Source organism: Brotomerdimonas butyrica (assembly GCF_025567305.1).
GTDB classification, from domain to species: domain Bacteria; phylum Bacillota; class Clostridia; order Peptostreptococcales; family Anaerovoracaceae; genus Lentihominibacter; species Lentihominibacter butyricus.
On the sequence record NZ_JAOQJP010000001.1, the window covers coordinates 131,684 to 247,026 of the forward strand.

At 49.2% G+C, this 115,343-nt stretch carries 87 protein-coding genes, 2 tRNA genes, 1 other RNA gene, 1 pseudogene and 1 CRISPR repeat array (1 of these 92 cut by a window edge); of the genes and pseudogenes, 85 read left to right on the forward strand and 6 right to left on the reverse strand.

Annotated features, from left to right (window positions below; genetic code table 11):
* Window positions 1-111: 111 nt before the first annotated feature.
* From pta to OCV59_RS00655, 16 genes are all read left to right on the forward strand, one after another.
* A complete protein-coding gene (gene pta / locus OCV59_RS00580) occupies window positions 112-1,071 on the forward strand; it encodes a phosphate acetyltransferase (RefSeq protein WP_147592380.1) in 960 nt (319 codons plus the stop codon).
* A gap of 508 nt (window positions 1,072-1,579) precedes the next feature.
* Window positions 1,580-2,731 (forward strand): exonuclease SbcCD subunit D, encoded by a 1,152-nt coding sequence (locus tag OCV59_RS00585; protein ID WP_147592381.1) that lies wholly within the window; start codon window positions 1,580-1,582, stop codon window positions 2,729-2,731.
* Entirely contained in the window at window positions 2,728-5,532 is a 2,805-nt protein-coding gene (locus tag OCV59_RS00590; protein WP_147592382.1) for an AAA family ATPase, read from the forward strand. Before OCV59_RS00585 ends, OCV59_RS00590 begins: the two co-directional genes overlap by 4 nt.
* 104 nt (window positions 5,533-5,636) lie before the next feature.
* Window positions 5,637-6,365: an HNH endonuclease gene (locus OCV59_RS00595; RefSeq protein WP_147592383.1), complete on the forward strand. Its 729-nt coding sequence runs from the start codon at window positions 5,637-5,639 to the stop codon at window positions 6,363-6,365.
* A gap of 189 nt (window positions 6,366-6,554) precedes the next feature.
* A complete protein-coding gene (locus OCV59_RS00600; protein WP_147592384.1) occupies window positions 6,555-7,184 on the forward strand; it encodes a hypothetical protein in 630 nt (209 codons plus the stop codon).
* A 1-nt stretch (window position 7,185) separates the two neighbouring features.
* Window positions 7,186-8,226 carry a hypothetical protein gene (locus OCV59_RS00605; RefSeq protein WP_147592385.1) on the forward strand — a complete coding sequence of 347 codons (1,041 nt, stop codon included), beginning with the start codon at window positions 7,186-7,188 and terminating at the stop codon, window positions 8,224-8,226.
* A 242-nt stretch (window positions 8,227-8,468) separates the two neighbouring features.
* On the forward strand, window positions 8,469-9,134 hold the full coding sequence (gene cas6 / locus OCV59_RS00610) for a CRISPR-associated endoribonuclease Cas6 (protein ID WP_262583997.1): 666 nt from the start codon (window positions 8,469-8,471) through the stop codon (window positions 9,132-9,134).
* Window positions 9,135-9,137: 3 nt separating this feature from the next.
* Window positions 9,138-11,480, forward strand: coding sequence for a type III-A CRISPR-associated protein Cas10/Csm1 (gene cas10, locus OCV59_RS00615; RefSeq protein WP_147592387.1), 2,343 nt, complete (start codon window positions 9,138-9,140; stop codon window positions 11,478-11,480).
* Window positions 11,458-11,844, forward strand: coding sequence for a type III-A CRISPR-associated protein Csm2 (gene csm2, locus OCV59_RS00620; RefSeq protein WP_147592388.1), 387 nt, complete (start codon window positions 11,458-11,460; stop codon window positions 11,842-11,844). Before cas10 ends, csm2 begins: the two co-directional genes overlap by 23 nt.
* Before the next feature lie 13 nt (window positions 11,845-11,857).
* A complete protein-coding gene (gene csm3 / locus OCV59_RS00625) occupies window positions 11,858-12,526 on the forward strand; it encodes a type III-A CRISPR-associated RAMP protein Csm3 (protein ID WP_147592389.1) in 669 nt (222 codons plus the stop codon).
* A 2-nt stretch (window positions 12,527-12,528) separates the two neighbouring features.
* Complete coding sequence (gene csm4, locus OCV59_RS00630) at window positions 12,529-13,461, forward strand: type III-A CRISPR-associated RAMP protein Csm4 (protein ID WP_147592390.1); 933 nt, start codon at window positions 12,529-12,531, stop codon at window positions 13,459-13,461.
* A gap of 1 nt (window position 13,462) precedes the next feature.
* On the forward strand, window positions 13,463-14,590 hold the full coding sequence (csm5, locus tag OCV59_RS00635; protein ID WP_147592391.1) for a type III-A CRISPR-associated RAMP protein Csm5: 1,128 nt from the start codon (window positions 13,463-13,465) through the stop codon (window positions 14,588-14,590).
* 133 nt (window positions 14,591-14,723) lie between these two features.
* A CRISPR array of direct repeats spans window positions 14,724-15,338; the repeat unit is 36 nt; unit sequence ATAGAAACATGTAAGACCCCGACAGGGGACGGAAAC.
* Window positions 15,339-15,440: 102 nt separating this feature from the next.
* On the forward strand, window positions 15,441-16,442 hold the full coding sequence (cas1, locus tag OCV59_RS00640; protein ID WP_262583999.1) for a CRISPR-associated endonuclease Cas1: 1,002 nt from the start codon (window positions 15,441-15,443) through the stop codon (window positions 16,440-16,442).
* 7 nt (window positions 16,443-16,449) lie between these two features.
* Entirely contained in the window at window positions 16,450-16,767 is a 318-nt protein-coding gene (gene cas2, locus OCV59_RS00645) for a CRISPR-associated endonuclease Cas2 (RefSeq protein WP_262584000.1), read from the forward strand.
* 19 nt (window positions 16,768-16,786) lie between these two features.
* Window positions 16,787-18,115, forward strand: a complete 1,329-nt coding sequence (gene csm6 / locus OCV59_RS00650) for a type III-A CRISPR-associated CARF protein Csm6 (protein ID WP_147592394.1) — start codon at window positions 16,787-16,789, stop codon at window positions 18,113-18,115.
* 50 nt (window positions 18,116-18,165) lie between these two features.
* The gene (locus OCV59_RS00655; protein ID WP_147592395.1) at window positions 18,166-19,659 is read left to right on the forward strand and encodes a hypothetical protein; all 1,494 of its coding nucleotides are present in this window, start codon (window positions 18,166-18,168) and stop codon (window positions 19,657-19,659) included.
* A gap of 214 nt (window positions 19,660-19,873) precedes the next feature.
* Here the strand turns inward: OCV59_RS00655 and OCV59_RS00660 are convergent, their stop codons facing one another.
* A complete protein-coding gene (locus OCV59_RS00660; protein WP_147592396.1) occupies window positions 19,874-20,551 on the reverse strand; it encodes a manganese catalase family protein in 678 nt (225 codons plus the stop codon).
* A 134-nt stretch (window positions 20,552-20,685) separates the two neighbouring features.
* Here OCV59_RS00660 and OCV59_RS00665 point away from each other — a divergent pair, with 134 nt between their 5' ends.
* The 18 genes and pseudogenes from OCV59_RS00665 (at window position 20,686) to OCV59_RS00750 (ending at window position 41,030) form a co-directional block, all read left to right on the forward strand.
* Window positions 20,686-21,417, forward strand: coding sequence for a transglutaminase-like domain-containing protein (locus tag OCV59_RS00665; RefSeq protein WP_147592397.1), 732 nt, complete (start codon window positions 20,686-20,688; stop codon window positions 21,415-21,417).
* Between the two features lie 94 nt (window positions 21,418-21,511).
* Window positions 21,512-22,468 carry a ketopantoate reductase family protein gene (locus tag OCV59_RS00670; protein ID WP_147592398.1) on the forward strand — a complete coding sequence of 319 codons (957 nt, stop codon included), beginning with the start codon at window positions 21,512-21,514 and terminating at the stop codon, window positions 22,466-22,468.
* Window positions 22,469-23,222: 754 nt separating this feature from the next.
* Complete coding sequence (locus tag OCV59_RS00675; protein WP_147592399.1) at window positions 23,223-23,894, forward strand: response regulator transcription factor; 672 nt, start codon at window positions 23,223-23,225, stop codon at window positions 23,892-23,894.
* A complete protein-coding gene (locus tag OCV59_RS00680; RefSeq protein ID WP_317239615.1) occupies window positions 23,887-24,840 on the forward strand; it encodes a sensor histidine kinase in 954 nt (317 codons plus the stop codon). Before OCV59_RS00675 ends, OCV59_RS00680 begins: the two co-directional genes overlap by 8 nt.
* Window positions 24,841-25,000: 160 nt before the next feature.
* A pseudogene (locus tag OCV59_RS00685) lies at window positions 25,001-25,657 on the forward strand (ABC transporter ATP-binding protein); the annotation flags it as partial.
* Window positions 25,658-25,823: 166 nt separating this feature from the next.
* Window positions 25,824-28,622 (forward strand): ABC transporter permease, encoded by a 2,799-nt coding sequence (locus OCV59_RS00690; RefSeq protein ID WP_262584001.1) that lies wholly within the window; start codon window positions 25,824-25,826, stop codon window positions 28,620-28,622.
* A gap of 344 nt (window positions 28,623-28,966) precedes the next feature.
* Window positions 28,967-29,944, forward strand: a complete 978-nt coding sequence (locus OCV59_RS00695; protein ID WP_262584002.1) for an ATP-binding protein — start codon at window positions 28,967-28,969, stop codon at window positions 29,942-29,944.
* A 444-nt stretch (window positions 29,945-30,388) separates the two neighbouring features.
* Entirely contained in the window at window positions 30,389-30,841 is a 453-nt protein-coding gene (locus OCV59_RS00700; protein WP_147592402.1) for an Hsp20/alpha crystallin family protein, read from the forward strand.
* 147 nt (window positions 30,842-30,988) lie between these two features.
* Window positions 30,989-32,062, forward strand: coding sequence for a DnaJ C-terminal domain-containing protein (locus OCV59_RS00705; protein WP_147592403.1), 1,074 nt, complete (start codon window positions 30,989-30,991; stop codon window positions 32,060-32,062).
* Between the two features lie 194 nt (window positions 32,063-32,256).
* On the forward strand, window positions 32,257-33,498 hold the full coding sequence (locus tag OCV59_RS00710) for a CobW family GTP-binding protein (RefSeq protein ID WP_147592404.1): 1,242 nt from the start codon (window positions 32,257-32,259) through the stop codon (window positions 33,496-33,498).
* A 16-nt stretch (window positions 33,499-33,514) separates the two neighbouring features.
* A complete protein-coding gene (locus OCV59_RS00715; protein ID WP_147592405.1) occupies window positions 33,515-34,465 on the forward strand; it encodes a TIGR03943 family putative permease subunit in 951 nt (316 codons plus the stop codon).
* Window positions 34,466-34,493: 28 nt separating this feature from the next.
* Complete coding sequence (locus OCV59_RS00720; protein ID WP_262584003.1) at window positions 34,494-34,646, forward strand: hypothetical protein; 153 nt, start codon at window positions 34,494-34,496, stop codon at window positions 34,644-34,646.
* Window positions 34,646-35,140, forward strand: a complete 495-nt coding sequence (locus OCV59_RS00725; protein ID WP_262584004.1) for an NUDIX hydrolase — start codon at window positions 34,646-34,648, stop codon at window positions 35,138-35,140. The genes OCV59_RS00720 and OCV59_RS00725 overlap by 1 nt, the downstream gene beginning before the upstream one ends.
* Window positions 35,141-35,517: 377 nt before the next feature.
* Window positions 35,518-36,417, forward strand: a complete 900-nt coding sequence (locus tag OCV59_RS00730) for a Ppx/GppA phosphatase family protein (RefSeq protein WP_147592406.1) — start codon at window positions 35,518-35,520, stop codon at window positions 36,415-36,417.
* A complete protein-coding gene (ppk1, locus tag OCV59_RS00735) occupies window positions 36,396-38,534 on the forward strand; it encodes a polyphosphate kinase 1 (protein ID WP_147592407.1) in 2,139 nt (712 codons plus the stop codon). The genes OCV59_RS00730 and ppk1 overlap by 22 nt, the downstream gene beginning before the upstream one ends.
* Before the next feature lie 128 nt (window positions 38,535-38,662).
* Window positions 38,663-39,034 (forward strand): desulfoferrodoxin family protein, encoded by a 372-nt coding sequence (locus tag OCV59_RS00740; protein WP_147592408.1) that lies wholly within the window; start codon window positions 38,663-38,665, stop codon window positions 39,032-39,034.
* A 129-nt stretch (window positions 39,035-39,163) separates the two neighbouring features.
* Window positions 39,164-39,364 (forward strand): ferredoxin thioredoxin reductase catalytic beta chain, encoded by a 201-nt coding sequence (locus OCV59_RS00745; RefSeq protein ID WP_147592409.1) that lies wholly within the window; start codon window positions 39,164-39,166, stop codon window positions 39,362-39,364.
* Between the two features lie 265 nt (window positions 39,365-39,629).
* The gene (locus tag OCV59_RS00750; protein WP_147592410.1) at window positions 39,630-41,030 is read left to right on the forward strand and encodes an MATE family efflux transporter; all 1,401 of its coding nucleotides are present in this window, start codon (window positions 39,630-39,632) and stop codon (window positions 41,028-41,030) included.
* Window positions 41,031-41,171: 141 nt separating this feature from the next.
* Here the strand turns inward: OCV59_RS00750 and OCV59_RS00755 are convergent, their stop codons facing one another.
* Window positions 41,172-41,816, reverse strand: a complete 645-nt coding sequence (locus tag OCV59_RS00755; RefSeq protein WP_147592411.1) for a hypothetical protein — start codon at window positions 41,814-41,816, stop codon at window positions 41,172-41,174.
* Window positions 41,817-41,954: 138 nt separating this feature from the next.
* Here OCV59_RS00755 and OCV59_RS00760 point away from each other — a divergent pair, with 138 nt between their 5' ends.
* From OCV59_RS00760 to OCV59_RS00835, 16 genes are all read left to right on the forward strand, one after another.
* Window positions 41,955-46,481: a 2-hydroxyacyl-CoA dehydratase gene (locus OCV59_RS00760; RefSeq protein ID WP_147592412.1), complete on the forward strand. Its 4,527-nt coding sequence runs from the start codon at window positions 41,955-41,957 to the stop codon at window positions 46,479-46,481.
* A 257-nt stretch (window positions 46,482-46,738) separates the two neighbouring features.
* Entirely contained in the window at window positions 46,739-47,467 is a 729-nt protein-coding gene (locus OCV59_RS00765) for a YebC/PmpR family DNA-binding transcriptional regulator (RefSeq protein ID WP_147592413.1), read from the forward strand.
* 527 nt (window positions 47,468-47,994) lie between these two features.
* Window positions 47,995-48,363 (forward strand): GntR family transcriptional regulator, encoded by a 369-nt coding sequence (locus OCV59_RS00770; RefSeq protein ID WP_147592414.1) that lies wholly within the window; start codon window positions 47,995-47,997, stop codon window positions 48,361-48,363.
* Window positions 48,360-49,097 carry an ABC transporter ATP-binding protein gene (locus OCV59_RS00775; RefSeq protein WP_147592415.1) on the forward strand — a complete coding sequence of 246 codons (738 nt, stop codon included), beginning with the start codon at window positions 48,360-48,362 and terminating at the stop codon, window positions 49,095-49,097. The genes OCV59_RS00770 and OCV59_RS00775 overlap by 4 nt, the downstream gene beginning before the upstream one ends.
* On the forward strand, window positions 49,087-49,914 hold the full coding sequence (locus OCV59_RS00780) for a hypothetical protein (RefSeq protein ID WP_147592416.1): 828 nt from the start codon (window positions 49,087-49,089) through the stop codon (window positions 49,912-49,914). The genes OCV59_RS00775 and OCV59_RS00780 overlap by 11 nt, the downstream gene beginning before the upstream one ends.
* 49 nt (window positions 49,915-49,963) lie before the next feature.
* On the forward strand, window positions 49,964-50,353 hold the full coding sequence (locus tag OCV59_RS00785; RefSeq protein WP_147592417.1) for a metallopeptidase family protein: 390 nt from the start codon (window positions 49,964-49,966) through the stop codon (window positions 50,351-50,353).
* A gap of 176 nt (window positions 50,354-50,529) precedes the next feature.
* Window positions 50,530-50,710, forward strand: a non-coding RNA gene (ssrS, locus tag OCV59_RS00790) — 6S RNA.
* A gap of 131 nt (window positions 50,711-50,841) precedes the next feature.
* On the forward strand, window positions 50,842-52,746 hold the full coding sequence (gene htpG / locus OCV59_RS00795) for a molecular chaperone HtpG (RefSeq protein WP_147592418.1): 1,905 nt from the start codon (window positions 50,842-50,844) through the stop codon (window positions 52,744-52,746).
* 274 nt (window positions 52,747-53,020) lie between these two features.
* A complete protein-coding gene (locus OCV59_RS00800) occupies window positions 53,021-53,842 on the forward strand; it encodes a formate/nitrite transporter family protein (RefSeq protein ID WP_147592419.1) in 822 nt (273 codons plus the stop codon).
* Between the two features lie 2 nt (window positions 53,843-53,844).
* Complete coding sequence (locus OCV59_RS00805; protein ID WP_147592420.1) at window positions 53,845-54,816, forward strand: P1 family peptidase; 972 nt, start codon at window positions 53,845-53,847, stop codon at window positions 54,814-54,816.
* A gap of 10 nt (window positions 54,817-54,826) precedes the next feature.
* Window positions 54,827-57,499 (forward strand): DNA polymerase I, encoded by a 2,673-nt coding sequence (gene polA / locus OCV59_RS00810; protein ID WP_147592421.1) that lies wholly within the window; start codon window positions 54,827-54,829, stop codon window positions 57,497-57,499.
* Window positions 57,500-57,514: 15 nt separating this feature from the next.
* Window positions 57,515-58,156, forward strand: coding sequence for a dephospho-CoA kinase (gene coaE, locus OCV59_RS00815; RefSeq protein WP_147592422.1), 642 nt, complete (start codon window positions 57,515-57,517; stop codon window positions 58,154-58,156).
* Between the two features lie 156 nt (window positions 58,157-58,312).
* Window positions 58,313-58,395 (forward strand) — tRNA-Leu (locus OCV59_RS00820).
* Between the two features lie 52 nt (window positions 58,396-58,447).
* Window positions 58,448-59,908, forward strand: a complete 1,461-nt coding sequence (locus OCV59_RS00825) for a sigma-54 interaction domain-containing protein (protein ID WP_262584005.1) — start codon at window positions 58,448-58,450, stop codon at window positions 59,906-59,908.
* Between the two features lie 297 nt (window positions 59,909-60,205).
* Window positions 60,206-61,561, forward strand: coding sequence for a Na+/H+ antiporter NhaC family protein (locus OCV59_RS00830; protein WP_262584006.1), 1,356 nt, complete (start codon window positions 60,206-60,208; stop codon window positions 61,559-61,561).
* Window positions 61,562-61,576: 15 nt separating this feature from the next.
* Complete coding sequence (locus tag OCV59_RS00835; protein WP_147592425.1) at window positions 61,577-63,196, forward strand: amidohydrolase; 1,620 nt, start codon at window positions 61,577-61,579, stop codon at window positions 63,194-63,196.
* A gap of 207 nt (window positions 63,197-63,403) precedes the next feature.
* Here OCV59_RS00835 and asnB read toward each other — a convergent pair whose 3' ends face one another.
* Both asnB and OCV59_RS00845 read right to left on the reverse strand, forming a co-directional pair.
* On the reverse strand, window positions 63,404-64,981 hold the full coding sequence (asnB, locus tag OCV59_RS00840) for an asparagine synthase B (protein WP_147592426.1): 1,578 nt from the start codon (window positions 64,979-64,981) through the stop codon (window positions 63,404-63,406).
* Between the two features lie 13 nt (window positions 64,982-64,994).
* Complete coding sequence (locus OCV59_RS00845; RefSeq protein WP_147592427.1) at window positions 64,995-67,091, reverse strand: glutamine synthetase III family protein; 2,097 nt, start codon at window positions 67,089-67,091, stop codon at window positions 64,995-64,997.
* Window positions 67,092-67,612: 521 nt separating this feature from the next.
* Here OCV59_RS00845 and OCV59_RS00850 point away from each other — a divergent pair.
* The 15 genes from OCV59_RS00850 to OCV59_RS00920 all read left to right on the forward strand — a co-directional run bounded on the left by OCV59_RS00850 (window position 67,613) and on the right by OCV59_RS00920 (window position 89,210).
* Window positions 67,613-68,821, forward strand: a complete 1,209-nt coding sequence (locus tag OCV59_RS00850; RefSeq protein ID WP_147592428.1) for a glutamine synthetase family protein — start codon at window positions 67,613-67,615, stop codon at window positions 68,819-68,821.
* 110 nt (window positions 68,822-68,931) lie between these two features.
* Window positions 68,932-69,516 carry an ANTAR domain-containing response regulator gene (locus OCV59_RS00855; RefSeq protein ID WP_147592429.1) on the forward strand — a complete coding sequence of 195 codons (585 nt, stop codon included), beginning with the start codon at window positions 68,932-68,934 and terminating at the stop codon, window positions 69,514-69,516.
* A gap of 120 nt (window positions 69,517-69,636) precedes the next feature.
* Window positions 69,637-71,088: an amidophosphoribosyltransferase gene (gene purF / locus OCV59_RS00860; RefSeq protein ID WP_147592430.1), complete on the forward strand. Its 1,452-nt coding sequence runs from the start codon at window positions 69,637-69,639 to the stop codon at window positions 71,086-71,088.
* Window positions 71,089-71,921: 833 nt separating this feature from the next.
* Window positions 71,922-73,157 carry a saccharopine dehydrogenase family protein gene (locus OCV59_RS00865; protein ID WP_262584007.1) on the forward strand — a complete coding sequence of 412 codons (1,236 nt, stop codon included), beginning with the start codon at window positions 71,922-71,924 and terminating at the stop codon, window positions 73,155-73,157.
* Between the two features lie 25 nt (window positions 73,158-73,182).
* The gene (locus OCV59_RS00870; RefSeq protein ID WP_147592432.1) at window positions 73,183-74,907 is read left to right on the forward strand and encodes an APC family permease; all 1,725 of its coding nucleotides are present in this window, start codon (window positions 73,183-73,185) and stop codon (window positions 74,905-74,907) included.
* A 203-nt stretch (window positions 74,908-75,110) separates the two neighbouring features.
* Window positions 75,111-75,983, forward strand: coding sequence for a DUF5684 domain-containing protein (locus OCV59_RS00875; protein WP_147592433.1), 873 nt, complete (start codon window positions 75,111-75,113; stop codon window positions 75,981-75,983).
* A gap of 363 nt (window positions 75,984-76,346) precedes the next feature.
* Complete coding sequence (locus tag OCV59_RS00880; protein ID WP_147592434.1) at window positions 76,347-77,249, forward strand: GH25 family lysozyme; 903 nt, start codon at window positions 76,347-76,349, stop codon at window positions 77,247-77,249.
* Between the two features lie 21 nt (window positions 77,250-77,270).
* Window positions 77,271-80,936 (forward strand): efflux RND transporter permease subunit, encoded by a 3,666-nt coding sequence (locus OCV59_RS00885; RefSeq protein WP_147592435.1) that lies wholly within the window; start codon window positions 77,271-77,273, stop codon window positions 80,934-80,936.
* Between the two features lie 104 nt (window positions 80,937-81,040).
* Window positions 81,041-81,127: transfer RNA gene (locus OCV59_RS00890), tRNA-Leu, on the forward strand.
* Window positions 81,128-81,183: 56 nt separating this feature from the next.
* A complete protein-coding gene (yajC, locus tag OCV59_RS00895) occupies window positions 81,184-81,735 on the forward strand; it encodes a preprotein translocase subunit YajC (protein ID WP_147592436.1) in 552 nt (183 codons plus the stop codon).
* A 607-nt stretch (window positions 81,736-82,342) separates the two neighbouring features.
* On the forward strand, window positions 82,343-83,962 hold the full coding sequence (locus tag OCV59_RS00900) for a Na+/H+ antiporter NhaC family protein (protein WP_262584008.1): 1,620 nt from the start codon (window positions 82,343-82,345) through the stop codon (window positions 83,960-83,962).
* Window positions 83,963-84,440: 478 nt separating this feature from the next.
* Window positions 84,441-85,712, forward strand: coding sequence for an MFS transporter (locus OCV59_RS00905; protein WP_262584009.1), 1,272 nt, complete (start codon window positions 84,441-84,443; stop codon window positions 85,710-85,712).
* A gap of 69 nt (window positions 85,713-85,781) precedes the next feature.
* On the forward strand, window positions 85,782-87,278 hold the full coding sequence (locus tag OCV59_RS00910; RefSeq protein WP_147592439.1) for a sigma-54 interaction domain-containing protein: 1,497 nt from the start codon (window positions 85,782-85,784) through the stop codon (window positions 87,276-87,278).
* Between the two features lie 24 nt (window positions 87,279-87,302).
* Window positions 87,303-88,715, forward strand: coding sequence for an amidohydrolase (locus tag OCV59_RS00915; protein ID WP_147592440.1), 1,413 nt, complete (start codon window positions 87,303-87,305; stop codon window positions 88,713-88,715).
* A 129-nt stretch (window positions 88,716-88,844) separates the two neighbouring features.
* Window positions 88,845-89,210 (forward strand): TIGR04086 family membrane protein, encoded by a 366-nt coding sequence (locus OCV59_RS00920; protein WP_147592441.1) that lies wholly within the window; start codon window positions 88,845-88,847, stop codon window positions 89,208-89,210.
* Between the two features lie 172 nt (window positions 89,211-89,382).
* On the opposite strand, the gene OCV59_RS00925 is transcribed toward OCV59_RS00920, so the two are convergent.
* Together OCV59_RS00925 and OCV59_RS00930 are read right to left on the reverse strand one after the other, a co-directional pair.
* Window positions 89,383-90,180, reverse strand: coding sequence for an SDR family NAD(P)-dependent oxidoreductase (locus OCV59_RS00925; protein ID WP_147592442.1), 798 nt, complete (start codon window positions 90,178-90,180; stop codon window positions 89,383-89,385).
* Between the two features lie 15 nt (window positions 90,181-90,195).
* Complete coding sequence (locus tag OCV59_RS00930) at window positions 90,196-91,638, reverse strand: amino acid permease (protein ID WP_147592443.1); 1,443 nt, start codon at window positions 91,636-91,638, stop codon at window positions 90,196-90,198.
* Between the two features lie 479 nt (window positions 91,639-92,117).
* Here OCV59_RS00930 and secD point away from each other — a divergent pair, with 479 nt between their 5' ends.
* The 20 genes from secD to spoIIIAA form a co-directional block, all read left to right on the forward strand.
* Window positions 92,118-94,562 (forward strand): protein translocase subunit SecD, encoded by a 2,445-nt coding sequence (secD, locus tag OCV59_RS00935; protein ID WP_147592444.1) that lies wholly within the window; start codon window positions 92,118-92,120, stop codon window positions 94,560-94,562.
* A gap of 16 nt (window positions 94,563-94,578) precedes the next feature.
* Window positions 94,579-96,783: a RelA/SpoT family protein gene (locus OCV59_RS00940; RefSeq protein WP_147592445.1), complete on the forward strand. Its 2,205-nt coding sequence runs from the start codon at window positions 94,579-94,581 to the stop codon at window positions 96,781-96,783.
* Window positions 96,780-97,229 carry a D-aminoacyl-tRNA deacylase gene (gene dtd / locus OCV59_RS00945; protein ID WP_147592446.1) on the forward strand — a complete coding sequence of 150 codons (450 nt, stop codon included), beginning with the start codon at window positions 96,780-96,782 and terminating at the stop codon, window positions 97,227-97,229. Before OCV59_RS00940 ends, dtd begins: the two co-directional genes overlap by 4 nt.
* A 16-nt stretch (window positions 97,230-97,245) precedes the next feature.
* Window positions 97,246-97,869: an MBL fold metallo-hydrolase gene (locus OCV59_RS00950; protein WP_147592447.1), complete on the forward strand. Its 624-nt coding sequence runs from the start codon at window positions 97,246-97,248 to the stop codon at window positions 97,867-97,869.
* Window positions 97,862-99,325 (forward strand): coproporphyrinogen dehydrogenase HemZ, encoded by a 1,464-nt coding sequence (gene hemZ, locus OCV59_RS00955; RefSeq protein WP_147592448.1) that lies wholly within the window; start codon window positions 97,862-97,864, stop codon window positions 99,323-99,325. Before OCV59_RS00950 ends, hemZ begins: the two co-directional genes overlap by 8 nt.
* A gap of 4 nt (window positions 99,326-99,329) precedes the next feature.
* On the forward strand, window positions 99,330-100,583 hold the full coding sequence (gene hisS / locus OCV59_RS00960; RefSeq protein WP_147592449.1) for a histidine--tRNA ligase: 1,254 nt from the start codon (window positions 99,330-99,332) through the stop codon (window positions 100,581-100,583).
* Window positions 100,584-100,603: 20 nt separating this feature from the next.
* Entirely contained in the window at window positions 100,604-102,376 is a 1,773-nt protein-coding gene (aspS, locus tag OCV59_RS00965) for an aspartate--tRNA ligase (protein ID WP_147592450.1), read from the forward strand.
* Entirely contained in the window at window positions 102,376-103,008 is a 633-nt protein-coding gene (gene nadD, locus OCV59_RS00970) for a nicotinate-nucleotide adenylyltransferase (RefSeq protein ID WP_147592451.1), read from the forward strand. Before aspS ends, nadD begins: the two co-directional genes overlap by 1 nt.
* On the forward strand, window positions 102,989-103,558 hold the full coding sequence (gene yqeK, locus OCV59_RS00975; protein WP_147592452.1) for a bis(5'-nucleosyl)-tetraphosphatase (symmetrical) YqeK: 570 nt from the start codon (window positions 102,989-102,991) through the stop codon (window positions 103,556-103,558). The genes nadD and yqeK overlap by 20 nt, the downstream gene beginning before the upstream one ends.
* Window positions 103,555-103,899, forward strand: coding sequence for a ribosome silencing factor (rsfS, locus tag OCV59_RS00980; RefSeq protein ID WP_262584010.1), 345 nt, complete (start codon window positions 103,555-103,557; stop codon window positions 103,897-103,899). The genes yqeK and rsfS overlap by 4 nt, the downstream gene beginning before the upstream one ends.
* A gap of 15 nt (window positions 103,900-103,914) precedes the next feature.
* Window positions 103,915-106,383, forward strand: coding sequence for a leucine--tRNA ligase (gene leuS / locus OCV59_RS00985; protein WP_147592453.1), 2,469 nt, complete (start codon window positions 103,915-103,917; stop codon window positions 106,381-106,383).
* 53 nt (window positions 106,384-106,436) lie between these two features.
* Window positions 106,437-108,332, forward strand: coding sequence for a ribonuclease J (locus tag OCV59_RS00990; RefSeq protein ID WP_147592454.1), 1,896 nt, complete (start codon window positions 106,437-106,439; stop codon window positions 108,330-108,332).
* Window positions 108,333-108,346: 14 nt separating this feature from the next.
* The gene (locus OCV59_RS00995) at window positions 108,347-108,709 is read left to right on the forward strand and encodes a YlbF family regulator (RefSeq protein ID WP_147592455.1); all 363 of its coding nucleotides are present in this window, start codon (window positions 108,347-108,349) and stop codon (window positions 108,707-108,709) included.
* A 166-nt stretch (window positions 108,710-108,875) separates the two neighbouring features.
* Window positions 108,876-109,436 carry an elongation factor P gene (gene efp / locus OCV59_RS01000; RefSeq protein ID WP_147592456.1) on the forward strand — a complete coding sequence of 187 codons (561 nt, stop codon included), beginning with the start codon at window positions 108,876-108,878 and terminating at the stop codon, window positions 109,434-109,436.
* Window positions 109,437-109,727: 291 nt separating this feature from the next.
* The gene (gene mltG, locus OCV59_RS01005; RefSeq protein ID WP_147592457.1) at window positions 109,728-110,789 is read left to right on the forward strand and encodes an endolytic transglycosylase MltG; all 1,062 of its coding nucleotides are present in this window, start codon (window positions 109,728-109,730) and stop codon (window positions 110,787-110,789) included.
* A 1-nt stretch (window position 110,790) separates the two neighbouring features.
* Window positions 110,791-111,468: an O-methyltransferase gene (locus OCV59_RS01010; protein WP_147592458.1), complete on the forward strand. Its 678-nt coding sequence runs from the start codon at window positions 110,791-110,793 to the stop codon at window positions 111,466-111,468.
* 19 nt (window positions 111,469-111,487) lie between these two features.
* Window positions 111,488-112,717 carry a peptidase U32 family protein gene (locus OCV59_RS01015; RefSeq protein WP_147592459.1) on the forward strand — a complete coding sequence of 410 codons (1,230 nt, stop codon included), beginning with the start codon at window positions 111,488-111,490 and terminating at the stop codon, window positions 112,715-112,717.
* Between the two features lie 41 nt (window positions 112,718-112,758).
* Window positions 112,759-114,198 (forward strand): hemolysin family protein, encoded by a 1,440-nt coding sequence (locus OCV59_RS01020; protein WP_147592460.1) that lies wholly within the window; start codon window positions 112,759-112,761, stop codon window positions 114,196-114,198.
* A gap of 85 nt (window positions 114,199-114,283) precedes the next feature.
* Window positions 114,284-115,018, forward strand: a complete 735-nt coding sequence (locus tag OCV59_RS01025) for a ZIP family metal transporter (protein WP_262584011.1) — start codon at window positions 114,284-114,286, stop codon at window positions 115,016-115,018.
* Window positions 115,019-115,207: 189 nt separating this feature from the next.
* A protein-coding gene (gene spoIIIAA, locus OCV59_RS01030) for a stage III sporulation protein AA (RefSeq protein WP_147592462.1) crosses the window boundary here: on the forward strand, window positions 115,208-115,343 show its start. The gene runs 785 nt beyond the window's last position; the window shows 136 of its 921 coding nt (coding positions 1-136); it begins with the start codon at window positions 115,208-115,210; its stop codon lies off the right edge, out of view.

Here is a 115,343-nt window from a genome sequence, read left to right on the forward strand (position 1 = left end):
CTTTTGCAGACTGGCGAAGCTGCGTGGAGGCGGGACGTCACGCGGGTGCCCGGTGCGGCATCCGGCATATTTGAGCAAAAAATATATAAATATAAGAAAAGAGGGAAAAGAATGTTTACAAAACTGACAGAACAGTTAAAAGCAAATCCGCGTACTATCGTTTTCACTGAGGGTACTGATGCGCGTATACTCGATGCAGCTGCTAAGCTGACTGCTGAGAACGTGCTGAATGTTATCCTGCTCGGAGCTGAGGATGAAGTGAATGCTGCAGCAAAGGAAGCTGGATATGACATTGCAAAGTGCCAGATCGTAGATCCTGAAAAGTATGCAGATATCGACGCTATGGTCGACGAAATGGTAGCGCTCAGAAAAGGCAAGATGACTGCTGACGAAGTCAGAGCTGCTCTTGCAAAGTCGAACTACTTCGGAACTATGCTCGTTAAGATGGGCAAGGCAGACTGCCTCCTCGGCGGAGCTACATACTCGACTGCTGACACTGTAAGACCGGCTCTGCAGCTGATCAAGACAAAGCCCGGCAACAAGATCGTAAGCTCATGCTTCATCATGGTAAAGGGCGACAAGAAGCTGGCTATGGGTGACTGCGCTATCAACATCGCACCTAACGAAGACGAGCTCACAGAGATCGCTATCGAAACTGCAAAGACTGCAAAGGTATTCGGGATCGATCCGAAAGTCGCTATGCTTTCATACTCGACATACGGCTCAGGAAAGGGCGACATGGTTACGCTCGTAGCTAATGCAACAAAGAAGGTAAAGGAAGCTGCTCCTGATCTGGCTGTTGACGGCGAATTACAGTTTGACGCTGCTGTTGCTCCTGAGGTTGCAAAGGTCAAGTGTTCTGGATCACCGGTCGCAGGACAGGCAAACACATTCATTTTCCCTGACATAAATGCAGGAAACATCGGTTACAAGATCGCAGCTCGTCTCGGCGACTACGAAGCTATCGGACCGGTACTCCAGGGTCTCAACGCTCCTATCAACGATCTGAGCAGAGGCTGCAACGCTGAAGAAGTTTACAAGATGGCACTCGTAACTGCTGCTTTAAGCTAATCCGGTCTTGCCTGAGTCCGGGCAGACCGCTGTCGGTCACTGGCCGTTCGGACACAATTAAATACTGATATAAACTGCACGCTGAGGTCATCAGGCGAATCGCATCGCAATGCATCGACCCGGCAGTGCAGTTTTTTTGCTGCGGAAAATGCAGCGGCTGCGTGCATTGTGTTGTGTGGAGGGTTTACCAAAATGAGATTGTTGTCAGCAGTTTTTTAGTAAAACACACCCCCATAGCGGCAGTGTGAGGACGCGTGTTTACCAAGAAGTCACCCAGATGGCAGTGGCTTTGGTATTTTTTCTTATGGAAATGCTCATTTTTTCTTTTATTTTTGCTAAAAATGGGCAGCTGGAATTTGATTCTTGGTAAAGAGGCTCGCTAAAAATGCTTATCTTGCAAGGAAAATGCTAAGAATAAGAGTCTGGATATGGATTTTTGGCAATCATGGTGTGTGGATCCTATGCTATACTGTTATCATCACAGAACAACAGCACGGAGGGACAGCCTATGAAACTGATGCACCTGTCAGACCTGCACATCGGCAAGCGGGTCGGCGGATTTTCCATGACAGAAGACCAGCGGTACATACTGGATCAGATACTCGAAACAGCGGAGCGCGAACAGCCCGATGCGATACTGATCGCAGGGGACGTCTACGACAAATCAGTGCCGTCCGCGGAGGCAGTTAGCATTTTTGACGAATTTCTGGTGAAGCTTTCGGCGCGGAAAATGCAGGTCTTCATCATCAGCGGCAATCACGACTCGCCGGAGCGTCTGGCGTTCGGCAGCCGGCTGATGGGCGAAAGCGGCATACATCTTGCGCCGGTGTACGACGGGGATATAAGGCCGCACCATCTCAGAGACGAGCACGGAGAGCTGGATATTTTCCTGCTGCCGTTCATAAAACCGGTAGACGTGCGCAGGTTTTTCCCCGACGAGGCAGACGATATAGTTTCATACACGGATGCGCTGAGGGTCGCGGTGGCGCATATGGATACGGATGATGCAAAGCGCAGTGTGCTGGTGACGCATCAGTTCGTGACAGGCGCAGAGCGTTCGGAGTCAGAGGATATCTCGGTAGGCGGCACGGACAATGTCGACGCATCGGTTTTCGATCCGTTCGACTACGTCGCGCTCGGCCATATCCACAGGCCGCAGAACATCGGCACACAGCGGATCAGGTATTGCGGGACGCCGCTCAAATACTCGTTTTCTGAAGTCTCCCACGAAAAATCAGTGACCGTGGCGGAGCTCGGTGCGAAGGGCAGCCTTTCCATAAGGACGATACCGCTGGAACCGCCGAGAGACATGGCCGAGATACGCGGAACGTACGACGAGATCACGGCCAGGAGCTTTTACGCGGACACGACTTACAGCGAGGATTACATGCACATCACGCTGACCGACGAGGAGGATATCCCGGAGGCGATGGGCAAGCTGCGCGCGATCTACCACAACCTGATGAAGCTGGACTACGACAACAGACGGACACGCGGCAGCGCGCAGATCGACGTGTCGGGCGAGATCGAAAGAAAATCACCGCTCGAGCTGTTTGCAGGGTTTTACGAGCTGCAGAACAGCGCTCCGATGTCGGATGAGCAGTCGGAGCTGGTGGAAAAGCTGGCAGCTGAGATCTGGAGAGAGGAGGAACAGGAATGAGACCTTTGAAGCTTGTGATGTCTGCATTCGGACCGTATGCAGGCCGGACCGAACTCGATCTCGAACAGCTCGGAACGGGCGGCCTTTACCTGATAACCGGCGACACCGGCGCGGGCAAGACGACCATATTCGATGCGATAACGTTCGCGCTTTACGGCGAAGCCAGCGGCAGCAGCAGAGAAACGGACATGTTCCGTTCGAAGTACGCAGACCCTGACACGCCGACGGAAGTCGAGCTCGTGTTTGAGTATGCGGGAAAGGAATACACCGTGAAGCGCAGCCCCGAATACAGGCGGCCGAAGAAACGCGGCGAGGGCTTCACGCTGGCGAAAGCAGACGCACAGCTCAGCTATCCGGACGGGCGAGTGATCTCGAAGCAGAAAGACGTCAACCGGGCAGTTATCGATATCATGGGGATCGACCGCGACCAGTTCACGCAGATCGCGATGATCGCGCAGGGCGATTTCCTGAAACTGCTGCTCGCATCCACCGAGGACCGCAAAAAAATATTCCGCAGGATTTTCCACACGCAGCCGTTCCAGCAGCTGCAGGACAGGCTCAGGGAAATGTCGCTGGAGCTGAAACGCGAGCACAGCGAAGTCAGTGCGAGCCTGCGGCAGTACGTCGACGGGATCCTTTGCGACGAGAGCGATGTGCTGTTTGATGACGTGCAAAAGGCGCAGCGCGGTGAGGCTCCGGTGCCGGATATCGTCAGGCTTCTGGAGAGGCTGATATCGCGTGACGAGGAAAGCGCACAGCTGCGTGCAGCTGAGGACAGCGCTCTGAAAGAAGAGGCGGAGCGTATAAGCGGCAGGCTCGCCAGGGCACAGGAGCGTGCGAAGGCTGAAAAACAGCATGCAGAGCTTGCGGCGTCTCTCAGTGCTGAGGAGTCTAAGCTCGAAGCATTCATGGCAGCACTCAAGGCTGCAGAAGCAGGCGGAGAGCAGATCGAGGGACTCGTAAAGCAGGCAGCCGCTGCCGAGGCGGAGCTTGAGGAGCACGTCAGGATCACGGAAAAACAGAAGCAGCTGGAGACTTTGAAAAATGAGGCCGCAAAGCTTGAACGCGGTATAGAGTCGGGCAGGAAAGAAGCTGTGGAGCTCGAGGCAGAGATCTCGCAGCTAGAAAAAGAGGCTGCATCGCTGGCTGACTGCGGCAGTGAGATAGTGAAGCTCGATGCGGAGAAAAGCCGCATGCTAAGCAGGAAAAAGGATATTGAACAGCTGCGAAGCGATATTGCGGAGCTGGAAAAACTCCAGGCGAAATATGAAAAGGCGGCCGCAAAGTATCAGGAGCGCGCAGAGAAAGCGACTGCTGAAAAGGCTCTTTATGAGGCTAAGAACAGGGCGTATCTCGACGAACAGGCGGGGATACTGGCAGCCGGACTGAAGGAGGGCGAGGCGTGTCCGGTGTGCGGCTCGCTGACACATCCTTCGCCGGCGGCGCTGACGGATGATGCGCCGACTAAGCAAGAACTCGACTCGTTCATGGAAAAGGCTGAAAAGGCTGCGGAGGATATGCGCAGAGCCAGCGTTGATGCAGGACGTGTAAAGGGGCAGATGGGCGAGAAGCAGGAGGCAGTATACAGAGCGGCAGCGGAGCTTATGAACGACGGAGCCGGCTCAGATCCTGCGGGGGACTGTCCTGATGCGGACCGCATGCAGCGGATCACGACGCGTATCACAGAGAATACAGAGACGATCGAAAACAGCCTGAAAGAGCTCGAGCTGCAGCTTTCCATGGCTGAACAGAAGGCAAAGCGCAGGCAGCGGCTTGAAAAGCAGCTGCCGGAGACGAAAGAAAAGCACGGAAAACTCCTGGAAAAGATCAAAGAGTCGGAGATCGCTTCTGCGCAGAAAACGAGCGAAGCGAAGGCTCTCGATGAGGGCATCGCAGGTATGAGAGCGAAGCTGAGCTATAAGAGCCGCGAGGAAGCAGAGCGTGCGGCAGCTTTGCTCGAAAGCAGGAAAAAAGAGCTCGAGGATGCGCTCAAAAAGGCGCGCGATGACTACGAAGGCTGCGACAGGAAGATCGCGGAGCTGAAGGCGGGCATCGAAGAGACGGCGAAGCTGATGCAGGATAAAGATGAATTTGATGCAGATGCGGCCGTTGAGCGAAGGAATGAGATCGTGCAGAAACGCAGCGCGCTGGAGTCGGAGCTCAGGGATCTGCATCACCGCACGGAGACCAACCGCGAGGTGCTCAGGCAGATAGAGAAGCAGTCTGCGGCGATCGCTGATGTGGAAAAGCGCTTGATGACGATCGGATCGCTGGCAGACACGGCGAATGGGAACCTGAGCGGCAGGGAGAAGATCATGCTCGAGACGTATGTGCAGATGGCGTATTTCGACAGGATCATAGAGCGTGCGAATACGCGTTTCATGGTGATGTCGGGCGGGCAGTACGAGCTGAAGCGCAGGCGCGAGGCGGACAACAACCGGAGCCAGAGCGGGCTTTCGCTGGATGTCGTGGATCACTACAACGGAACGGAGCGCAGCGTCAAGACACTTTCCGGCGGCGAATCATTCAAGGCGTCGCTTTCGCTGGCGCTGGGGCTTTCGGACGAGATACAGGCGTCAGCCGGAGGGATACAGCTCGACACGATGTTCGTCGACGAGGGCTTCGGATCGCTGGATGAGGAATCGCTGCAGCAGGCGATGCGCGCGCTCAACGGACTTGCGGAAGGAAACCGGCTGGTCGGAATAATCTCGCACGTTCCGGAACTTCGGGAAAAGATCGACAGACAGATCATCGTGCGCAAAGACAGGAGCGGAGGCAGCCGTGTGGAAGTGGTGAAGTGATGGGTGCTGAGAGAGTGAAATGGGAAGTGCCGTATAATTAATCACTTGGTAGAAAATGTTTAAGTAAAATAAATGTATATAAGCAATAATGGGAGATAAAAGATATGGCGTTGCTAAATTTAAATATTATGTATGCAATAATATTTGCAGTGATAATAGCTATAGTTATTAGTTTGATCATGGTATTGAAATCACCATTTCAATACCCATACTATAATTGTTATTTAGATGTAACAGGTAAACGAAAGCCACAAATTGATAATTTGATTGATCAGCTTTTGAATTCAGGAGAATTCAATGAATTTCAAGCTCATAATAAAAAAATTTTGCTTTGGAAAGAAAAATGTAATAAGCAAATTGAAAATAGTAAACTGAAAAAATATCGAAGGTCTCAGTTTGATAAATGTATAGATGACGATAATGCATTTAAATTTTATCTTACTCGTCAACAAACCAGATACAAACAGAGAAACTATGTAAAAAAAGCATATAAAGTAACGCAGACAGTTAATGTATTCTTTTGCAACTATGAATACTTACAAAATCGTGATAGAGCACTTCAGAGTATAAATCATGAATGTACATTGAGTGAGTATCATAGTAAAAATCAAAGGAAACTCATGACGAAAGATTTGAGAAAAAAGATAATGTATAGAGATCATTATACTTGTCAAAATTGTGGAAAATACATGCCGGATGAAGTCGGCCTTCATATAGATCACATCGTACCTGTTTCAAAAGGAGGAAAAACGATTTCGTCTAATCTTCAAGTGCTTTGTTCGAAGTGTAACGGAAGTAAGTCGAACAGGGTTTTGAAGGATCGCAGTCAGTGAATAAACATCTGTTTACAAAATATTAATATTTTCATAAGCAGAGATGTGAATGCTATTTTAGTAAAGTATGCCATGATTCATGATTTTTATATTGAAGTTTTGCGTTAGTTGATATAATTTTAAAAACAGGAACTATGGGTTTTTAACAACAAAACCCGGATGCGTATACTTATTTGTGAGGAAGAAAAAATGAAAACAGAACAGATAGAACTTGGGAGTGAAATATTCACAGTACCTGCGGAGGTCAGCGGTTATTTTACAGAATGCGCCGGCTGTGAAACTCAAATGAATCTTTATGATATCCCGAATGGGATCTGTCCGGTATGCGGTGCGGATATGAAAGACGAAAGAGACAGGCTTCTGCGGATACTGTCTTTCATCGGGTACAGAGTGAGCTGCGATATGCATTTCAATGTCATCGTTCCGGACAGTTATGTTTCGATGTTGAAACTGTATGACTGGATCTCGTATCCTGAAAAAATAAAGGGTGAGGAAGAGGCGAAAGGCGTAGTGGCTATAAAAGAGCGGCATGAAGGTGACCGGCAGACACGCGCGATCTGCGCAGCAGCCCTGGGGAGCGCATACGCGCAGCATTTGCAGAGCGATAGAGCGGCAGAGGCGGCAAATCTGCTCAAAGGACTTGCGGCAGCAGATGAAGAAAAATTCATCAAGTTCACACTGCATAAAGCTATCGACGCATTGCTGGTGCCGTGGAGGCTGGATCAGAAAGCCTGCAGCATGGCTGCGGAGCAGATCGGCGTTCAATTCAGTTCGCCGTATATACTGGAAGTACTGCAAAGGCTGGAGCAGGAGGTTTGAGATGGATAAGGAAAAAATAAGCATAATGGATCTGACTGTGCCGTGCGTATGCTGCGGCCATGAAAATACTCTGTACGATCTAAGCGACGGATTTTGCCCTGAGTGCGATGCGGATATGGCGGAGGAAAAGATAAATCTGATGAAAGTCCTGCTTTCGGAGGGCGTGTATTTTGACTGCATGCGGGACGGCACGATACCGGTGCCGGAGGAAGTGATCGCTGCAAAAGAGCTGCAGGCACAGGAAGAAGCAAAGCTTTCGGCAAAGACATTCATGGAAGAAAGGATCAGCAGCTATCTGCAGCATTTCGTGCACAAGAAGCTGTTTGAGGATGATACATATTTTGAACTGGAAAAGCAGTACAGCTGCCGCATAGGCACAGCGGATAAGGAACGTCTGTATGATCAGGAGGATACCTGGGTGAGCACCGGATTCATGATATATCTGATCAGCTGGATCCGCGATAATCTTTCGCAGAACGAGATAGAGGCTTCGGTGCGCGAAGTGTCAAATGCGCAGTATCTGATGAGTGAGCTGCAAAGAGAAGCCAGCGAAGCGAAGGACCTGAGGGAAGAGGCTGAGATCGCGATCGCAGAAGCCGTGAACCGTCTGGCGGAGCTGGAGGCTGCCGAAGCGGCAGCGCTTTCGGAAAGCGCTGATATATATCAGTGGACCAATGATGAATATAATCCGCATGTCTACGATCTTTGCGATCTTTACACTATAGATGATCTTGATGATATCGACCCGGAACTGGACGAATTCATTTCAGAGCAGATAATGCTCCTCGGCGGCGACCCGTCCGATCCCGATACGAGAGAAAGGTTCATCAGAGATCCATTCGACTTTGAAGATGAAGATGATTTTGATCCTGACGACGACAGTGGATGGGATCCGGAAGATCTCGATGATATCGATCTGGAGATGGATGAATTCGTTTCGGATGAGATAATGTTCCGCGGCGGCAATCCGTTCGATCTCGACACTAGAGATGAGTTCCTCAGCGACCCGTTCAACTTCGGAGATGACAGTTATGATGACTGACAGAGTGCAAAAACTTCCTGGATAATAAAGTTTTTGCACTGAAATGCAGAAACTTTTAAAAATCGGGTTTTTCTGCACCGGGATTGAATTAAATGTAAAATGTTGTATAATTTAAATATGTTACATCTAACAGAAAAAGGGCTAATCTAATGAACCATATATTACGAAAAACTAAAGTATATTTTAAACCGACGGAGGTAAAACTGTCCTACAATATTTCATCCGTTATGCAGGGCGTTTTGATGGATAAAGTTTCTTATGGATTCGGTGAAAAAATGCATAAAGATGGCATGAAGCCATACAGTCAGTATTTTTATTACGAAAATGATATTCCGGTGTGGACTGTCAATACCATTAGTGATGAAGCGGAACATGAGCTGGTTAGTCCTCTGCTTGATGAAGGCTGTAAAAAGATCTATCTGAGGCATAAGGATATGACACTTGAAATCATCAAAAAAGAACATACCGAGCTGCCATATGATGTTCTCATGCAGGAAACATTTTTTTCATCGTGCAGCAGGTACATTACACTGAGGTTCAAGACTCCGACAGCGTTCAAGACGAATAACAGATATCAGTTTTATCCGACGACCGAACATATTTTAAAGAGTCTCACCAGTAAATTCAACATCTGTGATTTTGATGCCGAACTTGATTTCATTGAGGATATGGAAAAGACACTGCAACATTTGGAAATCGTAAATTACTCTTTGCGAAGTACAAATTTTTATTTAGAGCATACGAAGATACCGTCTTTTATCGGGCGGATAACTTTAAAAATAACAGGTCCTCAGCAGTTTGTAAATCTGATGCACCTGCTGGTGCGTATAGGAGAATATTCCGGTGTAGGGATCAAGACTGCCATGGGGATGGGGGCTGTTGAAATAATCGAGAGGAAGGAGAAGTGATTTATGAAGGAACAGAAAATCGCGCTTGTTACGGGAGCATTGCTTCATGATATAGGTAAGGTACTGTTTCGGTGTCATGAAGGTGGGAAAACACATTCAGAATCCGGTGCGGAATGGCTGAGGTCTATCGGGATATCAGATAAGATGATCCTTGATCAGGTGAAATATCACCACAGCCACGAAATACGGAATTCAGGAAATGATCTTTCTTCTGATTCGATGGCATATATAACTTACTGGGCTGATAACGTCGCTGCAGGAGCAGATCGTCGTGATAATGATCAGGAGCAGGAAGGTCAGCTTTATGTCAGAAACAGTTCACTGGAAAGTGTATTTAATATTTTAAATGGAAATAAAGAAAAGTGTGTATATACTTATGGCATTATGTCAGAAGACGGTTCTGTAAATTATCCGGTCGCAGAAAAGAAGACGATCTCACCGGAGACATACAGCCGGATTCTGGACAATATCAGGGATTCCCTAAAAGATATGGAATTCACGGAGAAGAGCATAAACTCGCTTCTGGAAATACTTGAAGCAAATCTGTCTTTCGTGCCATCGTCTACAGACAGCAGCCAGCTCTGTGATATATCACTTTTCGACCATATGAAAATCACGGCAGCAATAGCTTCTGCTGTTTATGATTATGCGAAAGCGCAGCAGACAGCTGATTATAAAAACACATTTTACAGTAAGGGGAATGCGTTTTATGAAGAAAAAGCGTTTCTTCTGTGCAGCATGGATATTTCAGGCATACAGAATTTTATATATACTATTGCAGCTGCTAAAGCGTTGAAAAACCTGAGAGCACGTTCATTTTATCTGGAGCTTATGATGGAGCATATAGTTGACCAGCTCTTGAATGAACTGGAATCAACTCGGGCAAACCTGCTGTATACCGGTGGCGGGCATGCATATCTGCTGCTTCCAAATACGGAAAACTGCAAAACAGCTATTACAGAGTTTCATAAAAAACTGAATCAGTGGTTTATGGATAACTTCGGTACAGATCTGTATATGGCAATAGGGTATACTGCATGCTCTGCAAATGAACTGATGAACAAGCCGGATGGAAGTTATCGGGAGATTTTTCATCGGGTTTCTGAAAAACTTTCTTTTGGAAAATCACACCGCTATACATCAGAAGAAATAATCGCACTGAATACACAGAAGCACGAGGAACACGAACGTGAATGCATTGTGTGCGGCCGAAGCAGTCGGCTTGTAAGTGAAAACAAATGTGATGTCTGTGATGCGCTGGAATCTCTGGCAAATGATATCATGGAAAAAGATTTTATAGTCATATTATCGGAAAAGCCAGAAGAAAAATCTCTGATACTGCCCGATGAATGTTACATGATCATGGAAAACAGAGATCAGCTACGCGAAAGAATGAAAAACGATGCTGCATATGTGCGTTGTTACAGTAAAAATAAGAGATTTACAGGTGAGAATCTGGCTACAAAACTCTGGATCGGTGATTACAGCAGTGCAAAGGAATTTACGGAACTGGCGTCAGCATCGCAGGGAATCAGGCGGCTTGCAGTGCTGAGAGCTGACGTGGATAATCTGGGGCAGGCATTCGTAGCAGGATTCGCGGAGCAGAACAACAGCGTTTCCAGGACAACTACATTCTCACGAAAGCTGTCGGAGTTCTTTAAGCTTCATATCAATTATATACTGCAAAACCCTGAATTTAATCTGGGGAAAGAGGCAGTGAAGCAGCGTGATGCACTTATAGTATACTCAGGCGGGGATGATGTGTTCCTGATAGGCGCGTGGGATGATGTTGTAGGTTTTGCTATAGACTTGCAAAGCAGCCTGGAAAAGTATACTCAGGGTATGCTGACGATTTCAGCTGGCATCGGTCTGTATCCTGAAAAATACCCGGTATCTGCTATGGCATATGAAACAGGTATTCTGGAAGAGATATCCAAAGGCATGGATGGTAAGAATGCCGTAACTCTTTTTGAAGGAGAGCATACATATCACTGGGATCGTTTCAGGGACAAAGTGCTTGGAGAAAAGCTGTCCATGCTGAACCGGTATTTTGAAATCAATAAGATGGAGCGTGGAAACAGTGTATTGTATAAATTGCTGGAGTACATTCGATCTTTAGAAGACAGCAGGATCAATCTGGCGCGTTACGCATATCTGCTGGCACGACTGAAACCGGAACAGGATGATGACGAGAAGAAAGAACGAGTCTATCAGGAGTTTTCACAGAATATGTATCGCTGGATCAAGGAAGCGGATGATCGAAGAGAACTTATAACTGCAATATATCTGTATGTGTATCTGAATCGAAGCAAGGAGGGTGAAGATGGAAAAACTGACAGAAACTAATTATGTGGATTTAGCAGAGAATGTGATTGTAGAGGGTTTAGAAAGAGATGGAAAAGGAAAATTTAGATTGACAAATTCTAAAATCAGAAATCTTCTCTCTTTAGTAAATAATTTATATACTGATGTAGTTCGTTCAAGTGGTGCAAATGAAAGACTATCGGAAGCGATCGAAGGAAAGATCCAGTATTTGCGTTTACGTTTTGTTTATGAAGCAGGTAGGGAAACAAGCGTGAAAGACTTTGTAGATAAAGCTGATATCATCAGACATTTGAAGCGTATAGAAACGCGAAGTGATCTGCTCTTGTTCTGCAGATACATGGAAGCACTGGTTGCATATCACAAGTTTAACGGCGGAAGAGACTAGGGGAGGAAACAAGATGTACGGAAAAATCGAAATTTCAGGTAGAATAAAACTTTTGACAGGAATGCATATCGGAGCATCAGACAGCTTCGCTGCTATAGGAGCCATTGATACACCTGTGATCAAAGATCCGATCAGTGGACTGCCGCTCATTCCGGGCAGCAGTTTAAAAGGAAAAATGAGAACGCTGCTGGCAAAACAGTATAATCCGAATCCTTTTGCTGAATGTGAACGGGATGACGAAAAAATCACACGCTTGTTTGGAAGCAGCAAAAGCGTGAAAAACGGATATCCGGTCAGCGCCAGGATATTATTTTCAGATGTTGTTATGGATAATTTTAATAAACTTAAGGAATATGGAGTCGAGTTGCCGACAGAAGTGAAGGAAGAAAATAGTATTAGTCGTGTTACTGGGAGCGCTACTCCGAGAAAAATCGAGCGTGTTATCAAGGGAGCTGCTTTTCCGCTGAGTATAATCTATAATGTGGAAAATGAAGAAGAAATGGCTGAAGACTTTAAGACGATCGCTGACGGCTTGAAGCTTTTACAGTACGATTATATCGGAGGACATGGATCCAGAGGATATGGACGGATCGCGATTTCAGATCTGCACGTTGATGTGGTGGTTGGTGATGTTAAAGAAGAGTTATTGAATCAGTGTGAAGCGATTATTGAGGAAATTTAGATATGAAATACTGTATTTATAAATTCAATTTTAAAACAGCAGTTCACATTGGTAATGGGAAATTATCTGATGGCGAAATGACATTTCATGCAGATACACTTTTTTCTGCACTTTGCCAGGAAGCACTGCAGATGGGCGGTGAAAAAATGCTGCAGGAACTGGTCGAATATGTAGAAAAAGGACAGCTGAGAATATCTGACTGTTTCCCGTTCCTTGCAAAGGATCGTTACTATATTCCGAAACCTATGAAGACAATAGTACATGACAGTGGCAATAGTACAGATCGAAAAGCATTTAAAAAAATGAAATACGTGCCGGCAGACAAATTTGATGATTATTTGAATGGAAACATCGACGTCATTAAAGAAAATGAGTTTTTTGCAAAATATGCCGGAAATTATTCAGTCAAGACAAGTGCAGCTGTACCGGAACTGGAAGATACGAAACCGTATCCGGTAGGTATGTGGCATTTCCCAAAAGATTCGGGATTGTACTTTATTCTGGGATATGATTCTGATGAAGTGAATTATTTTGTGGGAGATTTGATGGACAGCCTTTCTTACAGTGGAATAGGTGGAAAAAGAACAGCCGGACTTGGAAGATTTGAATGCAGTGTAGATAAACTGCCACAAGCTATCAGGCAGAATATCGATAATGAAGCTGGCAAATACTTCATGGCTCTTTCGGTGTGCATGGATGTAAAGGGTGTTCTGGATGATGTGGTTCCCGATGCGGAGTATCTGCTTGTAAAGCGAAGCGGATTTGTTGCATCAGATCGATATGCACAGACTTTTCAGAAAAAGGAGGATGTGTACCTTTTTCGCGAAGGATCTTGTTTTTCACAGAAGTTCGATGGAGAAATACTGGATGTTTCGTGTGGTGGAAATCATCCGGTTTACCGGTATGCAAAAACGATGTGGATGAAGGTGGACTGATATGAAAGAGTTTTTACAGAAACATAAGATCATATTACACACGCTGGGGCCTGTGTTTGTTGGAGACGGAAAGGTACTGGTGAAACGTGAATATGTTCTCAACAAAAGAGAACGAAAAGTAACTGTAATAGATCAGGCAAAGTTTTTCCGGTATCTTATGAGATCAAAGAAGCTTGAAAGCTATGAGAGATATATTTTAGGCAAGAGTGGTTCGATGCAAAGCTGGATGTATGAGGAAAAAATTCCTTTTAAAGATCTGAAAAGCTTTACAGCATATGAATACAGCTGCGGAGATGTCGCAGAACTCAATACGATGAAGAATATACTCACATTTATCAAAGATCCATATGGAATGCCTTATGTACCCGGAAGCAGTTTGAAAGGCGCGATTCGTACGGCGCTTCTTGGTGCAGATATTTTGAAGAATCATGAAAAGTATTCTCATGCAGTGGATTATTTTTCACAGAAGACATATTTTGATTGCCATAATAAAAAAGATATTGATCGAGAAATAAAAAGCATTAATCGAGAAATACAACGAGTAGAAGAAATCATGTTTTGCACGAAATCAAAAGATGAAGGGAATCAGACCGTCAATGATATCATGAACGGATTATGCATCAGTGACAGTAAGGCGCTTTCACTTGAGGATCTGACATTATGTCAGAAAATAGATATCCATGTGGAAGGAAAAGAGACAAGCCTTCCGATCTTGAGAGAATGCCTGAAACCGGAGACAAGAATCGAATTTGATGTTACAATTGATACGACAGAGTGTGATCTTACGATAGAACAGATCCGAGGAAGTATAAATCTGTTTTTAAGAGGCTATAATAAACTTTTTCTGGAAAAGTTCAAAGAAGAAACGCTGTATGAAAAGGATGTCATGTATATTGGCGGAGGTTCTGGTTTTGCTACAAAAACCGTTCTTCATGAGCTTTTAAAAAAAAGCAAAACCCGTTCGAAGACTGTTGCAGGTATTATCGATCTTAACCTGCCGGGAAAAGCAAAAAGTGAGCATAAACACAGTCAGGATTCCAGATGGGGTGTTTCACCTCATACATGCAAGTTGACAGAATATGATGGCGGACTCTATCAGATGGGAGCCTGCAGTGTTGAAATCACATGATTTTAGCCGCGCCTTGAATTTCAATGGTTACAGCGCTTTACAGAACATTTTATCTTATGCATTTGCGGCATTTGTTGTTTCAGCCGCAAATGCACTGTGTAGGCCTTGAAATCAGAGCATTACAGAAGGTAGGATAGAAACATGTAAGACCCCGACAGGGGACGGAAACTTTTACGTTATTACAGTTATAATAAAACTTGTATGCATAGAAACATGTAAGACCCCGACAGGGGACGGAAACTTTGTCACAGTAGTGCTGTGTCATACTAGCCACTTTCATAGAAACATGTAAGACCCCGACAGGGGACGGAAACCGCATTCCGTATCCGTCTTTATCGCAGTAACGCTGTGAATAGAAACATGTAAGACCCCGACAGGGGACGGAAACTGCGCTGTAGATTCTATTTGTTTCTTTCATTTTCATAGAAACATGTAAGACCCCGACAGGGGACGGAAACAAGTTTCACTACCAGTCACAATAGGAAGATGGTTTAAAAATAGAAACATGTAAGACCCCGACAGGGGACGGAAACACTATCTCACCTGTCTGATCATCAAACTCACCTATATAGAAACATGTAAGACCCCGACAGGGGACGGAAACTTTTTTCATGGGTTTGCTGTACGTCACTCCTCTTGTTATAGAAACATGTAAGACCCCGACAGGGGACGGAAACTGAATGATTTTGTTGATGCTGTCGACTTTGATCTGATAGAAACATGTAAGACCCCGACAGGGGACGGAAATAGTTTTTGCGCTATCTTATGACGGTGCTTTGTTTCGAAGACAAATGATCGATATCATTGAATGCAGCAGTTGCAGTTTATATGGATGAAAGGCGGTGGTGTGATGAGTTATTTGTATGTGAATGAGCAGGGGGCTCGTATCGGTGTGGATGGTGGCTATGTCACAGTACAGATGAAGGATGATCTGTTGCGAAAAATTCCTTCCGAAACACTGGAGAATATTTCACTTTTCGGAAATATATCGATTTCTACGCAGGCCATGCAGCGATGTTTGAAGCTGGGAATCACATTGAATTTCTTTTCTTCAAATGGAAAGTACTATGGACATCTGACGCCTACTGCAAGATGTCAGATCAGAAGACAGAGAAAACAGTTTTCTCTGTCTGAAGACCCGGGATTTGCAAATGAACTGGCTAAGGAAATACTGCAGGCAAAGATCCATAATCAGAAAATAGTATTGAAGCGGTATATAGTAAAACCGTCAGTTGCTGTGCAGGAAGCGCTGAAACAGATAGAGAATGCAGAGAAAAAAATAGCCTCCTGCGAGTCTCTTGATGAAATGAAAGGATATGAAGGGATCGCGGCAAGGTATTATTTTTCTGCTATATCAGGATTCATAGACTATGATTTCAAGTTCAATGGAAGAAATCGCATGCCTCCGAAAGATCCGTTCAATTCTATGTTGAGTTTGGGGTACACACTGCTTATGCATGAAATATATGGATTGATAGAGGGGCATGGGATGAACGCATATGCAGGTTTTATACATCAGGATAGAGAAAACCATCCTACACTTGCGAGTGATATGATGGAGGAATGGCGAGCGATCATCGTTGACTCGGTAGTGCTGAGTCTTATACAGGGACACGAAGTGTCGTTTGACGGATTCAGAGTAGATCATGAAACCGGAGGAGTTTTACTGACTGATGAAGCTTTTCGTATTTTTATAAAAAAGTATGAAAAGAAGATGCGCTCAGAAAGCCGTTATCTGTCTGCAAGTGGACGAAAGAACTATCGTGCACTGCTTAACGAACAGGTATCTATGCTTGCAAGAGCGATCGATAATGAAGATGTGCAGCTTTATAAAACAATACGTATCAGGTAGGTGTGATATGGAAGAAAATTATATGTTTGACACTGAAAATACCGTATCAGTATCAAAAAACATGATAGTAGTATGTTATGATATATCAGACAATAAACGACGTAATAAGATGGTAAAGCTGCTGGAGCGGTATCTGTTCAGAATGCAGCGTTCAGTATTTGAAGCTATGCTGACAAATCAGAAAACGGATCAATTGAAACGCGAGCTGTCTCAGTTTGCAAAAGAAGATGATAATATCCGTATTTACAAAATAAACGGCTCAGGTGATGTGAGTGTTTATGGCAGTGCATATCAGCTGGAAGATGAAGAAGTGATTATTATATGAAGAATTGTGAGGAATAGATATGAGTACACAGAAAATACTTTTTTCCCCGTTAGGAGGGACAGATCCTATATCTAATTTTCGTGACGGGTCGATGCTGCATATATGCCGTGTATATAAACCGGATGTAGTATTTTTGTATCTGTCAAAAGAAATGTGTGAATTTCACAAGAAAGACGATCGTTATCTATACTGCATCAGAAAGCTGTCAGAGCTTATAGATCATAAGTTTGAAGTAAAGCTCATCGAGCGTCCGGAACTGGAAAATGTTTATGAATTTGATTTCTTTTATAAAGAGTTTGAATCATTGCTTAGGGAGATTCACCGGCAGTATGATGGTGAGATACTGTTAAATGTTTCCTCAGGAACTCCGGCAATGAAAAACGCATTGAATATTTTATCGGAACTGATGGGCATTAGATTATCACCGATACAGGTTGTGACGCCGGAGGGCAAGATCAATTCTCATGAAGAAGATAGAAACAATTACGATGTGGAATCTTACTGGGAGCTGAATCAGGACAATGATCCCGAGATTTTTCATGACAGAACGACAAAGATAAAGAACAGAAACCAGACCGCAGTGTTCATGATCAATAATATCAAGCGATTGATAAATGCTTTTGATTATACGGCAGCACTTGATCTGGCAGAAAGTATTAAAGAATTTATATCACCGGAAGTCGTACAGCTTTTGAAAATAGCATGCGCAAGGATAAGTATGGACTATTCCGGATATGCAAAGGCCGGAGGAAGAAAATATGATTTCATGCCGGTGCAGAGCAGTGATTCGAGAGGTATCGTTGAATATATCCTGATTCTGCAGATAAAAGAAGAAAAAGCGGAATATGCTGATATTCTGCGTGCTATTACACCGGTATTTTATGAGTTATGCAAAATGGCAGTTCAGAAACGATGTGGTATTGATTTGAATAAAGTAACATATATGGATAAATATACAGGAGCTATCAAGTGGAAAATCGACATGAAGAACGCTGATGAAAAGACTTATGATTTCTTTGTTGAAACATACGGAGAATATAGAGGAGGATTTGTTGCAAGTGATCAGCTGACAAAAATGATTTACAAATTTGAAAATGATGCAACTTGCAGAAAAGCATTTGATGAATTTCGTGCTATTGAAGAGAAGGTTAGAAATATTGCAGCGCATAATCTTGTAGCTATCACAGATGACTGGATCAGATCAAAATGCGGATGTACAGCAAAGCAGATAATAAAAAAACTGAAGTCATTGTCTGTGATTTCAGGTATAAAAGTAACACAGGAAGACTGGGATTCATATTTGTCTATGAATACAGTGATCAAAGATAAGCTGCTGCTGGAGGATTAAGCTCGCTGTGCTCGTCAGAATGTGAAAAACATCGCAATGGAGGCAACATCATGATAGGAAAACCACTTAAAGATCGTACATCATGGGACAAGGCGGATGAATTCTGCTGGTACATGGAGACGATGCATCCTGACGAAGAGGTCAGACGCCAGTTCCGCCTTGTCAAGATCGACGGGACGGAATTTATTGAAATATGGTCGATACAATGGGGCGGAGAGACTCTGCTGGGCAGGTATGAGGTAGTAAAAAGATTCAGGCATGGCATGTCGGACTACATAATGATGAACGAGCCGGAACAGGAACCGCCGTTTGGCGTGTACAGCTACACATTCAGAATGTTCAGCAGGACGGTAGTAAGGATCTACAATATAAAACCGGAGCTCAAGGCAAAGCTGATAGAGCTGTACGCTCCGGAGCAGAGTGCGCAGAGCGGCAGCAGCGGCGAGGACGCCGGTGTGATACAGGAAGATGAAGATTTGTTAAACACTGAAGAAGATATTGGTAGTGCGACATCCGAACAGCAAGTCTTCACGCAGGAGGAATGCAGAGCGAGGCTGTCAGAAGCCACGGAGAAATTCTTTGCGCAGTTTTCAGATAACGGTTCGCATACCGGTGACGGCAGCTTTACATTCCTGTACACCGACGACAGGAGTGTCTACGATTACTGGGATCTGCAGTTTGTACTGAACAATGACACGCGGTCGCACAAAGAGATCGCGCCGCTTTTTCCTGAAGACAACAGAAGTCCGCATAAGCTGTACATGGCGGTGCTGGGCAGAGAGGATACTTTTGAGCTGCAGAAGCTCCTTGACGGCGGATATGACAAATGCCCGCACGATTTCAGGATCTTCGGGAGCTATGCTTCGGAAATCGCCGGCGGTCTCAGGATGGCCGAAATATGTCGTCAGGAAACCGTACATGATGAAAAGCAGAAAAAATTTGCAGAAAGAGCAGTGCAGATTTGCAGGAGGCTCATAGAACTGGGATATTTCAGCACGGAAAATGAAGTGTGCGAGTTTTTCAAAACAAAATATATACCGCGGATGAAAGCCGTGTATGGACCGGCGCAGGAAGCGCTCGCAAAGCTTAGTGAGATCGACAGAGAGTGCGGTGGCGTTTCTGAAAGCGAGAAGGAAATCCGGATCTACACTGAGATCGTTGTGCCGGCGGTCAGAACTGAAGAGCTCAAGATGTCGTGGACGCAGCATCTGGTGAAGGCGACGCTCGAAAAGGTGGAATTCTGCAGGTCGCAGCTCAGGGTGCATCTGACCTTCAGGAACAACAGCGATTTCACATTCTTTTTCTTTGCGGATGAGGTGACTCTGCTGCAGAACGGCAGAGAGCTGCAGCCTGACGTCATAGATTACAGCATGCTGCCGGCTGATACCGTGCACAGTCACACCTCGTCATCGGGCGTGCTGATATTTGATGTAAAGGATCCGCAGAAGGATTTCAGGCTGATCATCGATGGCTCGTATATCGGATCGGAGGATGAGGATAAGTGTGAAGCGGAGTGCTATTTTGAGTTTGCTGTGGAAGTGTAAAGCAGAGAGCCATTGTAAAAAGATGACTTTGATTTGATGATGTGCGATGGCATCAGGCAGGTAAAGATTGATGATTCAGTATCTGTATAAGATGCTTTTGAATTCAAATGAAACTCTTTTTATTTGAAAAAAACTCAGTCCCGCTGGTGTGCAGGGCTGAGTTTTGCTGTAGTGGCGTGCTGGCGCTGCATCATGGCTGCAGGTCGTCCCGCGATCACGAGTTCGGCGGAGTGAAGGACGGCGGTGCGGCCTTCGTGTCTCCGAACGCATTGGCAGGCGACGGAGTGGAAAGATCGAAATACATCCTCGAGTCCTCGGTGACACCAAAGTCGTGGTTCGAGCCGGTATCCTGGATCTTGTTGAAGGCTTCGCGGAAAAGCGCATTGTGTGCTTCTTCGCGGTTGAGCAGGAAATCGATGGTTTCCCTGACCTTCTTGTCGTCGATCTGTCTGTAAAGGTATTCGTAGACGACTTTTGCACGCTGCTCCGAAGCGATATTTGAGAGCAGGTCGGCGCACAGGTCGCCGGTGACTGTCACGTAGTCGCCGGTCCATGAATAGCCGGAAGAATTGATCAGGCCGGGGTTGAGCCCCAGCAGCACGTGGCTCTGGATCTCGCCTGCGCCGACAGCTGAGGCGTCCACATCATGACCGTTCAGCAGGTTGATCGTCTCTGCGACCATTTCCATATGGCTCAGCTCTTCGGCTGCGATATCCATGAACAGATCCTTGATAGTCGGATCCTTTATGCGAAAACTCTGCGACATATACTGCATCGCGGCTTTAAGCTCGCCGTTGCCGCCGCCGAGCTGTTCCTGCATCAGCGCTGCGTAGTGCGGATTCGGCCTTTCCACAGCTACAGGATGGAATAATTGTTTTTCGTGTTTGAACATAGCGTTAAACCTCCTTCCTGATAGCATCTGCATAAATGCTGAAAAATATTCGCTCTTTAAAAAATCGCATATATGATGTATGATTAGTCATAACAAACTTTAAAACAAAAAAGCTCAGAAACAGGGGGCAGTGAATGGAACGATATTTGAGAGAAACACCGATGCTGGACTTTTCGGCGCCATCGATCAGGGCTCTGATCAGAGAGAGAGGTTGGGATGCTCCGGGTCGGGGATACGCGTGCGCCGCGGCAGACGGCAGCTTTGAAAAAATAAGATCGATATACGATTTCGTGCGCGATGAGATCCTGTTCGGGTACAACACGGACGACAGCATCCCCGCTTCAAAAGTGCTGCGCGACGGATACGGCCAGTGCAACACCAAAGGCACGCTGTTCATGGCGCTGCTGCGCGCATGCGGGATCCCGTGCCGCATACACGGTTTCACGATAGACAAAAAGCTGCAGAAGGGAGCGATGACGGGATTCGTCTACAGGTCAGCGCCGCAGGAGGTTTTTCACAGCTGGGTGGAAGTCCTGCTCGAGGGAACCTGGTATGAACTCGAGGCATTCATCCTTGACAAAACATATCTGCAGAAGCTCCAACAGGCAAACAGCAGCTGCACGGGAGCGTTCTGCGGCTACGGCGTGGCAGTGCGCGATTTCCAGGAGCCCGTGATAGACTTTGACCGGAACAGCACATACATACAGAGCGAAGGCATCACGCAGGACTTTGGGATATACGACTGCCCGGACGATCTGCTGAAAGAACACCATCAGGAAATGTCCGCCGCGAAAGCTTTCCTTTACAGGCACCTGGGCCGGCACCTGATGAACCGCAACGTGAAAAAAATACGAAATGGCCGCTGAGCCGCATTTTGCATCTTTAAAAAAACTTTAAGCGCCATGAAAGATGTGGTATATATAGTAGCAGAGCATTTTACAGTAAAAAGAGAGGCATGATATGCAAAAATTGACTGATAAGAAGATCGCGGTGGTCGGAGCAGGCGGGGTAGGCGGATACATGGCCGGGATGCTCGGCAGAGTCTGCACGCACCTGAGTGTTGCGGCCAGAGGCAAAAGACGGGAGGCGCTGAGCGAACACGGCATAGTTCTGCACAGCGACCACAACGGAGAGATCGTATCGAGACCTGAACGCATTGTGACGACAGCTGAGCTGGGCGAACAGGACTATATTTTCGTCTGCGTGAAGAACTATTCCCTTGAATCGGTGTGCAAAGACCTGCAGCCGGCGGTCGCCAGGGATACTGTGATCGTGCCGGTGATGAACGGGGCGGACACAGGTGAGAGGATAAGACAGTTTATCGGAAAAGGCACTGTTGTCGACTCGCTCATATACATCGTGACATTTGCGAACGAAGATTTTTCCATAACGCAGCAGGGCGATTTTGCAAATCTTCGGATAGGGATACAGAATGCCGACGATGCTCAGAAACGAAAGATCGACGAAGTCTCCGATATACTGAGTGCGGCAGGCATAGACCATGAAAAAGCCGATGACATCGAAACGGAGATATGGCGAAAATACATACTCAACTGCGCATACAATGTCGAGACCGCGTTTTACGACAACACGATAGGGCAGCTGCGCGACGATCCCGTGAAGGCGAAGGAGTACGAGACGCTTGTGGAAGAGGCGTATCATGTGGCGCAGGCGAAGGGCGTCAGCGTCACGCAGGAACATATAGATCGGATCATAAACAGGTTTTACAGAGAGCTCGCGTACGGTGCTACGAGTTCGTTGCAGCGTGACGTCTGCAGCGGGCGCACATCGGAGCTGGAGACATTCAGCGGATATATAGTTCGGGAAGCAGACCGGCTGGGAGTCCCGGCACCGCTTTCGCGCAGGGTGTACGAAGGGCTGAAAGAGATCTGCGAAGGCAGGAGATCGCAGGTGTAAGCGGAGCGGTCATACGAAAGTGTGGACGATCCCGGAAACGGTGCAGATCGTGCAGGCTGTATAGAATGCGCAGCGCAGAGTACGCGGGAATGCAGAGCGTGCTGACTACTCGGGCTGTATAGCATATGCAGCATGCGCAGCGAAGGGCCTAGGCATTTTCTGCGGGGTCAAGTTTTTTATGCAAAAATTATGCACGTGTATTTTTGAAGCAGGCGTTTATGAGCACGTCATGATTGTATATAAATCGTGCTCTAGCAGGGGATTTTCATACAGTGCATTGTACTTTTTTTAGTCGTTTTCAATGGGTTTCGTAAATGGGTTACGGTCGGCTTTCGCCGGCCCTGCAAAGAGCTGCAGTTTAGGCGAGATATGCAGCTTTTTTGATGCATTTTGTGCATGATTATGCATCTGATCCCTGGTTTATGCGCGAAAAATGTATATGTATTTTTTCCCAGAGCATCACTATTACGAAAAAAGCTAAAACACATGGGATTTTATGCATTTAACATAATGTGGAAATTAAAAATGCGGGTGAATTTCTCTGCCTGTACATGTGCGATCCACCTTCCTGCACTTGCGTGATTCCTTAACCGGCGTCTTCGAAGCCCGCTGCCACCTGAGGGCTCCGCAGTCGCTGCCTGCAAAGCTGCGCCCTCAACACCTGCCCCTTGCATTGATACCCGATAATGCTTATTATATATCATGAAGTAAGAAGCAACGAATGAAAGGATAAAACAATGATCGGCAGGTGGATATGACAGATAAGATCATCATAGTAGAAGACGATGCCGCGCTGGCTGCCGGACTTGGCAGAGCGCTGGCGTCAGAACAGCGTGATATAAGGATATGCGGCAGGCTGGCAGATGCGGAAAAGCTGATGACAGGATCCGTACCTGTTCTTGTGATACTGGACGTGAATCTTCCGGACGGCAGCGGGTACGATTTTCTCGAGCGGCTCAGGCAGCACAGCGACGTGCCTGTGATACTGCTGACTGCGAACGACATGGAGGCCGACATCGTCAGCGGGCTCGAGATGGGTGCAGACGACTACATAACGAAGCCTTTCAGTCTGGCGGTGCTCCGGGCGAGGGTGAACACGCAGCTTCGCAGGAAAGCGACCAGGCAGACCGCCGTATGCATCGGCAGATATCGTTTTGACTTCCGTCGTATGGAGTTTTACGCGGACGGCAGGCCGGTGGAACTCAGCAAGACAGAGCAGAAGCTTCTGAGGATATTTGTGGAAAACCGCGGGATCACGCTCAGCCGCAGCGATCTCGTGGATCGCGTGTGGACTGACGGGGCGGAGTATGTAGATGAAAACGCGCTTTCCGTGACGGTCAAAAGGCTCAGGGACAAGCTGGGCGCGAAGGACGATATAAAGACTGTGTACGGCAGAGGCTATATGTGGGTGAAGGAAAATGAGTGATATCATGATGGCTGCAGTCGTGACAGCAGCTGTGATCATCGCGCTGGCATCAGCAATCGCGGCGGCTGTGATGTACATGAAACAGCGCAGGGTCATGGACAGCATCGAAGAAATGCTCGAGACCGCCAGAAAAGGCAGCTTTACAGAACATGATTTCGACGAGTCGAGATTTTCCGCACTGGAAAACAGGTTCGCTGATTATCTGGCGACATCGGAGATATCGGCACAGCGCGTGAAGAGCGAAAAAGACAAGATCAAGACTCTGATCGCCGATATCTCACATCAGACAAAGACGCCGATCGCGAACATACGGCTGTATTCGGAGCTGCTTGACGAGATGGAGCTGCCGCAGGCTGCGAAAGAGTGCACTTTACAGCTCCATGCACAGACTGAAAAATTGAGTTTCCTGATAACTTCGCTGGTGAAGCTGTCGCGTCTGGAAACTGGGATAGTAGCACTGCATCCGGAAGTCGGGAGCATCGGGCAGCTCGCAGAAGAGGTCGCCGTATCATACAGGGAAAAAGCTGCAGCTAAGGGGCTGAGCCTGGCTGTGATGCCGGGAGAAGAATGCACCGGTATGTTCGACAGGAAATGGACGGCAGAGGCACTGGGGAACATCATAGACAACGGGATCAAATACACGGAGAGTGGCGGTGTGACCGTGAGTGTGAAAAGATACGAGATGTTCGTCTGCATAGAGGTGAGCGACACGGGCGCCGGAATAGACGAGAAGGAGATGCCGCGGATCTTTGCGCGGTTTTACCGGGGGAAAGACACGCACGGACAGGAAGGCGTCGGGATAGGGCTTTATCTTGCCCGGGAAATAATCTCGGCAGAAGGCGGATATATAAAGGTCAGTTCGGCGGCAGGCAGGGGTTCGACATTTGCAGTGTTCCTGCCGGCAGCGGGGAAGGATGCACCGCGGAGCGCCGGGGATCGCGGGTGAAAATCTTACAGAACTGTTAGGATCTGCTGCGCGCCGGAAATAATGTGGAAAGATTGTTTTGATATCATCTGTATGAAAGGGCGGAGAGTCTCTTTCGTACAGATTTTTTTGACCGCCGCATCGCGCGGCAGCTGACGGTGGCGGTGAAAGGAGAAAACATATGGCGATACTTGAAACGAAAAATCTTAAAAAGATATACGGCAGCGGTGCCGGCGAGGTGCGGGCGCTGGACGGCATCGACATGTCAGTCGAAAGTGGTGAATTCGTTGCAGTCGTGGGTTCATCGGGATCAGGAAAGTCCACGCTGCTCCACATGCTCGGAGGTCTCGACAGGCCGACGTCCGGCAAAGTGTTCGTGGACGGCAGAGACATATTCTCGTTGAAAGATGAGGCGCTGACGATTTTCCGCAGAAGAAAGATAGGATTCGTCTTCCAGGCGTACAATCTAGTGCCGGTCCTTAACGTATACGAAAACATCGTGCTTCCCGTGGAGCTCGACGGCAGGAATGCCGACCGCGGATTCATCAGCAGCATAACGGAGACTCTGGGCATAAGCGATAAGCTTGCTAACCTGCCCGGGCAGCTTTCCGGAGGTCAGCAGCAGAGAGTGGCGATCGCGAGGGCTCTGGCGACGAAGCCTGCGATACTGCTGTGCGATGAACCGACAGGCAACCTCGACAGCAGGACGTCGCAGGATGTGCTGGGGCTGCTCAGGATAACGAGCCGGCAGTACGCCCAGACGATAGTCATGATAACTCACAATGAGGAAATAGCGCAGCTCGCTGACCGAATCATCAGGATCGAAGACGGCAGGATCAGTAATGGCGGACTTGTAAACGACAGCGCGGAAGTCTTCGGAGGCACAGCCGCAGATGCCGGTGCAGAGCCCGGTGTAGGCAGAGTCGTAGCCTTAACCGACAGAAATGGAGTCGACAGCGCCGCAGCTCACAGTTCCGGAGCCGGCAGACAGGGGGAGTGACGCGATGAGAGTGAAAAACAGAAAAGCCGTAAGGCGCCTCAGCGTCAGATCCTTCAGGGCGGCCGGTAAGCGCAGCGTCACAGCTGCAGTGGCCATAGTGCTGACGACAGTCCTGTTCACTGCACTTTTCACGATAATGATGTCGATCAACACGAGCTACGAATCGTACACGTTCCGCCAGATCGGAGGGTACGCGCACGGGAGATTCAAGGATGTGGACAGCGAGCAGGCTTCGATGATAGAAAGCCACCCGAAGATCAAAGCAGCTGGCAGGCGCATAACCGCCGGGTACATCACGGATGGCAGCTTTGCGAAAATACCTGCGGAGATAAGCTGCATGGATGAAAACAATGCAAAATGGAGCTACATAGATCTCATCAAAGGTCATATGCCGGAGGCGGAAGACGAGATAATAATGGATACCGCCGCGCTCGCCGCGCTCGGCGTGGAGCCGGAGCTCGGGGCAGAAATCAGACTGACGTACGATATGCTGGACGTGGACAGCGCGGTCGGCAGCAGGTCGGATACGTTCAGGCTGGCCGGTTGGTGGGAATACGACGATATATCCCCGGTGCATTTCATAAACGTCTCGGAAGCGTATGTCAGGCAGGTTGAAAAGGCCGCAGTCAGCGCCGGTGCAGACCATTTCCGTGAGGACGTCAACGTCATGTTCAGGACGAGTGTCGGCATAAAAGAAAATATGCAGAAGGTCGAGGACGATCTCGGTTTTCAGTCTGACGATCCGGATGGAGACGATTACGTGAGATACGGAGTGAACTGGGGCTACACGGCGTCGCAGGCCGGTGATGCTGTCGGACCGGAGATGATAGCGGCAGCGGCAGCTTTGCTGATACTGATAATTATGACGGGATATCTGATAATCTACAACATATTCCGGATCTCGGTCAGCAGCGACATCAGGTACTACGGCCTGCTCAAGACCATAGGGGTGACGCCGCGGCAGCTTCGCAGGATCGTCAGACAGCAGGCGATGATGCTCTGTGCGGCAGGCTGCCCGGCAGGGCTGGTGATCGGATATCTGGCGGGACGCGTGCTTATGCCGGTGATAATGGCGTCGACATCTCTCGGCGCCTCATGCACGGACGTGAGCATGTCGCCCGTGATATTCATCGCGGCAGCGCTGTTTTCGATAGTGACGGTATTCATATCATGCTCCAGACCGGCCCGTATGGCTTCAAAGGTCTCTCCGGTCGAAGCCGTGAAGTATACCGAAGCGTCTTCAGTCAGTCCGAAAAAGGTGCGCAGGATATGTAAAGCGCAGGTGTGCCGGACGTCAGTCGATCATGGAGGGGCAGGCGCTCCGGAAAGGTCAGGCGCTTCGCAAGTATCAGGAGCGTCAGATCAGGGGATGCCGGCAGGGAATGGAAAGCCGCAGAGGCCGCAGATCCCGGGTAAGCTGAAAGGCGCGGGCCTCGGGCGGATGGCGCTGGCTGACCTGGGCCGAAGCAGGCTCAAAACTCTGGTGGTGATAATGTCTATGGCGCTGTCAGTAGTGCTGCTGTCAGTATTGTGCGCTTTCGTCGGCGGTTTCGACATGGAAAAATACCTCAGCAATCAGACCTGTGCCGACTTCATCGTCGGAAAGACGGACTATTTCAGATATCAGACGCAGAGCTCCGAATCGGGGCTGACCGGTGACGAGATCGCCGAGATAAAGGCTGGTACGGAAAGCTCAGTCGGCGGTATGGCATGGGCCCTGGATGACACAGAACCCGTGATCTGGCTGTCGGAAGACGGCAGGCCTTCGGATGACGATGAGCAGATCTCATATGCGATGAAGCAGGCGATGCAGAAAGGAGACGGGAGGGACGTGTCGTGCAGCCTGCTGCAGATCGAGGGGCTTGATACCGGTCTCATGCAAAAGCTGCAGGTCATCGACGGGGATATCACACCTGTGAGTGATCCCGGGGAAAATGCCATAGCGATAGCGGCTGAAACGGACGATAACGGAAATGCAGTCAACGGGGACAGCCTTCCGAAAACAGGCGAAACAGTGACTGTGACTTATATAGACGAAGGTTACTTCATCGACAGCCGGACCGGCGAGATGTCGAGCGAGAACACACCGGGCGAATATATCGGATACAAGGTGGAAAGGAGCCACGATGTCAGATACACCGTCTGTGCAGTCGTGAGCGTGCCGTACAGCATGTCTTTCAGATACTCGAAGCTTTCATCGATCGACGCGGTTATAAATTCAGAAAGGCTCAGCGCGGACAGCGGCGCAGAGATATTCCCGATGTTTTACATGTTCGATGCCCCGGGACGCGGCGCGGAAGATGACGACGAAGCTTTTCTTGCGGAAATGACAGGCAGTCCGTCCTCATCGCTGATGTATGAGAGCAAGGCTACCGTTAGAGAGGAGTTCGAAGGGTTCAGGAACATGTTCACACTGCTGGGCGGCGTGCTGTGCGCGATAACCGGGCTCGTGGGGATACTCAACTTTTTCAACAGCATCATGACGGGCATGATGAGCAGGCGGCGGGAATTCGCGATGCTGCAGTCGATAGGGATGACCGGGAAACAGCTGCGGTCGATGCTGATATACGAAGGCCTGCTGTACGCTGCCGGTGCGATACTGCTGTCGCTCGTGCTCAGCGTCATCATCGAACCGCTGGCGGGTAGCCTGATGGAAAGCATGTTCTGGTTCTACAGCTACAGCTTCACGCTGAAGGGGATATTTATAACGGCGCCGGTCTTCCTGGCGGCAGGCGCAGCGCTCCCGGCTCTGCTTTACAGAAGCTTCTCGCGCAGGAGCATCATAGACAGGCTGCGGGAATAGAGAAAGAAAAATGTGAGCCGTACTGTATTGGAGTAAGGAGCGCGTACGGCAGCACGTCTTCGGGGACATTGAGCATCTGCAGCAGATCTCCTTTTGCTTTTCCTTGTTTTCTATAGATCCTGCAGCTGTCAAATCGATCACCCTTCCTGATGAATTTTCTATTGTAATATATCAAGGGAAAACAGCGCTGCAGATGAACGCTGTTTTCCCGCCGCTTTAATGTTTTTCTATCATAATTATATGATCAGTTTGGAACAAATAAGAAAAATTTAAAAGAGTATCCTGATAAAGAAAGAGAATTATGGAGAACATTCGATTCTACACCATATGAACTACGAATTGCGATGGGAAATTTAGATGAAGATGAAATGGTATCATTACTGGATTACTCAAGGTATTACGATAAACTGGAAATGCCGATTCCGAGAAATCGGGATAAAGTATTGGAAGATTTACAGCATGAAAAGTTCATAAAGAGAAATGATGCCGGCACATGGGATATCACAAACATGGGGGCATTGATGATAGCAAAGGATTTGAAGAAATTTGAATCTTTGCATAGAAGAACTGTCAGAGTGATTTGGTATAAGGAAAACTCCAGGTTGGAGGCTATCAGGGAAAAAGAATTCTGTGCGGGTTATGCATTTTCACATGAAGAAATCGTGCAGTATATTATGACGATTATTCCACAGGAAGAGGTAATTGTAGAAGCAACAAGGGAATCTGTTGTCAGTTTCCCGGAAATTGCTATCCGTGAGTTGTTGGCAAATGCTATGATACATCAGGATCTGCAGCAAAGGGGTACAAATCCGATGGTGGAAGTGTTTAAAAATCGAATTGAGTTTTCAAATGCTGGCGCACCACTATTAGCAATTGAAAGAATTGTAGATTCAGTGCCGATATCCAGAAATGAAAATATTGCAGGATTTATGCATAAATGTGGTATCTGTGAGGAACGTGGCAGTGGTTATGATAAGATTATTGAAGCAACTGGTAAAAATGAGTTACTTGCACCAAGGATTGAAAATCAGAATAATCAATTCACAAAAGCGATATTATTTGCTAAAGTACCATTTGAATTAACTACGAAAGAAGATCGGATGCGTACTTGTTATATGCAAGCATGTCTGGCATATGTCAATTTTGAGGGGATTTCTAACTCAGATATTCGAAAAATATTTGGATTAGGAGAAAAAGAGAAAGCGAAAGAGAAAGCGAAAGCCTCTCGACTTCTTACCAGTGCTGTTGACGGAGGCTATATTAAAGTAATGGATCCGGATACTGCGCCAAGGTATAAAAAGTATATTCCATATTGGGCATAATTTAAGTTTCGCTAAGTTTCACTTATATAGGTGTCTGAGGAAAATTTAATAGGAAAAACATGAAAAAAGCACTGAAAACCATGTAATTTATGGTTTTTTAGTGCTTTTTACCTTGATAAAATAAAAAGATGTAATAATTTTAAGTTTTGTTAAGTTTCGCTAAGTTTAGTGCTTGAAAGTCTACATTGCTTGTTAAGCTCGAAGTCTTGATGAATCCAGTAAAATCACGAAAAATAAAAAATCTCAAAAAAATTAGCACTCACCTCTTGACAGTGCTAACAAAAGTGCTATAATAAAATCACAAAGAGAAAAAGGGATCAATCAGAGAGACGACGATCAGAGAGTTTGCCCGGAACATCACCGGGTGACGAAGAGCTGATCGTAAGACCAGACAACTGATCGCCGTGAAATCAATAGATTGATACTTGAAGGGAGCGATGATTTATGATGATGCCTAGAATATTTGGAGAAAACTTATTTGACGATTTTATGAACGATTTCACATTTCCTGCATTTCCGAATGTAGAGAAGAAGCTGTATGGCAAACATGCAAGAAATCTCATGAAGACAGACGTCAAAGACACGGATACCGGATATGAGGTCGACGTAGATCTGGCCGGTTTCAAAAAAGATGAAATACAGATCGAACTTGAAAAAGGATTCCTGACAGTAACAGCTGCCAAGGGTCTCGACAAGGACGAAAAAGACAAGAAGGACAACTATATAAGGCGTGAGCGTTATGCAGGCAGCATGAGCAGAAGCTTTTATGTAGGCGAGCACGTTACAGAGGATGACATCCATCCTAAGTATGAAAACGGAATCCTGTCCTTTACAGTTCCTAAGGAGGAAGCAAAAGCGATAGAAGATAAAAAACATTACATCTCCATTGAGGGATAATAAACAGAAAAGCGACGAGTACCCCGTGGGATGATTCCTGCGGGGTACTGTTGTAAAGCATGTTTACAGAAAAATAAAATGCAAACAACAGTCTGATACCGGTGAACATCACGGGATCGGATTTTGATATAGATTGGAGTGATGGTCATGGCATCAAAGAGAGATTATTATGAAGTGCTCGGCGTGAGCAGAGACGCTTCACAGAGCGATATAAAAAAGGCCTATCGAAAGATGGCCAAGAAATACCATCCTGACACCAATGCAGGCAATGCGGACGCGGAGGAGAAGTTCAAGGAGATATCCGAGGCTTACTCTGTGCTCAACGACCCTGAAAAGAAAGAGCTCTATGACAAGTTCGGTCATGCGGCGTTCGACGGCACTGCAGGCGGCGCTCAGGGCGGTGCAGGCGGTAACCCTTATGGAAATTACAGGGAGTATCATTTTGAAGGCGGGGATATGGACGATATCCTCAGGGACCTTTTCGGCGGAAAGTTCTCAGGCGGCTTCAGCGGCAGATCAGCCGGCAGTAGCGGGTTCTCACATGGTTTTTCGGGAAGTGGCGGATTCTCGCACGGTTTCTCGGGAACAGGTGCAGGAGGCAGCTACGGCGGATATGAGGACGGATTCGGCAGTGGCTTTTCCGGAGGCTTCGGAGGTGCGGATTTCAGCCGCGACGGCGCAGATGCGACGGCAGACATAAATGTGACATTCGATGAAGCTGCATTCGGCGGCGACAAGATGATAAATATCACCGATCCGGTGAGCGGAAAGAAAACATCATTGAAAGTCCACATACCGGCAGGCATCGACACCGGCAAGAGCATCAGGCTCAAGGGGCGCGGGACGCCGGGATCCAGCGGCGGGAAAAACGGAGACCTTCTTCTCAGAGTCAACGTTGGCAGCAAGCCGGGATTCGAGCGAAAAGGCATGGACGTCTACAGCAGCATCACAGTACCGTTCAGCACGGCGGTACTCGGCGGCAAAGTGCCGGTACAGACGCTGCAGGGCAAAGTGATGTGCACGATCGCGCCGGGAACACAGTCCGGAACTAAACTTCGAATAAAAAACAAAGGCATAGTATCGATGAACAGCAAGTCGGAATACGGATCACATTACGTGACAGTTCAGATAGAAGTGCCGAAAAACATCAGCCCTGAAGCAAAGCGCAAACTTGAAGAATTCGAGCAGCTGTGCGGAAAGAGCAGCAGAGCAGCCGCATAACACGGCTGCTTTAGCGTTTTGCACAAGAAAAAAGATGGTTTGTCAAAAATAACTTTCATGATACTGACACCATCTCGCTATTTTAAAATGATATATTATTTGGTATAATAACGTTGGCCGGATGGCGAGCCGCGCCTTGTGCAAAGCGCGCAGCAGTCCGAAGGCCGGAATTTTTACAGAACAAGGAGAAGATCATGGCAAAAGTTGATATAATATCCGGATTTCTCGGAGCCGGAAAGACGACATTCATAAAGGAACTTATTTCAAAGGCATACAAAGATGAAAAGACAGTGCTCATCGAAAATGAATTCGGTGAGATCGGTATAGACAGCCGCTTCATGCAGAACTCAGGCATCGAGGTGACTGAGATGAACTCGGGATGCATTTGCTGCACGCTCGTCGGCGATTTTGCAAAATCGCTGAAGCAGGTGAGCGACGAGTTCCATCCTGACCGCATCATCATCGAGCCGTCGGGAGTCGGCAAGCTGTCCGATGTTGCAAAGGCTGTAATAGACATGCAGGATGAGGCGGGCGTCGAGATCGAGAGCCTGATAACCGTTGCAGACGGCAAGAAGGCTAAGATGTACATGAAGAATTTCGGCGAATTCTACAACGATCAGCTGGAACATGCAGGCGTCATCGTGATCAGCCGTACGCAGGACATGGATGAAAAGGCCCTTGCAGAGTGCGTCGAGCTTCTCAGAGAGAAGAATCACGATGCGGCTATCATCACGACTCCGTGGGAAGATCTGTCGGGAGATATGATAAATGCGGCGCTTTCACACAGCCATGCACTCGAAAAGGTGCTGCGCGAGCTGGAGCATGAGCAGCATGACGAGCATCATCACCATGAGCATGAGCACCATCATGACCATGAACATCATGATCACGACGAAAATCACCACCATGAACATCACCACGACCATGATGACGAGTGCTGTTGCGGACACGACCATCATCACCATGAGCACGACCACGATGAGCATGATCACCATCACGATCACGATGACGAGTGCTGCTGTGGTCACGATCATGAGCATGACGAACACCATCATCACGAAGAACATCATCACCATCATCACCATCATCACGATCACGAAGATGAGTGCGGCTGCGGCTGCGGCTGCGGACATGATCATCATCACGACCACCACGCAGACGAGATCTTCACAAGCTGGGGCATCGAGACGGTACACAAATTCAGCAGAGCAGAGCTTGAAGACACGCTCAGCCTGATGGGAGTCACTAAGAACTTCGGCACAGTCCTCAGAGCCAAAGGCATCGTGGAGAGCGATGACGGCACTTGGATGGAATTCGACATGGTCCCCGAAGAACTCGAGATCAGAGAATGCCAGCCTGACTATATAGGAAGAGTGTGCGTTATAGGTACGGAGCTTGACGAAGAAGCACTGAAACGTGTTTTCGTGATCAGCTAGAGAAAGGACAGTTGCGATGGAAACACCGGTTTATATATTCACAGGGCTGCTGGAAAGCGGCAAGACCACACTGATACAGGAAGTCGCAGGTGAAGAGGGATTTCTGGATCCCGGCGATTCTGTAGTGATCCAGTGCGAGGAAGGCGAAGTTTCTCTCAGCGATGAATTCCTGAATAAATACTCTATGACTCTCGTAAAGGTGCAGGAGCCTGAAGAGCTCACGGAAGAATTCTGGAAAGGCATCGAAGACAAGTACAGACCGGCACAGATACTGATAGAGTACAACGGTATGTGGGAGCTGGAACAGCTTTTCAACGACAACATTCCGGAAGACTGGTTCGCAGGCGGAGTGTATTCGGCTGTCAACGCAGAGACTGCGGAAATGTACATGACGAACATGAGGAAGATGTTCATGGAGCCGCTCAAGGCGTCGAACCTCGTCATTTTCAACAGATGCGACGACAACACCGACAGGATGAAGTTCAGGAGAGCGATAAAGATGCTCAATCCTCAGGTGCAGGTGGCATTCGAGAAGAAAGACGGCACGATGTTCGCCAATGAGGCAGATATGATGCCGTTCGACTACAGCGGACACAATATAAAGATCGAAGACATGGACTACGGACTGTGGTACCTCGATGCGATAGACCATCCTGACAGATATATAGGCAAGGAGATAGAATTCACTGCAAAGTACTGCGCGAGCGGAGAAGAAAATGCGAACTATTTCATCCCGGGAAGACATATCATGACATGCTGCGCAGACGATATACAGTTTCTCGGATTCATCTGTTATTTCGACGATGATACGGGAGAGCGATTCGGACACGGAGACTGGATACACGTCAAAGTCAGCTTTGACTGCGGGATCCACGAGATGTACGGATTCGACATGGGACCGATACTCAAGCTGGTATCGATAGAGCCGGCCGAAAGACCGGAGCAGGAACTTGTGACATTTTCATGATAACTGCGGTAATGAGGAGGAGATCATTATGAAAAACTTTTTTAAAGACTGGAACTTTAAAAAGCATGCAAAGCTCGTAACGGGTGTGTACCTCGTGTGTTATGCGATAGACATGACGCTGGGATATGCAGTGGCTAAAAAGTGCCTGGGCACATCGAAGAAAGCAGACGAGGAAGAATAATGAGATACAGATTCTGTTCCAGCTGCACCGAAGAGATGGATAGACAGCTCCGTGAGGATGAGTCTGCACCCGAGGAAATGCAGGGATACAACTGCATCATGATCTACAGCCCGGATAAGAGCAGGCTGCTGTTTTGCAAAAGACTCAAGGACCCGTACGAAGGGAAGTTCAACCTGGTAGGCGGCAAGATCGAGCCGGGCGAGGACCATTTCGACGCGGCGTACAGAGAGCTTTTCGAGGAGACCGGCATCAGCCGCAGCGACGTCACGCTTTCGCACATGATGGACTTCACGTACTACAACCAGCACTGCATCGTCGAGGTGTATGCGGGCGTGCTCACAGCTGACGTGGAGCTTGTGAGCGAGAAGCATCCGCTCTGCTGGATAGACGCGGGCGAGGATTTCTTCGACCTCGAGAGATTCGCAGGTGAGGGAAACATCGGTCACATGGTCGAGCAGGTCAGAGACTACGGCATGGGAGTGCCTGAAAAATAGCGGAAAAACGCCGGGAATGCCGCAGGCACAGTACGTCATACGTCGTCAGTATAGCAGTGCGTTCGGCGCAGAATAAAGAGAATATGAAAACGGTCAGATGGAACTTATCGTGTCACGGTTTGGAGTCTGGGCCGTTTTTTGCATTCTGCAGCTGCGTGCAGAAGGGGGACGGCGGGCGGAGTTTATGCACGGGATCATGCAAAGGCGCAGCTGTGGGCAGCACACAGGGCTTATGCGGCGCAGGACGGATGTCAAATGTAAAAATATGGGATGTTAAATAAATTTAACATTAAAATCATGGAATACTTTACATAAACCACTTATAATAAGCATGTACACATTTAGAAACAATTCCGGACACAGCAGAGGGGGTACCGATGAAATATTCAGTGATAGATATAGGCTCGAACTCTGTCAGACTGACGGTCTACAGGGTAAAGGACGGAGCGTTCAGGATACTGTTCAAGGACAAAAAGATGGCAGGACTTGCAGGTTATGTAGAGAACGGGTGCATCAGCGACGCGGGTATAGAGCGTGCCTGCGATACGCTGCTGGAGTTCAGGAACACACTGCATCTGCTGGGGATAACGGACAGGATATATGCGTTTGCAACAGCGTCACTCAGAAATATCGTGAACAGCGACGAGGCGTCAGCCAGGATAACGGCAGCGACAGGCTTCGATATAGATATAATAACGGGCGAGCAGGAAGCGATACTCGGATATACAGGTGTGATGCGAGAACTTCATGTATCGGACGGCGTGTTCACCGATATAGGCGGCGCCAGCACGGAGATCGCATTTTTCAGAGACGGGAGCGTGCTCGAGCCTCGAAGCTACCGCATGGGATCGCTGAAGCTGTACAAAGACTGCGTCAAACACATACTGCCGGGCAAGGCGTCGAAGGAGCGCATCAGCCGGGCGATAGCAGAGGAGTTCGCAAGGAGACCGCTGGAAGCGCCGGGACCGTACACGAAGCTGATATGCACGGGAGGAACGGCGAGATCTGTGTTCAAATTCGCCAGATATCTCGGGCTGATACCGGCATCTTCGAATACGATGTCGGCAAAGGATCTTCTGAAGACAGGAGAGTTCCTGACCGGGGACAGGCGTGATGCGGCAGATGCGATACTGAAGGTGGATCCGGAAAGGATCCATACTATAATACCGGGATACATGATCCTGCAGAGCATAGCGGATCATACAGCGGCAAAGAAGATAACCGTCAGCAGCTACGGAGTAAGGGAGGGGTATTTATGTCAAAAGATACTGGGATAAAGAAAAAATACAGCTATACGCAGAACAGAGAGCTGAGCTGGCTGAGATTCAACAGGAGAGTGCTGGAGGAGGCGGCAGATGCAAAGGTGCCGCTGCTTGAAAGGCTCAAGTTCGTATCGATATTTTCGACGAATCTGGATGAGTTCTTCATGGTGCGTGTCGGGAGCCTGTTCGATATAGCGTCGATGAACCCCGATCACACGGACAACAAGTCAGGTATGTCGCCCGAAGAGCAGCTTGACAGCATATACAGAGTGATACCGGGGCTAGTGGAGCGTAAACGGCGCATTTACAGGGCGGTCTGCATGGAGCTTGAAAAAGAAGGCATAAAAGATGTGCAGTACGAAGAGCTGACGCCGCTCGAAAGAGAGTATGCCGAAAAATTCTTCGATACGGAGATGCTGCCGATACTGTCGCCGCAGATCATAGACAGCAGACACCCTAAACCGCATTTCCAGAGCAAGGGGCTTTATGTTGCCTCTCTTGTGCATGATAAGAACGACAGAAAATCGATGGCATTCGTGCAGGTGCCGGAGCACCTTCCGCAGGTCCTGATGCTGAGCGAAGCCGGAAGATCCATAAGGATAGAGAACATACTGTTGCAGCGCGTGCCTGAGCTTTACGGCAAATTCAGGCAGGAGGAGGCGTGCGTGTTTTCCGTGACGAGAAATGCGGATGTCAGCTTCGACTCGGAAAAATTCGAGGACAGCGAGACCGACTTCAGAAACTACGTGGAGAAAAGGCTCCGAAAGCGTGCGACCCTTGCGATCGTGCGCCTGGAGATAGACCGCGATGTCTCCGACGGATTCAGAAAAGAGCTGATGAAGATGACGGGTGTGCAGAAGCATCAGGTGTATATAGACAGGACGCCGCTCAACATGAAATACGTGTTCGAGATGATAGGCGGGCTGCCGGACGGACTGAAGGGAAAGCTGCTGTACAGACCTTACGAGCCGAGATGGCCGGAGGATCTCAGCCGCGATGTCCCGATGATGGAGCAGATCAGGCAGAAGGACAGGATGCTGTTCTTCCCGTTCGATTCGGTGGAGCCGTTCATCAGGCTGCTCAATGAAGCGGCCGACGATGAAGACGTGCTTTCGGTGAAAATAACTATATACAGGCTCGCATCATCATCGAAGATCGTGCGCGCACTGTGCCGCGCAGCAGAAAACGGCAAGGAAGTGATCGTGCTGATGGAGCTTCGCGCGAGGTTCGACGAGGAAAACAACATAGGCTGGTCGAAGATGCTGGAGGAGGCGGGATGCAAGGTGATATACGGCCTTGAGAATTTCAAATGTCACAGCAAGATCTGCCTTATAACCTCTCACAAAAAAGGAAAATACGGCTATATCACACAGTTCGGCACGGGCAATTACAACGAGAAGACGAACGCGATGTACACCGATCTGAGCATCATGACGGCAAACGAGGACATCGGACGCGACGGGACTGCGTTTTTCCGCAATATGCTGACAGGCAATCTCGATGGACAGTACAAAGAGCTGCTGGTGGCGCCGGCAGGTATAAAACCCGCGCTTATGGAGATGATAGATGGTGAGATCAGCAAGGGCGGCGACGGATATATATGCATGAAGATCAATTCCGTGACAGACAGGGACATCATCGACAAGCTGGCGGAAGCTTCGAGAGCAGGAGTAGACATACAGCTGATCGTACGCGGTATATGCTGCATCAGAGCCGGTATCGCGGACGAGACCGAGAATGTGACAGTCACGAGCATAGTCGGCAGATACCTGGAGCATGCCAGGATATACTGCTTCGGCAGGGGAGGATCTGCAGGGCTTTACATATCCTCTGCAGACCTGATGACTAGAAACCTCAGCAGACGTGTCGAGATCGCCGGGCCTGTCCATGACGAGGATATAAAACGGCAGCTGATACGCATCCTGGAGGTGCAGCTTTCTGACAAGGCCAAGGCGAGTCTGATGCAGCCGGACGGATCGTATATACGGAAGTGCGAGGGAGAAGCAGTGGCGCTGGACAGCCAGCAGGAATTCATGGATGAAACGCTCCACGATGTGCAAAATGCGCCGGTTCCGCAGAAAATACACAACGGACTTTTCGGCAGGATCGCGGCGTTTTTCAGCAAATCATAAAAAACGCAGACAAATAGCTGCAGTTTTTTGCAAAAAAGCTTGCATTATATTGGTTTATGTGTATAATATACTTAAATGGTACAGATTAAAAATCGGAACTGAAACATAAATGCAGGGAGGAATGAAAGATGAAATTTTATAAGTGTGAACATTGTGGAAATATAGTTACTTTCGTAGAGGACAAGGGCGTTCCTGTGATGTGCTGCGGACAGAAGATGACGGAGCTCAATGCAAACACTACTGATGCTGCACAGGAAAAGCACGTGCCGGTAGTTGAGCAGGACGGAGATACTGTAAAGGTGACTGTAGGTTCAGTTGAACATCCTATGCTTGAAGAGCATTTTATCCAGTGGGTATGTCTTGAGACTGAAAAGGGCAGCCAGATAAAATATCTGAAGCCGGGTGCAAAGCCTGAGGCTGTTTTCACGCTGAACGATGACAGACTCGTTGCAGTTTACGAATACTGCAACCTGCACGGCCTCTGGAAAGCAGAAGTATAGGCAGAGATGTATATCGGAGCTGCACCGGCGGACCCGGGGCCAGCACGGACAGCTCCGCAGATCAGAATTCAGTTTCAGGAATGCTGCTGCAGGCAGGACACAGAAGATAAGTTACCGGGGGGATACGACATGGCTGTAAGAGAGAATGAAAACAGAGAAATAGTGGACATGATCAGAGAAGGGCTCAGGCAGAGAAACGGATACTGCCCGTGCCGCGTGGAGATGATCCCGGAAAACAAGTGTGTCTGCAAGGAGTTCAGGGAACAGATCGCAGATCCGGATTTTGAAGGATACTGCCACTGCATGCTTTTCTACAAGTCAAAGGACTGATGACGGATGCGTGAGGGACAGCCGCCGGAAATGCGAAGCACGGCTGTATGAACAGCATGCACGCACTGCCGGACGGAGCAGTATAGCGTATGCCGTGCGCCTGTCGGATATTTCTTGACGGCAGGTATTGATTTTCATACCATAGAATGGTAGTATATAACATGGATACCAAGTTTGAAATTTGCCTAATGTATTTTAGGCAAATTTTTGTGGTTACGAGAAAATAAGTATAAATCAGTAAAAAAATGAATACGAGGAATTCAAAATGGAAAGCAATGACAAAATGAACAATCTGGACAATACGAACAAGATGGGCGAAATGCCTGTCGGGAGGCTCATCTTCCACATGTCGTGGCCGGCAGTACTGTCGATGTTCATACAGGCCTTTTACAATGTAGTAGACAGTTTTTTCGTTTCGATGATAAGCGAGCAGGCGCTGGCAGCGGTAACCTACATATTCCCGGTGCAGATGCTCATAATCTCGGTGGCTGTGGGAACAGGCGTCGGGATAAATTCGCTGATAGCAAGAAGACTGGGTGCGCAGCGCTATGAAGAGGCAGATCTGGCAGCAAGCCACGGGTACAGGATCTCGTTCTTTAACTGGATGTTCTTTGCGCTGATAGGGATATTCCTGTCGGGACCGATGATGCATATGATGTCGGATACACCGTACATCGTTGAAAACGGCGAGAAATACATGTTCATAATAACTGTGGGTTCGCTGTTTTCCATAATACAGATCACGTCAGAGAAGATCCTGCAGTCGACAGGAAACATGAAGATACCTATGATCTGCAGCATATGCGGTGCAGTGACAAATATCATCCTGGATCCTATGTTTATCTTCGGTGTCGGACCGTTCCCTGAAATGGGAGTTACCGGTGCAGCCGTGGCTACTATCCTGGGCCAGCTGGTTTCGATGTGTCTCGGGCAGTATTTCCTTTTTGCAAAGGAGCACGCTGTGCATGTGAAGCTGCGCGGATGGAAGGTTCAGGGCAGGATACTCAGGGATATCTACGCTGTAGGAGCGCCGGCGATACTGATGCAGTCGATCACATCCGTGATGCAGTTCGGTATGAACATCATACTGGGAAACCTTACGGAGACAGCAGTAGCTGTAATGGGCGTCTACGGAAGACTGCAGTCGTTCATATTCATGCCGGTATTCGGACTCAACCAGGGCGTGCTGCCTGTGATGGGATTCAACTACGGTGCGAGAAACAGGAAGCGACTCATGGAAGCTTACAAGAAAGGTGTTTTCACAGCGCTCGTGATCATGGGCATAGGTCTGATACTGTTCCAGACAATACCGCATCAGCTTCTTGCGATATTCAACTCGACAGGCAACCAGGCGATGTACGACATAGGAGTGCCTGCGCTGAAGACGATCAGTCTATGCTTCCTGCCGGCAGCATTCGGCATCATGACTTCATCGATATTCCAGGCGATAGGACACGGTTTCCTCAGTCTGTGGGGATCGCTGCTCAGACAGCTCATCGGTATACTGCCGATCGCGTGGATATTCTCATACATAGCAGGTCTCGATCTGGTATGGTACTCGTTCCCGCTGGCAGAGCTGATAGGTGTCGTATACTTTGCGGCAGCGCTCAGATACGTGTACAGAAAGGATATAAGACGCCTGGATATAATAAAGGGTATGATGTAGCGTCTATCCAGTATTTTCAAAACAAAAATACCAATAGCACAGAAAAATCGTGTTATTGGTATTATTTTTAATGGAACTGCCTGATCTGCAGGCATTACGGTATGACAATACGGGACTTAGTGAAAGTTTGACGGTATCAGATTATGGATATAGGATCTCGATCGTCTCGCCGTCTTCGATCCTGTAGTCGGAGTCCATCTCGACCAGGTCGTAGATCAGCGGATCTTCGATCAGCCGCTTCCATGCTGTGTAGGTGGCTTTGACAAAGTCATCGTTGAGCGGTATTTTATCGGTGATCAGCGGACAGGTGTAAGGGACCGGACCGTTCTGGTATATCATGCAAAGCTCGCCGTCTTCATCGATGTGAGGGGCCAGAGGGAACGTCCGGCACTGCAGAGGACGCATGGCGCGGTCGCAGTTAGGTGCATTGAGACATCGCAGGAAATACACTTTCCCGCGCCAGCTGTCGGGGAATTCGTAGTCCTCGGCGTATGCCCAGCTCCAGCCGAGCCATTCCTCGTCACCGGAAAAGAGTTTTTCCTCGCCGGGAAGAAGATAGATGCCGAGAGAGAAATCGTCATCGCCGCTGCCTTTAGAGCAGCATACGGCATCGGGTGCTTCCGGATGTCCTCCGTTTCCTGTATCACCTGTGCTGCTGGAGCTATCCGTTGCGGTGCGGGCTGCATCGTCGATATTGCTGTAATCAGCATTTTCGTATTCATATGTGCAGCAGATACTGCCGCATAACAGGCCGCAGTCTCCATTAACTGGAGAAACTTTATCCAATAAACGGTATATGGCCTTAAATGTATTTTTTTTGATTGAACTTTTCATAAAAATATTATATCATAAATGAATAATTGTTGAAAATTTAATTTTCTTTACATATATATATAGATTTTGGTAAAAAGGAAGGACCACGATATGAGACTAGGAATAGATGTTGGTTCGACAACGGTCAAACTTGTGCTGCTGGATGAGAATGACAAGGTCACATACAGCAGATATGAAAGACATATGTCGAATGTTTTCAAGACAGTTGTCGACATGCTTAGAGAGATGTATGAAACAGTCGGAGACATAAAACTCAGGACGGTGATAACGGGCTCCGGAGGACTGTCTCTGTCGAACATACTCAAGATACCGTTCGAGCAGGAGGTCGTGACGTGCAGTGCGGCTGTCGAGGCACTGATACCGCAGACGGATGTTGCGATAGAGCTCGGAGGCGAAGACGCCAAGATAACATTTTACGGGCAGACTATAGAGCAGAGGATGAACGGTACATGCGCGGGCGGTACCGGAGCATTCATAGACCAGATGGCGGCACTGCTCAACACCGATGCTTCTGGGCTCAATGAGGCAGCAAAGAAGCACACCATGATATATCCGATCGCCGCAAGGTGCGGAGTATTTGCGAAGACGGACATACAGCCGCTGATCAATGAAGGTGCGCCGATAGAGGATCTGTCGGCTTCGATATTCCAGGCGGTAGTCAACCAGACTATCAGCGGACTGGCATGCGGGCACACGATAAAAGGCAAGGTGGCGTTCCTGGGAGGACCGCTGTCATTCCTTTCGGAGCTCAGGAAACGGTTCATCGACACGCTGGAGCTCAGCGATGAAGACGTGATATTCCCTGAGGACTCCAAGTTTTTCGTTGCCATCGGTGCAGCGCTCAACTCGGCAAAATATGAAGAGATGGGATTCAAAGACATCATAGACAGGATCGAGCATGCAGACCCGAGTGCGCTTTCCGATACGAAGCACGTCGACCCGCTGTTTGCAGATGCGGAAGACTATAAAAAATTCCACGAAAGACACCTGAAGGACAGGATAAAGAGAAAAGATATAAAGAAAGCAAAGGGCAGAGTTTTCCTCGGAATAGACGCCGGCTCAACGACGACGAAGGCCGCACTGATAGATGACGAGAAAAACCTGCTGTACTCATATTACAGAGGCAATGAAGGAAAGCCGCTGGAAGCGACGATGAACATGTTCAAGGAGCTGTACTCGCTGCTGCCTTCAAAAGCGTACATAGCTAACGTTACTGCTACAGGATACGGCGAAGGCCTTATAAAGGCTGCGTTCAAGGCGGACCTGGGCGAGATCGAGACGATGGCGCACTACAAGGCTGCTGAGGAATTCCTGCCGGGAGTCGATTTCATACTCGATATCGGCGGACAGGACATGAAGTGCATGCGTATCAAGGACGGTGCGATCTACAACATCATGCTCAACGAGGCATGTTCGTCAGGCTGCGGATCGTTCATCGAGACGTATGCAAAATCCGTGAACATGGATGTGCAGTCCTTTGCAACTGAGGCTCTCTTTGCAAAGGCTCCGGTAGATCTCGGAACGAGGTGCACCGTATTCATGAACTCGAAAGTAAAACAGGCGCAGAAGGAAGGAGCCACGATCGGCGACATATCTGCAGGACTTTCCTATTCAGTAATAAAGAACGCACTTTACAAGGTGATAAAGCTCAGGAATCCTGAAGAGGCCGGAAACAAGATCGTCGTACAGGGCGGAACGTTCCTCAATGACGCCGTGCTGCGCGCGATAGAGAACATACTCGGAAAGAACATCGTCAGACCTGATATCGCGGGCCTGATGGGAGCTTACGGAGCAGCGCTGATCGCAAAGGAAAACTACGTCGAGGATACTGTTTCATCAGTGATAACGCCTGACGACATCGCCACTTTCCACGTGACGACGAGCCATGTCAGATGCAAGGGCTGTGAAAACAACTGCCTCATGACGATAAACAAGTTCAATGACGGAACGAGATTCTTTACAGGAAACAGATGCGAGCGCGGAGAGGGCAAGACTCCGGAGGAAGCCAACAAGCTGCCTAACCTGTTCGAATACAAGCTCAAGAGACTGTTCAGGTACAAGCCGCTGACGGTCGAGGAGTCGAAGAGAGGCGTGGTAGGTATACCTAGGGTCCTCAACATGTACGAGAACTATCCGTTCTGGTTCGTGCTGTTCACCAGACTGGGCTTCAGCGTGATGCTTTCACCGACGTCCAGCAAGGAGATGTACGAGAGAGGTATGGAGACTATCTCGTCGGATACGGCATGCTATCCTGCAAAGATGGTGCACGGGCACATCAAGTGGCTCGTGGAGCACGGTGCGAAGTGGATCTTCTATCCGAGCATCAACTACGAGAGAGTGGAGGATGAGACGGCGCCGAACCATTACAACTGCCCGATCGTTGCGACATATCCGGAAGTGATTGCCGGAAACATGGACGATATATTCGAGGAGAACGGCGTGACGTTCACGCATCCGTTCCTGCCTTATGACAACGACGAGAACCTCGTGCGGGAGCTTTACAAGGTGCTCAGGCGCACAGGCGTGAGCAGGCTGGAGCTCGAAGATGCTGTCAAGATGGCGAGAGCGGAAGACAAGCGCGTCAAGGATGACATCAAGAAAGCGGGTGAATACTCGCTCAAATACGCGCGTGATCACAAGAAAAAGGCAGTGGTGCTGGCCGGCAGACCATACCATCTGGATCCGGAGATCAACCACGGCATAGATAAGATAATAAGCTCGTTCGACATGGTCGTGCTGACGGAAGACTCTGTTGCACACCTGGGCAAGCTGGAGCGCCCGATCAGAGTGCTCGACCAGTGGATGTACCATTCGAGACTTTACAAGGCGGCGACATTCGTCGGTACCACCGACGATGTGGAGATCGTACAGCTCAATTCATTCGGATGCGGTCTCGATGCGGTGACGACAGATGAAGTCGAAGAGATAACGAAGAAAAACAACAAGCTTTACACGGTGCTCAAGATCGACGAGGGTACCAACATGGGTGCTGCAAAGATCAGGATCAGGTCGCTCAAGGCTGCTATGGACGAGAGAGACAAAAACGGTGTGAAGCATGTGGAGGACAGGAGTCCGTACAAGAGAGTGTACTTTACGAAGAAAATGAGAAAAGACTACACGATTCTGATACCGGAGATGTCCCCGATACATTTCCAGTTCCTCGAGGCGGCTATCGGCAGTGCGGGATACAAGGTAAAGAGGCTCCCGACCGTAGACAAGAACGCAGTGGATGAGGGTCTGAAATACATAAACAACGATGCGTGCTATCCTACTATAGTGACGCTTGGACAGATAATCTCATACCTTAAGTCAGGCGAAGTGGATCTTGACAAGGTCGGCATCTTCATGAGTCAGACGGGTGGGGGCTGCAGAGCCAGCAACTACGTTGCGCTTTTGCGAAAGGCTCTGAAGGATCTCAACATGGAGCAGATCCCTGTCATCTCTGTAAACATGGCGGGACTGGAATCGAATCCCGGTTTCAAGATCTCGATGAAATTCGTAAAGCGCGGTGTGATGGCACTTGTCTACGGCGATCTGTTCATGCGTGTGCTCTATGCGACGAGACCGTATGAAAAGGTGCCGGGCTCGGCGAACGCTCTTTTTGAAAAGTGGTCGAGAGTGGCCAACCGCAATGTGAAGAACGGTAGTTTATTGAAGTTCAAGCATATAATAGCCAGCATCGTAAAGGCTTTTGACGAGCTGCCGCTGCTGGATATAAAGAAACCGAAGGTCGGAGTGGTGGGAGAGATCCTGGTGAAATACCATCCTAATGCCAACAACGACGTGGTCGACATCATAGAGAAGGAGGGCGGAGAGGCTGTCGTGCTCGATATGATAGATTTCTTCATGTACGGCATGTACAGCAAGGAGTTCAACTACCGCAACCTGTCGGGCTCATACGGGACGATGATGGGCAACAGGATCGCGATAGATGTGCTGGAGTTTTTCAGAAAGCCGATGAGGAAGGCTCTCGAGGAAAGTAAGCGTTTCCATCAGCCGATGTTCATAAAGGATATCGCGAAGAAGGCTACGGAGATCATTTCGCTCGGCAACCAGTGCGGCGAAGGCTGGCTGCTCACAGGCGAAATGGTCGACCTGATCGACGACGGCGTGGAGAACATAATCTGCATGCAGCCGTTTGCGTGTCTGCCTAACCACGTTACAGGCAAGGGCATGATGAAGGCTCTCAGAAAGAGGAACCCGATGGCGAACATCGCGGCGATCGACTACGATCCGGGTGCATCTGACGTCAACCAGCTCAACAGGATAAAGCTGATGATGGCGACGGCGCACAAGAACCTCGAGAAGAAGGAAGCTGAAGCCAGGGCGGCTGCCGGCGGGAATGCAGGTGCCGGAAGCGCTGATATCACAGACCGTGCAGATGCTGCCGGGGCTGGCAGTCCGGTAAATGCCGGAAGTATCGGCGGTGAAAATGCAGCTGCAGATGGCGCAGGCATAACGGCATCGCAGCCGGATATAGTTTCGCTCGGAGATGCAGATGATGCAAAGACTGCAGGAGACTCACAGGCCGCAGGCTGTGATGATTCAGCTGTGACAGATGAGAAACTGCAGGATCAGAGCATAGGATCCATCGAATCGGAAGAGCATGCAAGCTAGAGCTTTACACACGCAGGCTATTACGCAGACACTCAAACCGGATGAGGGACGATCCATGAGCGTGTTGAAAATGCGAAGCTGCAGGCTTTACACGAGGTAAAAATCAATGAAATATACAGGTCCGTATACATTCCGGGTGGAATAGTATGCGGACCTTGCTATATTTGTAAGCTGCATCATATTGACCTTGAATTTATAAAGGTCAGGGTGTATAATTTTAAATGTATTGAAAAAAATTAAGGTTAGGAGGTGTCTCCATGGGAAGACACGGAACAATAGCAGGCAGAAAAGCAGCACAGGATTCTAAGCGTGCAGCTATGTTCACGAAATACGCAAGAGCCATCATAGTAGCAGCAAAGGCAGGCGGAGACCCTGACTACAACGCTACTCTGAGGGTTGCAATAGAAAAAGCAAAGGGCATAGGAATGCCTAATGACAACATCAAGCGAGCTATCAAGAAGGGAACAGGCGAGCTTGAGGGCGAGACTTATGAAGAACTCAGCTTTGAGGGATACGGTGTAGGCGGCGTTGCTGTCATCGTAGAAACTCTTACTGACAACAGAAACAGGACTACAGCGGCGGTAAGATCGACTTTTGACAAGAACGGAGGAAATCTGGGAACACCTGGATGCGTTTCGTACATGTTCTCGAGAAAGGGCGTGATCATCATCGAAAAGACTGATGATATCAATGAAGACGCACTGATGGAAGTTGCTCTCGAAGCAGGGGCAGACGACATGATTACTCATGACGACAGCTTTGAGATCCAGACTTCACCCGAAAGCTACACAGACGTTCACGGAGCGCTGGTAGACGCAGGCTACGAGATTGTTGATTCCGACGTCGAGTTCGTACCTTCGATGGAAGCTGCGCCTACAGATGAGAAAGATCTGAAGGCTCTCAAGAAGATGATCGACACACTTGAAGACAACGATGACGTGCAGAAAGTACATCACAACTGCAGCGTAGATCTGGAAGAGATATAAGTAAAAGTCTCAGCTGCTGCTGAGCAGGTCGCAGACAAGCGTGACTTACATAATTATCAAAGAAGAATCTCTCTATGTGGGAAACCGTATGGAGGGATTTTTTGTAATGCCGCAATAATACACAGATTTTGAGCGTAATGGATAATCTGCTTTTCTTAAATCTGTTTCACAGATAAATCAAACTAAAAATCAAGAGCAGTTAAAATAATCATTGCGAAACATACATTAAAAATAATGATTTCAAAAACTGTTGACAAAACTCTAATGCAGAGTTATATTATTATTGTCCTAAGCACATAGGACAATATGACAATAAGACAAGAGATGCAAAAGCGCAGCTTCCGAAGACCTGCAGGCTTTTGCAGCATCGGAGCAAAAACAAGAGCAAGAGCAAGAACAAAGTACAAAGTTCAAAACGCAAAGTCAAAGTCAAAGTCAAAGCCAAAATCAAAATCAAAACCAAAGCAGAAAACGGGATCAGATAATAATGGTCGCAGTGATGATGAATAAAGAAAGAGGGTGCAAGATTGGAATGGAAGCTTGATGACAGCAGACCTATATGGCCGCAGCTCAAAGAACAGCTCATCATAGCCATAGTGGCCGGCAGGTTCCAGATGGGAGGATCGTTCCCGACGGTGCGAGAGCTGGCGGAAGACGCCGGTGTGAACCGCAACACCATGCAGAGGGCGCTGAGCGAGCTGGAACATGACGGGTTCGTTATTACCAACAGGACTGCGGGCAGGACTGTCACTACAGATGAAGGGCTGGTGGCCAGGATGAAAGAGCAGATAGCGATGCAGAACATCGAAAAATTCATAAGAGAAATGGAAGCTATCGGATACGGTGCAGACGATATCGTCAAGATGATACAGGAGAGAGGGGTTGAGAAAAAATGAAAACGGGAACTCTGATACAGTGCAGCGGCCTCTGCAAGGATTTCGGCAGTAAAGAGGCGCTGAAGGACGTCGATCTGCGTATCGGCAGAGGAAAGATAATAGGTCTTCTGGGACCGAACGGGAGCGGCAAAACCACGCTGATCAAACTGCTCAACGGACTGATCAGACCGACGAAGGGAGAGATACTGATAGATGGTATCAAGCCGGGGATCTACACGAAATCGATAGTGAGTTATCTGCCGGACAGAAGTTATTTCGCAGACTGGATGCATGTGAAAGACGTGCTCGATATGTTCGAGGAATTTTACAACGATTTCGATCGCTGCAAGGCGGAGGAAATGTGTGCAGCTATGGGGATAACGGCATCCGACAGGATAAAGACGATGTCGAAGGGTACGAGAGAAAAAGTGCAGCTGATACTGGTGATGAGCAGGAACGCTCAGCTCTACCTGCTTGACGAGCCTATAGCAGGAGTGGACCCGGCAGCACGCGACTATATACTTTCCACGATAATAAACAACTACAGCGAGGATGGAACGGTGATAATTTCCACGCACCTGATCTCTGACATAGAAAGAGTGCTGGACGAGGTGATATTCATCAATGGCGGCAGCGTTACCAGACATGAGACGGTCGACGATATCAAGGAGAGAGAAGGAAAATCGATAGACGATGTCTTCAGAGACACATTCAGGATGGTTCCTATAGCGGGGGTGAACAGATATGACAGGTAGACTTATAAAATATGAGCTCAGATCGAGCATAAAGCTGATGGGCGTGATATGGGCGGCGCTGATAGTGACAAGCTTCCTTTTCAGCATCAGCATCAATTTCATGGGGAATCTCATGATAAGAAGCTCCATTGCGAGTACGCTGATAAACCTGCTTCAGGGGATCACGGGGATGCTGTACATAGCAGTGTTCATCGCGACGGCGGCAGCTTCTGTGGTGATCGTAATAATGAGGTTTTACAAGGGGCTGCTCAGCGACGAGGGGTATCTGATGCATACTCTTCCTGTAAAACCGTGGCAGCTGATAACGGCAAAGGGCGTATCGGCGCTGATAATAGTGTGCGCAAGCGTGATCGTTTCGGTACTTTCGGCTCTGGTCATGGCAGGCACGGGAAGCTTTGGTGCGATCACGGAATTCTGCGGCTTCATCAGGGATATGTTCAGGGAAGAGCCGAAGGTGTTACTGGTCGCTGCAGAGTTCATAATATTAGTGATACTGTCGCTGCTGAAAAGCATATATCAGATATACGCTTCGCTTTCGATCGGTCAGCTTGCAGGAAAGTACAGGATACTTCTTTCACTGGGCGCTTATGTCGGTATAAATATAGTTATAACTGTGCTGGCGGTGCTGATCATGATGCTGCTGGATGTTACGGGAGCACTGAGCGGATGGAGCTCGTTTTCGGTGAATACGGTGAATGACATGCTGAATGCAGGGCAGACGGTACTGGGCTTCGCTGCGGCTGTAACGGTCATCCAGCTGGCGGCTTTCCATGTGATAACGGAAAGGATACTGTCGCTGAGACTGAATCTGCAGTGATGAAGCGATGTAGTACAGGATCGGTGTCAGGGAAAGCGGGGAGCATGATATGATGATATCTATAGACGAATTCACGGAAATAATGGATGATATAGCACATGAGCTGCCGGATGAATTTTATCGTGATCTGAACGGCGGCATACTCATACTGCCGGACAGGAAGCTCAGCCCTTATGCAAAGGCTGCGGATCTGTGGGTGCTCGGGACTTATGTGCACAGCTCGTCGATGGGCAGGCTGATAGAGATATATTACGGTTCGTTCTGTGAACTTTTTGCGGGAAGCAGCAGAGAACGGCTTATAGAAGAAATGCGGGAGACTCTTTATCACGAGTTCACACATCACATGGAATCGCTTGCCGGAGAAAAAATGCTCGAGGAAAAGGATGCACAGCAGATCAGAGATTATATAAATCGCAGTAATGACAGGGGACAGGGGTGACAGATGCTCTGCGTCACATCGATCAGCACACGGATACATGATGATCGGCACACAGAAATATGCTTATTCTATCATCAAAATATCGAATTATTTACTTGAAATTAACATACAATATAATTATAATTAAACTTGGCTAGGGAACAGTGCAGAAACTGCACGTCATATATTCCGAGCATGATATCCTGAGATGTGCGATGAGGTAGTATAATTCAACCTACATGATGACATTGGGAGTCCGGGTTTTTGACTAGCTTATGTCGGGCCGTCCCTGAACGGAAGACAGAAGCGGGAACAGGGCACCCCCCTATTGTAAAGATAGGGTGTGAATTATATCCTTGACGGCATGTCGGGATTTTTTTTTTGCGAAAAAAAGTAAAATTTCCCACGCCGGCACTTGATTTTTGAAAAGAATTGTCCTATTATATTGTTAGCACTCGATAAAGAGAAGTGCTAACAAATGAAAAATCAAAACGAAAGGATGATTCAAAATGGCTAAAAAGCAATTCAAGGCAGAGTCAAAGAGACTTTTGGATTTAATGATCAATTCGATCTACACACATAAAGAAATATTTTTAAGAGAGCTGATCTCCAATGCGAGTGACGCAGTGGACAAGCTTTATTACAAGACGATCACAGAAGGCGATACGGGAATATCTCGTGATGATTTCGGTATCAGGATCGAAACCGACAGAGAGAACAGGACACTCAGGATCATCGACAACGGCATGGGCATGACGAGAGAAGAGCTGGAGAAAAACCTGGGAACTATCGCAAAGAGCGGATCGCTGGATTTCAAATCCGAGATGGACAAGAAAGACGAGATCGACATAATCGGACAGTTCGGCGTAGGCTTTTACTCGGCGTTCATGGTCAGTGACAAAGTCAGCGTGCTGAGCAGAGCTTACGGATCAGATGAAGCGTACATGTGGGAGTCATCCGGAGCAGACGGATACACGATCACAGAAGCAGAGAAAGACAGCAACGGAACAGAGATAACGCTGACGCTCAAGGAAGATACAGACGACGAGAATTACAGCGAGTATCTCGATACTTACAAGATAAAGAGCCTGATCACGAAGTACTCAGACTACATCAGATATCCTATACAGATGATGGTAGAGAAGCACAGACTGAAACCGGGCTGCGAAGACAAGAAGCCTGAAGAGCAGGAATACGAGACATATCAGGAACTCGAAACGCTCAACAGCATGGTGCCTCTCTGGAAGAAGAACAAGAGCGAGATAAAAGACGAAGACTACAACGAATTTTACAAAGACAAGTTCTACGACTTTACAGATCCTGCAAAGGTCATACACACCGACGTCGAAGGCGTGGTAAGCTATACGGCACTGCTGTTCATACCGGGACAGGCTCCGTTCAACTATTACACTAAAGACTATGAGAAAGGCCTGCAGCTTTACTCGTCAGGCGTGCTGATCATGGACAAGTGCCCGGATCTGCTGCCGGACTATTTCAGCTTCGTAAAGGGCCTTGTGGATTCACAGGATCTGTCGCTGAACATTTCCAGGGAAATGCTGCAGCATGACAGACAGCTCAGAGCAATAGCACAGAGACTCGAAAAGAAGATCAAGAGCGAGCTGCTTTCCATGCTCAAGACCGATCGTGAAAAATACATCAGCTTCTTCAAGAACTTCGGACTGCAGCTGAAATACGGACTTTACGACAGCTTCGGAGCAAACAAGGAAACGCTCAAGGATCTGCTGATGTTCTATTCGTCTACTGAGAAAGCGCTCGTTACGCTTTCGGAATACGTGAGCAGGATGAAGCACGAACAGAAATACATCTACTACGCTTCGGGCGAGACTGTAGAACAGATAGACAGACTGCCGCAGACAGAACTCCTCAAGGAAAAAGGCTATGAGATACTCTACCTCACAGACAGCATAGATGAGTTCGCACTGCAGGTTATGCGCGAATTCGACGAGAAACAGTTCAAGTCGGTATCGGGCGAGGATCTCGACATCGAAGAATCGAAGGAAGAAAAAGAAGCTGCGGAGAAGCAGGCGGAAGAGAGCAAGGATCTGCTCGAGTTCATGAAGGAGTCACTGGACGGCAAGGTTTCAGAAGTAAAGCTTTCGCACAGACTCAAGAGCCATCCTGTGTGCCTGACGTCAAAGGGCGGACTTTCCATAGAGATGGAAAAGGTGCTGAACGCTATGCCTACAGACGAAAAAGTGCAGGCTGAGCGCGTACTCGAGATCAACGCAAAGCATCCTGTACTCGAAAAGCTCAAGAAGGAATACGATACGGACAAGGATACGGTAAAGAAGTACACCGCGCTGCTCTACGACCAGGCTAGACTGATCGAGGGGCTGCCGATCGAGGATCCTGTGGAATTTTCGAATGCGGTATGCGAGCTGATGACAAAATAGCGCAGATCATGATGACCGGAGAGCATGCAGATGCGATGAAAGCGCATGCGGACGAGCGGACGACATGAAAAGTAACGTGTTCTAAACACGCGCGATATATGGTATAATAGCTACCTGGTGCAGTATTCATATGCTGCCCGGGTAGTTTTTTGTTGCGGAGAAGGCCGAGACCTGACCGGAGCTCATCAGGAGACCGAAATCCGGAGATCGAGATCCGAAACAGAAGACAAAACAGGAATAACAGGAATAACAGGAGAAAAAGGAGAAGGGATAAATGAAAGCACTTACAACAGGAGAAATACTCGAAAAGGTGTCGGATTCCGCGATACCCAAGGCGACATCGGGATTCTGGAAATTATTCATACTTGCTATACTCGCGGGAGCGTACATAGCGTTCGGCGCACAGGCGTCTGCGATGGCATCGTTCAATCTGACATCGGATCCGGCGACTTTCGGACTCGGCAAGCTCGTGTCTGCATCGGTGTTCCCGGTGGGACTGATGATGGTCGTGCTCTGCGGGGCGGAGCTCTTCACAGGAAACAACCTGATGATAATAGGCGTACTCGACAGGAAGATCAAAGTCTCAGGCATGCTCAGGAACTGGGTCATCGTATACATAGGCAATTTTATCGGAGCGCTTCTCGTGGCGGCACTCGTGAACTATTCGGGACTGCTGGAAAGCGGCGGCGGGCTGCTTGGCGCGGTAACGGTGAAGACGGCCGTGTCAAAGACGAGTCTTGACTTTGGAAAGGCGTTCGTGCTCGGAGTGATGTGCAACTGGCTCGTGTGCCTGGCTGTATGGATGGCGACAGGAGCTCATACCACGATAAGCAAGATATTCTCGATACTGTTCTGTATCGGTCTTTTCGTAGTGTCCGGATTCGAGCACAGCATCGCGAACATGTATTTTATACCGGCGGGAATGATCGCTTCGGGAAATGACGCGTACGTGCAGCTGCTGGGAACTGATATAAGCGGACTTACAGTCGGCAGCTTTGTGATGGGAAATCTGCTCCCTGTAACGCTGGGAAATCTCGTCGGCGGCGGTATATTCGTCGGAGTTGTCTACTGGCTGATCGGAAGGAAACTGAAATAACGATGAAACGTATACCTATAGAAGAGATAGAAGGATTCCGCATCGGGAATGCACAGGATATATCCGGAGGCACGGGATGCACCGTGATAATCTGCGAGAGCGGCGCGGCAGCAGGAGTCGACGTGAGAGGCGGCGGGCCTGCTACGCGTGAGACAGATCTGCTTTCGCCGTCAAAGGCATGTCAGAAAATATACGGCGTGCTGCTTTCGGGCGGCAGCGCTTACGGACTCGACGCGGCCGGTGGAGTGATGCGTTATCTCGAGGAAAAAGGCATAGGATTTGACGTCGGGACAGGCGTCGTTCCCATAGTGCCGGCAGCGTGTCTTTACGATCTGATCGCAGGGGATTTTCGCTGCAGACCGGATGCTGAGATGGGATACGCGGCATGCACAGACTCTGAGAAAAACAAGCCGCAGCAGGGAAACCGCGGTGCGGGGACAGGCGCTACAGTCGGGAAGTTTCTGGGCATCGAGCGCCTGATGAAGAGCGGGCTCGGTACATACGCCGTGCAGATCGGAGATCTGAAGGTCGGTGCAGTCGTGGCAGTGAACTGTCTCGGTGATGTGTACGACGCGGATACCGGCAGACAGATAGCGGGGATGCTTTCGGAAAGCGGCAGGTCGCTTGCCAGCACGAGGGAAGCGATGTGGAGCTCAGTACAGCAGCAGAAAAATGTTTTTACGGGGAATACTACCATAGGATGCGTGATAACGAATGCAGCTCTGACGAAGGATCAGTGCAGCACCCTGGCATCAATGACGCACGACGGCTTTGCGACAGCGATAAAACCGGTGCATTCGTCAGCCGACGGAGACACTGCGTTTTACATGTCATGCGGAGACGTGCAGGTCAATGCGGACGCCCTCGGCGATCTCAGCGCCTACGTGATGGCGAAGGCTATAAACGAGGGAGCCAGAAGCGCGGAGGCGGCGTACGGATTTATTTCGGTGAACGAGCTTGAAGAACAGAAGTGAAGGTGGACATATGAAGAAGATAGCTGTGATAGACGGCAACAGCCTGGTGAACAGAGCGTACTATGCCATGAGGAACCCGATGATAACGAAAGACGGGATCTTTACACAAGGCATATTCGGATTTCTGAACATGCTGGAAAAACTGAAGAGAGACTACGAGCCTGAATATATGGCTGTTGCTTTCGACATGAAGGCGCCTACGTTCAGACACAAGGAATACGAGGAATACAAAGCCGGCAGGAAGAAGATGCCGCCTGAACTTGCGATGCAGATACCGCTCCTCAAGGATGTGCTCCGTGCGATGAACATAAAGCAGATCGAGATGGAGGGCTTTGAGGCCGACGATATAATCGGAACGATCGCCAGGAGAGCCGAGGAGGAAGGGATCGGCGTATATATAATCACGGGAGACAAGGACGAGCTGCAGCTCGCCACAGACACCACGAAAGTCATACTGACAAGAAAAGGCGTCTCGGAATTCGAGCTCTACGACAGAGAAGCGATGATCGAAAAATATGGATTCACTCCGCAGCAGTTCATAGATTTCAAGGGCCTGATGGGTGATCAGTCCGACAACATCCCCGGGATACCGGGAGTAGGGGAAAAGACCGCGACCAAGCTGATCCTGGAGTTCGGCAGCGTGGAAAACCTGCTGGCCAATACTGATGATATAAAACCGAAAGGCGTCAAGGCAAAGGTCGAGGAAAACGCGCAGCTGGCTGTGATGAGCAAGAGGCTCGCGACTATAAACACGAACGTGCCGTTTGAGATCGACTTTGACGAATACCTGCTCGGAGAACCGGACTACGACGCGCTGATCGAGCTTTACACGAAACTGGAATTCAATAAGTTCCTCAAAAAGCTCAACGTGGAAAGAGGCGGGCAGTCTGATCGGCAGGGACAGAGCAGCGTCGAAAATGCAGCGGTCGACACCTCGGGCTTTGAGCGGATACTCGTAAACAGCGACGAAATGCTGAAGACGATAAGCTTCAGTGGAGAGACAGTGTTAAAGGTCTTCGGAGACTACAACCACACAGCTGAGCCGTGCATCGACGGGATCGCGGCTATGAATGACGGGAAATATTACTATTTTGACTGCGGCAGCCTGACGGATGTGTACAGCTGGCTCGCAGAACAGGATATCACATATACGGGACACGGTCTGAAACGCGACTATTACATGCTGATGTGCAAGGGTATCGCGGACTTCGAGACGTGTTTCGACACTGCGATAGCGCAGTACGTGCTGGATTCGGGCAGGAGCAGCTACAGCCTCGCTGCCATTTCGAACGAATACCTGCACTTTACAGTACAGGACGAAAAGGATTTTATGGCAGACAACGGACAGGTCGACATGTTCACTGACACGGTGAGATCGTTCATGGATTACGGATTCGATGTATGTACGGCTGTCATGAGCCTGACCGGACTGCAGCGAGAAAAGCTCAGAGAAGAAGCGCTTGAGGAAGTATACTATCAGGTGGAGATACCGCTCATCATCGTGATGGCGTCGATGGAGGCGGAAGGCTTCAAGGCTGACAGAGAAACGCTGCAACAGTTCGGAGAGATGCTCTCGGAGAAGATCGATGAGATAACGGCACGCGTCACGGAACTTGCGGGCGAGTCGTTCAATCTCAATTCGCCGCAGCAGCTCGGGGAGATCCTCTTTGAAAAGCTCGGGCTTCCGGCTGGCAAGAAGACAAAGCGCGGTTATTCCACGAGTGCAGACATACTCGAAAAGATAGCTGACAAGCATCCGATCGTGCCGGCGATACTCGAATACAGGACGCTGGCAAAGCTCAAGAGCACGTATGTGGACGGTCTGATGCCGCTGATAAACAGCAGCGACAGCAAAGTGCACGCGCATTTCAACCAGACGGTGACGACGACGGGCAGGATCAGCTGCACGGAGCCTAATCTGCAGAACATACCGATCAGGCAGGAGATGGGAAGACAGCTGAGAAAGGCGTTCATCCCGGATTCGGAGGACTGCGTGCTGGTAGGTGCGGACTATTCGCAGATCGAGCTTCGAGTGCTGGCCCACATGTCGCAGGACCCGGCGCTGATCGACGCGTTCAACCGCGGTGAGGATATCCACCGCGCTACGGCTGCAAACGTGCTGGGTGTTCCTGAGTCGGAGATCACGATAGAGGAGAGGAGCAGAGCAAAGGCTGTCAACTTTGGCGTCATCTACGGCATGAGCAGCTTCGGGCTTTCGTCTGAGCTCGGCATCACGAGGAAAGAGGCAGATGACTATATCAACACGTATTTCAGCAAGCACGCGGCTGTAAAGGATTTCATGGATTCTCAGGTGGAGTTCTGCAGGGAGAACGGCTATGTGACTACCATCATGGGCAGAAAGCGCTATGTCAAGGAGATAAAGGCGTCTGCATACATGGTAAGGCAGCTGGGCGAACGTCTTGCTATGAACACGCCTATACAGGGAAGTGCTGCAGACATAATAAAGCTCGCCATGGTCAAGGTCTACAATGCCATAAAGGAGCGCGGACTCAAATCGAGTCTGATACTGCAGGTGCATGACGAACTCATAATCAATACGTGGAAGGATGAGCGCGAAGAAGTGGAAAAGCTGCTGGTCGAGAACATGGAGTCGGCTTACAGGCTGGCTGTGGAGCTCAGGGCAGATCTTAACGAAGGCGTGAACTGGTACGATCTCAAATAAAGGGAAAGGATCGAAATGATAAAAGTATTAGGACTTACGGGCGGCATAGGGACCGGCAAATCAACTGCCGCCGGATTTTTCAAAGATAAGAGATTCGCGCACATAGACGCGGATCAGATAGGCAGAGATCTTACGGCCGACGGCAGCAGCATACTGCCGGTGCTCGACGAACTGTTCGGACCCGAGGGTGAGTTCGGTGACGGCAAGACCGAGATCCTCGATGAAAACGGCAATCTGATAAGGAGAGCGATGGCGTCGGTGGTGTTCGCCGAGGAAAGGAGACGGGAGCGTCTGGATGCGCTGATGTTCAGAGAGATAATCGGCGAGACGGAACGTCTGATAGGCATGTACAGGCAGCAGCCCGAGAGCGAGCTGAACGGGATACTGCTGGATGCTCCGCTGCTGTTCGAGGCAGGACTGGACGACAGATGTGATGAAGTTCTCCTGCTCACGGCAGATATGGATGTGCGTATAGAAAGAGTCTGCAGGCGCGACGGAGTGACCGCAGACGAAGTGAAGAGCCGCATCAGCAATCAGATGAGCGACGAGGAGAAGATAAAGCGCGCAGATGCGGTAGTCGACAACTCGGAAGGCATAGAAGAACTGTTTGAAAAGCTGCAGGATTTTCTCACCGGATTTTTAGCGGAACGATCTTAAAAACAGCTGTGAAAACGGCTTTGATATGACTTTGATATGGCCCGAAAAAATCCGCAAAAAAGATATAAAAAAGATGAAAAAACTGTTGACAATCCGACCTAAAACGAATAAAATAGAAAAGTAGCGTTGAGGACGTAAAGAAAACGACCTCGATATGCGGCCTTGGCGGAATAGGCAGACGCGCACGTTTGAGGGGCGTGTGGGAGACCGTACCGGTTCAAGTCCGGTAGGCCGCACCATGAAAAATCCTGAAGCAGTTGCTTCAGGATTTTTTCTTTAACAAGGATGATCATGTCGAAACGAAATACCAGTCCTGCAGAGCCTGACTGGTTCGGATCACCTGTAACTTTGAACAGCCGAAGGCGGGAGAATATCGAAATGCAGGAAGCATCATACGAAGATATAAAATACTATCTTGAAAACATACCGGGCGTGGTAGTGATAAATATGGACGGCATCGTCACGTATCTCAACGAACAGTGTGCCGGATATTTCGGAAAACCGAGAGAAGAAGTGCTGGGGCGCCATATCCTCGAGACGTTCCCGAATTCGAAGATGATAGAAGGTCTGGCGCTGGACGACCCGGAACTCGTGTTTTACAGCTCATATCTCGGGATAGGCATAACCATACAGGTGCCGCTTTTCAAAGACGGCAGGAAGGTGGGGCTGCTCGAGTACGATGCGACGCAGAGCTCGCACAGACTTTACGAGCTTTCCAAGGGATACAGCAATTTCCTGGACAAGGAGCTGCTCGATGCGGAGAAGGAGATAATGAACTTTGGCGAATCCAAGTATTCGATCAACAGCATAATAGGCAAGTCGCCTGCCGTGCGCAAGCTCAAGGAAGAGATAATAGCCGCGTCGAAGTCGAACTCAACGGTGATGATCACGGGCGAGACAGGTACGGGAAAAGAGCTGGTGGCGCAGGCGATACATGCACTGAGCCTCAGGCGCAAAGAGCGCATAATAAAGATAAACTCGAGCGCATTCCCGGAGAACCTTGTCGAATCAGAGCTGTTCGGATATGAAGAAGGCTCGTTCACCGGAGCGGTGAAGAACGGCAAGAAGGGCAAGTTCGAACAGGCCGACAAGGGGACTCTTTTCATAGACGAGATCAACCAGATGCCTGTATCGGTACAGCCTAAGATCCTGCGCGTGCTGCAGGAGCGGGAAGTCGACAGGATAGGAAGCGAGCGCAGCATACCGGTTGACGTGAGGATAATAGCCGCGAGCAATCAGGATCTGAAGAAGCTGGTGGCAGAGGGGAAATTCAGAGAGGACCTGTATTACAGGCTCAATGTATTCCCGATATATGTGCCGCCTCTCAGAGAACGTCTCGAGGATCTGGAGCTGCTCATAAATATGAAGATCAGGACTCTCAACACAGACCTCGGCAAGAGCATCTCAAAGGTGGACGACAGCGTGTTTGAGGCATTTCGAAGATACGACTGGCCGGGCAACATACGAGAGCTTTACAACAAGCTGGAACAGGCGATGAACCACGTCAGCGATGATGAGGAAACTCTCAGGCTAGAGCATTTCAGCGCGAGAGCCGGTGAAGAGGATATCGACATCGAGAAACTCAAGTCTTTCGACAATCCGATAGAGGAGATAAAAAAAGAAGCCGAGCGAAAGCTGATAAGCGAGGTGCTCGAGCAGTTTGACGGAAACAAGACCAGGGCCGCGGAATGCCTGAAAATACCGCGCTCGCTGCTTTATCAGAAGATGAAAAGGCTCGGGATGGATATATGAATAAAATATGCTGACGGGAAACGTCAGTCTGCAAACACAGTGTCTGTGCAGAAAGACACTGTGTTTTTTTCTGCGTATTTTAAACGTTTTTCGACAGTTTTGAGTCTGTTTTGACCGTGTGGTGTCTGTGTGGACAGACACTATGCATTTTTGCATGATCTCTGAAAGCGCAAAAAATGCCCGTTTTTAGAAAATTTAAAATTGGCATGCTAATTGCTTATATATTACGCAGAGTGTGCACTGTATTTTATCAGTAAATTTTATGCATAAGGGATTTATGCAGAAAGGATGGCAGTTATGAACGGAGCAGATTACGGACTACTCAGTCTGGTACCGGTGCTCGTGGTGATAGTGAGTGCTATCATAACGAAAAGAGCGCTGGAGCCTCTGATTTTAGGAACTCTCGTCGGGTTCGTCATTTTAGCTAAAGAGAATTTTGTTGTGGCATATCTTGATTCTCTTTACGGAGAACTCGGGGAATCATCGTATTATATCATCATATTCGGACTTTTTGGCATTTACATTCATCTACTGGAAAAGGCCAACGCTATCTCGGGATTCACGAAGGTAGGTCTCAGGTTCGCCAGAAACAAGAAAAAGGCAGGTTTCCTGGCGTGGATAATGGGACTCGTATTCTTCCTTGACAACTATTTCAGCATCCTCGGAGCGGGGATATCCAACAGAGAGATCGCAGACAAAAACAAGATGTCGAGAGAAATGTTCTCATTTGCGATCAATGCGGTGGCATGCTGTACGTGCGTGCTGGTGCCGCTGTCGCTGTGGGGCGTGTTCATGAGCGGACAGATAGAGATGACGCTCGGCATCGAGATGGGAACGGGGCTCGGCGAGATCGTCAAGTCGATACCATTCATGTTCTTCGCATGGGTGCTGCTGGTATTCGTACTTCTTTACCAGTTCAGGATAATCAAGCCTTTCGGGCCTATGAAAAAAGCCGAGGAAAGAGCGGAAACGACAGGCGCTGTGCTTCCTGAGGATCTGGCAGCACAGGCACCGGCAAACGGCGATGAGGATGAAAAGCCTGTGAACATACTGAACTTTATCATTCCGATGGCTTCACTGATAGCGGTGACGCTCGTAACTCAGGAACTGACATACGGCCTGATCGTGGGGATAGTGCTGTGCTTCATTCTTTACATAGCACAGAAGCTGATAACCGCAGCAGAAGCTTTCGATGCGATATGCAAGGGCTTCGAGGAAATGTTCGTCGTTACGGCACTCGTTATGAGCGCGTTTGTACTGCAGAACGCGAATGACGAGCTGGGACTCGCGCCGTTCGTGGTAAACAGCGTCGTGAACGTGATAAGCGCGCCGCTGCTTCCGGTGATCGCATTTGTGCTGCTGATGGTGCTGGGATTCGTGACGGGCAGCTTCTGGGGAATGGCAGCTGTATGCTTCCCTATAATGCTCCCGCTGGCACAGGCTCTGGATGCGAACATCTATCTCATTATCGGGGCAGTGATAGCAGGATGTGCGGCAGGAAGCGCGACATGCTTCTACGGAGATTCGGTAACGCTCACATGCGGACTGACTAAGATCAGGAACATAGATTATCTGAGGAGTGCGCTGCCTATGCTGATACCGCCGATAGTCGTGACAGTCATTATATATATAGCAGCAGGATTCATATTTTAACAGGAGGCATCAACAATGACAGCAGATATGATCATAAAGGGAAACGCTATTTTTGACAGCGTATCGGACAAGCCTTTCGCGGGGTTTGTCGCAGTGAAGGGAAACAGGATAGCGGCAGTCGGAAAGGAAATGGACAGCATCAGTCAGTACGCGGGAGATGATACGAAGATCATCGATGCCGGTGACAGACTGGTCATGCCGGGATTTCACGACAGCCATACACATCTGATACTCGCGGGGATGTACAAGACATATCCGAACCTGGGAAGCGCCAGATCAGAGGAAGAGGCGGCAGCGATGCTCAAAGAGTATTATGACAGTCAGCCGGGGGACGGCTGGGTATACGGATTCAACTGGTACCACGTTTTCTGGGATAAAAAGGAGCTGCCGAGAAAAGAGACGCTCGACAGGTATTTTCCGGACAGGCCGGTATTCCTTATAAATGCAGAGGCTCACGGCGCATGGGTCAACAGCCTGGCGCTGGAGATCGCCGGAGTGACGGCAGATACACCTGATCCGTTCGGAGGCGAGATAGCGAGAGACGAAAACGGAGAGCCGACAGGATTTCTGTACGAATCCGCTATCGAATATGTGGCGGCCCACGCTCTGATCTTTACAGAGGAACAGGAGAAGACTTTCCTCAGAAAGTACATGGCAGATGCTGCGGAGCTCGGGATTACAGGAGTAGTGGATGTACAGCCGTATTTCGGAAAGGATCTGGGGTCGCTGGACGTCTACACCGGAATGGAGTCCGACGGAGAGCTGACAGTAAGGATAACTGCGGCAGCGAATCTGCTCGGGGATCTGGACGAGGCGCTTGAGAACAGTAAGAAATACTGCACGGAAAAGGTGCGCGCACATATGCTGAAGCAGTTCGTGGACGGCGTCATCACGACGCACACCGCGCTGCTGCTGGAAGATTACACGGACGCGCCGGGCAACAGAGGAACTCAGCTTTCCGAGCTCGAGAAGATAGATGCCGCAGTTCAGGAAGGGCATAAGCGAGGACTGTGGATCAAGATACATGCGATCGGTGACCGCGCTATAAGATTCACCATAGACAGCTATGAAAAGGCGATAAAGACTTATGGTGCGAACGGATGCAGGCACGCCATCGAACATGTCGAGATGGTCACTGACAGCGATATCAAGAGGTTCGGGCAGCTGGGTCTGATACCGTCGGTGCAGCCTGAGCATATAGGTCTGATGCCTACGTGGGAAGGCGAGGAATACCGCGTGAGCATAGGTGAGGAAAGGGCAGGCCGCACATGGCCGTTCAGGAGCCTTCTGGAAAGCGCAGGCGTGCTGGCGATCGGAAGCGACTGTCCGGTAGTTGACAATAATCCGTTTTATGCCATCCATCGCGGAGTGACACGTCTTCACGATGACGGACTGCCGGAAGGCGGCTGGAACCCGACGCAGAAGCTGACAGTAGCTGATATACTCAGGGGATACACGCTGGGATCGGCATACGGGATCGGCAGAGAGGACGAACTCGGTACTCTCGAGGAAGGAAAATTCGCGGATATAGCGGTCATCGACAGGAACCTTTTCGAAGCTGAGCCTGAAGATATACGGAGCGCAAATGTCGATATGACGATAATGGACGGAGAAGTCATATTTGAAAGAGCGTGATTTCAGGAAATCACAAGAGTCCATGAATCTTTAACAAATCCATACTTACAATTCTTACTTAATATACAATAAAAATGCAGGAACTGCGGCGTGAGAAGTGAGCATCTCATGCCGTTTCCTGCATTTTTGCACACTGCGAATATACCTGACAGGTGCAGAATAAATATGAAAGTTCAAAGTATAACGCCTGAAAGTGAAAATCAAAGCTTAAAGTCCGCTGGCTCCATAGTTTGAAAGCACTCTGGCTGACGGATCCTTTACGTCACAGCCTTCCCATGAAGCGTTAGGCATCCAGAAGCCTGCGATCATTTCAGCCTGTCCCGGATAGTACTTTTCGAAGATCTCTCTGTAGAGCAAGGATTCCTTAGTAAACGGTGTGGCATAGCTGTAGCGTGACGCTTTTTCTGCGAACTCCGCATCTGTGTAACGGCTTTCGGCATACTCTTTCAGGTAGTCGACCATGGAGTGCCCTACGGCGTCTGAGAACGCAGCTTTTTCGCGGAAAAGTATGTCGTGAGGGAGATAGTCGCCTTCGAATGCGTGGCGCAGCAGGTATTTGCCCTTGCCGTAGATGTTCATCTTCTTTGCAGGGTCTACGGCCATCACGTATTTTACGAAGTCGATATCGCCGAACGGAACGCGCGCTTCCAGCGAGTTTGCGGAGATGCAGCGGTCTGCGCGGAGCACGTCGTACATATGCAGCTCGCGGATGCGCTTTTCTGACTCTTTCTGGAATTCTTCTGCGGAAGGTGCGAAATCGGTGTATTTGTAGCCGAAAAGCTCGTCGGATATCTCGCCTGTGAGCAGCACGCGTATGTCGGTGTTCTCGTGTATCCATCTGCAGAGCAGGTACATGCCCATGCTGGCTCTGACGGTAGTGATGTCGTAGGTGCCGAGTATGCTGATGACTTCTTCCAGCGAGTCGAGGACCTGTTGCTTCGTCATGATCACCTCGGTGTGGTCGCTGCCGATATAGTCGGCGACCTGTTTCGCATATTTGAGGTCGATAGCGTCTTCACTCATGCCTATCGCGAAGGTGCGTATCGGTGTGCTGCTTTCTCTGGCGGCGATGGCACATACGAGCGATGAATCCAGACCGCCTGAGAGCAGGAATCCGACCTTGGCGTCGGCAATAAGCCTCTTGCCGACCCCGGCAGTGAGCTTTTCGCGTATCTTCCGGCATACCGTTTCAGTGTCGTCTGTGATGATGCTGCTGACTTCTGCTATGTCGCAGTAGCATACGAACTCCCCGTCCTTGTAGTAATGTCCCGGTGGGAAGGGTCTGATGCGATCGCACAGACCTGTGAGGTTTTTTGGTTCGCTTGCAAATACTATGGTGCCGCGACTGTCGTGACCGTAATAGAGCGGGCGGATGCCGATCGGGTCTCTGGCTGCGATATAGCTGTCTGTTTCGGCATCATATATTATCATCGCGAATTCGGCGTCGAGCATCGCGAACATGTCTGTGCCGTATTCTCTGTACATGGGGAGCAGGATCTCGCAGTCGGATCCGCTTGCAAATTCGTACTTTGCGGAGAGCTCGGCCTTGAGTTTTTCGAATCCGTAGATCTCGCCGTTGCATACGGCATAGCTGCCGTCGAGCTCGAACGGCTGCATCCCTTCAGGTGTGAGCCCCATGATGGCCAGGCGGTGAAAGGCCAGCAGACCGTTTCCTGTGTCTGTGATGCGGCTGTCGTCCGGGCCTCTCGATATCGTCTTGTCAAATCCTTCTATAAATTCATGCATTGCGGCGCAGGGGCCGCAGTAGCCCATGATAGAACACATTGTTATTCCTCCTTTACTTTACTCCGAAGAGCAGTCTGTCATATGTAGGGAACGGCCAGTATTCCTTGGCTGTAAGTGTTTCCGCTTCATCGCAGACAACGCGCAGCTCGGCCATTTTCTGAAGTATCACATCGCGTATCATGTACGCTGATTCTGTTATATCGCTGACTGCTCTGACTCTGATTATCGCTGATTCGAGCGCTGACGTAGCTTCGTCGATCTCGTCTGCCAGTCCGGAAAGTCTTGCGATGAGCTTCTGCTCATATCTGCAGGAAAGACCCGGGACTGCGGCTGTCTTGGACAGGCATGTGTCTGCGATGCTCTTTGCATATTTTTCAACGGCCGGCAGTATTTCTTTTCGTGACATGTCAGTCATGGAAAGCGCCTCGATATTGATCGTCTTGCAGTAGTTGTCGAGCGATATCTCGTATCGTGCCTGCAGCTCGGTCTCAGAGAAGACCTTGTGCGCTGTGAGCATGTCCACGTTTTTCTTTTCAAGCAGGGCAGGCAGTGCATCAGGTGTTGTCCTGAAGTTGAGCAGCCCGCGTTTTTCGGTGGCCTCCCTGATCCATGCGTCGTCATAGCCGTTGCCGTTGAATATGATTCGTTTGTGATCACGGATGGTTTTCTTTATCATGCTGTTGAGCATAGTCTCGAAATCATCGGCCTTTTCGAGGCGGTCTGCATATATCCTCAGCGATTCGGCAACTGCCGTGTTGAATACGATGTTTGCGCATGATATGCTGCTTGCTGAGCCCAGCATACGGAATTCGAACTTGTCTCCTGTAAAGGCGAACGGCGATGTCCTGTTGCGGTCCGTGATGTCTCTGGTGAATTTCGGGAGCACGTGGACGCCGAGCTTCATCACTGTTTTTTCGGATGCGCTGTACGGCTCGTCTTTTTCGATGGCGTCGAGCACGGCGGTCAGCTCATCTCCGAGGAATATGGAAATCACCGCAGGCGGCGCTTCGTTTGCTCCCAGCCTGTGGTCGTTGCCGGCGGTCGCTACTGAAAGCCTGAGCAGATCCTGATAGTCGTCAACTGCTTTGATGACTGCGCAGAGGAAGAGCAGGAACTGTGCGTTTTCATAAGGTGTTTCGCCTGTAGTCAGGAGGTTGACTCCGGTATCTGTCGTCATCGACCAGTTGTTGTGCTTGCCGCTGCCGTTCACTCCGGCAAACGGTTTTTCGTGGAGCAGGCATACGAGATCGTGTTCAGCGGCCACCTTCTGCATTATCTCCATGGTCAGCTGGTTGTGGTCTGTCGCGATGTTGGTGGTCCTGTAAATCGGCGCGAGCTCGTGCTGAGACGGTGCCACTTCGTTGTGCTCTGTCTTTGCAAGTATGCCGAGCTTCCAGAGCTCTTTGTTGAGATCTGCCATATATGCGGATACTCTCGGCTTTATCACTCCGAAATAGTGGTCGTTCATTTCCTGGCCTTTCGGCGGCTTTGCACCGAAAAGCGTCCTGCCTGTGAACATCAGATCTTTACGCTGCTCGTACATTTCTCTGTCAACGAGGAAATATTCCTGTTCCGGTCCTACCGATGTGCGTACGCATTTTACTTCTGTATTGCCGAAAAGGCGCAGTATGCGCAATGCCTGTCTGTTCAGTGCTTCCATGGAACGCAGCAGCGGGGTCTTCTGGTCGAGCGCTTCGCCGCCGTATGAACAGAATGCCGTCGGTATGCAGAGCGTGTTGTCCTTGATGAATGCGTACGATGTCGGATCCCATGCGGTGTAGCCTCGTGCTTCGAATGTGGTCCTCAGACCTCCGGACGGGAATGAGGATGCATCAGGCTCGCCCTTGATCAGCTCCTTGCCCGAAAACTCCATGATGACACGTCCGTCAGGCGCGGGTGCGATGAAGCTGTCGTGCTTTTCCGCGGTGATGCCTGTGAGAGGCTGGAACCAGTGTGTAAAGTGCGTCGCACCGTGGCTTATGGCCCAGTCCTTCATCGCGTCGGCTACTGCGTTGGCTACATCGTTATTGAGGCTTGCGTTTTCATCTATAGTTTTTTTCAGCGATGCATAGATATCAGCTGAAAGTGTTGCTTTCATTACTCTGTCGTCAAAGACATAACTTCCGAAGTATTCCGTTACTTTACTCATGATCTTTACCTTTCCTTTCCGGTGATCTGCCCGTAAAAAGCAAACGAGGCAGTGACGTCTGGGATACTTGTGATCCAGGACACCATTGCCTCATTTACTAAAAAAAATGTCAAATATGTCAGGCTCCCCTGCGAGTGGGATCGGCAGTGCGAAATTTTTAAAGAGGTTTGTCAAGAGTGCACTGCACATAAAAAGGCGTCAGAGAGTGTTTACTCTGAGACGCCTTTGCCTTCATGACTCGTTATTATACTCGCATTTTTAGAATAATCAACCCCTTTTTTGAAAAAAATCAAATTTTACTGAAAGTATTGTCGAATATATACTCGTGTATACCGAGAAAGCATGCACAATAAAATGTCGAAAAAGCGACAAAAAAGTTGACAGAATGGACGGCACGGGGGTATAATAAAAAATCAACGGGCAAAGACGTTCGTACGGATCGAGTAAGGAAGAGGAGTATTCCTTATTTGTTTGTGCAGGTCTTTGTTTTTTTGTTTTACCGGAAAGGCAGGGAATAGGAAATGATGTATTCGAAGGATGAAGTGATGCAGTTTGTCGAAGAGGAGGATGTAAAGTTCATTCGTATGGCATTCTGTGATATTTACGGCAGACAGAAAAATATTTCGATCATGCCGAAAGAGCTTGAACGCGCATTTGAATACGGTATCGCCATCGATGCTTCAGCTGTCGACGGCTTCGGGGGCGAGGTGTATTCCGATCTGCTGCTTAGTCCGGATTCATCGACTCTGTCATTCCTTCCGTGGAGACCGGAGCACGGCAAGGTAGTGCGCATGTTCTGCAATGTGATGCGCCCCGACGGGAATGCTTTCGAGGCCGATACGAGGAGGATACTTCAGGACGCGGTCTCTGCCGCGGAAAGCGAGGGTATCTCATTTGCGTTCGGATCGGAGATGGAGTTCTACCTTTTCAACAGAGATGAAAACGGCAGGCCGTCAGATGTACCGTATGATGAGGCGGGATATATGGATATAGCGCCGGAGGACAAGGGCGAGAACGTAAGGCGCGAGATATGTCTGACGCTCGAGCAGATGGGCATAAGGCCGGAAAGCTCTCATCACGAGGAGGGCCCGGGGCAGAATGAAATAGACTTCAGATATGCAGAGCCTCTGAAGGCTGCAGATGATGCGGTCACTTTCCATTCGGTCGTGAATTCGATAGCGACGCTGAACGGTATATATGCGGATTTTTCGCCAAAGCCGATAAAGGGCAGGTCGGGGAACGGCATGCACATAAATTTCTCCGCAAAGTGCAGTACAGGTAGAGATGTGCTCCCGCATGTGATAGCGGGAATACTGGAGCATATTTCTGAGATGACGGTATTCCTGAACACGGTGGAGGATTCGTACGAGAGACTGGGATCGGATAAGGCTCCGCAGTATATATCGTGGTCGAGCGAAAACAGGTCGCAGCTTATAAGGATACCTGCGGCTTTCGGAGAGTACAGACGCGCGGAGCTTAGGTCGCCGGATCCTTTGTGCAATCCATATCTGGCATATGCGCTGCTGATACACGCGGGACTTGACGGGATCAGGAACGGATACGATCTGCCGCAGCCTGCGGACATAAATCTGTACACCGCGCCTGCGGAAGTGACGGCAGGGTACGAAAGGCTGCCTGGGAATCTGGATGATGCCAGGAAACTTGCGGTGAACAGCGATTTCATCGCGTCGGTACTTCCGGATATGCTGATAGAGCACTACACGAGGTGAATGAAGGACAGAGGATATAAGGAGCCGGAAAAGCGCAAAGCGCAGGACAGGGCACAGCGTGCCTTTTGCATAAATCATCGCATTGTTTTCAGGGAAAGGGGGAAAAGCAGATGGATCTTATGGAACACAGCTACAGCGTTCTTGTCGTATCATCGTCCGCAAAATTCAATGATTCACTGATGAAGCTTCTCCCGGAGACCCGTTACGGTCCGGTGATAACTGTGGGGGATGTCGCCGCGGCGAGAAGATGCATGCTCGAGCGGGATTTTGATATCGTTGTCATAAACACTCCTCTGCCGGACGACTTCGGGACGGAGCTGGCTCTGGACATATGCGAGAGCACAGGGACCGGCGTGCTGTTTTTTGTAAGGTCCGATATCTATCACGATGTGAATGCGCGCGTTTCTCCGCATGGCGTGCTGACTGTATCAAAGCCTGCGCCTGTCACGGCGATAAATCAGTCGCTGATGATACTCTGCGGCATGAGGGAGCGGCTGAGGCGCATGGAAAAAAAGACAGCATCCATCGAAGAGAAGATGGAGGAGATCCGTATCGTGAACCGTGCCAAGCTCCTGCTGATAGAACAGCTCAAGATGACGGAAAAAGAGGCGCACCGCTACATAGAAAAACACGCTATGGACAGGTGTGTAACGAGACGTGATATAGCAGAGAAGATAATTTCGATATATAAATAGGATGCCGGCGGTCCGGGATCCGGCAGGTGTCTGCAGATTTCTGAAGATGTCTGAAGATGTCTGCGGGCACAGCGAAGAACCGGCAGCACCGCAGCGTGAAAAATAACGGAGGATTTTGAGATGAGCGAGAACATACATGAGGAATGCGGCGTCTTCGGCGTATATGCTAAGGAACAGTCGGACGTTGCAGGCATAGCATATTACGGGCTTTACGCACTTCAGCACAGAGGCCAGGAAAGCTGCGGCATGGTCGTCAATGATGACGGCGTGTTTGTTTCGCGCAAAGACCTGGGGCTTGTGAACGAAGTGTTTTCTAAAGATGCACTGCGGAGTTTTCCGCATGGTAAGATGGTCGTCGGACATGTCAGATACGGTACGACGGGCGCTACCAGCCGGTCGAACTGTCAGCCGATAGAGGTGAATCACCAGAAGGGGAAGATGGCGCTGGCACATAACGGCAACCTCAGCAATGCGTTCGAACTCAGAAGCGAGCTTGAGCTGAACGGCGCGATTTTCCACACGACGAGCGATACGGAGATAATCGCATATATCGTCACGCAGGAACGGCTGAAAACTCCGTCTATAGAAAAGGCTCTGAGCAGTGCTATGTCAAGGCTCGACGGAGCGTATTCGCTGGTGCTCATGTCTGCCGCGAAGCTGATAGCTGCGAGGGATCCGTACGGTTTCAGGCCTCTCTGCTACGGCGTCATGCCGGACGGTACATATGTAGTGGCGTCAGAAAGCTGTGCGCTGGCTTCTGTGGGGGCGAAGTTCGAGCGCGATGTGCTGCCGGGCGAGATACTGGTCTTTGACGACAGCGGCGTGAGGTCGGATCGTACTCACTGCGGAAAGAAAGAACGCCATATATGTGTATTCGAATATATATACTTTGCAAGGCCTGATTCAGTGATCGATCAGGTGTCGGTGCACGAAACCAGAAAGCGCTCGGGCAGGATCCTTGCCAGATCTCATCCGGCTGATGTCGATGTGGTTGTCGGTGTGCCTGATTCGGGAATAGATGCGGCTCTGGGATACTCACAGGAGTCCGGTGTACCGTACGGCATGGGCTTTATAAAAAACAAGTACATAGGCAGGACTTTCATATCACCGGGGCAGGACAGCAGGCTCGACAAGGTGAGGATAAAGCTGAATCCTATACGCGAGGAAGTAGCAGGCAAGAGAGTCATGATAATAGATGATTCGATTGTTAGAGGTACGACGAGCGGGCAGATCGTGAAGCTGCTGAGGGATGCAGGCGCGATAGAGGTGCACATGAGGATATCGGCGCCGCCTTTCATCAATCCGTGTTATTACGGGACTGACATAGATTCGAGGGAGAATCTGATAGCATGTCATCATTCTGTCGATGAGATAGCTGATATCATCGGAGCTGACAGTCTGGGATTCCTGCCGGAGGAAGAGCTTCGTTCACTGGTAGGATGCGACGAATACTGTCATGCCTGTTTCAGCGGCGAGTATCCGACTGCGATACCCGTGAGCACACAGAAGGACAGGTTCGAAGCGAAGCTTTCTGATAAGGACAGGGAGCCTGGAACTCAGGATAAGAAGTAAAGAAGAAAAGTCAAGCAGGGCGGTCTCGCATCGAAACCTTTCAGCATGATCGAAGCGGGAGCGACTGATACAGGCGGAGGCTGTATCCGGCAGAGATGCCGGAAACGGTCTCTGTTTTTTATTATGTAGGAAATATCAATTTCGATATTTCCGGAATATCAAGAAAAGTTTCACATGAAAATATGTGGTGAAGCCACTTTTGTTCTAACCTAATTGACAAGAGGGGGCCATGAGGAAAATACCAAAAGTAAGATAGACAATAGTATGATTTTGGTAAAATACACCCTGTTAGCTCGCTTGCATATATGTGTGATTACCAAAGAGATGAGTTGAAGCGCTTTTCTTTGGTATTTTTTGTTAAAAAAGCCCGATTTTGAAAGTTTTTTTACCAAGATCGATCGATTGCAAGCTGGATCTTGGTAATAGGGAAGGTCTAGGCGCCTTGTTTTTTTGAAAAAATGCTAAAACAGAAATGTGTAATGATGTTTTTTGGTAATTTATTCATGTGTGACGCAGAATAACTGTCTGCGAAAAAAGAAGAAAAACAGACCATTCGGGGAGCAGCATCTGTTCATTGATATCGTTCAGCAGCATATGATGTAGAACTTAGAACTGCGGGGGCGGACTGGCGTCGGTCTTCGAACCGGCGAATAAATGCCCCCTTCGGGGATACCTTTATGTCGGCTTTAGGAATCGGCAGATCAATGAAGCCCCCTTCGGGGATAACCCGATGTCGACATTCCGTCGACATATCAATGCAACCCTGAAGGATATCTTTATGCCGGTTTTTCAAACCGACAAATAAATGAAATTAGATGGAAGGATGGTTTGGGATGAAAAAAGTTGTTGTCATAGGCACAGGTGCACAGGGCACAACGGTTGCAAAGAGACTTGACGAAGAACCGTCAGTAGGAGAAATAATATGTGCGGACTATAACAGAGATGCAGTGGATGAGCTTGCCGGAAGTCTTAAAAAAGCTGCAGGTGTGAAATGTGACGCTGGAGATGTGGGCAGTATAGTGGAATGTGCGCGTGGCGCGGATCTTATCGTGAATGCGCTGCCTCTGGAATTCGGTAAAAATGTACTCGATGCGGCACTGGAAGTAAAAGCAGATTACCAGGATTTCGCTGCATCTACGGCTTTCGATGAACCGGAAGGCATGGGATGGGTGAGAGGAATGAAATACCAGTTTGACGTCTACGGTCCAAAGTTCCGGGACATCGGCAGACTGGCGATAATCGGCACGGGATCGGCGCCGGGACTCATATGCTGCGCGACAAGAGACGCGATGAAGTATCTCGATACGTGCGATACGATCTACAACATAGTATGGGAAGGCGTTGAAAGTAAACGGTTTCAACCGTTCTGGTGGTCTCCGGAGACAGCGATACAGGATATGCAGCAGAAGCCTTACATATTTGAGGACGGCAGGATATTCGAGGGCGAACCGTTTGAGGATCCGATCACCAGAAAATACGACTACATGAGCCGAGAGGTGACTTTCCTCAATCACTGCCATGACGAGCCCGTGCAGTACGGTCTGAACGCAGAGAAATACTTCAAAGGCTGCAGGAATGCATATTTCAAATACGCCGGAGTAGGGATGGACTTTGCGTATCCTCTTTACAGAGCAGGGCTGCTCAGCCATGAAGAGATAAATGCGAATGGGTATGTGGTGGCGCCATTTGACGTGATAGTTTCATGCATGCCGCAGCCGCCGCGGTTCCGCGACGAGATAAAGCAGATACTCGATGAAGGTCTGATAAGCGACGAAGGCTGCATGGCAGTAGAGGCTTACGGGGAAAAGGACGGCAGACGCATACTCGTCGAAAATCATGTGATGGCTCCGGGCTTTGCAGAATCATTCAGAAAAGCCGGTATGACCGGAGAAATGTACCTGACGGGACAGGGCGGGTTCCTGTTCTCGAAGCTGCTGGTGAACGATGATATCGATGTGACCGGGCTGATATCATCGGATATGCTCCCGCAGGAAAGCGTGGATAAGTACTTCGAATATGCAGAAGCGCTGGATATAAGGCTTGAAACGAAAGTGACGGAAATCGGATGACATCGGGTCGGCACAGGGAGGTGAGATGATGACTCAGGAACGGATCCAGGGAGTTGCGGGTCTCAGGAAGCATGATATAAAGGTTTCAGGCATCGTTTTCATGCTGTACTGTCTCGTAGCGGCAGGCGCGTTCGGTATAGAGGAAATGATCCCGGAGGCGGGACCTGGCATGACACTGCTGCTCCTTGCGGTATTTCCGATAGTATGGGCATATCCTATCAGCAATCTGGTCGCCGAATGCGGCTCGGTGATGCCGTCGGAAGGCGGCGTGTATGTGTGGGTCAAAGAAGCATTCGGCGAATTCTGGGGGTTCCAGGCCGGGTGGTGGGGCACTGTCTCCACGTATATAACGAACGGTGTCTATGTCGCACTGGTATCGGGATACGTCAGCCAGATGATCCCGATGTCACCAGCAGCGGTACAGGCGCTGAAGATCGGGATGATCCTGATCTTTACGATCGTGAACCTGCTGGGGCTGAAAGAAGTAGGCAAGGTGAGCACTGCGCTTTCCATAATGATAATCCTGGCATTTGCACTGGTGGCGGCGGTCGGCTTCATAAACTGGAACACGAATCCGGTGGAGCCGTTCATGCCTGAGGGTTACGGTCTGGTAGACGGACTGGGCGGCGGCATCTGTATATGCGTGTGGATGTACTGCGGGTATGAATGCATCTCGAATATGGCGGGAGAAGTAAAGGATCCGCAGGTGATCCCGAAAGGGCTTCTGATAGCCATGCCGCTGGTGGCGCTGACCTATGTACTGCCCACGCTTGGAAGCCTGGCGACGCTTCCGGAAGGTAGCTGGCTGAAGTGGTCGACTGACGGCGGTTTTGACGGTGTGGCCGTCGGGTATGCGACAGTGCTGACGCAGAATCTCGGGTCTGCATGGGGATATGTGTTCCTGGTCGTTGCGATAGTATCGCAGTGCGCGATATTCAACACATATCTGGCGTCGGGGTCGAGGGGCTTCTTTGTGCTCGCAGACGATCATCTGTGCCCGCCGGTGCTCGTGAAAGTAAGCAGGAGCAAAGGCGTACCGTGGGTCGGGATCCTGTCGCTTGCGGTAGTCACGTATATACTGGCGCAGTCGTCATTCACGACGCTTGTAAGCATGGAGGTAGTGTTCATGCTGGCGCTTTACATAATACTGCCGGTTTCTGTCGTAAAGCTCAGACGCAGGATCCCTGTAGATGAGCGTAAAAAGCGCGGGCTTTACGTGATGCCGGGAGGAAAGGCCGGGCTGATATTTTACTGCGGAGCACCTGTGCTGATATCTGTGATGGCGCTGCTGATAAACGGCACGGATTATCTGGCGATAGGCCTCATTGGCCTGTGTTCGGGACCTGTGGCTTATGTGATATTCAAAAAGCGCTATGGCGGCTTTGCGGTGAACGATCCGGAGGGCTGTCCTGTAAACAGGGCGGGACTTGCGGCAGGCGATTCGGTAAGGATAGGGGTATTCATGTTCCTTGCGGGGGCGATGGCGTTTCTGGGGCAGTTCTGGCTGAGATGGTACGAGATAGACTACGGCGGATGGGGGCCTGAGGATTACGATACGTTCGGGAACTGCATACTCGAGGTGCTACAGGTGCTGAAATGGGCAGGAATTGCGGCGATCGCAGCGGGTGCTGTGCTGTTCGTCTTCGGTATGAAAAAAGATGCGCCTCTGCCTGAAGCAGAGGTCGATATAGATGAGCTGACGGAAAAATATCTCAACGAGGAGAAGCACGAATCGTTTTTTGATGACTGATCGACGGCTCGTCCATAGACTCGGCAGACAGATACATCTTCGGTGGACTTGTACACACCCTCTCCAACAGATATGGAAAAGCGCCGATTTTGCATACAGCTGAGTGCGATTTCGATAATGACCTTGAACTGGCATAACAAGTACAGTATAATAAAATCGATGTAATCGCTTTAATTTACTACATATCAAGGGAGGAGAACTAAATGGATTATTATGATTCATCATACGGCGTGTACGAATCGAGTGCATTGAGTACAGGCGCTGTAGTTGCGAATGTTATAATCAGTCTGGCGCTCACTGCGCTGGCGATCATAGCATACTGGAGGATCTTTGTAAAAGCGGGAGAAGAAGGCTGGAAAGCCATAATACCGTTTTATAATGCTTACACAGCTATGAAGCTGTTCTGGAAAACATCGATATTCTGGATCGGTATCGGACTTGGAGTCGGCGCATCTATCGGCTATGGCATGGCATCATACGGTGTAGTCGCACTTGCGATTTATGGCGGAGGCGGTAACGCCGCAGTGATGGTGATCGGCTTCATACTCGCGTTCGGATGCGGTATCACTGCATTCGTTCTGGAGATCATGTTCCTGAACCGTGTGTCAAAGGCATTCGGTCACGGGGCAGGATTCACAGTGGGTCTTGTATTCCTTAACTTCATATTCATACTTATCCTGGCGTTCAGTAAATCTGAACGTGTAGTTTCAGGGCAGCAGGCAGGATATGGACAGCCGGCTCAGGGCTATGCTCCCGGACAGAATTATGGTCAGCGTCCTCAGCAGGGTTATGGCCAGGCTCCGAACTACGGTCAGCAGAGCTATACTCAGGCACAGAACCATGCTCAGCCGCAGGCTCAGACTTACGGACAGCAGCCTCAGCAGAGACCGCAGGGATATGCACAGCAGACATCACAGCCTCAGCAGACTTACGGACAGCAGCCGGGAAATGCTCAGCCGCAGAATTACAGTTATGGCCAGACTCAGCCGCAGGCTCAGAATCCTGTTCAGAACCAGCAGCCAGGCAGCGGCACTGAGAACACTGATGCTAACAGATACAGAAATCCGATGGCGTAGCAGTCTGACAGAACGATGAACGGACATGACCGGCATCTGATATAAGAAAAGATACATAAGGATCGATACGACCGGCAGCGACAGTCACACACGACATGTCGCTGCCGGTTTTCTGATCAGGTTGGTTTTTTGCAGCTGCGTCTTTTCTGTATCGCCATGCTGGCGCAAATGTGAACAATAAGTGACGTTTGGGGCGGTTTTATTGAAAATCCGCGGGGATGAATATATAATCTTTTACAAGTGTGTCTATTTTTTGAAAACGGCAGCAGGCAGTCATCCTGCGGCATTTGGAAAATATACAGTACATGTATTTGACAGGAGCAGGGGATAAGAGAAACGGATATGTTTTAAACGGGAGAAGCAATGAAGTATCGGAATGCAGCCGGCGGAAAACATAATAATGTAAAGAGTGCAGTGCGTCGCAGCTCCGGCAGGACGGCAAGATACAGAGCAGCACATCGCAGATCCAAATCGCAGTCTCAGGGGAGAAAAAAGCGCATGCGCATGCGTGCACCGGCATTCAGAAACAGAAAGACAATGTTCGTCTTCGGAGCGGCAGCCGCCGCGGTACTGATAGCGATCGTCTATCTGTTCAGTCAGCTGTACTTTTACATAACGGAAAACGATGTAACAGCCGGCGAGCCGTATCCTGTGAAGGGCGTAGACGTTTCGTCATACCAGCTCGACATCGACTGGAAAGGTCTTGAGAAAGAAGGCTACAAGTTTGCATTCATAAAGGCGACCGAAGGAAGCAGTCACATCGACGACAGGTTCGAAGAAAACTGGAAGAACGTCAGAAAGACCGATATAAGAGCCGGGGCGTACCATTTCCTAAGCTATGACACGAGCGGCAAGTCGCAGGCTGAGAACTTCATAAAAACGGTAAAAAAGAGACATGGTATGCTGCCGCCGGCAGTAGACGTGGAGTTTTACGGCGAGTACGAGGAAGTCCATCCGAGCAAAAAGAAGCTGAGGAAAGTTCTCGACACGGTTCTGGAGGAGCTGGAGGATCACTACGGGCAGAAGCCTGTGATATACACGAATACATATATATACGATACATATATATCGGGCAGATACGATGATTATCCGATATGGATCAGCGCGCATGATCTGCCGGAAAGCCTGCCTGACGACAGCAACTGGACGTTCTGTCAGTACACGTTTTACGGACAGTCGGACAGCGTAGGAGGGGGAGAAAAATACGTTGATCTCAATGTGTTCAACGGAAGTTCCTGGGATCTGAGAAAAGGAAACTGGAAATAATAAGGAAGAAGAGGAAGAAGGATGCTATCAAAGTTCAGCGTGAGAAAACCGTTCACAGTGCTCGTTGCTGTGGTCATCGTGATCGTTTTCGGTGTCATATCGTTTACGAAAATGACCCCGGATCTGTTCCCGAATATCAATACGCCTTACGTGATCGTGATGACGACATATCCGGGAGCGAGCCCGGAGGAAGCCGAGGTCGAGATCACGGAGCCGATGGAGCAGCAGCTCGCGACGCTGGCAAACATAAAAAACGTTACATCCGTGTCGGCATCTAACTATTCGATGATACAGATGGAGTTTTCTGACGATGTGAATATGGATGCGATCTCGGTCGACATCAGGGACAAAATCAGCCAGATAGAGGGAAATCTGCCGGAAACGGCGGGCACTCCGGTCGTGATGAAGATAAGCACTGACATGATGCCTGTGGTGACTGCAGCTGTCGGAATGAAAGGCAAGCCTGCAGGCGAAGTCTCCCGGTTTGTAAAGGAGGAGCTGCAGAGCTCTCTGTCAGGCGTTGAAGGAGTGGCGTCAGTTTCAACTATGGGAATGGTATCTGACAATATACAGATAGTGCTTTCTCAGGAAAAGATAGATGAAATAAACCAAAAAATCTCAGCGGCGATAAGCAGCAGTCTCGGTGAGGCAGAAGGCCAGATAGCCGGCGGCATGGGCGCTGCGGCAAGCGGCAAACAGCAGATACAGGACGGTAAGGAAGCGATCGCCAAAGGGCAGAGACAGGCGGCAGAACAGCTGGCTGCGATGAAAAAACAGCTGACTGACAGCAGGCAGCAGCTCGCAGATCTTAAAAAGCAGGGGCCGGCGCTGAAGCTCCTGCTGAAAGAGTACGACAATGCGGTGGCCTCAGGCAACCAGACCCTTGTGCATATGGTAGAGCAGCAGATCGAGATGACGGGGATGACCGTTGATTCACTGAGAAAAGCGGTCGCACAGCTCGACACGATAGACGAGCAGATCGCGGCAGTGGACGCCGCACTCCAAAACCTCGAGACCGAAGGTGCAGCAGCATCATTTACATTAGGAAACAGATATGCAGACCTGGCAGCTGCAGAAAGCACGATAGACGCGACTGTCAACCAGCTGCAGAGCGCACTTGCACAGGTACAGAGCTCCCGGGAGGCGGCGCTCGCCAGCGCGGACATGACAGGCGTGCTGACGATGAGCAATATCTCGGCGATCCTGAGTGCGCAGAACTTTTCCATGCCTGCAGGCTATATCACGGACGGTCAGGCAAAGATACTCGTGAGCGTCGGAAACAAGATAAAAGACAAGGATGAGCTGGAAAGCCTGATACTGATAGACATGGGGATAGACGGCGTCGATCCGGTGAGGCTTTCGGACATAGGGACGGTCACTTATGCAAATCAGGCAGAGGACACTTATGCGAAGATAAACGGGCAGAACGGCGTGCTGCTGAGTTTTACAAAGCAGTCGAGCTATGCCACTGCGGTGGTTGCGGATAATATCTCTGCAAAGTTCGCACAGCTGGAAAGCGAATACGATGATCTCGAGTTCACTATGCTCTCTGATCAGGGCGAGTATATCCACCTCGTCATCAATTCGGTCCTCCAGAACCTGCTCATGGGAGCTGTGCTGGCGATACTTATACTGCTTTTCTTTCTCAGAGATATCAGGCCGACGATCATAACGGCGGTAAGCATACCGATAAGTGTGATCTTTGCAGTAGTGCTCATGTATTTTTCGGGAGTCACGCTCAACATGATCTCACTGTCCGGACTGGCGATAGGCGTCGGCATGCTGGTAGACAACTCTATAGTAGTCGTAGAAAACACGTACAGGCTGCGTGCCCTGGGTTACAGCAGGGTGCAGTCGGCGGTTTCTGGCGCAGTGCAGGTAGCAGGCGCGATAACGTCTTCGACGCTGACGACTATCTGTGTGTTCGTTCCTATAATATTCGTCGACGGAATGACTAAGGACATCTTTATGGATCTGGCGCTGACGGTGGCGTATTCGCTGCTGGCGAGTCTTATCGTGGCTCTTACGCTCGTGCCGGCTATGGCAAAGGGGCTGCTGGCGAAGGATACTAAAAAATCGATACTCAGTCAGGAAGGCCGGACGATAAAGTCATACAAAAAACTGGCGGCATGGAGTTTGTGTCACAAGAAGATTCTGATCATAGCTTCTGTCGTTATACTGGTAGCTTCGACGGCTCTGGCGTTCTCCAGAGGATTCTCGTATATGCCGTCCATGAGTACACCGCAGATTTCAGCTACTCTGCAGATGCCTGATGAAAGTACGCTTGAAGAAACATCTGAAGTGACGGATGCAGTATCCGAGGAGATCAGGAAGATAGACGGTGTGAAAACTGTAGGTGCGATGCTTTCGAGCGACACGCTGGGAATGATCGGCATGTCTTCCGGGCAGCAGGACGTGACATCGACGATGCTCTATATAATACTTGATGAAAACAAGGCCGATAACGGCAAACTGATAAATAAAAAACTGGAAAAGCTCGCAAAGAAATACGACTGTGAGATCACGACGTCCTCAGGCATGGATATGTCTTCGATGATGGGCGGCAGCGGAGTCGCAGTGAACCTTTACAGCGATGATCTGGATCAGCTTAGAAGTACAGGTGCGGCTATAGAAAAAGAGCTGAGAGGAATGAAGCAGCTGGAGGAAGTGTCGGACGTCAACGAGGACAGCACAGAGGAACTCAAGGTCGTTGTGAACAAGAACCTTGCGATAAAGGAAGGGCTGACTACTGCGCAGGTATATCAGCAGATCGCATCTAAGCTGACTGAAGAATCATCGGCGACGACGCTCAATGATGAGAACGGCACAGTAGATGTCGTCGTTGAAAACAGCACGGCCGGAAAATTTACAAAAGACGATCTGCTGAACATGAAGCTCACTGCAGACAAGAGCGACGGAACGAAGTCGGAGGTGACGCTTTCTACGATAGCGACGGTAGAGAACGGGGCGTCGCTCGACGCTATAAACCACGACAACCAGAACAGGACACTCAGCGTGAGTGCGGCGGTGAAGGACGGATACAACGTGACTCACGCCAATAATGCTGTGAAGAATATGATAGAAAAGAAGGATCTCGTGCCTGACGGCGTAAAGATAAGCTACGGCGGCGAGACGCAGGAGATCATGGACGCGATGCGCCAGATGGTACTGATGCTGATCGTAGGTCTTATCCTCGTTTACCTGATAATGGTGGCACAGTTCCAGTCGCTGCGTTCTCCGTTCATTGTGCTGTTCACGATACCGCTGGCATTCACAGGCGGCATGCTGGCGCTGCTGATATGCGGCCAGGACGTCAGCGTAGTTTCGATGATGGGATTCGTAATGCTGATGGGAGTCGTAGTCAACAACGCGATCGTTCTCGTGGACTGCATAAACAGGTTCAGGCTCGAAGGCATGGAGATGGACGAAGCGATCATAAATGCAGGCGCTGTCAGGATGCGTCCGGTGCTGATGACTGCTGTCACTACGATACTGGGACTGCTCCCGCTGGCGATCGGTATAGGTACAGGCGCGGAAATGGTGCAGCCTGTTGCGATAGTGTGCATCGGCGGCCTGATCTACGCGACCCTGATGACACTCGTGATCATCCCTGTGATGTACAGGATATTCGCGAAAAAGCACATGGAGAACGTGAAAGATGAGGAGCTCGAGGTGCTGAACGTATAAGGTGATAATCTACTGGATTTGAATCGTCTGAAAATATCTCTCTGATAATGACACGGAAAAGCCTTGAATTAACAAGGGTTTGATGATATAATTAGTTTCATTGAGCCGGCGTGATGGAATTGGCAGACGTGCGGGACTCAAAATCCCGTGGTGGCAACACCGTATGGGTTCGACCCCCATCGCCGGCACCATTATCTTATCACCGAGATAATGCACCAGAAACATATTCATACAGGAGGAGCGTTGAATGAACGGAACTTTGACGATGATACTGCCTTTAATAGTACTGCTGGCAGTAATGTACTTCTTACTTATCAGACCGCAGAAGAAGAGAGAAAAAGAAGTAAATGCAATGAGAAAAGGCTTACAGGTCGGAGATGAGATCATCACGATCGGCGGTATCTGCGGAAAAATCGTAAAAACAAAAGACGAGTCACTGGTTATCCAGGTTGGAGCAGACAAAGTAAAATTCGAGATCATGAGATGGGCTGTTTCAAGAGTTGTCGAAGAGAGCAAGAGACCTGCAAAGAACAGAGCAGCTGAAGAGGTAGAAGAGGTCGAAGAAAAGAAACCTTCAAAGCCTAAGAGAATGAAGAAGGCAGCTCCTGCAGAGGAAGTCGAAGAAAAGGAAGAAGTTGTTGAAGCAGCAGAGACAGAAGAAGTTGAAGCTGTAGAAGAAGCAACAGAAACAGCTGAGGTTGCGGAAGAAGCCGTTGCTGAACCTGCAGAGGAAGCTGAAGCTGCTGAAGCAGAAACAGTAGAAGCTGAAGAATCAACTGAAGAAAAAAAGGCTGAATAAAATCATGACAGTATGAGAAGTCGGGAAACCGGCTTCTTTTTTATGCAGGAAATATCGCTTTTGATCGCACTCGCGATCACCGTTCATTTTCGACAGTCATTTTTGCTGACAGGCAGGAACCGTTGCAGTACTGCAAATTAGGAACATTCACATATCATAAACGTAAGTGATAGCAATATAGTTATATTTTGCGCTGTTGAATAGACAAATACGTTTGTAAAAACGAAAAAAGTTTTTTCTTTACAATGAAAACGAAAAAATAATTTGTTATGACAACGTCGAAAAGATCGGATAAATAGCATGGATTGATTATAGATAGACATGCGGATACTTGATTTTAAGTAGTATTTATACCGTGAAATATGGCGGTATCATTCCATATAGTGATACATTTAAGCAATACAGCCAATTTGTTCCTTTGAAATATTCTGTTAATATTTGTTTGTGCAAAAATATTAATTTATTTAAGACGGATGCGGTTATGTATCGCCCGCAGCACAGCAATCATAAATCCATTTATCATCAGATGTTTATAAACACTGAAGGACAGCCTTTGCGCCGGATCTTGACCGGTATGCTGAATGAAGGAACGAAAGGAGCTGTACTAATGAGCATTTTGGAATTATCTTTCTGGTCTATCGTACCACCTCTGCTTACGATTTTTCTCGTGATGAAAACAAAAAAGATACTGCTTTCGATGGCGGTCGGAATAACGCTTGGATGTTTTCTGCTCGGAAAATTCAATCCGGTAAGCGCACTTGAGCATTTTGAAAGAGTATTTATCGGTACTGTTAACGAAGACGGAACCCTGGTGACGGGATCCATAACGACTCCGGATAATCTGATGGTGCTGCTTTCCATGGTGATAATAGGCGCACTCATAGGTCTTCTTGTGAAGTCAGGCGGTTCACAGGCATTCGCCGAGTACATGTCAAAGCGCGTTAACAACAAGAAAAAGGCCGGGCTGATGACATGCATCATATGCACGCTGCTCATGATCGACGACTACTTTGACAACCTGACTACAGGAGCGACGATGAGAGCGATATCGGACAAGAACAACGTGCCGAGAGAAAAACTCGCATATTATATAGACTCGACCGTATGCAGCATAAACTCGATATCACCGATATCAAGCTGGTCGGCATTCCTCGCAGGCCTCCTTGCAACAGGTATGGTCGCTGCGGGCATCGAAGGGAATTCATATCAGCTGCTTCTCCAGTCGATACCGTACAACTTTTTCATAATCGTATGTCTGGTTATGGTGTACTGTGTTGCGGCATTCAATCTCAACATCGGCCCTATGGCGCGTGCAGAGAAGAGAGTCCAGACTACAGGCAAGCTGGTAGAGCATTCGTTCAGCGGAGACGAGGACGAAGAGGCTTCGTATAGCGACCTGATCCCTGCAAAGGGCAAGCCTGCAGACCTGATAATACCTATCGCACTGCTGATATGCCTGGTACTGTTCTTCATGATGTACACGGGAGGATTCTTTGAACACCACAGCATAATGCAGACCGTGAGCCAGATGGAAGGTATACGTTCACTGATGTACGGACTCGTGTTCACGATGGTGATAACAGTTATCTATATGCGTATAAGAAAAGTCGCACCGGTGACAGAGCTGGCAAGCGCAGCCTTTACAGGAGTGAAGTCCATACTTTATGCAAATCTCGTGCTGATCCTTGGCTGGACGCTTGGCGGAGTGGCTGAGGGGCTCGGCATTACGCAATTCATGATCTCGGTCTTCCAGGGAAATATCCCGCCTGTTATCACTCCGGCTATCATGTTCGTGCTCTGTGCGGGGACAGCGTTCGCGATCGGCGGCGGCTGGACTACATTTGCGATCATGATCCCTATCGTCGTGCCGTTTGCAGTGGCAACGAATGCTGATCTGCTGATGTGCATATCCGCGATAATCGGCGGGGCAGGGCTCGGAGCTACATGTTCACCTCTGGCAGACACGTCGATAGTTTCGGCAACTTCAGGCGAGCTTTCGATCATAGATCATATAAAGACACAGGTCCCTTACTCCCTGGTATGCGGCGTGATCGCACTGGCTGCATATCTAGTCACGGGTATTTCGGGAAATCTCGTTTTCGGTTATATCACGGCCGGGGTGCTGTTCGCAGCAAGCCTCACGGTAATGAAAAAGCTCAGCTGCGGAGAAAGAGCGGTATCGTTCAGTAAAAAGGCGGCAAATGCGGCGGAGCCGGAGTTCGAATGATCTCATTGACGATATGTGATCAGCACATAATAAAAAAGTAAATAATTCTCCTAAATTCCTACTATATTGTTAAACAACAGCAGACTGCTGTGCCGGAGACGGTGCAGCAGTTTTGTCGTATATGTTCATGCGTATTTTGATAAAAAAATATCAAAAAAATCCATCGCAAGCACCGGAATGACCCGTTAGTGACTCGGTAAGTCGCCAACGGGTCGAAATGCTGTTGTCGAAAAAATGCGTTATTTCAATACTTTTCAGAATTTACAGATGGAATGACCCGCAAATGACTTAAAAATAAACCGGCAGACTTTGTATGAAATTTATCTGCACGATGCACATAAAAATGCTATAATCTCAGTGATTTCAATATATTCAGACATTCGCAGCGATGCAGATGCATCGAAAAACAGGTTTGGCACAGAATTTGCTGTATATAAATGTGAATTTATTATTTTGCATTTTTAGGAGGTTTTTGATTATGAATGACAAAATTCAATTAAAACAGGACGGTCGGTTCTTCTTCGGCTGGTGGATCGTATTTCTGGGGTTCTGCCTGATGCTGCTGGCATATGTAGGATTCGCATCACTGACAAGCGTGTTTGTTATTCCTGTAACAGAGGCTCTGGGCGTAGGAAGAGGCGAATGGATGCTTTACATGACTATCCAGGCTCTCGTCGGCGTTATCGCATCACCTATACTCGGTAAGCTGATGCAGAAGGGAAGCGTCAAGAAATGGGTCGCTATCGGATGCCTGTGCGGCGCGGTGGCATATATCATTTTCTCACAGTCGCATTCACTGACAGGATTTTATATCGGCGCTCTGTTTATCGGAGTAGGATTCGTAGCATGTGCTCCGATGCCTGTGTCGATACTGATCAACTCATGGTTCGGCGGCAAAGTCAAGGGAACTGCATCAGGTATCGCTTTCGTAGGAAGCGGACTCGGCGGATTCATCCTTTCACCGCTGCTCAACTCGGCTATAGCTGCAGGTGGATATTCAGCAGGATATCTGGTGCTCGCAGGTGTATATCTCATCATACTTCTTCCGTTGACTCTGCTTCTGGCTGTAAAGAATCCGGAAGACAAGGGATTCAGAAGAATGGGTGAGACCGAAGCAGAAGTAGTGAGCGACGGCAGTGCTTTGGAAAAGAGGGGAATGACTGCAGGTCAGGCTATGAAGACAGGAGAGTTCTGGCTGGCGATCATCTCGTGCATAATGGTAGTATTCGCATCATCGGCTATACTGATGAATGACATCGGCTACTATGTAGAATGCGGTATCGATACAGCAAAGGCTGCATCATATCACGGCATCATGCTCGGCCTGCTGCTGTTCGGAAAACCGATAATCGGATTCGTTACGGACAAGCTCGGCATCAAGGTGAGCGCACCGCTGTCGACATTCATCTTCGCAGCTACATTCCTCGTGATGTTCCTGTTTGGCGGATCACCGGGAATACTGGTTGCAGGCGTGTGCATCTGCTACTGTCTGGGAGCACCTTCGATCACAGTCGTTCCGCCGCTTCTCGTAAACGGCATGTTCGGAGAGAAGGACTACGGGACTCTCGTAGGATACATCAACATGGCAACGTCGATAGGCGGAGCATTCGGAGCTACGATCGCAGCGTTCATATATGATGCTACGGGAAGCTATGTCGCATTCTGGGGCGTGGCTACGATAGGTGTAGCGATCGCAGCAGTTCTGAGAATAATATGCTTTGCGATTAACAAAAAGAATCATAACTGGTAAAATGACATATGATACTGTTCCGTCGCGGCAGTCTGTACAGGCTGCCCGGAGGTATGAAAGGAAGATCATATGAGAGATATAAAAAGCAGACTGGCTGATATTCTGTGGATAGACGGCCAGTGCACAGATGAAGAGCTGGCAGAAGCAGTTGAAAAGCTCAAGGCAAACGAGGAAATGCTCAATCTCGCGATAGATAACTCTGTCGACAGCTTCAGCATAGCGGACGGCAGAGGAACTTTCCTGAAAGTGAATGATACGTTTACATATTATACAGGCATTTCCAAGGAGGAGATGGAAGGATCAAACACTAAAGATATGATAGAAGCGGGCAGCTATGGTCCGGATTCGGCGATACTTCTCGCAATAAAAGAGAGAAAGAGGGTAGCGGTCCTTCAAAACGGCTGCTCACGCGATCTCAGCGGGAAGAAGTCGAAGGAGGAGCTCATACAGGGTGAAGCGATAGCTATATCCACCCCGATCTTCGACGACAGCGGCGAGCTCAGATATGTCGTTTCGAATGCGCGTTTTCTGCATGAGCTGGAGCTTCTGAAAAAATATCTCGATGATACCAGATACCTGAGCGATCAGGAACAGCTGAAAAATCACAAAACGATGATCTGGAAAAGCACGGGGATGAAGAAGATACTCGATCTTGTCAAGGTCATAGCGCCTACGGATTCAAGCGTTATGATCTCCGGCGAAACCGGGACCGGCAAGAGCATGCTGGCCAGATACATACATGAACAGAGCAGGCGCAGAGATAAAGCGTTTGTGGAGATAAACTGTGCCGCTATACCTGAAAACCTGATAGAATCCGAGCTCTTCGGTTACGAGAGCGGGGCATTCACAGGAGCCAATGCGAAAGGCAAGAAAGGTCTGATGGAGATAGCGGACGGAGGGACTCTGTTTCTCGATGAGATAGGCGATATGCCTCTCAGCCTGCAGGCAAAACTGCTTCAGAGTCTGCAGAACAGGACTATCACGAGAGTAGGCGGAGAAAAAACGATAAAGGTCGATATCCGCCTGATAACGGCTACGAACATGGATCTGGAGCAGATGGTGGAGGACGGGACATTCAGAAATGAGCTGTACTACAGGATAAATGTAGTTCCGATACATCTGCCGCTGCTCAGAGAACGACGAGAGGATTTTCAGCTGATAGTCGATGTATCGATGGAGAGATTCACCTCTAAATACGGAAAAGAAGTGATACTGTCTCAGGAGGCGAGAAAGGCGCTGGAAGGATATTCATGGCCGGGCAATATACGTGAGCTTGAGAATACCGTGGAAAGGCTGGTGGTGACGAACCGCAACGGCATCATCCTGCCTGCCGACCTTCCTTCCCGCATCATCGAAGAAAACAGACAGTACGGCGGAGGCGTCATGATAGATGATATCATACCGCTGAAAAAAGCAATGGAAGAAATGGAGAAACAGCTCGTCAGCGCGGCTTACACAAAATACGGGAGCAGCTACAAAGTGGCGGAGGCTCTCGATATAAGCCAGTCCGCAGCAAGCAGGAAGATAATCAAGTATCTCAGGAACGGCGGTGACGAGAAAGGATGATTTGTTGTTACAGAGGTAATTGACATGAATAGAGAAGAAAACAAGAAGTGGCTGATAGACTGTATAGAAGACAATAAAGAAGTTTTCTGCGAGGCATCGAAGGCGATCTGGAGCAATCCGGAGCTCGCGATGCAGGAGCATTTTGCAGTCGAGACGCTTACCGGACTGCTGGAAAACAGCGGGTTCCGGGTAGAGAAAGGCGTGGCAGGCATGCCGACGGCTTTTGTGGCTGAGTATGGAGAAGGCAGACCCGTGATCGGATTCAGCGCGGAGTTCGATGCGCTGCCGGGACTTTCACAGAAAAACGATTCGAATTTTCACGATCCTGTAAAGGAAGGCGCTCCGGGACACGGCTGCGGACACAATCTGCTGTCGATAGGCGGAGTACAGGCAGCCGTAGCTCTGAAAAAACTCATGGAAGAGAAAGATATCAAGGGAACAATAAGACTTTTCGGAACACCGGCAGAGGAGATATGCGTAGGCAAGCCATTCATGGCAAAGGCAGGACTGTTCGAAGGTCTGGATGCAGTGGTGGACTGGCATCCTGCTCACACGAACACCTCCGGATACAGAGACTGCCTGGCGTATTTCAACATCAAATATCATTTCAAAGGAAAGGCAGCTCACGGCAACGCTCCATGGAGAGGTGTGAGTGCGCTCGACAGCGCGATGCTCATGGCTCACGCGATCGAGATCATGCGCGAGCATGTGGATCCGGGCAGCAGGGAAGCGCCGACTACTATAAACTACGCATTTCCTGACTGCGGCAATGCATATCCGGTAGTGGTGCCTGACAGAGCTGATATCTGGATCGTCGGCAGATTCAATAGCGCCGCGCTGCTCAAAGACGTGCTGGAAAAAGTGAGAAAGGCTGCAGAGGGGTGCGCGCTGGCGACCGGAACCACGGTAGAAGAGGAGTTCACCACAGCTACTCACAATATGATACCGAACAAGACCATATCAGAAGATATATATGAAAATTTCCAGATCGTCGGAGCTCCGGCATATACGGAAAAGGATCAGGCGGATGCGAAGGAGATACAGAAGTCCATGGGCTGCGATGTGACAGGCTATGACGGATTTCTCGAACCGCTCCGGGAGTCGAGTCAGCCTGTGACGGACGCGTCGGAGTACAGCTGGTTCGCGCCGCTGGGATTTTTCAACGTCGCCCTCAGTCCGTCGGTAGAATGCTCAGGTCACAACTGGGCGGTATGCAGGCTGGCAGGATCGGAAACGGGGATGAAGGTCGCAGTGACTGCATCGAAAGTGCTGGCGCTCACGGCTTACGACCTGATGACAGATCCTGAGCTTTTGAAAAAAGCGCAGGAAGAGAATCTGCAGCGCCTCGGAGGACAGACTTACGAATCGATGATACCTGAAGGCGTAGAGCCGGATCTCGATACGAACCGCGATATCATGGAGAAGTTCCGAGGATAAACAGTACATATACACATACATGATATGAACGATATGACATGAACACAGAGACTGCTGTGCCGGAGACGGTGCAGCAGTTTTGTCGTATATACAGACTGCATCCATAATATATTATACGGGAGGTGCATTATGGAATTTCTGAGAAAATCATTGAAGGTGTATGCTGCGGCGCTGATCCTTTTCGTGCTGCTCACTCTGGTGCTGGCTGCAGTGCTCAGATATACAGCTTTCAGCGCCGGTTGGTCGTTTACGGGTCTGCTCGTGATCATGTCTTTAGTCTCTGCCCTCACCGGGATGCTGGAGGGCAGACTTACGGGGAAAAGGGGAATGCTGACAGGCAGTGCCGCCGCTGCTGTTTTCGTGCTTGTGATAATCCTTGCGGCAGGCGGCATATTCGCAGACTCTTTCAGTATGAAAAGCTTCAGCGTGTTCTATCTGATACCTGTTGCAGCGGGGGCAGCGGGCGGGATTTTCGGTGCAAACTCGGGCAGTTAGCGGGAAATCAGCGGATTTACAGAAAATCGGCGAGGTTTCGCGACAGACGGCGCAAAGCAGAAAATGGCTCTGCACTGTAAGACAGTGAGAGCCAAAACTGTTGAGAGGGGGCATATCATAATGCGGCAGCTCCCTCTGTTTTCACGATGTCAGCCGGAAAAGCCGGCATCGATCAGTAATAATGTTTTTTGGGGCCTTTATATTCCTGGATCGTATTTCCTCCGTCCACAATAAAATCCTGCCCCGTGATGTATGAAGCCTTGTCTGACGCCAGAAAAACGTTCAGATTTGCTATTTCCTCCGGCGTACCGCCTCTGCCGGCAGGTGTATTCTCTGCACCGATCTTTTCACTTTCAGTCTGACTGTCAGTGGCGATCCATCCTGGAAGCACATTGTTCACAGTTATACCGTATCCTGCAGTCTCTATTGCCAGAGCCTTGCTCATTCCTGTAATGGCTGATTTTGCCGCACCGTATACGGAAGAGCCCGGATTGCTGACTACAGGCCCTGTTACGGATGAAACATTCACTATCCGTCCGTAACCCTGTGATATCATATGAGGGATCACTTGCCTTGTAACATTGAAAGTTATATTGAGGTTGCGGTCTATACCGTGGTCCCAGTGCTCATAACTCATGTCTGCGACATGTACAGAAATCTGTGTCTCACCGACCTGTACCATGCCTGCATTGTTGATGAGGATATCGATTCTGCCGAACATTCTGATCACGTCATCTGTAAGTTTTTCTACCTGCATGCGATCTGTAAGATCAGCAACATACCCCTTTGCTTCGATACCCTGATCTCTGAGCTCCTGCGCTCTTTCATAAATACGGTTTGTAGTGGAAACCAGTACTACTTTTCCTCCGTTGAGCCCTATCAGCTTCGCAGTCCAGAAGCCTATACCCCTGCGGCTTCCTGCTCCGGTGACAAGAGCAACACGTTCGTCGAAATTTATAAATCCGCTCATGATCTGTATCCTTTTTTATTCTTTTGCAAATCCCTGACTAAGGTCAGCTTCTTCAGGCTTCACGAGTTTAGTCTTATTGACGATCTTGTGGACTATGAACAGCAGTATGAACGCTATCGCTCCTATGTATGCCACCATGAATCCAAGTAATGAGAAATCTTTGTTTACGAAGAACTGCCCGACAACAACTATTATACAAAGCAGCATTGCAATGATCGGACCGAGAGGGAACAGCTTAGCCTTGTATTTCAGTTCATCAAGAGAATGTCCCTGCGCTGCGAAGGCCTTTCTGAATCTGTAATGGCTGATGGCAATACCGAGCCATGCGATGAAGCCCGCAACACCTGATGCATTGACAAGCCACAGATATACGGAACCGTCTCCTACGAACGATCCCATGAATGCTGCCATTCCTATGATCGTAGTAACGATGAGCGCATTGACCGGAACACCTCTTTTGTTGACTTTTTTGAACATCTTAGGTGCTTTACCTTCCATGGCCAGTGAATAAAGCATTCTTGTCGAAGCGAACATTCCTGAATTGCCACAGGACAGTACAGATGTAAGGATGACTGCATTCATGAGAGATGCTGCAGCGGCAATACCTGCGCGCTGGAATATCAGTGTGAACGGACTCACTGATATGTTCTCTATACCGGTGTGAAGAAGATTAGGGTCGTCATATGGAAGCAGGAAACCGATAACAGTGATCGAACCTATGTAAAACAGCATTATACGTACAAATACAGTTTTGATAGCTTTTGGTATGCTTTTCTCAGGATCTTTGACTTCACCGGCAGTGATACCTATAAGCTCGGTTCCCTGGAAAGAGAAACCTGCTATCATGAATATCCCTATGATCGCAGCGAATCCTCCCGGGAATGGCGCCTCACCTTTTGTCCAGTTGCTGAATCCCGGTGACGTCCCGCCCATTATGCCGAAAATCATGAGGATTCCCACGATTAGGAATACGATGATCGTAACGACTTTGATCCCGGCAAACCAGAATTCACTCTCGCCGTATGCGCCGACCGAGAAGTAGTTTAGCAGGAACAGTATCGCAAGGAACAGGGCACTCCATATTAGCGAGTTGGAATCAGGCATCCAGTATTTTATTACTATAGCCGCAGCTTCAAGTTCGGCGGCGACAGTGATCGCCCAGTTGTACCAGTAGTTCCACCCGAGTGCAAAACCCAGTGACGGGTCTACGAATTTCGAGGCATAAGTCTCGAAGGATCCTGTTACCGGCATGTATGTAGACATTTCGCCGAGACTTGTCATAAGGAAAAATACCATTATAGCTATACCGCCATAAGCAATAAGTGCACCGCCGGGGCCTGCTTCATGAAGAGAGCCTCCGGTAGCTACAAACAGTCCTGTCCCGATAGCTCCTCCGATTGCTATCATGTTTACATGACGGACTTTCAATCCTCGTTTGAGCTCATTGTTTTCTTTCATAACAAAAAACCTCCTGTAACATAAAATAATCAGATACAATTACAATAATAATTCTCTATCCCGAATATTTTTTAAAGCAACAAATATGCCAATGCTGTAATTTTTATAATTATGCTGAAATTGCAGGCATTCACAGACATATGTCCTTAATGGAGCTTTATATATCTGGTAGCATAACAGGTTCAGAACGAACCTGTTGAACCCGTTTGGAATCGGCGTTCCTGTATCGGGATATGGTGCAGGCTGTGAAAACGTCGAAGATATACTGCAGGGGTATCGGTATCCTGCTTAACCTGTATACATAACGGATAAGCTTGATTTGCAGGCGTCAAACTCCCGAGTTGGCGGGAAATCAGCGGATTTACAGGAAATCGGTGGATTTTTCTTGTTTACATGTAAAAAAAGTAGTAAACTGTAAACAGTATGATTAAATGGAATTATTAGTATCTGTTTAAACAAAATCATAACCGGAGGATTAAATGAATTACAATCTAAAACGATTTCTGGCAGTATTTTTTGTGATAATTATTGCCGCAGGATGGTACCTCACCATATTCGGTGCAGGTCCTGTAGATCCGTTGAAGGACAGGATAAAACTCGGCCTTGATATCAAGGGCGGCGTCTATGTAGTGATGGAGGCCAAGACTGATCTGACGGGAGACGAGCTGAAGAAAGCCATGGAGCAGACTCAGACCGTCATCGAGGAGAGAGTCAACCAGCTGGGACTGGCTGAGCCGGTAGTCACTATTGAAGGTGACAAGCGAATAAGAGTAGAGCTGCCGGGTGCGGAAGATGCACAGGAAGCTATCGAACAGATCGGAAAGACCGCACAGCTGCAGTTTGCACTGGCAGACGGCACGATCGTGCTCGACGGAGGAAATGTAAAGGATGCATCTGTCACCACAGACAGTCAGAAAGCAGGATATGCAGTGGCGCTCGAGTTTGACAGCGAAGGCTCGGATCTGTTCTATCAGGCTACATCCACAGCATACAGCGGTTCGGTGACATCATCGATCGACGGAGTCCCGAACGACTCGATCATGATAATACTGGACGGTCAGATCATCTCATATCCGCAGGTAAATGAGCCTATAAGCGGAGGAAAGTGCACGATCACAGGAAACTTCACGCAGGATGAGGCTTCCAATCTGGCTGCACTGATCAGAGGAGGCGCACTGCCTCTGGAGCTCAACGAAGTCAACTCTTCGGTACAGTCAGCAAAGATCGGATATAACGCTCTGGAAATGAGTGTATACGCAGGACTCATAGGCCTTGCCATAATACTGATCCTCATGCTCGTCGCATACAAAGGCATGGGTATCGCTGCAGACCTTGCTCTGCTTTTCTACGTTATAATCGTACTCAATATCATAGCTGCGATGGGAAGCGTGCTGACGCTGCCTGGAATAGCGGGTATAATACTGTCGGTAGGTATGGCGGTAGATGCCAACGTCGTCATCTTCTCGAGGATAAGAGAGGAGATAGAAGGCGGCAAGACGGTGCGCTCCGCAGTACAGTCAGGTTTCAAACGTGCTATGAGCACTGTAATAGACTCACAGGTAACTACGCTCATAGCTGCCGTGATACTTTATGAGATCGGTACAAGCTCCGTAAAGGGCTTTGCGTGGACGTTCATGATAGGTATCATCGTCAGCATTTTCACTGCTGTAGTCGTTACACAGCTTTATGTGAGCCTGATGTCGGGCGGCAAGAGAACGGGAAGCAAGGCGTTCTTCGGTATAAACAAGAACAACAGAGCATCATTCTCTATACATAAGGATCTTCATTTTATCAAATACAGAAAGATATACTACGGTATTTCGATACTGATCATGGCAGTGGGACTCATCTGCGGAGTGGCAAGAGGCCTCAACTACGGTATAGACTTCACAGGCGGAACGATGATCCAGATGGATATGGGCAAGACCGTCAAGATATCCGAGGTGGAAAAGGCTATCGAGAGCTACAAGCTCGATCCTGAGATCATCTATTCGGGAGAAAACAACGATCAGATCGTTATCAGAACGATCAAGTCTCTCGACAGCGATGCGAGGGCTGAAGTCATCGGAAGCATCAACGAAGCGTTCGGCACCACACAGGATGACGTTGTAGAAGAAGAACTGTTCGGCCCTTCGGTAGGAAAAGAACTCAGAAACAACGCGATCCTCGCCACACTGCTTGCAGCAGTCTGCATGTTCATTTATATAAGGCTCAGGTTCTCGCAGTGGAAATTCGGCGGAGCGGCTCTTCTGGGCGTGCTTCACGACGTGCTGATAGTGCTTGCGTTCTATTCGATATTCAATATAACGATAAACAATCCGTTCATCGCGGGTATACTTACTGTAGTGGGTTACTCGATAAACGACACTATCGTTGTATTCGACAGGATACGTGAAAACATCAAGTTCATGAGGAAGGGAAATACGGAAGAGCTCGTTGACAGGAGTATAACCCAGACTCTGGGAAGATCACTGATGACGTCGGCGACTACGCTGATCGTTATGGTGCCGCTTCTCATCATGGCAGGAGATGCGATCAGAGAATTCGTTCTCCCGCTCATGGTCGGAATCATCGCAGGTGCATATTCGTCGATCGGTATATGCAGTCCTCTGTACTATGATTTCTCAGGTCACGGCAAGCTTTCGGACTACGAAAAGCATGTGAAGGCGAACAAGAAGAAGCAGGCAAAGGAAGCTAAGAAGGCAGCACTCGTGCAGGATACAGAAAAGGCAGAGAAAGCAGATGCGGTAAAGGCTGACGATGCCGAGCCGGCCGCAGCAGAAGATACATCGGTAAAAACAGCTGCGTCAGAAGCTGCAGGTGAGGCTCCGGCACAGAAGCAGACAGCTCCGAAAAAGAACGGAAATCCTGCTGCGAACCAGAAGAGATCGAAACGCTATGTAAAGGGCAATAATAAGAAGTAAAGGGCATTCGCACATTATGAAAAAAAGACGTGAATTTTTAGAGACAATCAAAAATTTCAATCCAAACTATGATATGGAGGCTATCGCACATGCCTATGATGTAGCTGAAAAGATGCATCGCGGCCAGTTGCGCAAATCAGGTGAACCGTACCTGATCCATCCGATGGCGGTGGCGGAGATACTGGCAGACCTCGGCATGGACGAGGAGACGATCATAGCTGGACTTTTACATGATGTTGTGGAAGACACCGAGTATACATCGGAGCAGCTCATCGATGAATTCGGTGAGGAGATAGGGCTTCTCGTGGACGGAGTCACAAAGCTCGGTTCGCTGAAGTTCAAGAACAAGGAGGAGCGTCAGGTAGAGAACCTCAGAAAGATGTTCCTCGCGATGTCAAAAGATATCAGAGTCCTCATCATCAAGCTTTCGGACAGGCTTCACAACCTGAGGACCATCAACTATATGACGCATGACAAGATAATCGAGAAATGCAGGGAGACGCTGGACATATACGCGCCTCTCGCTGCAAGACTCGGTATCTATGCGATGAAGATGGAGCTCGAGGATATCGCGCTGAAGTTCCTTGAGCCCGAAGCTTACTACGAGCTCGCCGAACAGGTGAATGAGCGCAAGGAGGAACGTGAGAAATCCATCGAGCAGGTCGTGGCGCAGATAAAGCAGACGCTTGATGAGATAGGCATCAAATACGACATATACGGTCGCTCGAAGCATTTTTACAGCATTTACAAGAAGATGAAATACCAGCACAAGAACCTGGACGAGATCTTCGATCTGATGGCGGTGAGGATCATAGTGGAGACAGTCAGAGACTGTTACGCTGTGCTCGGGCTGGTGCATACGATGTGGACGCCGATACCGGGACGCTTCAAGGACTATATCGCGATGCCGAAGCCGAACATGTACCAGTCGCTCCATACGACGGTGATAAGCGACAGCGGCAAGCCTTTCGAGATACAGATCAGGACATATGAGATGCACAGGATAGCCGAATACGGTATCGCAGCTCACTGGAAATACAAGGAGGGCATCGTTTCGGACAGGGAGGAAGTCAAGCTTTCATGGCTGAGACAGGCGCTGGAATGGCAGAAGGATGTCAAGGATCCGAAGGAATTCATGGAATCTCTGAAGATGGATCTGTTCTCAAGCCAGGTGTTCGTATTCACTCCTCAGGGCGACGTCATAGAGCTGCCGGCAGGCTCGACGCCGCTGGACTTTGCATTCAAGATACATTCGGATGTCGGGTGCAAATGCGTAGGTGCACGCGTGAACGGCAAAATGGTGACTATAGATCACCAGCTGGAAAACGGCAACATAGTGGAGATCGTCACGTCTCCGAACGCTGCAGGACCTAGCATAGACTGGCTCAAGATCGCAAAGAGCAGTTCGGCGCGAAACAAGATAAGACAGTGGCTCAAAAAAGAAAACAGGAGCGATCTCGTCGATCGCGGCAAGGATCTGCTGGACAAGTATATCAGAAAGAAGGGGCACGATCCGAGAGAACTGCTGAAGAGCGCATTCATAACCAGAGCGGTCAAGGAGTTCGGATACAAGAACAGCGACGAGCTTTACAATCAGCTGTCCGGCGGAGGCACTCTGCTCAACAAGCTGATGAATTCGCTGCTCAAATACGATGCTGAAGCTAAAGAAATAGAAGCCGAAAAGGAAAGAAGTCTGATCGAGAATCTCCACGAGATGAGCGAGAAGACTATAAAGCGTAACCAGCACAACAGGCAGAAGCGCGAGGACAATTCCGGCATCGTGGTGGATGGCGTGGACAACCTGATGATAAGGATCGCACGATGCTGCAACCCTGTTCCGGGCGATGACATAGTTGGATTCATCACGAAAGGAAGAGGCATTTCCGTCCACAGGAAAGACTGCGACAATCTCAAATCTCTGTCTCCGGCGGAGAAGGCGAGATTCATCGACGTCAGCTGGGGCCAGGATATCCTCGACAAGTCTTTCGATACGGAGATATGTATCATCGCGAAGGATCAGAAGAGCATGCTTTCCAGCATATCCAAGATCTGCGAGGATATGGATGTGCACATATCAGGGCTGAATGCAAAAGCTGAAAAAGACGAGACAGTGAAGATCAATCTCACACTTTCGATACAGAACAAGAACCAGATGGAAAAGATATGCAGGTCACTAAAGGGAATACCTGGCATAATGGAGGCGTACAGGACAACGACATGAGAGCAGTAGTACAGAGAGTCACAGAAAGCCGTGTGACTGTTGACGGAAAGATCACAGGCGAGATAGGAAAAGGACTGATGGTGCTGATCGGCGTAGAGGACGGCGACGGTGAAAAAGACGCTGAATATATAGCGGGCAAGGTAACGGGTCTGCGCATTTTCGAGGACGAAAACGACAAGCTGAACCTGTCTGTAAAGGATATCGGAGGCGCTGTCCTGGCAGTTTCACAGTTCACGCTTCTCGGCGACGTCAGAAAAGGAAAGAGACCGAGCTTTACGAAAGCCGCAGCGCCGGAGGAAGCCAACGCGCTTTACAGAAAAGTCATAGAGCTGATACAGGCGGAAGACATCCACGTCGAAGAAGGGATATTCCGCGCCGACATGATGGTCGAGATACACAATGACGGCCCTGTGACGATACTTCTTGACAGCAATAAAAACTTTTAGAAGGAGATATACAAAAATGAAGATAACATGTATGCCCAGCGGACCGCTGGGAGTGAACACATACCTGGTAGTCGATGAGGAAACTAAAGAAGGCTTCATCGTGGATCCGGGCGGATACAACCCGAAGCTGACTAAGAAAGTCAGCGATAAGGGAATAGCGATCAAATACATCGTGCTTACACACGGGCACGCAGATCACATTTCAGGTGTGAATGAGCATCTTGATGATTTTCCTGATGCAAAGGTCGTTGTGCACACGAATGAAAAGCCGATGCTGGAGGATCCGCGAGCGAACCAGAGTCTCATGTTCGGATCGGCTCAGACTGTGAACGGAGACATATTCGTGAACGACGGAGATGAGCTCGAAGTAGGCAATCTCAAGCTCAAGTTCATATTCACGCCGGGACATACGCCTGGAGGAATGTGCATCTACGTAGAGTCGGAAGATGTGCTGTTCAGCGGAGACACGCTGTTCAGACAGTCGATCGGAAGGACCGACTTCCCGGGCGGATCGTTCAGGGATCTGGCAGATGCAGTCCACACGAAGCTGTTCATACTTCCGGATCAGACAGTCGTGCTGCCGGGACACATGGGACAGACCAGCATAGGATTCGAGAAAGAGAACAATCCTTTTGTATAGATGTATGTTGAAGGGTGTGGAAAATCCGCACCAGTATGAGGAACTGATAAAAGTGTTCATGCCGAAGGGCATGTACGAAATATACAGCGGCGATGGAGGCTTCAGGCACGGTGATCAGGAGATACCCGGGGTATCCGGAGTTTCTGACGCAGCAGGATGTGCAGGATGCGGATCCGGTGCAGCACCCGGTGTGCAGGGGCCATCCGGCATGCCGGAGGACTGCAGAGTCTTCAGCTTCAACGGCGACCGCGAGGCGCTGAAGCGCGAGATGTACAGGAGCCTGGAGCTTTACACGGGAAAAAGCCCGAAGTGGGGTGTGCTCACAGGGATAAGACCGGTAAAGCTTGCAGGAGAGATCCTGGATTCATGCGGCAGCATGATAGAACTGGAGAGGATACTGAAAGAGAAATATCTGCTCCATCAGGACAAAGCGGATCTGGTCACGGACATACTGCAGTATCAGAGGCAGACAGCAGGCCGTCCGGAGCCGGGAAGTCTCGGGATGTACATAGGTATACCATTCTGCCCGACGAGATGCCTGTACTGCTCCTTCACTTCGAACCAGGTGCCGGAGCCGGAGATCGACAGATATCTGCAGGCGCTTTACAGCGAGATAGAATACTGTGCTGCGAAGATAAAAGAAAAACATATCCCTCTCGAGTCGATATACATCGGAGGGGGAACGCCTACGACGCTGAACGAGTCACAGCTGGAGGAGCTGCTGTCGAGGATAACAGATCTGTTCGACACGGGAAATCTCAGCGAATTCACGGTCGAGGCAGGCCGTCCGGACACGTTCACCGAAGACAAGCTGAGGATCATCAGGGCAGCCGGAGCAGGCAGGATAAGCATCAATCCGCAGACGATGAAGGAAGAGACGCTGCAGCTCATAGGCAGACGTCATACGGTCAGCCAGACGGAGCAGGCATTCGAGATGGCGCGCAGGGTCGGCATCGACTGCATAAATGCGGATCTGATAGCAGGACTTCCGGGAGAGAGCTTTGAGGATTTCTGCAGCAGCCTGCAGCGCATAGCGGACACAGGAGCCGAGAACATCACGCTCCACACTCTTGCGGTAAAACGCGCGTCCGTGCTCAAGGAGCTGGACGAGGAATACAATTACAAGAACGAGGAGCTGTGCACGGCAATGCTGGATCACGCTCTGAAATACCTGAGAGAAAGAGGATACAGACCGTACTATCTATACAGGCAGAAGCACACCTCGGGCAATACCGAGAATCTGGGATTCTGCAGAGATGACAAGGTGTCGGTCTACAATATAAGGATCATGGAAGAGGCACAGTCCATACTGGCGCTCGGCGCCGGCGGGATGAGCAAAGTCTATTTTCCTGAGGAAAACAGGCTCGAGAGAGTCGCTAACGTTTCAAATTACCAGATCTACATCGACAGGATCGGTGAAATGATAGAGAGAAAAGAAAAGAACTTTTGGAGGTAACAATATGTTGACGAATGCGCCTAAAGGGACGAAAGACATGCTGCCCGATCAGGCATACAAATGGCACTATATAGAAGAAGCCTTTGCCGAGATATGCAGGAATTACGGCTTTGAAGAGATCAGGACACCGGTGTTCGAGCATACTGAGCTGTTTCAGAGAGGCGTGGGAGACACTACCGATATCGTCCAGAAGGAGATGTACAGCTTCCAGGATTATGGAAAGCGCAATATCACGCTGAAGCCGGAGGGCACTTCGCCTGCAGTCAGAGCATTTGTAGAACACAAGCTCTATGCGGGAGCGCAGCCGAGCAAATACTATTACAACATCCCGTGCTTCAGATATGAAAAGCCGCAGTCGGGAAGACTCAGAGAGTTCCACCAGTTCGGCATCGAGACTTTCGGCACGTCCGACATGATGGCGGACGCCGAGATCATCAGTCTGGCGTATGATTTCCTGAAGGAAATGGGAATAACTGATATAGAGCTTCGCATCAACAGCGTGGGATGTCCTGAATGCAGGAAAAACCACAGGCAGTCGCTGAGGACTTTCCTCGAGCCTAAGTACGATCAGCTCTGCGACACGTGCAAGGACAGATTCGACAGGAATCCTATGAGGATACTGGACTGCAAATCGCCTGTATGTCACGAGCTGGTGCAGGGTGCGCCTGTGATGCTCGATTACCTGTGCGACGACTGCAGAGACGCGTTCGAACAGCTCAAGGCAAACCTCGATGCGATGGGTATCGAATACACCGTTGATCCGGGGATCGTGAGAGGCCTCGACTACTATACGAAGACAGCATTCGAATTCGTCACAACGAAGATCGGAGCTCAGGGTACCGTGTGCGGCGGCGGCAGATACGACCACCTCGTTGAGGAGATCGGCGGCCCTGCAACTCCGGGAGTCGGATTCGGACTCGGCAAGGAGAGACTGCTGCTCACGATGGAGGCATGCGGAGCAGAGATACCTGAGCCGGACGGCACAGACGTGTTCATCGCATTCATGGGTGACGATGCAAAGGCTGCAGGTCTCAAGCTGCTGAGACAGCTCAGACAGAAGGGTGTCAGCGCTCAGATGGACATCATGGGCAGGAACATCAAGAACCAGTTCAAATACGCGAACAGGATAAAAGCGAAGAAGACAGTTGTTATAGGCCAGGACGAGCTGGAAAATAACAGCTTTGCGATAAAAGACATGGCGACATCGGAACAGACTACGGTATCGATGGAGAACATAATAGAAGAATTAATGAAATAGATCAGGAGCAGGAGAGAAAGATGAGTATATTTAAGAGAAGCCACATGTGCGGAGAACTCAGAGAATCCAACATCGGAGAAAAAGTCGTGCTGAACGGCTGGATACAGAAGAGAAGAAATCTGGGAGGACTGATTTTCTGCGATCTGCGCGACAAGACAGGAATAACACAGATCGTATTCAACGACAAGATCCCGCAGGAACTGTTCGACAGGGCGGACACGCTGAGAAGCGAATACGTTGTCGGAGTGAAGGGAACTGTCATGGAGAGAGAATCCAAGAACCCGGAACTTCCTACAGGAGACATAGAAGTGTTTGCAGACGATCTCATCATATATTCGGAAGCAGATACTCCGCCGATTTATATCAAAGATGACGACAATGTAGACGACAACCTGAGACTCAGGTACAGATACCTGGATCTAAGAAAGAAGAAGATGCAGGACAACCTGACATTCAGACACAAGCTGGCAAAGCTGACGAGAGACTACTTCTCGGATAACGGCTTCACGGAAGTCGAGACTCCGGTACTCATAAAATCGACGCCTGAAGGTGCGAGAGACTATCTGGTACCGAGCAGAGTGAACCAGGGACGTTTCTATGCGCTCCCTCAGTCGCCGCAGATGTTCAAGCAGCTGCTGATGGTCGGCGGTACAGACAGATACATGCAGATCGTAAAGTGTTTTAGAGACGAGGACCTGCGTGCCGACAGACAGCCTGAGTTCACGCAGATCGACCTCGAAATGTCATTCGTGGATATGGATGACGTGATCAAGATCCAGGAGGGCTACCTCAAGAAGGTCTTCAAGGAGATGAAGGGCGTGGATATCGAAACGCCGTTCCCGAGGATGACTTACGATGAAGCGATGGAAAGATACGGCAGCGATAAGCCTGACACCAGAGTCGGCTTCGAGCTTCAGGATATCACAGAGCTCGTTAAGGACTGCGAGTTCAAGGTGTTCACGGATGCGATCGCAGCAGGCGGCAGCGTGCGCGGTATCTGTGTGACAGGCGCTGCAAAGGATTATACGAGAAAGAAGATAGACAAGCTCACTGAGATGATAAAGAGCTACGGTGCAAAGGGCATGGTATGGATGAAGGTCGCAGAGGACGGAGTATCGTCTTCAGTGAACAAGTTCTTCACACCTGAACAGCTGCAGGCGATCGCAGACCACATGGGAGCGGCTGCAGGCGACCTGATACTGATCGTTTCGGACAGGAACAAGGTAGTGTTCGACAGCCTTGGATTCCTGAGAAGACATATCGCAGACGAGATGGGACTGCTCGACGACGAACAGTACAACCTGCTGTGGGTCATCGACTTCCCGCTGTTCGAGTACGACGAGGAGGCAGATGCTTATCACGCTATGCATCATCCGTTCACATCGCCTAAGGCAGAGGATGCGGAGCTGCTCAAGACAGATCCTACCAAGGCAAAGGCAAACGCATACGACATAGTGCTCAACGGCGTTGAGCTCGGCGGAGGCAGCATCAGGATCCATGACAGAGACATGCAGGAGGATATGTTCAGAGCATTGAATATGTCGCAGGAGGACATCGACGAGAAGTTCGGATTCCTCGTCGAGGCATTCAGATACGGCACACCTCCGCACGGCGGACTCGCATACGGCATGGACAGACTCGTGATGCTGCTGACAGGAGAAAAATCGATCAGAGAAGTCATCGCGTTCCCTAAGAACCAGGCGGCTCAGTGCATGGTGAGCGAAGCTCCCGGCACGGTAGAGCAGCAGCAGCTCGATGAACTTGGAATAAAGATAGTTTCAGAGGAAAAATAATGGAGACCGACAACACGGCAGCGATCAGCAGGATAGGGATACTAGGAGGGACGTTCGATCCCGTGCATCTGGGGCATATAAACCTGGCGCTTGACTGCAGAGAAAAAGCAGGACTCGACAGAGTGCTATTCATGCCTGCGAGACTGCAGCCTTTCAAGCTGGACAAAAAAGTCACATCCGGCGAAGACCGGCTGAACATGCTTAAAGAAGCGCTCGCAGACGTCGAAGGGCTGGAGGCATCTTCATACGAGCTTGACACTGAAGGTATATCATATACATACCTGACGATAAGAGCGATGAGTGAGATCTACGGCAGCGACGCCCACATATACTTCATAATGGGCACGGACACGTTCCTCAAGATAGAGACGTGGAAAAACGCGCAGGAGCTCCTGAAAAGCTGTTCCTACCTGGTAGGCAGCAGACCTGGATACAGGCAGGAAGAACTGCAGCTTTGCATAGAAAAGATACGCCGGGAATACGGCACTGAAGTGATAAATATCGAAAACAGGCAGTACGACGTGTCTTCAACGGAGATAAGACGCCGCATCGAAAACGATATCCCGTGCACCGATCTGATCCCCGAGAGAGTAGAGAGGTATATCAGACAGAATGGACTGTACAAAGGATAGGATAACAGAATATATAGAGCAGCATCTCAAGGCAACGCGTCTGAAGCATACTTATTCTGTCGCTGAGGAGGCCGTGAAGCTGGCGAAACAATACGGCGAGGATCCGCAGAAAGCTGAGTTAGCGGCGCTGTGCCACGACATGGTGAGGAACGAAGCTCCGGAGACGCTGGATGCATACGTCCGGGAGTTCGGGCTGCCTGAGAGACTTGCCGGCAACGTCAATCTCTCTCATGGAAAGGTCGCAGCCGAGCTTCTTAAGAGGGATTACGGAGTGACGGACAAGGATATCATAAATGCCGTTTCTTTCCACACTACCGGGAGAGCCGACATGTCCACACTTGAGAAGATAATATTTCTGGCAGATGCGATAGAACCGGGCAGGGACTATCCGTCGGTCGAAAAACTGAGAAAAACCGCATATACCGATCTGGACAGAGCCTGCATGGACTCGCTGGCAGGGTCAGTGGAGTTCGTGAGGAGCAAAGGCGAATACCTTGATCCGGATACGGTCGATGCGCTGAATTATTTAAAGGAGAAACAGAACTTATGATGGAACCTAAAGAATTGTCATTGAAGGTCGCAAAGCTTCTGGACGACAGGAAGGCTATAGATGTGACGGTGATAGACATATCCCCGAAAGCATCCTTTGCAGACTATTTTGTCATGGCGTCAGCCGGCAGTGACAGACAGATGGGCGCGCTGGTCGACAATGTCGAAGACATGCTCGAGCCGGCAGGCATATTCCCTAAAAGCGTAGAGGGAAAGAAAAGCTCAGGATGGATACTGATGGATTACGGCGATGTGGTCATAAACGTGATGACCGCAGAGATGCGTGAGAAATACAATATAGAGCGAATCTGGGGAGATTGTGAAAATCTTGAAATAAACTAATTTTGGAGGTATGAAATGATAGACAAGTATAATTTCAGCGAGATCGAGAAAAAATGGCAGACTAAATGGGAAGAAGAGGATGCTTTTAAAGTTTCAGAGGACACGGACAAGGAAAAGTACTACGTGCTGGAAATGTTCCCTTATCCGTCAGGAAAGCTTCACATGGGACACGTCCGCAACTATTCGATAGGCGACGTGCTGGCGCGTTTCAAGAAGATGAAGGGCTACAACGTGCTTCATCCGATGGGATGGGACTCATTCGGCCTTCCTGCTGAAAATGCGGCTATCAAGCACAACGTGGAACCAAGCGTCTGGACATGGAACAACATCGATGAAATGAGAAAACAGCTGAAAGAACTTGGATTTTCATATGACTGGGACAGAGAAGTGGCTACATGTCATCCTGACTACTACAGGTGGATGCAGTGGATATTCATACAGTTCTACAAGAAAGGCCTCGCATACAAGAAGGAGAACCCTGTAAACTGGTGTCCAAGCTGCCAGACTGTACTTGCAAACGAGCAGGTAGTGGACGGCAAGTGCGAACGCTGCGGATCTCTCGTCGGCAAGAAAGAGCTTTCACAGTGGTACTTCAAGATCACAGACTACGCTGAGAGACTTCTCGACAATCTGGAAAAGCTGCCGGGCTGGCCTAACAAGGTAAAGCTCATGCAGAAGAACTGGATCGGCAAGAGCACAGGTGCGGAAGTCACTTTTGAAATAGAAGGATTCGACAAGGGGCTCGACATATTCACGACAAGACCTGACACTCTTTACGGCGTGACTTATATGGTACTCGCTCCTGAGCATCCTTACCTCAGGGAACTCATCGCGGGAAGCGAATACGAGGAGGCAGTGCTGGCATATGTTGATAAAGTGCAGCATATGAGCGATATCGAGAGAACTTCGACTACAAAGGAAAAGACAGGTGAATTCATCGGAAGATACTGCATCAATCCGCTTACAGGAAAGAAAGTGCCGATCTTCATCTCGGACTACGTGCTGATGGATTACGGAACAGGCGCTATCATGGCGGTACCTTCACACGATCAGCGTGACTTTGACTTCGCAAAGGCGTTCGACCTCGAGATAATCCCTGTAGTGGATCCTGAAAACGACAAGATCGACCTCAACAACCTCACTGAGGCGTTCGAGGCAGAAGGAAAGCTTATAAACTCCGGCAAATTCGACGGAATGAACAACAGAGAAGCTATCGTGGAGATCACGAAGTATCTGGAGGAAAACGGCATAGGCAAGAAGACTGTAAACTACAAGCTCAGAGACTGGCTGATCTCCAGACAGAGATACTGGGGAACACCGATCCCGATGATCCACTGCGACTGCTGCGGCTGGGTGCCTGAGAAGGAAGAAAACCTCCCTGTAATGCTGCCTACAGACGTTGAATTCACAGGAAAGGGCGAATCACCGCTTGCTACCAGCAAGACTTTCCGTGACACGACATGCCCTGTATGCGGCAAGCCTGCAAAGAGAGAGCTCGATACTATGGATACGTTCCTCGACTCGTCATGGTACTTCCTCAGATACTGCGATGCGAGAAACAAGGATGAAGCATTCAGCAAGGAAAAGGTAGACTACTGGATGAACGTCGACCAGTACATCGGAGGTGTGGAACATGCGATACTTCACCTGATGTACGCCAGATTCTTCCAGATGGCGCTTTACGATCTCGGATATGTGAGCCAGGAGGAACCGTTCAAGAACCTGCTCACACAGGGAATGGTGATCAAAGACGGAGCAAAGATGAGCAAATCCCTCGGCAACGTCGTAAGCCCTGCAGAGATCATAGAGAAGTACGGTGCAGACACTGCAAGACTTTTCATACTGTTCGCAGCGCCTCCTGAAAGAGAGCTTGACTGGTCGGACAAGGGAGTTGAAGGAAGCTACAGATTCATAAACCGTGTATACAGGATGGTATATGAATACTCACAGAACTTCAAAGACGTGCCTGACACTTATGAGATAAAGAGCGAGGCAGACAAGAGCATGGCATACTGGATGAACTATGCCATCAAGAAGGTATCCGACGACATCGGCGAGAGATTCAACTTCAACACTGCCATCAGTACTATCATGGAAATGGTAAACGAAATGTACAGATACAAGGAAGGCGAAGTGAACCCTGGTCTTTACGGCGCAGCTGTAAAGGATCTGATCATCATGCTCGCTCCGTTCGTGCCTCATGTTGCAGAGGAAATGTGGGAGCATCTGGGATACGGCGGTTCAGTACACCAGCAGGAGTGGCCTGAATACGATGAAAGCGCTCTCGTAAAGGATACGGTAGAGATAGTCGTACAGATAAACGGCAAGATCAAGGAAAAAATAAATATCGCAGGTGATTCATCCAGAGAAGATATGGAAAAAATCGCTGTAGAAAACGACAAGATCAAAGCGCTCACGGAAGGAAAGAATATCGTGAAGATAATCGCTGTTCCGGGCAAGCTTATAAACATCGTCGTTAAATAGATAGCGCGTGCTAGACAGAACCCGTTACGAATCTACGGCGGGAAAGGAAATTTATGAACGAAAAGAAAGACAACACGTCCGCCAGAACACGCAGGAATACTGGGAGCAAGAGCAGGAAACCGGTGAATGATGCGGCAGGCCGCGGCAGAGGTACGAATAAAAACAATACTGCCGGCGCAAAAAGGACAAGAAAGGCAGAACCCAATGCCAGGGGTGCTGCTGCGACTAAACAGGCGACAGGAAGAAAGGCGCCTGCAGGCAATAAGAAGAAAAAACAGAATAACAACAGCAATGCTTCCAGAGTGAAGATCATACCTCTGGGAGGTCTGGGCGAAATAGGAAAGAACATGACCGCCATCGAATGCGAGAACGAAATAATGATAATCGACTGCGGTCTGTCCTTCCCGGACGACGACATGTTCGGGATAGACAAGGTAATACCTGACTTTTCATATCTCGTAGACAACAAACGAAAGATAAAAGGTCTCGTCATAACGCATGGACATGAGGATCACATCGGCGGGATACCGTACCTGCTCAAGGAACTGAACATACCGATCTACGGGATGAGATTCCCGCTGGGACTCATAGAGAACAAGCTCAAGGAGCACAACCTCAAGGCTTCGATGCGTGTCGTGGAGGCAGGCGAGACGTTCAGGATCGGAAAGACCTTCCGCGTGGAAGCGCTCAGGATAACACATTCCATAGCAGACTCGATGTGTCTGTCGATAACGACTCCTGCGGGGAGGATATTCCATACGGGAGACTTCAAGATCGACTATACTCCGATCGACGGCAAGCCGATCGACTTCGCAAGGCTCGCACAGATAGGATCGGAAGGTGTGCTGCTGATGATGGCAGACAGCACGAACGTGCTCAGACGAGGATACACAGCGTCTGAGAGAGTCGTGGGAAGGACTCTGGAGAACATCTTCAGAAGATCCGACCGAAGGATCATCATCGCGACATTCTCTTCTAACGTCCACAGGATACAGAAGATCATAGATCTCGCGGTGATCTGCAAGAGAAAAGTAGCGATATCGGGCAGGAGCATGGTGAATGTAGTCGATCTCGCGAAGGAGCTAGGATATATCAAGATCCCTGCGAACACGCTGGTAGATCTGAACAAGACGAGACACATACCGGACAAGGAGCTGGTGGTGATAACGACGGGAAGCCAGGGAGAACCGATGTCGGCTCTGGCGAGGATGGCTTCGTCGGATCACAAGTCGATAACGATCAAGCCTGGAGACATGGTGATACTTTCATCTTCACCTGTACCGGGCAACGAGCTGACAGTTGCGAACGTCGTGAACCAGCTGGTGGAAAAGGGCGCAGAGGTCATCTATTCAGACATCGCGGACACGCATGTTTCGGGCCACGCATGTCAGGAGGAGCTGAAGCTGATGCATTCGCTGATCAGACCTAAGTACTTCATGCCGGTACACGGTGAGTTCAGACACCTGAAGACTCACGCCGAACTGGCACATCTGCTCGGACTGCCGATGGAGAACATATTCCTCCTCAAGAACGGAGACTGTCTCAACGTGTCGAAAAACGGCGCATTTATAAAAGAAGACGTGGCAGATGCAGAAGGTATAATGGTAGACGGACTCGGCGTAGGTGACGTCGGCAATATAGTGCTCAGAGACAGACGCCTGCTTTCTGAATCAGGACTGATAATCGTCGTCGCAGCTATAGACAAGACTGCGAACGAAGTCATTTCGGGACCTGACATAATATCGAGAGGCTTCGTTTACGTCAGAGAAAACGAGGGACTGATAGACGACGCGTGCAGGATCGCGGAGAAAACGTTGCAGGAATGCATGAAGAAGAACATGAAGGACTGGAACGGCATGAAGACGGCCGTGCGTGAGAATCTGAGAAAATATATATACAACAAGACGAAGAGAACACCGGTGATACTGCCGATCTTCCTTGAAGTGTAACAGGAGGAAACGATATGAACGTATATGAAGAAGCACATTCACTGGCGAAAGCCATAAAGGAATCAGAAGAATACAAGCAGTACGAGCAGAGCAAGAAGCTTGTGGAGGGGAACCCTCAGCTCAGCGCCTCGATCAAGGATCTGATGAAAAAGCAGATGGAGATCCAGGCCTCACAGATGATGGGAAATCAGATCCCGCCTGAGACATTCCAGCAGCTGCAGCAGCTTTCGGCGATCCTGATGCAGGATCCGTCGGCGGCGCAGTATCTGCAGTGCCAGATGAGATTTTCAGTGATGATGGCCGACGTCTACAAGATCATAGGAGAATCTGCAGACATGGGCATGGATATCATCGAGGAAATGTCAAAGCAGGGCTAGTGCCGGAGAATGCCATGTCCCCGCACTTTTCATTGAGTACTTGGCAACCGTAAGAAAATTTGGTATAATCAAAAGGGTACTGCCGCGGCAGAGCGTTCATACGGCTTAACGATGCAGCAGTGCATATGATTTCGTTAATAATTAAAAAGGAAAGGTCAATATATTTATGATTTATGCAAGTGATTTTAGAAAAGGTATTACTTTTGAAATTGACGGCGATCCGCATGTAGTAATCGACTTCCTGCATGTAAAGCCGGGCAAGGGTGCAGCTTTCGTAAGAACGAAGCACAAGAACATCCTGACAGGTGCTATCAGAGAAGAATCATTCAATCCTGATGCAAAATTCCCTAAAGCTCACATCGAGACAAAGACTATGCAGTATCTGTACAATGACGGCGAGCTTTACTACTTCATGGATCAGGAAACTTTCGACCAGCTTCCGCTCACTTATGACCAGGTGGAAGACGCAATCAAATATCTCCGTGAAAACGATGAAGCTACCATCAAGTTCTACAAGGGCAACGCATTCATGGTGGAAGCTCCTAACTTCGTTGATCTGAAGGTCATCGAGACAGAGCCGGGAGTAAAGGGAGATACAGCTACAAATGTAACTAAGGCTGCTACAGTTGAAACAGGTGCAACAGTTCAGGTTCCTATCTTCATCGAGGAAGGTGAAACTATCAAGATCGATACCAGAACAGGAGAATATCTGGGAAGATCAAAATAAATCGCAATCAAACGCAGAAGGGACGCACATACGTCCCTTTTTGTAAATCAGGCAAATCACATCGCAGCGGGCGACTCCTGTCGGCAGCCGTCATGTCGTCATTAAATTAAGGTGCAGAGAACTGCGCCTGTATGGCGGATGGATCCTGACGGCAGTGCGGAGCTGTGTGCCTGCAGGGCGGTGCCAAGGCGAATGAATACAGTCCTGCCTGCATGACGGACAGGTTCAGATGTGCTCATGATCTTGCCGGAAAACAATGAACATGGATTTTATCCGGAAACGAGGTAATAGATGTCGAAACGAAAGGGCAGCAGGATAAAGATGCTGGTCATCATTCTGGCAGTGCTTGTCGTGCTGATAACAGGGGGAGCAGCAGCTTATCTTCACGGGATAGGAGCAGTCGATGCGAACAGCGACGAGACGGTGACGGTAACAGTGCCGTCAGGCAGCGGAGCATCGGCTATAATAGACATACTTGACGAAAACGGGCTTGTCAGGAACAAGACTTTTGCGAAGATACACGCGAGACTGGGCGGATACGATTCGCTGCAGGCCAACAGCTACATGTTCAGCAAGTCCATGACACTGCCTGAGATGATGGAGGCTATAAACACAGGGGATTTCGATTATGTCTCCAAGGACAGGATCATCATCAGAGAAGGACTGACGATACCTGAGGTGGCAGATGCGATCGCAGCGGAAATGCCGTTCACCGCAGATGAGCTCATCGCAAAATGGGCAGACACGACATATCTTCAGGAGCTTATAGACAAGTACTGGTTCCTGACGGACTCGATACTCAGTGACGGTATCATGTATCCTCTCGAAGGATATCTGTATCCTGAGACATACTTCATCACGGAAGAGGATCCGACGATCGAAGACGTGACTGAGGTGATGCTCGACATGACAGATTCAGAGCTTTCATCGAGAAAGAGCGAGATCGAGAAAAGCGGGTTCACCGTGCACGAGGTGCTCACTCTGGCGTCGATCGTCGAAAGAGAAGGCAGCAACGTCAGCGAGGAGATGCCGAAGATCGCAGGAGTTTTCATCAACCGTCTCGATCAGGGGATGAATCTGGGCAGCGACGTTACGGTGTGCTATGCGAACCAGAAGACTTCTCTCGAGCTGACGCAGTCCGAGCTCGACATAGATTCGAAATACAACACCAGAAAATACGCGGGACTGCCGATAGGGCCTATATGTGCCGTGAACGGCAGCGCTGTCGACAGCGTGCTCAACTATGAGAAGTCGGATTACCTGTTCTTCTTTGCGACACAGGACGGTACTATAATATACTCCAGGACTAACGAGGAACACGACAAGGCAGTACAGGAAAACAAATGGTATTGATATGAATATTACTAACAGCATAATAAGTGCATATATAGACAAGTTATACAAGAATGAAAATCCGCAGCTTGTGGAGCTTCGCGAATTTGCAGAAAAGAACCATGTGCCGGTGATCCTGAGAGATACGGAAGGACTGCTGCTGCAGCTCCTCAACATCAAGAAACCGGTGCACATGCTCGAGATAGGAGCAGCGGTCGGATATTCGGCGTCATGCTTTGCGGACGGATGCGGATGCAGAGTGACGACGATAGAGTCGAACCCGGAGATGTACGAGGTGGCGAAAACGAATATTTCAGAGATGGGATTTGCAGATCGTGTGGATGTCAGATTCGGCGATGCAAGGGAAGTCCTGTTTCAGATAGCTGCGGAGAACAGCGATGATCCGGAGATTTTCGACGCGGTGTTCATCGACGCAGCCAAGAGTCATTACAGAGAATTCTGGGATCTGGCGATGCCGCTCTGCAAACAGGATGCGATGGTGATATGCGACAACGTGCTGATGAAGGGAATGACTGCTTCGGATGAATACGATCCGGGCAGACGCTACAAGACCAGCATCAGGAAAATGCGCGAGTTCATAAAGTACATCACTCACATCGAATACGCGGAGACATGCGTGCTGCCGGTAGGCGACGGCGTATCGATAAGCACTATAGACAAGAAATGGTATATCCCATAGAAAGAAGCGATTTAGACATATGAGAAAACTGGAACTTTTAGCTCCTGCGGGAGACCTTGAAAAACTGAAGATCGCCGTCGACTACGGTGCGGACGCGGTGTATTTCGGAGGCGAGATGTTCAGCCTTCGCGCCGGAGCCGGGAATCTCACGATAGATGAGATAAGAGAAGGCGTAGAGTACGCTCACAGCAAAAACGTGAAATGTCACATGACGTTCAATATCTTCGCGCACAATGAAGATATCGAGCCGCTGAGAGAATATCTCGGCAGGATAAAGGACATCCCGGTGGATGCATTCATCGTGTCGGACCCGGGAGTCATAGCGCTGATACAGGAAGTGATGCCGGACGCAGAGCTGCACCTTTCCACACAGGCGAACATGACGAACTACGCGACCGCGAACTTCTGGTACAGACAGGGCGTGAAGAGACTGGTGCTCGCACGGGAGCTGACCTTTGACGAGATCAGGGAGATCAGGCAGAACATACCCGGGGATATGGAGCTGGAGTCGTTCATACACGGCGCGATGTGCATATCGTATTCCGGCAGATGCCTGCTCAGCAACTTCATGATAAACAGAGACGCCAACAGAGGCCAGTGCGCACACCCGTGCAGATGGAAATACAAGCTGGTCGAGGAGAAAAGGCCGGGCGAGTATTATCCGGTGGAGGAAGATGCACGCGGCACGTACATAATGAATTCAAAGGATCTCTGCATGCTGGAGCATATACCTGAGCTGGCTGAGGCGGGTATATCGTCTGTAAAGATCGAAGGGCGCATGAAGAGCGTGTTTTATGTCGCTACGATAGTCAGCGCATACAGGCGTGCCATCGATGCGTACTATGCAGATCCGGAAAGGTACGAGTACGATCCAGAGTGGATGAGCGAGCTCAAGAAAGCCAGCCACAGAGAATTCACGACGGGCTTTTATTTCAGCAAGCCGACCGATGAGGATCAGAACTACCAGACCAGCGATTATACGCGAGACTACAGTTTCATAGGAATGGTAAAGAGCTACGATCCTGAGACCGGGATGGCTGTCGTTGAGCAGAGAAACAAGATGGTGGCGGGAGACGAGATCGAAGTGTTCGGACCGGGGACACCGTTTTTCACACAGAAGCTCGACGTGCTCCTGAACGAGGAGGGTGAGCCGATCGAATCGGCACCGCATCCGCAGCAGATACTCAGGATAAAGATGGAACATCCCGTTGCGGAGAATTTCATACTCAGAAAACTGAAAAACAGATAACGACTGGATAAGAGACAACTGATCATAGAAAGGAGATAATCATGTCATCTGACGCCGGGCCCATGTGGGGGCAGATAATCATTTTAGCCGTACTGATATTGTTCAATGCCTGTTTCGCTGCTGCGGAAACAGCGATCTCATCCGTGAACAAAGGAAGGGTGAAGACGCTCGCGCAGGAGGGAAACAGAAAAGCCGCAGTGCTTTCGAAATTCATAGAGGATCCGAACAAGTCGCTTGCCGCAGTGCAGGTGGTGATAACCCTTGTCGGCTTTTTTGCCAGTGCAAAGGCTGCAGCTGACTTCGGAGATATCGCAGCAGGTATGCTCGAGGATCTGGGAGTGCCGTGCAGCAGCGGGATAGCGATGTTCATCATCGTGCTGGTGCTGTCGTTTTTCATGCTGGCCTTCGGCATGTTTTTCCCGAAGAGGATCGCGACGCTCCATTCGGAAAGGATCGCGCTTGCTGCCGCAAGGCCTGTGCGCGCGTTTTCGGTCATACTCAAACCATTCGTATGGCTGCTTTCCGTGCTCGTAACGATACTGCTGAAGATATTCAGACAGAAGACAGACGTGTCCGACGGTGAATACTCCGAGGACGACGTCGTATCGATGCTCGAAGCAGGTCAGGAAAAAGGAGAGCTCAAAGAGGAAGGTAAGAAGATGATCACCAGTATCTTTGAATTCGACGATCTGCTGGCATACGAAGTAATGACTCCGAGGACCGAGGTCTTTTCGATAGATATCAACGCTCCTACGGAAGAGTATATCGATGAGCTGATGGAGCTGAGGTATTCGAGGATACCGGTGTATGAGGACGACAGCGACAATATCATAGGCATCCTTCACATAAAGGACTATCTCATCAAGGCCAGAGAAGAAGGCTTTGACAACGTGGACTTCAGATCGATACTGAGAAAGCCGTATTTCGTTCCGGAAACGAAGAATATCGATTCGCTGTTCGTCGAGCTGCAGACCGAGAAGCAGCATATAGCGATACTGATCGATGAGTACGGCGGATTTTCCGGGATCGTCACGATGGAAGATATCATAGAAGAGATCGTAGGAGACATCGACGATGAATATGACGAGGAAGAGACTGAATTCCAGAAGATATCGGATGATACCTACGTGATAGACGGCAGCATGGATCTCGACGATCTCGACGAGGAGCTTGGCGTCGATCTCGAATCTGAGAACAGTGAAACGCTCGGAGGATTCATCATAGATATACTTGGAGAGATACCGGATGAGAACGACGTGGGCAATGAGATAATCTTCGAAAACTATGTTTTCAAGATCGACTCGATAAAAGACAGAAGGATCGAGAAGATCACGATGAAGATACTGCCTGTCAGCGACGAAGATGAAGACGGCGATGATTCGGGAAAGCATGATAAAAACAGCCGTCACGAGAAACGCGAGAAACGTGATAAGCACGATAAGACAAAGGAAACGGAAATTTCAGCAAAACAGATGAAATAGATCCATATCATGAAGAAGTGATGACATCCCTGTGTTGTCACTTCTTTGCTGTCGGACTATGGGACTATGGAAAAGAGGAGCATACATGTCATTACTGATAACTTTTTTACTTGGAATATTCATTCTGGCAGGTGCGTTCATAGCGCGTACTGCAAGAAACAGAAAGCTCATAGAGCAGATATCGATATCGGTGGCCTTTGGCACCATGACAGCGCTGGCGGTGACGGAGCTGTTTCCCGAAGCTATGGAAAATCTGGGAAGAAGCAATATCGTGCTGCTTATCGTATGCGTGCTCGCGGGCATAGCCATGCTGAAGCTGCTCGACCATTTCATACCTGATCACGATACGGCACACGGGCTGGAGCACCACTGCACGACTGAAAACGTCATACATATAGGGATAATGTCTTCGGTAGCGATAATCCTTCACAATATAATCGAAGGGATGGCTGTATACAGCATGGCTGCAGGTTCACTCAACGTCGGCATCATGATCGCGTTCGGCGTTGGTCTGCACAACATACCGATGGGCATGATCATATATTCGACTCTCGTAAAGGAAAAGCGAAGCAGAAAGATCGCATTCATCATGGCTGCAGCACTTTCCACCTTTGCGGGCGGCCTTATAATGAAGGGCCTGTGGTTCCTGATAAGCGATTTCCTCGTCGGCATACTGATAGCACTGACGCTGGGAATGATAATATACATCGTGTTCTTCGAGCTGCTGGTGCATCTGCTGCACACGAAAAACAAGTGGGTCTCGCTCCTGGGAGCGCTGGCCGGAGTCGCGATAATCATCGTGAGCGGGCTGTTCGAATAAGGACTCGGAAAATAAACTGTAAAAACCAGCTATGTCTGATGACGGTAGCTGGTTTTTTTTTGCGAAAAACAGCAACGTCAGGCGCAAAAATCCTTCTGCATCTCATTTCCGGGGATAATTCCATGAATAATTTCGTGGACAAGGAATATATCTGTTATATAGAAAATCACAAAAGAAAGAGGTGCAGTGATGGACAGAAACACAGAGAGGATACTGCGCAAGCTGCCGGCTTCCGTCGATGACAGGATAAGGCAGCTGCCCGACAGCATCCTGGATAAATTCGAGGAGATACGGCTGAAGACTTTTCAGGACACGCTTGTGATAG

Excerpts from the sequence above, each read along its gene's own strand:
- pta (WP_147592380.1), top strand. The coding sequence starts at position 112 with ATGTTTACAAAACTGACAGAACAGTTAAAAGCAAATCCGCGTACTATC.
- OCV59_RS00585 (WP_147592381.1), top strand. The coding sequence starts at position 1,580 with ATGAAACTGATGCACCTGTCAGACCTGCACATCGGCAAGCGGGTCGGC.
- OCV59_RS00590 (WP_147592382.1), top strand. The coding sequence starts at position 2,728 with ATGAGACCTTTGAAGCTTGTGATGTCTGCATTCGGACCGTATGCAGGC.
- OCV59_RS00595 (WP_147592383.1), top strand. The coding sequence starts at position 5,637 with ATGGCGTTGCTAAATTTAAATATTATGTATGCAATAATATTTGCAGTG.
- OCV59_RS00600 (WP_147592384.1), top strand. The coding sequence starts at position 6,555 with ATGAAAACAGAACAGATAGAACTTGGGAGTGAAATATTCACAGTACCT.
- OCV59_RS00605 (WP_147592385.1), top strand. The coding sequence starts at position 7,186 with ATGGATAAGGAAAAAATAAGCATAATGGATCTGACTGTGCCGTGCGTA.
- cas6 (WP_262583997.1), top strand. The coding sequence starts at position 8,469 with ATGGATAAAGTTTCTTATGGATTCGGTGAAAAAATGCATAAAGATGGC.
- cas10 (WP_147592387.1), top strand. The coding sequence starts at position 9,138 with ATGAAGGAACAGAAAATCGCGCTTGTTACGGGAGCATTGCTTCATGAT.
- csm2 (WP_147592388.1), top strand. The coding sequence starts at position 11,458 with ATGGAAAAACTGACAGAAACTAATTATGTGGATTTAGCAGAGAATGTG.
- csm3 (WP_147592389.1), top strand. The coding sequence starts at position 11,858 with ATGTACGGAAAAATCGAAATTTCAGGTAGAATAAAACTTTTGACAGGA.
- csm4 (WP_147592390.1), top strand. The coding sequence starts at position 12,529 with ATGAAATACTGTATTTATAAATTCAATTTTAAAACAGCAGTTCACATT.
- csm5 (WP_147592391.1), top strand. The coding sequence starts at position 13,463 with ATGAAAGAGTTTTTACAGAAACATAAGATCATATTACACACGCTGGGG.
- cas1 (WP_262583999.1), top strand. The coding sequence starts at position 15,441 with ATGAGTTATTTGTATGTGAATGAGCAGGGGGCTCGTATCGGTGTGGAT.
- cas2 (WP_262584000.1), top strand. The coding sequence starts at position 16,450 with ATGGAAGAAAATTATATGTTTGACACTGAAAATACCGTATCAGTATCA.
- csm6 (WP_147592394.1), top strand. The coding sequence starts at position 16,787 with ATGAGTACACAGAAAATACTTTTTTCCCCGTTAGGAGGGACAGATCCT.
- OCV59_RS00655 (WP_147592395.1), top strand. The coding sequence starts at position 18,166 with ATGATAGGAAAACCACTTAAAGATCGTACATCATGGGACAAGGCGGAT.
- OCV59_RS00660 (WP_147592396.1), bottom strand. The coding sequence starts at position 20,551 with ATGTTCAAACACGAAAAACAATTATTCCATCCTGTAGCTGTGGAAAGG.
- OCV59_RS00665 (WP_147592397.1), top strand. The coding sequence starts at position 20,686 with ATGGAACGATATTTGAGAGAAACACCGATGCTGGACTTTTCGGCGCCA.
- OCV59_RS00670 (WP_147592398.1), top strand. The coding sequence starts at position 21,512 with ATGCAAAAATTGACTGATAAGAAGATCGCGGTGGTCGGAGCAGGCGGG.
- OCV59_RS00675 (WP_147592399.1), top strand. The coding sequence starts at position 23,223 with ATGACAGATAAGATCATCATAGTAGAAGACGATGCCGCGCTGGCTGCC.
- OCV59_RS00680 (WP_317239615.1), top strand. The coding sequence starts at position 23,887 with ATGAGTGATATCATGATGGCTGCAGTCGTGACAGCAGCTGTGATCATC.
- OCV59_RS00690 (WP_262584001.1), top strand. The coding sequence starts at position 25,824 with ATGAGAGTGAAAAACAGAAAAGCCGTAAGGCGCCTCAGCGTCAGATCC.
- OCV59_RS00695 (WP_262584002.1), top strand. The coding sequence starts at position 28,967 with ATGGGAAATTTAGATGAAGATGAAATGGTATCATTACTGGATTACTCA.
- OCV59_RS00700 (WP_147592402.1), top strand. The coding sequence starts at position 30,389 with ATGATGATGCCTAGAATATTTGGAGAAAACTTATTTGACGATTTTATG.
- OCV59_RS00705 (WP_147592403.1), top strand. The coding sequence starts at position 30,989 with ATGGCATCAAAGAGAGATTATTATGAAGTGCTCGGCGTGAGCAGAGAC.
- OCV59_RS00710 (WP_147592404.1), top strand. The coding sequence starts at position 32,257 with ATGGCAAAAGTTGATATAATATCCGGATTTCTCGGAGCCGGAAAGACG.
- OCV59_RS00715 (WP_147592405.1), top strand. The coding sequence starts at position 33,515 with ATGGAAACACCGGTTTATATATTCACAGGGCTGCTGGAAAGCGGCAAG.
- OCV59_RS00720 (WP_262584003.1), top strand. The coding sequence starts at position 34,494 with ATGAAAAACTTTTTTAAAGACTGGAACTTTAAAAAGCATGCAAAGCTC.
- OCV59_RS00725 (WP_262584004.1), top strand. The coding sequence starts at position 34,646 with ATGAGATACAGATTCTGTTCCAGCTGCACCGAAGAGATGGATAGACAG.
- OCV59_RS00730 (WP_147592406.1), top strand. The coding sequence starts at position 35,518 with ATGAAATATTCAGTGATAGATATAGGCTCGAACTCTGTCAGACTGACG.
- ppk1 (WP_147592407.1), top strand. The coding sequence starts at position 36,396 with ATGTCAAAAGATACTGGGATAAAGAAAAAATACAGCTATACGCAGAAC.
- OCV59_RS00740 (WP_147592408.1), top strand. The coding sequence starts at position 38,663 with ATGAAATTTTATAAGTGTGAACATTGTGGAAATATAGTTACTTTCGTA.
- OCV59_RS00745 (WP_147592409.1), top strand. The coding sequence starts at position 39,164 with ATGGCTGTAAGAGAGAATGAAAACAGAGAAATAGTGGACATGATCAGA.
- OCV59_RS00750 (WP_147592410.1), top strand. The coding sequence starts at position 39,630 with ATGGAAAGCAATGACAAAATGAACAATCTGGACAATACGAACAAGATG.
- OCV59_RS00760 (WP_147592412.1), top strand. The coding sequence starts at position 41,955 with ATGAGACTAGGAATAGATGTTGGTTCGACAACGGTCAAACTTGTGCTG.
- OCV59_RS00765 (WP_147592413.1), top strand. The coding sequence starts at position 46,739 with ATGGGAAGACACGGAACAATAGCAGGCAGAAAAGCAGCACAGGATTCT.
- OCV59_RS00775 (WP_147592415.1), top strand. The coding sequence starts at position 48,360 with ATGAAAACGGGAACTCTGATACAGTGCAGCGGCCTCTGCAAGGATTTC.
- OCV59_RS00780 (WP_147592416.1), top strand. The coding sequence starts at position 49,087 with ATGACAGGTAGACTTATAAAATATGAGCTCAGATCGAGCATAAAGCTG.
- OCV59_RS00785 (WP_147592417.1), top strand. The coding sequence starts at position 49,964 with ATGATGATATCTATAGACGAATTCACGGAAATAATGGATGATATAGCA.
- htpG (WP_147592418.1), top strand. The coding sequence starts at position 50,842 with ATGGCTAAAAAGCAATTCAAGGCAGAGTCAAAGAGACTTTTGGATTTA.
- OCV59_RS00800 (WP_147592419.1), top strand. The coding sequence starts at position 53,021 with ATGAAAGCACTTACAACAGGAGAAATACTCGAAAAGGTGTCGGATTCC.
- OCV59_RS00805 (WP_147592420.1), top strand. The coding sequence starts at position 53,845 with ATGAAACGTATACCTATAGAAGAGATAGAAGGATTCCGCATCGGGAAT.
- polA (WP_147592421.1), top strand. The coding sequence starts at position 54,827 with ATGAAGAAGATAGCTGTGATAGACGGCAACAGCCTGGTGAACAGAGCG.
- coaE (WP_147592422.1), top strand. The coding sequence starts at position 57,515 with ATGATAAAAGTATTAGGACTTACGGGCGGCATAGGGACCGGCAAATCA.
- OCV59_RS00825 (WP_262584005.1), top strand. The coding sequence starts at position 58,448 with ATGTCGAAACGAAATACCAGTCCTGCAGAGCCTGACTGGTTCGGATCA.
- OCV59_RS00830 (WP_262584006.1), top strand. The coding sequence starts at position 60,206 with ATGAACGGAGCAGATTACGGACTACTCAGTCTGGTACCGGTGCTCGTG.
- OCV59_RS00835 (WP_147592425.1), top strand. The coding sequence starts at position 61,577 with ATGACAGCAGATATGATCATAAAGGGAAACGCTATTTTTGACAGCGTA.
- asnB (WP_147592426.1), bottom strand. The coding sequence starts at position 64,981 with ATGTGTTCTATCATGGGCTACTGCGGCCCCTGCGCCGCAATGCATGAA.
- OCV59_RS00845 (WP_147592427.1), bottom strand. The coding sequence starts at position 67,091 with ATGAGTAAAGTAACGGAATACTTCGGAAGTTATGTCTTTGACGACAGA.
- OCV59_RS00850 (WP_147592428.1), top strand. The coding sequence starts at position 67,613 with ATGATGTATTCGAAGGATGAAGTGATGCAGTTTGTCGAAGAGGAGGAT.
- OCV59_RS00855 (WP_147592429.1), top strand. The coding sequence starts at position 68,932 with ATGGATCTTATGGAACACAGCTACAGCGTTCTTGTCGTATCATCGTCC.
- purF (WP_147592430.1), top strand. The coding sequence starts at position 69,637 with ATGAGCGAGAACATACATGAGGAATGCGGCGTCTTCGGCGTATATGCT.
- OCV59_RS00865 (WP_262584007.1), top strand. The coding sequence starts at position 71,922 with ATGAAAAAAGTTGTTGTCATAGGCACAGGTGCACAGGGCACAACGGTT.
- OCV59_RS00870 (WP_147592432.1), top strand. The coding sequence starts at position 73,183 with ATGATGACTCAGGAACGGATCCAGGGAGTTGCGGGTCTCAGGAAGCAT.
- OCV59_RS00875 (WP_147592433.1), top strand. The coding sequence starts at position 75,111 with ATGGATTATTATGATTCATCATACGGCGTGTACGAATCGAGTGCATTG.
- OCV59_RS00880 (WP_147592434.1), top strand. The coding sequence starts at position 76,347 with ATGAAGTATCGGAATGCAGCCGGCGGAAAACATAATAATGTAAAGAGT.
- OCV59_RS00885 (WP_147592435.1), top strand. The coding sequence starts at position 77,271 with ATGCTATCAAAGTTCAGCGTGAGAAAACCGTTCACAGTGCTCGTTGCT.
- yajC (WP_147592436.1), top strand. The coding sequence starts at position 81,184 with ATGAACGGAACTTTGACGATGATACTGCCTTTAATAGTACTGCTGGCA.
- OCV59_RS00900 (WP_262584008.1), top strand. The coding sequence starts at position 82,343 with ATGAGCATTTTGGAATTATCTTTCTGGTCTATCGTACCACCTCTGCTT.
- OCV59_RS00905 (WP_262584009.1), top strand. The coding sequence starts at position 84,441 with ATGAATGACAAAATTCAATTAAAACAGGACGGTCGGTTCTTCTTCGGC.
- OCV59_RS00910 (WP_147592439.1), top strand. The coding sequence starts at position 85,782 with ATGAGAGATATAAAAAGCAGACTGGCTGATATTCTGTGGATAGACGGC.
- OCV59_RS00915 (WP_147592440.1), top strand. The coding sequence starts at position 87,303 with ATGAATAGAGAAGAAAACAAGAAGTGGCTGATAGACTGTATAGAAGAC.
- OCV59_RS00920 (WP_147592441.1), top strand. The coding sequence starts at position 88,845 with ATGGAATTTCTGAGAAAATCATTGAAGGTGTATGCTGCGGCGCTGATC.
- OCV59_RS00925 (WP_147592442.1), bottom strand. The coding sequence starts at position 90,180 with ATGAGCGGATTTATAAATTTCGACGAACGTGTTGCTCTTGTCACCGGA.
- OCV59_RS00930 (WP_147592443.1), bottom strand. The coding sequence starts at position 91,638 with ATGAAAGAAAACAATGAGCTCAAACGAGGATTGAAAGTCCGTCATGTA.
- secD (WP_147592444.1), top strand. The coding sequence starts at position 92,118 with ATGAATTACAATCTAAAACGATTTCTGGCAGTATTTTTTGTGATAATT.
- OCV59_RS00940 (WP_147592445.1), top strand. The coding sequence starts at position 94,579 with ATGAAAAAAAGACGTGAATTTTTAGAGACAATCAAAAATTTCAATCCA.
- dtd (WP_147592446.1), top strand. The coding sequence starts at position 96,780 with ATGAGAGCAGTAGTACAGAGAGTCACAGAAAGCCGTGTGACTGTTGAC.
- OCV59_RS00950 (WP_147592447.1), top strand. The coding sequence starts at position 97,246 with ATGAAGATAACATGTATGCCCAGCGGACCGCTGGGAGTGAACACATAC.
- hisS (WP_147592449.1), top strand. The coding sequence starts at position 99,330 with ATGTTGACGAATGCGCCTAAAGGGACGAAAGACATGCTGCCCGATCAG.
- aspS (WP_147592450.1), top strand. The coding sequence starts at position 100,604 with ATGAGTATATTTAAGAGAAGCCACATGTGCGGAGAACTCAGAGAATCC.
- nadD (WP_147592451.1), top strand. The coding sequence starts at position 102,376 with ATGGAGACCGACAACACGGCAGCGATCAGCAGGATAGGGATACTAGGA.
- yqeK (WP_147592452.1), top strand. The coding sequence starts at position 102,989 with ATGGACTGTACAAAGGATAGGATAACAGAATATATAGAGCAGCATCTC.
- rsfS (WP_262584010.1), top strand. The coding sequence starts at position 103,555 with ATGATGGAACCTAAAGAATTGTCATTGAAGGTCGCAAAGCTTCTGGAC.
- leuS (WP_147592453.1), top strand. The coding sequence starts at position 103,915 with ATGATAGACAAGTATAATTTCAGCGAGATCGAGAAAAAATGGCAGACT.
- OCV59_RS00990 (WP_147592454.1), top strand. The coding sequence starts at position 106,437 with ATGAACGAAAAGAAAGACAACACGTCCGCCAGAACACGCAGGAATACT.
- OCV59_RS00995 (WP_147592455.1), top strand. The coding sequence starts at position 108,347 with ATGAACGTATATGAAGAAGCACATTCACTGGCGAAAGCCATAAAGGAA.
- efp (WP_147592456.1), top strand. The coding sequence starts at position 108,876 with ATGATTTATGCAAGTGATTTTAGAAAAGGTATTACTTTTGAAATTGAC.
- mltG (WP_147592457.1), top strand. The coding sequence starts at position 109,728 with ATGTCGAAACGAAAGGGCAGCAGGATAAAGATGCTGGTCATCATTCTG.
- OCV59_RS01010 (WP_147592458.1), top strand. The coding sequence starts at position 110,791 with ATGAATATTACTAACAGCATAATAAGTGCATATATAGACAAGTTATAC.
- OCV59_RS01015 (WP_147592459.1), top strand. The coding sequence starts at position 111,488 with ATGAGAAAACTGGAACTTTTAGCTCCTGCGGGAGACCTTGAAAAACTG.
- OCV59_RS01020 (WP_147592460.1), top strand. The coding sequence starts at position 112,759 with ATGTCATCTGACGCCGGGCCCATGTGGGGGCAGATAATCATTTTAGCC.
- OCV59_RS01025 (WP_262584011.1), top strand. The coding sequence starts at position 114,284 with ATGTCATTACTGATAACTTTTTTACTTGGAATATTCATTCTGGCAGGT.